General features: G+C 62.6%; 101 protein-coding genes (1 of these 101 running past the window's edge). 67 read left to right on the top strand and 34 right to left on the bottom strand.

What is annotated here, in order from left to right:
• Positions 1-275: 275 nt before the first annotated feature.
• Positions 276-848 carry an acyloxyacyl hydrolase gene (locus JAB8_RS17550; RefSeq protein WP_227742064.1) on the bottom strand — a complete coding sequence of 191 codons (573 nt, stop codon included), beginning with the start codon at positions 846-848 and terminating at the stop codon, positions 276-278.
• Positions 849-954: 106 nt separating this feature from the next.
• Between JAB8_RS17550 and JAB8_RS17555 the strand changes: the two genes are divergently transcribed.
• Complete coding sequence (locus JAB8_RS17555; RefSeq protein WP_275528105.1) at positions 955-1,839, top strand: NAD(P)-dependent oxidoreductase; 885 nt, start codon at positions 955-957, stop codon at positions 1,837-1,839.
• Position 1,840: 1 nt separating this feature from the next.
• Here JAB8_RS17555 and JAB8_RS17560 read toward each other — a convergent pair whose 3' ends face one another.
• Positions 1,841-3,034, bottom strand: coding sequence for a M20 aminoacylase family protein (locus tag JAB8_RS17560; protein ID WP_070290795.1), 1,194 nt, complete (start codon positions 3,032-3,034; stop codon positions 1,841-1,843).
• 206 nt (positions 3,035-3,240) lie between these two features.
• Between JAB8_RS17560 and JAB8_RS17565 the strand changes: the two genes are divergently transcribed.
• From JAB8_RS17565 to JAB8_RS17580, 4 genes are all read left to right on the top strand, one after another.
• Positions 3,241-5,316, top strand: a complete 2,076-nt coding sequence (locus tag JAB8_RS17565; protein WP_070290796.1) for a molybdopterin oxidoreductase family protein — start codon at positions 3,241-3,243, stop codon at positions 5,314-5,316.
• Position 5,317: 1 nt separating this feature from the next.
• Positions 5,318-6,367, top strand: a complete 1,050-nt coding sequence (locus JAB8_RS17570; RefSeq protein ID WP_070290797.1) for an aminopeptidase — start codon at positions 5,318-5,320, stop codon at positions 6,365-6,367.
• A gap of 276 nt (positions 6,368-6,643) precedes the next feature.
• Positions 6,644-8,326 carry a long-chain fatty acid--CoA ligase gene (locus tag JAB8_RS17575; protein WP_070290798.1) on the top strand — a complete coding sequence of 561 codons (1,683 nt, stop codon included), beginning with the start codon at positions 6,644-6,646 and terminating at the stop codon, positions 8,324-8,326.
• Between the two features lie 54 nt (positions 8,327-8,380).
• Complete coding sequence (locus tag JAB8_RS17580) at positions 8,381-10,063, top strand: long-chain-fatty-acid--CoA ligase (RefSeq protein ID WP_070290799.1); 1,683 nt, start codon at positions 8,381-8,383, stop codon at positions 10,061-10,063.
• Here the strand turns inward: JAB8_RS17580 and JAB8_RS17585 are convergent.
• Positions 10,060-11,232, bottom strand: coding sequence for an acyltransferase (locus tag JAB8_RS17585; protein ID WP_070290800.1), 1,173 nt, complete (start codon positions 11,230-11,232; stop codon positions 10,060-10,062). The two genes, JAB8_RS17580 and JAB8_RS17585, sit on opposite strands and share 4 nt — an antisense overlap.
• A 155-nt stretch (positions 11,233-11,387) precedes the next feature.
• Here JAB8_RS17585 and JAB8_RS17590 point away from each other — a divergent pair, with 155 nt between their 5' ends.
• Positions 11,388-12,254, top strand: a complete 867-nt coding sequence (locus tag JAB8_RS17590; protein ID WP_070290801.1) for a LytTR family DNA-binding domain-containing protein — start codon at positions 11,388-11,390, stop codon at positions 12,252-12,254.
• Here JAB8_RS17590 and JAB8_RS17595 read toward each other — a convergent pair.
• Positions 12,251-13,843 (bottom strand): alkaline phosphatase D family protein, encoded by a 1,593-nt coding sequence (locus JAB8_RS17595; protein ID WP_070290802.1) that lies wholly within the window; start codon positions 13,841-13,843, stop codon positions 12,251-12,253. The two genes, JAB8_RS17590 and JAB8_RS17595, sit on opposite strands and share 4 nt — an antisense overlap.
• Positions 13,844-13,864: 21 nt before the next feature.
• Positions 13,865-14,230, bottom strand: a complete 366-nt coding sequence (locus JAB8_RS17600; protein WP_226939493.1) for an acyl-CoA thioesterase — start codon at positions 14,228-14,230, stop codon at positions 13,865-13,867.
• 136 nt (positions 14,231-14,366) lie between these two features.
• Here JAB8_RS17600 and JAB8_RS17605 point away from each other — a divergent pair, with 136 nt between their 5' ends.
• From JAB8_RS17605 to JAB8_RS17655, 12 genes are all read left to right on the top strand, one after another.
• A complete protein-coding gene (locus JAB8_RS17605; RefSeq protein ID WP_070291053.1) occupies positions 14,367-16,217 on the top strand; it encodes an ABC transporter ATP-binding protein/permease in 1,851 nt (616 codons plus the stop codon).
• Between the two features lie 195 nt (positions 16,218-16,412).
• Positions 16,413-17,369 (top strand): amino acid ABC transporter substrate-binding protein, encoded by a 957-nt coding sequence (locus JAB8_RS17610; RefSeq protein WP_070220709.1) that lies wholly within the window; start codon positions 16,413-16,415, stop codon positions 17,367-17,369.
• A 98-nt stretch (positions 17,370-17,467) separates the two neighbouring features.
• Positions 17,468-18,217 (top strand): amino acid ABC transporter permease, encoded by a 750-nt coding sequence (locus JAB8_RS17615; protein WP_070220783.1) that lies wholly within the window; start codon positions 17,468-17,470, stop codon positions 18,215-18,217.
• A 1-nt stretch (position 18,218) separates the two neighbouring features.
• A complete protein-coding gene (locus JAB8_RS17620) occupies positions 18,219-18,911 on the top strand; it encodes an ABC transporter permease subunit (protein WP_070220707.1) in 693 nt (230 codons plus the stop codon).
• A gap of 19 nt (positions 18,912-18,930) precedes the next feature.
• A complete protein-coding gene (locus JAB8_RS17625) occupies positions 18,931-19,656 on the top strand; it encodes an amino acid ABC transporter ATP-binding protein (protein WP_070220705.1) in 726 nt (241 codons plus the stop codon).
• Positions 19,657-19,684: 28 nt separating this feature from the next.
• Positions 19,685-21,142 carry an amidohydrolase family protein gene (locus JAB8_RS17630; RefSeq protein WP_070290803.1) on the top strand — a complete coding sequence of 486 codons (1,458 nt, stop codon included), beginning with the start codon at positions 19,685-19,687 and terminating at the stop codon, positions 21,140-21,142.
• A 157-nt stretch (positions 21,143-21,299) separates the two neighbouring features.
• Entirely contained in the window at positions 21,300-22,352 is a 1,053-nt protein-coding gene (gene pyrC, locus JAB8_RS17635; RefSeq protein WP_070290804.1) for a dihydroorotase, read from the top strand.
• A gap of 6 nt (positions 22,353-22,358) precedes the next feature.
• Positions 22,359-23,174, top strand: coding sequence for a DUF3025 domain-containing protein (locus JAB8_RS17640; protein ID WP_070290805.1), 816 nt, complete (start codon positions 22,359-22,361; stop codon positions 23,172-23,174).
• A 3-nt stretch (positions 23,175-23,177) separates the two neighbouring features.
• Positions 23,178-24,182: a Gfo/Idh/MocA family oxidoreductase gene (locus tag JAB8_RS17645; protein WP_070290806.1), complete on the top strand. Its 1,005-nt coding sequence runs from the start codon at positions 23,178-23,180 to the stop codon at positions 24,180-24,182.
• The gene (locus JAB8_RS17650; protein ID WP_070220695.1) at positions 24,179-25,393 is read left to right on the top strand and encodes an MFS transporter; all 1,215 of its coding nucleotides are present in this window, start codon (positions 24,179-24,181) and stop codon (positions 25,391-25,393) included. Before JAB8_RS17645 ends, JAB8_RS17650 begins: the two co-directional genes overlap by 4 nt.
• Positions 25,393-25,518, top strand: a complete 126-nt coding sequence (locus JAB8_RS30175; protein WP_255206293.1) for a hypothetical protein — start codon at positions 25,393-25,395, stop codon at positions 25,516-25,518. The genes JAB8_RS17650 and JAB8_RS30175 overlap by 1 nt, the downstream gene beginning before the upstream one ends.
• A gap of 243 nt (positions 25,519-25,761) precedes the next feature.
• Complete coding sequence (locus tag JAB8_RS17655) at positions 25,762-26,253, top strand: transposase (RefSeq protein WP_070290807.1); 492 nt, start codon at positions 25,762-25,764, stop codon at positions 26,251-26,253.
• Between the two features lie 109 nt (positions 26,254-26,362).
• Here the strand turns inward: JAB8_RS17655 and recG are convergent, their stop codons facing one another.
• The gene (gene recG, locus JAB8_RS17660) at positions 26,363-28,465 is read right to left on the bottom strand and encodes an ATP-dependent DNA helicase RecG (protein ID WP_071654431.1); all 2,103 of its coding nucleotides are present in this window, start codon (positions 28,463-28,465) and stop codon (positions 26,363-26,365) included.
• A gap of 177 nt (positions 28,466-28,642) precedes the next feature.
• Here recG and queA point away from each other — a divergent pair, with 177 nt between their 5' ends.
• From queA to JAB8_RS30180, 9 genes are all read left to right on the top strand, one after another.
• On the top strand, positions 28,643-29,698 hold the full coding sequence (gene queA, locus JAB8_RS17665) for a tRNA preQ1(34) S-adenosylmethionine ribosyltransferase-isomerase QueA (protein WP_070220691.1): 1,056 nt from the start codon (positions 28,643-28,645) through the stop codon (positions 29,696-29,698).
• 2 nt (positions 29,699-29,700) lie between these two features.
• A complete protein-coding gene (tgt, locus tag JAB8_RS17670; RefSeq protein WP_034745502.1) occupies positions 29,701-30,840 on the top strand; it encodes a tRNA guanosine(34) transglycosylase Tgt in 1,140 nt (379 codons plus the stop codon).
• Positions 30,841-31,036: 196 nt separating this feature from the next.
• Complete coding sequence (gene yajC / locus JAB8_RS17675) at positions 31,037-31,369, top strand: preprotein translocase subunit YajC (protein ID WP_034745505.1); 333 nt, start codon at positions 31,037-31,039, stop codon at positions 31,367-31,369.
• Between the two features lie 96 nt (positions 31,370-31,465).
• Positions 31,466-33,331 (top strand): protein translocase subunit SecD, encoded by a 1,866-nt coding sequence (secD, locus tag JAB8_RS17680; RefSeq protein WP_070290808.1) that lies wholly within the window; start codon positions 31,466-31,468, stop codon positions 33,329-33,331.
• Between the two features lie 90 nt (positions 33,332-33,421).
• On the top strand, positions 33,422-34,444 hold the full coding sequence (gene secF, locus JAB8_RS17685; RefSeq protein WP_070220687.1) for a protein translocase subunit SecF: 1,023 nt from the start codon (positions 33,422-33,424) through the stop codon (positions 34,442-34,444).
• A 73-nt stretch (positions 34,445-34,517) separates the two neighbouring features.
• The gene (locus JAB8_RS17690; RefSeq protein ID WP_139143079.1) at positions 34,518-35,267 is read left to right on the top strand and encodes a hypothetical protein; all 750 of its coding nucleotides are present in this window, start codon (positions 34,518-34,520) and stop codon (positions 35,265-35,267) included.
• Positions 35,264-35,974: a YafY family protein gene (locus JAB8_RS17695; RefSeq protein ID WP_070220685.1), complete on the top strand. Its 711-nt coding sequence runs from the start codon at positions 35,264-35,266 to the stop codon at positions 35,972-35,974. The genes JAB8_RS17690 and JAB8_RS17695 overlap by 4 nt, the downstream gene beginning before the upstream one ends.
• A 74-nt stretch (positions 35,975-36,048) precedes the next feature.
• On the top strand, positions 36,049-36,675 hold the full coding sequence (locus JAB8_RS17700) for a glutathione S-transferase family protein (RefSeq protein ID WP_070290810.1): 627 nt from the start codon (positions 36,049-36,051) through the stop codon (positions 36,673-36,675).
• Between the two features lie 217 nt (positions 36,676-36,892).
• Positions 36,893-37,027: a hypothetical protein gene (locus JAB8_RS30180; protein ID WP_275528103.1), complete on the top strand. Its 135-nt coding sequence runs from the start codon at positions 36,893-36,895 to the stop codon at positions 37,025-37,027.
• Here the strand turns inward: JAB8_RS30180 and JAB8_RS17705 are convergent.
• The 3 genes from JAB8_RS17705 to JAB8_RS17715 all read right to left on the bottom strand — a co-directional run bounded on the left by JAB8_RS17705 (position 37,024) and on the right by JAB8_RS17715 (position 38,877).
• Entirely contained in the window at positions 37,024-37,872 is an 849-nt protein-coding gene (locus JAB8_RS17705; protein WP_070220681.1) for an HDOD domain-containing protein, read from the bottom strand. The genes JAB8_RS30180 and JAB8_RS17705 overlap by 4 nt on opposite strands.
• 285 nt (positions 37,873-38,157) lie before the next feature.
• On the bottom strand, positions 38,158-38,442 hold the full coding sequence (locus JAB8_RS17710; RefSeq protein WP_070290811.1) for a hypothetical protein: 285 nt from the start codon (positions 38,440-38,442) through the stop codon (positions 38,158-38,160).
• Between the two features lie 45 nt (positions 38,443-38,487).
• Positions 38,488-38,877, bottom strand: coding sequence for a MarR family transcriptional regulator (locus JAB8_RS17715; protein ID WP_083287030.1), 390 nt, complete (start codon positions 38,875-38,877; stop codon positions 38,488-38,490).
• A 174-nt stretch (positions 38,878-39,051) separates the two neighbouring features.
• Between JAB8_RS17715 and JAB8_RS17720 the strand changes: the two genes are divergently transcribed.
• The 10 genes from JAB8_RS17720 to JAB8_RS17765 all read left to right on the top strand — a co-directional run bounded on the left by JAB8_RS17720 (position 39,052) and on the right by JAB8_RS17765 (position 54,025).
• Positions 39,052-39,996 (top strand): helix-turn-helix domain-containing protein, encoded by a 945-nt coding sequence (locus tag JAB8_RS17720; protein ID WP_070290812.1) that lies wholly within the window; start codon positions 39,052-39,054, stop codon positions 39,994-39,996.
• Between the two features lie 140 nt (positions 39,997-40,136).
• Positions 40,137-41,378, top strand: coding sequence for an acetylornithine/succinylornithine family transaminase (gene astC / locus JAB8_RS17725; protein WP_070220673.1), 1,242 nt, complete (start codon positions 40,137-40,139; stop codon positions 41,376-41,378).
• 95 nt (positions 41,379-41,473) lie between these two features.
• Positions 41,474-42,505, top strand: coding sequence for an arginine N-succinyltransferase (locus tag JAB8_RS17730; RefSeq protein WP_070290813.1), 1,032 nt, complete (start codon positions 41,474-41,476; stop codon positions 42,503-42,505).
• Positions 42,506-42,518: 13 nt separating this feature from the next.
• Complete coding sequence (gene astA / locus JAB8_RS17735; RefSeq protein WP_070290814.1) at positions 42,519-43,571, top strand: arginine N-succinyltransferase; 1,053 nt, start codon at positions 42,519-42,521, stop codon at positions 43,569-43,571.
• Positions 43,564-45,045 (top strand): succinylglutamate-semialdehyde dehydrogenase, encoded by a 1,482-nt coding sequence (gene astD / locus JAB8_RS17740; protein WP_070290815.1) that lies wholly within the window; start codon positions 43,564-43,566, stop codon positions 45,043-45,045. Before astA ends, astD begins: the two co-directional genes overlap by 8 nt.
• A gap of 9 nt (positions 45,046-45,054) precedes the next feature.
• Positions 45,055-46,395 carry an N-succinylarginine dihydrolase gene (gene astB, locus JAB8_RS17745; protein WP_070290816.1) on the top strand — a complete coding sequence of 447 codons (1,341 nt, stop codon included), beginning with the start codon at positions 45,055-45,057 and terminating at the stop codon, positions 46,393-46,395.
• A 154-nt stretch (positions 46,396-46,549) separates the two neighbouring features.
• Complete coding sequence (locus tag JAB8_RS17750) at positions 46,550-51,277, top strand: NAD-glutamate dehydrogenase domain-containing protein (RefSeq protein WP_070290817.1); 4,728 nt, start codon at positions 46,550-46,552, stop codon at positions 51,275-51,277.
• Positions 51,277-52,296 (top strand): succinylglutamate desuccinylase, encoded by a 1,020-nt coding sequence (locus JAB8_RS17755; protein ID WP_083287795.1) that lies wholly within the window; start codon positions 51,277-51,279, stop codon positions 52,294-52,296. Before JAB8_RS17750 ends, JAB8_RS17755 begins: the two co-directional genes overlap by 1 nt.
• A gap of 145 nt (positions 52,297-52,441) precedes the next feature.
• Entirely contained in the window at positions 52,442-53,416 is a 975-nt protein-coding gene (locus tag JAB8_RS17760; RefSeq protein WP_070290818.1) for a DUF2167 domain-containing protein, read from the top strand.
• A gap of 99 nt (positions 53,417-53,515) precedes the next feature.
• Complete coding sequence (locus tag JAB8_RS17765; protein WP_046684523.1) at positions 53,516-54,025, top strand: DUF1993 domain-containing protein; 510 nt, start codon at positions 53,516-53,518, stop codon at positions 54,023-54,025.
• 6 nt (positions 54,026-54,031) lie between these two features.
• Here JAB8_RS17765 and JAB8_RS17770 read toward each other — a convergent pair whose 3' ends face one another.
• Complete coding sequence (locus JAB8_RS17770; protein WP_070290819.1) at positions 54,032-54,565, bottom strand: glycine zipper 2TM domain-containing protein; 534 nt, start codon at positions 54,563-54,565, stop codon at positions 54,032-54,034.
• A gap of 162 nt (positions 54,566-54,727) precedes the next feature.
• Here JAB8_RS17770 and JAB8_RS17775 point away from each other — a divergent pair, with 162 nt between their 5' ends.
• The 6 genes from JAB8_RS17775 to JAB8_RS17800 all read left to right on the top strand — a co-directional run bounded on the left by JAB8_RS17775 (position 54,728) and on the right by JAB8_RS17800 (position 63,629).
• Positions 54,728-55,840, top strand: a complete 1,113-nt coding sequence (locus JAB8_RS17775) for an NADH:flavin oxidoreductase/NADH oxidase (protein ID WP_070290820.1) — start codon at positions 54,728-54,730, stop codon at positions 55,838-55,840.
• 153 nt (positions 55,841-55,993) lie between these two features.
• A complete protein-coding gene (locus JAB8_RS17780; protein ID WP_070290821.1) occupies positions 55,994-57,577 on the top strand; it encodes an ATP-binding cassette domain-containing protein in 1,584 nt (527 codons plus the stop codon).
• Positions 57,578-57,831: 254 nt separating this feature from the next.
• The gene (locus tag JAB8_RS17785; RefSeq protein ID WP_058048365.1) at positions 57,832-58,290 is read left to right on the top strand and encodes a RidA family protein; all 459 of its coding nucleotides are present in this window, start codon (positions 57,832-57,834) and stop codon (positions 58,288-58,290) included.
• Between the two features lie 129 nt (positions 58,291-58,419).
• Positions 58,420-59,850 (top strand): amino acid permease, encoded by a 1,431-nt coding sequence (locus JAB8_RS17790; RefSeq protein WP_070220650.1) that lies wholly within the window; start codon positions 58,420-58,422, stop codon positions 59,848-59,850.
• A 289-nt stretch (positions 59,851-60,139) separates the two neighbouring features.
• Positions 60,140-61,612: an amino acid permease gene (locus tag JAB8_RS17795; protein ID WP_083287796.1), complete on the top strand. Its 1,473-nt coding sequence runs from the start codon at positions 60,140-60,142 to the stop codon at positions 61,610-61,612.
• A gap of 67 nt (positions 61,613-61,679) precedes the next feature.
• Complete coding sequence (locus tag JAB8_RS17800) at positions 61,680-63,629, top strand: S9 family peptidase (protein WP_254679540.1); 1,950 nt, start codon at positions 61,680-61,682, stop codon at positions 63,627-63,629.
• Between the two features lie 11 nt (positions 63,630-63,640).
• On the opposite strand, the gene JAB8_RS17805 is transcribed toward JAB8_RS17800, so the two are convergent.
• A complete protein-coding gene (locus tag JAB8_RS17805; RefSeq protein ID WP_070290823.1) occupies positions 63,641-65,791 on the bottom strand; it encodes an FUSC family membrane protein in 2,151 nt (716 codons plus the stop codon).
• 90 nt (positions 65,792-65,881) lie between these two features.
• Positions 65,882-67,570 (bottom strand): M14 family zinc carboxypeptidase, encoded by a 1,689-nt coding sequence (locus JAB8_RS17810; RefSeq protein ID WP_070290824.1) that lies wholly within the window; start codon positions 67,568-67,570, stop codon positions 65,882-65,884.
• A 149-nt stretch (positions 67,571-67,719) separates the two neighbouring features.
• Between JAB8_RS17810 and JAB8_RS17815 the strand changes: the two genes are divergently transcribed.
• On the top strand, positions 67,720-68,289 hold the full coding sequence (locus tag JAB8_RS17815; RefSeq protein WP_070290825.1) for a hypothetical protein: 570 nt from the start codon (positions 67,720-67,722) through the stop codon (positions 68,287-68,289).
• A gap of 83 nt (positions 68,290-68,372) precedes the next feature.
• Here JAB8_RS17815 and JAB8_RS17820 read toward each other — a convergent pair whose 3' ends face one another.
• The 6 genes from JAB8_RS17820 to purB form a co-directional block, all read right to left on the bottom strand.
• Positions 68,373-70,526, bottom strand: coding sequence for a S46 family peptidase (locus JAB8_RS17820; protein WP_070220636.1), 2,154 nt, complete (start codon positions 70,524-70,526; stop codon positions 68,373-68,375).
• 305 nt (positions 70,527-70,831) lie between these two features.
• Complete coding sequence (locus tag JAB8_RS17825) at positions 70,832-71,101, bottom strand: GlsB/YeaQ/YmgE family stress response membrane protein (RefSeq protein WP_034778894.1); 270 nt, start codon at positions 71,099-71,101, stop codon at positions 70,832-70,834.
• A gap of 164 nt (positions 71,102-71,265) precedes the next feature.
• On the bottom strand, positions 71,266-71,841 hold the full coding sequence (locus JAB8_RS17830; protein WP_070220635.1) for a YceI family protein: 576 nt from the start codon (positions 71,839-71,841) through the stop codon (positions 71,266-71,268).
• 123 nt (positions 71,842-71,964) lie between these two features.
• Entirely contained in the window at positions 71,965-72,519 is a 555-nt protein-coding gene (locus JAB8_RS17835) for a YceI family protein (RefSeq protein ID WP_070290826.1), read from the bottom strand.
• Between the two features lie 44 nt (positions 72,520-72,563).
• Complete coding sequence (locus JAB8_RS17840; protein WP_070290827.1) at positions 72,564-73,088, bottom strand: cytochrome b; 525 nt, start codon at positions 73,086-73,088, stop codon at positions 72,564-72,566.
• A 185-nt stretch (positions 73,089-73,273) separates the two neighbouring features.
• Positions 73,274-74,653: an adenylosuccinate lyase gene (gene purB, locus JAB8_RS17845; protein WP_070220631.1), complete on the bottom strand. Its 1,380-nt coding sequence runs from the start codon at positions 74,651-74,653 to the stop codon at positions 73,274-73,276.
• A gap of 277 nt (positions 74,654-74,930) precedes the next feature.
• Here purB and JAB8_RS17850 point away from each other — a divergent pair, with 277 nt between their 5' ends.
• The gene (locus tag JAB8_RS17850; protein ID WP_070290828.1) at positions 74,931-75,545 is read left to right on the top strand and encodes a glutathione S-transferase N-terminal domain-containing protein; all 615 of its coding nucleotides are present in this window, start codon (positions 74,931-74,933) and stop codon (positions 75,543-75,545) included.
• A gap of 56 nt (positions 75,546-75,601) precedes the next feature.
• On the opposite strand, the gene bfr is transcribed toward JAB8_RS17850, so the two are convergent.
• The gene (bfr, locus tag JAB8_RS17855; RefSeq protein ID WP_070290829.1) at positions 75,602-76,078 is read right to left on the bottom strand and encodes a bacterioferritin; all 477 of its coding nucleotides are present in this window, start codon (positions 76,076-76,078) and stop codon (positions 75,602-75,604) included.
• Between the two features lie 423 nt (positions 76,079-76,501).
• On the opposite strand from bfr, the gene JAB8_RS17860 reads away from it, so the two are divergent.
• A complete protein-coding gene (locus tag JAB8_RS17860; RefSeq protein WP_035822772.1) occupies positions 76,502-77,182 on the top strand; it encodes a Fe2+-dependent dioxygenase in 681 nt (226 codons plus the stop codon).
• Positions 77,183-77,398: 216 nt separating this feature from the next.
• Here the strand turns inward: JAB8_RS17860 and JAB8_RS17865 are convergent, their stop codons facing one another.
• Both JAB8_RS17865 and JAB8_RS17870 read right to left on the bottom strand, forming a co-directional pair.
• On the bottom strand, positions 77,399-78,100 hold the full coding sequence (locus JAB8_RS17865; protein ID WP_070220769.1) for an energy transducer TonB: 702 nt from the start codon (positions 78,098-78,100) through the stop codon (positions 77,399-77,401).
• A 17-nt stretch (positions 78,101-78,117) separates the two neighbouring features.
• On the bottom strand, positions 78,118-78,333 hold the full coding sequence (locus JAB8_RS17870; protein ID WP_034745611.1) for a (2Fe-2S)-binding protein: 216 nt from the start codon (positions 78,331-78,333) through the stop codon (positions 78,118-78,120).
• 405 nt (positions 78,334-78,738) lie between these two features.
• Here JAB8_RS17870 and JAB8_RS17875 point away from each other — a divergent pair, with 405 nt between their 5' ends.
• Genes JAB8_RS17875 through JAB8_RS17885 form a run of 3 tightly spaced genes read left to right on the top strand, consistent with a single transcriptional unit; the run spans position 78,739 to position 81,217 of the window.
• Positions 78,739-79,023 carry a FeoA family protein gene (locus tag JAB8_RS17875; protein ID WP_070220616.1) on the top strand — a complete coding sequence of 95 codons (285 nt, stop codon included), beginning with the start codon at positions 78,739-78,741 and terminating at the stop codon, positions 79,021-79,023.
• A 2-nt stretch (positions 79,024-79,025) separates the two neighbouring features.
• Positions 79,026-80,927, top strand: coding sequence for a ferrous iron transporter B (locus JAB8_RS17880; protein WP_070290830.1), 1,902 nt, complete (start codon positions 79,026-79,028; stop codon positions 80,925-80,927).
• Positions 80,928-80,935: 8 nt separating this feature from the next.
• Positions 80,936-81,217, top strand: a complete 282-nt coding sequence (locus JAB8_RS17885; RefSeq protein ID WP_070220612.1) for a hypothetical protein — start codon at positions 80,936-80,938, stop codon at positions 81,215-81,217.
• 119 nt (positions 81,218-81,336) lie between these two features.
• Here JAB8_RS17885 and nagZ read toward each other — a convergent pair whose 3' ends face one another.
• From nagZ to JAB8_RS17905, 4 genes are all read right to left on the bottom strand, one after another.
• The gene (nagZ, locus tag JAB8_RS17890) at positions 81,337-82,878 is read right to left on the bottom strand and encodes a beta-N-acetylhexosaminidase (RefSeq protein WP_070220610.1); all 1,542 of its coding nucleotides are present in this window, start codon (positions 82,876-82,878) and stop codon (positions 81,337-81,339) included.
• A 181-nt stretch (positions 82,879-83,059) separates the two neighbouring features.
• Positions 83,060-84,670, bottom strand: a complete 1,611-nt coding sequence (locus JAB8_RS17895; protein WP_070220608.1) for an FMN-binding glutamate synthase family protein — start codon at positions 84,668-84,670, stop codon at positions 83,060-83,062.
• A gap of 104 nt (positions 84,671-84,774) precedes the next feature.
• Positions 84,775-85,788: a M48 family metallopeptidase gene (locus JAB8_RS17900; protein WP_070220606.1), complete on the bottom strand. Its 1,014-nt coding sequence runs from the start codon at positions 85,786-85,788 to the stop codon at positions 84,775-84,777.
• Position 85,789: 1 nt separating this feature from the next.
• On the bottom strand, positions 85,790-86,842 hold the full coding sequence (locus JAB8_RS17905) for a YjgN family protein (RefSeq protein WP_070220604.1): 1,053 nt from the start codon (positions 86,840-86,842) through the stop codon (positions 85,790-85,792).
• A 167-nt stretch (positions 86,843-87,009) separates the two neighbouring features.
• On the opposite strand from JAB8_RS17905, the gene JAB8_RS17910 reads away from it, so the two are divergent.
• The 3 genes from JAB8_RS17910 (at position 87,010) to JAB8_RS17920 (ending at position 89,083) form a co-directional block, all read left to right on the top strand.
• Positions 87,010-87,681, top strand: a complete 672-nt coding sequence (locus JAB8_RS17910) for a glutathione S-transferase (RefSeq protein ID WP_070220602.1) — start codon at positions 87,010-87,012, stop codon at positions 87,679-87,681.
• 71 nt (positions 87,682-87,752) lie between these two features.
• On the top strand, positions 87,753-88,526 hold the full coding sequence (locus JAB8_RS17915; RefSeq protein WP_070290831.1) for a 5'-3' exonuclease: 774 nt from the start codon (positions 87,753-87,755) through the stop codon (positions 88,524-88,526).
• 146 nt (positions 88,527-88,672) lie between these two features.
• Complete coding sequence (locus tag JAB8_RS17920; RefSeq protein ID WP_070220767.1) at positions 88,673-89,083, top strand: response regulator; 411 nt, start codon at positions 88,673-88,675, stop codon at positions 89,081-89,083.
• On the opposite strand, the gene mnmA is transcribed toward JAB8_RS17920, so the two are convergent.
• Positions 89,080-90,201, bottom strand: coding sequence for a tRNA 2-thiouridine(34) synthase MnmA (mnmA, locus tag JAB8_RS17925; RefSeq protein WP_070220598.1), 1,122 nt, complete (start codon positions 90,199-90,201; stop codon positions 89,080-89,082). The two genes, JAB8_RS17920 and mnmA, sit on opposite strands and share 4 nt — an antisense overlap.
• Before the next feature lie 42 nt (positions 90,202-90,243).
• Positions 90,244-90,723, bottom strand: coding sequence for an NUDIX hydrolase (locus JAB8_RS17930; protein ID WP_010401817.1), 480 nt, complete (start codon positions 90,721-90,723; stop codon positions 90,244-90,246).
• A gap of 411 nt (positions 90,724-91,134) precedes the next feature.
• On the opposite strand from JAB8_RS17930, the gene JAB8_RS17935 reads away from it, so the two are divergent.
• From JAB8_RS17935 to JAB8_RS17945, 3 genes are read left to right on the top strand one after another with little or no spacing between them, the layout of a single operon-like run.
• Positions 91,135-92,247 carry a Re/Si-specific NAD(P)(+) transhydrogenase subunit alpha gene (locus JAB8_RS17935; protein WP_070290832.1) on the top strand — a complete coding sequence of 371 codons (1,113 nt, stop codon included), beginning with the start codon at positions 91,135-91,137 and terminating at the stop codon, positions 92,245-92,247.
• A 24-nt stretch (positions 92,248-92,271) separates the two neighbouring features.
• Entirely contained in the window at positions 92,272-92,586 is a 315-nt protein-coding gene (locus tag JAB8_RS17940; RefSeq protein WP_034745644.1) for an NAD(P) transhydrogenase subunit alpha, read from the top strand.
• Between the two features lie 8 nt (positions 92,587-92,594).
• Positions 92,595-94,049 carry an NAD(P)(+) transhydrogenase (Re/Si-specific) subunit beta gene (locus JAB8_RS17945; protein ID WP_070220594.1) on the top strand — a complete coding sequence of 485 codons (1,455 nt, stop codon included), beginning with the start codon at positions 92,595-92,597 and terminating at the stop codon, positions 94,047-94,049.
• 131 nt (positions 94,050-94,180) lie between these two features.
• Here JAB8_RS17945 and JAB8_RS17950 read toward each other — a convergent pair whose 3' ends face one another.
• The 5 genes from JAB8_RS17950 to JAB8_RS17970 form a co-directional block, all read right to left on the bottom strand.
• Positions 94,181-95,122 carry a sensor domain-containing diguanylate cyclase gene (locus JAB8_RS17950; protein ID WP_083287797.1) on the bottom strand — a complete coding sequence of 314 codons (942 nt, stop codon included), beginning with the start codon at positions 95,120-95,122 and terminating at the stop codon, positions 94,181-94,183.
• Between the two features lie 115 nt (positions 95,123-95,237).
• Positions 95,238-96,380 carry a UbiH/UbiF/VisC/COQ6 family ubiquinone biosynthesis hydroxylase gene (locus JAB8_RS17955; RefSeq protein ID WP_070290834.1) on the bottom strand — a complete coding sequence of 381 codons (1,143 nt, stop codon included), beginning with the start codon at positions 96,378-96,380 and terminating at the stop codon, positions 95,238-95,240.
• 9 nt (positions 96,381-96,389) lie between these two features.
• A complete protein-coding gene (locus JAB8_RS17960; protein ID WP_070291056.1) occupies positions 96,390-97,712 on the bottom strand; it encodes an aminopeptidase P N-terminal domain-containing protein in 1,323 nt (440 codons plus the stop codon).
• Entirely contained in the window at positions 97,712-98,431 is a 720-nt protein-coding gene (gene murU, locus JAB8_RS17965) for an N-acetylmuramate alpha-1-phosphate uridylyltransferase MurU (RefSeq protein WP_070290835.1), read from the bottom strand. Before murU ends, JAB8_RS17960 begins: the two co-directional genes overlap by 1 nt.
• A 44-nt stretch (positions 98,432-98,475) precedes the next feature.
• Entirely contained in the window at positions 98,476-99,543 is a 1,068-nt protein-coding gene (locus JAB8_RS17970; protein ID WP_070290836.1) for a phosphotransferase, read from the bottom strand.
• A 99-nt stretch (positions 99,544-99,642) separates the two neighbouring features.
• Between JAB8_RS17970 and JAB8_RS17975 the strand changes: the two genes are divergently transcribed.
• The 4 genes from JAB8_RS17975 (at position 99,643) to rsmA (ending at position 105,357) form a co-directional block, all read left to right on the top strand.
• The gene (locus JAB8_RS17975; protein ID WP_070290837.1) at positions 99,643-101,880 is read left to right on the top strand and encodes an LPS-assembly protein LptD; all 2,238 of its coding nucleotides are present in this window, start codon (positions 99,643-99,645) and stop codon (positions 101,878-101,880) included.
• A gap of 103 nt (positions 101,881-101,983) precedes the next feature.
• Positions 101,984-103,411 (top strand): peptidylprolyl isomerase, encoded by a 1,428-nt coding sequence (locus JAB8_RS17980; RefSeq protein WP_254679541.1) that lies wholly within the window; start codon positions 101,984-101,986, stop codon positions 103,409-103,411.
• Between the two features lie 19 nt (positions 103,412-103,430).
• Complete coding sequence (gene pdxA, locus JAB8_RS17985) at positions 103,431-104,486, top strand: 4-hydroxythreonine-4-phosphate dehydrogenase PdxA (protein WP_070220570.1); 1,056 nt, start codon at positions 103,431-103,433, stop codon at positions 104,484-104,486.
• A gap of 91 nt (positions 104,487-104,577) precedes the next feature.
• Positions 104,578-105,357, top strand: a complete 780-nt coding sequence (gene rsmA / locus JAB8_RS17990; protein WP_070220568.1) for a 16S rRNA (adenine(1518)-N(6)/adenine(1519)-N(6))-dimethyltransferase RsmA — start codon at positions 104,578-104,580, stop codon at positions 105,355-105,357.
• A gap of 8 nt (positions 105,358-105,365) precedes the next feature.
• On the opposite strand, the gene JAB8_RS17995 is transcribed toward rsmA, so the two are convergent.
• On the bottom strand, positions 105,366-106,283 hold the full coding sequence (locus JAB8_RS17995) for a LysR family transcriptional regulator (protein ID WP_070290839.1): 918 nt from the start codon (positions 106,281-106,283) through the stop codon (positions 105,366-105,368).
• A 227-nt stretch (positions 106,284-106,510) separates the two neighbouring features.
• Here JAB8_RS17995 and JAB8_RS18000 point away from each other — a divergent pair, with 227 nt between their 5' ends.
• Genes JAB8_RS18000 through JAB8_RS18030 form a run of 7 tightly spaced genes read left to right on the top strand, consistent with a single transcriptional unit; the run spans position 106,511 to position 113,434 of the window.
• Positions 106,511-107,626 carry a porin gene (locus tag JAB8_RS18000; protein WP_227742059.1) on the top strand — a complete coding sequence of 372 codons (1,116 nt, stop codon included), beginning with the start codon at positions 106,511-106,513 and terminating at the stop codon, positions 107,624-107,626.
• 57 nt (positions 107,627-107,683) lie between these two features.
• On the top strand, positions 107,684-108,706 hold the full coding sequence (locus JAB8_RS18005; RefSeq protein WP_230501729.1) for an ABC transporter substrate-binding protein: 1,023 nt from the start codon (positions 107,684-107,686) through the stop codon (positions 108,704-108,706).
• 21 nt (positions 108,707-108,727) lie between these two features.
• Positions 108,728-109,567 carry an ABC transporter permease gene (locus JAB8_RS18010; protein ID WP_070290841.1) on the top strand — a complete coding sequence of 280 codons (840 nt, stop codon included), beginning with the start codon at positions 108,728-108,730 and terminating at the stop codon, positions 109,565-109,567.
• The gene (locus JAB8_RS18015; RefSeq protein ID WP_070290842.1) at positions 109,564-110,343 is read left to right on the top strand and encodes an ABC transporter permease; all 780 of its coding nucleotides are present in this window, start codon (positions 109,564-109,566) and stop codon (positions 110,341-110,343) included. Before JAB8_RS18010 ends, JAB8_RS18015 begins: the two co-directional genes overlap by 4 nt.
• 13 nt (positions 110,344-110,356) lie before the next feature.
• Positions 110,357-111,388 carry an ABC transporter ATP-binding protein gene (locus JAB8_RS18020; RefSeq protein ID WP_070220558.1) on the top strand — a complete coding sequence of 344 codons (1,032 nt, stop codon included), beginning with the start codon at positions 110,357-110,359 and terminating at the stop codon, positions 111,386-111,388.
• Between the two features lie 20 nt (positions 111,389-111,408).
• The gene (locus tag JAB8_RS18025; RefSeq protein WP_254679542.1) at positions 111,409-112,353 is read left to right on the top strand and encodes a nucleoside hydrolase; all 945 of its coding nucleotides are present in this window, start codon (positions 111,409-111,411) and stop codon (positions 112,351-112,353) included.
• A 25-nt stretch (positions 112,354-112,378) separates the two neighbouring features.
• Positions 112,379-113,434 (top strand): hypothetical protein, encoded by a 1,056-nt coding sequence (locus JAB8_RS18030; RefSeq protein WP_070290843.1) that lies wholly within the window; start codon positions 112,379-112,381, stop codon positions 113,432-113,434.
• Position 113,435: 1 nt separating this feature from the next.
• On the opposite strand, the gene JAB8_RS18035 is transcribed toward JAB8_RS18030, so the two are convergent.
• A complete protein-coding gene (locus JAB8_RS18035) occupies positions 113,436-114,818 on the bottom strand; it encodes a short-chain fatty acyl-CoA regulator family protein (protein ID WP_070290844.1) in 1,383 nt (460 codons plus the stop codon).
• Between the two features lie 154 nt (positions 114,819-114,972).
• Between JAB8_RS18035 and JAB8_RS18040 the strand changes: the two genes are divergently transcribed.
• Positions 114,973-115,343: the beginning of a CoA-acylating methylmalonate-semialdehyde dehydrogenase gene (locus JAB8_RS18040; RefSeq protein WP_070290845.1), read on the top strand. The gene runs 1,138 nt beyond the window's last position; the window shows 371 of its 1,509 coding nt (coding positions 1-371); the start codon lies at positions 114,973-114,975; its stop codon lies off the right edge, out of view.

Raw genomic sequence — 115,343 nt, forward strand, 5'->3', positions numbered from 1 at the left:
CCAGTGTGAAAGTAGGTTATCGTCAGGCTTGTTATACGCAGTAAGAGAAAAACCCGTCAAGCAATTGGCGGGTTTTTTTTCGTCTGTGCTTTTGTGTCGGTGGCTGTCGGCTTACGCGCGCGGCGCTAAGCCGACCTACGCCGACCCCCATGGCGACAGCACAAGCTCATGAGTTTGCGGCATGGAGGGTCTGACCCCGGCTGTTCATCAGCTGCCAATGCAACAGACGAAAAAAAGGCAGCGCCGCGCGCTGCCTTTGTCATTTATCAAACCAATTAAAAGTGATAAGCGACTTTGACGTTCATGTAATTGACGCCGCTGTTCGGTTTCTTGTAGCCGCCGTTCGAGAAATGCTGGATTTTCGCAGCGACTTCCCATTTGTTATTGAAGACATACCCGATGCCGATATGGTCGCCGAACTGGAAGTGGGTCGACAGGCGGTTATCGTCGTTATCGTACAGCTTGGACAGCATGTGCACGCCAATGCCGCCTTCCGCGTAGAAGCCCAGTTTATTCGTGTTTTCAAAGCGGAAGACAGGAGTAAAGCCCAGGTCCCACAGTTTTTGATGCTGGCCAGGGACGTTGCGATAGCTCTTGCCATCCCAGCCGCCGATGCTGGCATCCCAGTAACCGCTCAGCTGCGTGCCATTCGATACAAACCAGGCTTTATCCCAGTTCGAGGTCACACCAGCACGCAACATCTGCACTTTGACGCCCTTGGCATATTCGCCGTAGACGGAGTCGATCAGTTTGTCGTCGGCGGCAAAGCCGGCGTTGGCCGCCATCAGCGCGGTGACGGCGGCGATGGATTTGAGGAGATTCTTCTTGAAGAACATAGAGGCTTTCATCGTAAAATTGGCCGTTAGGCTTGTCTTGTTTGTACAGGCACCTTGCTTTGCATGCCGCTCTCGCCACTTGTTGATCTCAGGGGTTCAATTGACATTCTCTACAAAAATCGCATTTCTTGGTATCGGTCTGATGGGGGATCCGATGGTCCGGTGCCTGCTACGCGCTGGATATTCTGTCACAATTTGGAATCGCACGCACAGCAAGGCCGAAGTCCTGCGTGCGGCAGGGGCGCAGCCGGCCGTTTCCGTGGCTGAGGCGGTCAATGGCGCGGACGTGGTCATCTCGATGCTGGAAGCCGGTCCCATCGTGGCGCAGGTGCTGCAAGAAGCGCTGCCGGCCCTGGCAACTGGCGCGATCTGGATCGACATGAGCTCCACCAGACAATCAGAAGCCCAGCAATTCCATGCCACTCTGCACGCCGCTGGCCATGGCTTCATCGATGCGCCCGTGTCGGGCGGCGTCGGCGGAGCGCAGGCGGGTACCCTGGCCATCATGGCCGGTGCCAGCGCCAGCGATTACGCGCGGGTTGAATCGATTCTGGCGGCCATGGGGCGCCCGACTCTGGTGGGGCCGGCCGGCAGTGGCCAGGTTGCCAAGCTGTGCAATCAGCTGATCGTCGGCGCGACATTGACTATCGTGGCGGAAGCCTTGCTGCTGGCCCAGGCGGCCGGCGCCGATGCGAGCGCCGTACGCGCCGCTATTCGTGGCGGTTTTGCGGAGAGCAAGATTTTGGAGGTGCATGGCCAGCGCATGCTGGAGCGCAACTTTGTTGCCGGTGGCCAGGTGAAAAGCCAGATCAAGGATATGCACAACATCCTCGCCGCAGCCGAGGCGGCCCACGTCACCTTGCCGGTGACGCAACTGGTGACGCAGCGCTATGAAACCCTCGCCACCAGCCACCCGACGGCAGACCATGCGGCGGCCTTGCTGGCCCTGGAAGCGTTGAATCCGGGTCAGCGTTTGGGCACTGGTCCGGATAAGCTGAGCTGAATCAAGCGACGGGCAGGCTCGCTTCGGCCAGCTTGACCCAGAAACTGGCGCCGATCGGCAGCAGATTGTCGTTGAAGTCGTAGCTGCCATTGTGCAAAACGCACGGACCCAGGCCGTGGCCGCCATCGCGGTGCTCGCCATCGCCATTGCCGATGAAGATGTAACAGCCGGCCTTTTCCTGCAGGAAAAACGCGAAATCTTCCGCGCCCATCGTTGGTTCGACATACGCGTTGACCTTGTCCGCGCCCACCACGCTTTTCATCACGTCGACGGCAAACGCCGTTTCCTTCGCATGGTTGACCAGCGGCGGATAGTTGCGCTTGAAGTGGAAATCGACTTCCGCGCCAAATGCGGCGGCCGTGTGCACGGCGATGTCGCGCATGCGCTCTTCGATCAGGTCCAGCACGGGCGTGGTGAAGGTGCGCACGGTGCCGACCAGGCTCGCGTCATCGGGAATCACGTTGGTGGCGCTGCCCGCATGGATTTGCGTGATCGACAGCACGGCCGTGTCGAGCGGACTCTTGTTGCGCGTGATGACGGTTTGCCAGCTTTGCGCGATCTGCACGGCCACCATGACGGGATCGATGCCCTTGTGGGGCTGGGCCGCATGCGCGCCCTTGCCTTTGACGGTGACGTGGAATTCATTGCTCGACGCCATCATCGGGCCTTCCACCACGCTCAGGGTGCCTGTTTCCGCGCCCGGCCAGTTGTGCATGCCGTAGATGGCATCCATGGGAAAGCGGGTAAACAAGCCGTCTGCTATCAGTTCGCGCGCGCCGGCGCCGCCTTCTTCCGCCGGCTGGAAGACGAGGTAGACGGTGCCGTCGAAGTTGCGGTGCTGCGCCAGGTAATGGGCGGCACCCAGCAGCATGGCCGTGTGGCCGTCGTGGCCGCAGGCGTGCATCTTGCCCGGGTGGCGCGAGGCATGCTCGAAGGTATTCATTTCCTGCATGGGCAAGGCATCCATGTCGGCGCGCAGGCCGATGGCGCGTGTCGACGTACCATTTTTGATGATGCCGACCACGCCAGTGCGGCCCAGGCCGCGTACCACGGGAATGCCCCATTCCGTCAGTTTGGCGGCGACCACGTCCGAGGTGCGCTGTTCTTCGTAGCACAGCTCGGGGTGCGCATGCAGGTCGCGGCGGATACCTTGCAGTTCGGATTGAAACGCCAAGATCGGATCAACTAGTTTCATGGGACTCTCCTATGGATGCTGGCACGCGGCAATGTATGGCGCGCCGGACCGCGCTTGTTTGATCAAAAACAGACGCGGCTAATAATGCATTGTAGCCCTTGTTTGCGGGGTAAATCCAGCGCACGGACCAGCTTGCCCTGACGCCAACAGCAAGCGCGCGGAATGGTTTACAGTATCGCCTTCCCCCAACGTTTTTGGATTACCCGATGACCACCACCCAAGTGCGCGCCGCCTGCCCGCTCGATTGCCCCGATACCTGCGCCTTGCTGGTCACCGTGACCGATGGGGTGGCCACCGCCGTCAAGGGCGATCCCGACCACCCGACCACGGCTGGCGTGCTGTGCACCAAGGTATCGCGCTTCACGGAACGCACCTACCATGCGGACCGGCTGCTGCATCCGCTGCGCCGCGTGGGCAAGAAGGGGGAAGGCAAGTTCGAGCGCATCAGCTGGGAAGAGGCATTGCAGACCATCGCCGCCCGATTGAAACCGATCGCCGCACGCAATCCGCAGGCGATCTTGCCGTACAGCTACTGCGGCACCATGGGCCTGGTGCAGGGCGAATCGATGTCTTCGCGTTTCTTCAACCAGCTCGGCGCTTCCCTGCTGGACCGCACCATCTGCGCGTCGGCCGGCGCCACGGGCTACCGCTACACGGTGGGCGCCAGCATCGGCACGGACCTGGAGCAGTTCCAGAACGCGAAATTGATCATCATCTGGGGCGGCAATCCCATCGCCTCGAACCTGCACTTCTGGATGCGCGCGCAAGAGGCCAAGCGCAACGGCGCCACCCTGATCGCCATCGACCCTTACCGTTCGCTGACGGCAGAAAAATGCCATCAGCATATCGCTTTGCTGCCGGGCACCGATGCGGCCCTGGCGCTGGGTTTGATGCATGTCTTGATCACCGAAGACCTGGTCGACCATGATTACATCGAACGCTACACGGTCGGCTACGCTGCCTTGAAACAGCGCGCTTTGGCGTGGCCGCCTGAACGCGCGGCCGAGGTGTGCGGCATCACGGCCACGGAAGTGGTGGAACTGGCGCGCCTGTACGGCCACGCTTGCCGTTCCGGCGAGGGCGCCGCCATCCGTGCCAACTATGGCGTGCAGCGCGTGCATGGCGGCGGCATGGCCGTGCGCAATATCGCCTGCCTGCCGGCCCTGACGGGTGCCTGGCGCCATCCGGCCGGCGGCATGCAGCTGTCGAGCTCGGGTTCCTTCCCCGTCAACCGCAAGGCCTTGCAGCGCCCCGACTTATTGAAAGGCACGCCGCGCACCATCAACATGAGCACTATCGGCGACGATTTATTGAAAGAAAGTTCCGCCGAGTTCGGTCCGCAAGTGGAAGCCGTGATCGTCTACAACTCGAATCCGCTGGCCGTGGCGCCCGATTCGTCGAAAGTGGCGCAGGGTTTTGCCCGCGAAGATTTGTTTACGGTCGTGCTCGAGCACTTCCAGACCGATACCGTCGATTACGCCGACATCGTGCTGCCCGCCACCACGCAGCTGGAACACGTCGATGCGCATTCCACCTACGGCCATTTGTACATGATGGCGAACAATGCGGCCGTGGCGCCGCTGGGCGAAGCGAAGGCGAATACGGAAATCTTCCGCCTGCTGGCCCAATACATGGGCTTTGATGACCCGTGCTTCCAGGAAAGCGACGATGCGCTGGCGGCCAAGGCCTTCGATGCGACGGATGCCCGTGCCGTGCATTTCGACTGGGAATCGCTGAAACGCACGGGCTGGCAAAAGCTGGCCATGCCCGAGGCGCCCTTTGCCGAAGGTGGTTTCCCCACGCCATCGGGCAAGTGCGAGTTGTATTCCAGCGCCATGGCGCAGGCGGGACTCGATCCCTTGCCGACCTACATTGCGCCGCACGAATCGCCAGCGAGCAATCCCGCGCTGGCGGCGCGTTTCCCGCTGGCCATGATTTCGCCGCCGGCGCGCAACTTCCTCAATTCCACTTTTGTGAACGTGAAAAGCCTGCGCGCGGCCGAGGGCGAGCCGCACCTCGATATCCACCCGGACGATTGTGCCGCGCGCGGCATCGCGGCCGGCGACATGGTGCGCATCTTCAATGACCGCGGCAGCTTTGTCGCCAGGGCCAGGGTCACGGACAAGGCGAGACGTGGCCTGGTGGTGGGCCTGTCCGTGTGGTGGAAAAAGCTCGCCAGCGATGGCAAGAACGCCAATGAAGTGACGAGCCAGCGCCTGACGGACATGGGCCGCGCGCCCACCTTTTATGACACGCTGGTCGAAGTGGAAAAGGTTGCCTGACATGGCGCGCTGGCCGGCCCGTCTGCTTGTCGGCATGCTGTGCCTGCCGCTGGGCGGCTGCACGCAGCTGCGCTACTACACGCAGGCGGCGCAGGGGCAATATGCGCTGTGGTCCGGCGCGCGCCCCATCGGTGACTGGCTCGATGACCCGGCTACCGAACCGAGCCTGAAAGTGCGCCTGGCCAAGGCGCAGCAGATCCGCCGCTTTGCCGTCAGCGAACTGGATTTGCCGGACAATGGCAGCTACAAGAATTACGCGGCCCTGCGGCGCCCGTTCGTGCTGTGGAACGTGGTGGCCACGCCGGAATTGTCGCTGCAGCCGCTGCAATGGTGTTTTCCCATCGCCGGCTGCGTCAGTTACCGCGGCTATTACAGCAAGGATGAGGCGCTCGCGTATGCCGACGAGCTGCGCGCCCAGCATTACGACGTGCAGGTGGGCGGCGTGCCCGCGTATTCCACCCTGGGCTGGTTCGACGACCCGCTGCTGTCGACCTTTATCAACTACAACGATGCGGAACTGGCGCGCCTGATTTTCCATGAGCTGGCGCACCAGGTGGTGTATGTGCCCGGCGATTCGGCCTTCAACGAATCGTTTGCCAGCGCCGTGGAAGAGGCGGGCGTGCAGCGCTGGCTGGCGCGCGAGGGCAATGACGCGATGCGCGCGTCGTACGCCCAGTATGCGGCGCGGCGCCAGGATTTTCTGGCCTTGCTGCTGAAGTATCGGGGGGAACTGGACGCCGTGTATGCGAGCGACGCCAGCGATGCGGACAAGCGCGCGCGCAAGGCGCAGGTGTTTGCAGCATTGAAAGACGCGTATCAGGTGCTCAAGCAAAACTGGGGCGGTTTTGCCGGTTACGACCGCTGGTTCGAGCAGCCATTGAGCAATGCGCACCTGGCTTCGGTGTCTACCTACAATGAATTTTTGCCTGCCTTCAAAAAATTGCTGGAAGAAAAAAAGAACTTTCGTGCTTTTTATGCTGCAGTGCACACAATGGCCCAGCTCAAGAAGCCCGAGCGCAGGTATGCGCTGGAACAATTGTCCAGCCCCTGACCCGTAAAGATTGTCCAGTACGCCGAGGCAAGCGATTCGGTAACAGCGTATTTATCATGCTGCAATGCAGCATAAAAAGGCCTTAGAGTTGCTGCTCGAATACTGTTGAAAGCGCTTGCATGGAAGCGCGGCGCCCGATAGCATCGCATTAGTAGCATAGAGCAATTGCTCGTCAGAATGCTCAAACTGACTGCAGGACGACAGAATCCGCAGCGATGATCCGCGTCGGCAAGATGCGCCGGCTCCCCCACGATTATTCGAGACAAGAGGCACAGGATGGAAAAAATTTGGCTGAAGTCGTATCCTTCCGGCGTCCCCGCCGACATCGATCCTGATCAATATCGTTCGCTGGTGCATTTGCTGGAAGAAGCGTTTCAAAAATATGCGGATCGCAATGCCTATGTCTGCATGGACAAATTTCTCACCTATGCCGAACTAGATACCTATTCGCGCCAGCTGGGGGCCTTTCTGCAAAGCCGTGGGCTGAAGAAGGGGGCCAGGGTGGCCCTGATGATGCCGAACGTGCTCCAGTATCCGGTCGCGATCGCGGCCGTGCTGCGCGCCGGCTACACGGTGGTCAACGTCAACCCTTTATATACGCCGCGCGAACTTGAGCATCAGCTCAACGATTCGGGCAGCGAAGCGATCATCGTGCTGGAAAATTTTGCCCATACGGTCGAGCAAGTATTGAGCAAGACGGCCGTCAAGCACATCGTCGTCGCCAGCATGGGCGAAATGCTCGGTGGCTTGAAGGGCATGATCGTCAATTTTGTCGTGCGCAACGTCAAGAAGATGGTGCCCGCGTATTCCTTGCCGAACGCCATGCGTTTCAAGCAGGCGCTGGCGCTGGGCAGCCGCATGAAGCTCACGCCCGTCGAGCTGAGCATCAACGATCCCGCTTTCCTGCAATATACGGGCGGCACGACGGGCGTGTCGAAAGGCGCGACCTTGAGCCACCGCAATGTGATCGCCAATGTGCTGCAAAGCGAAGCGTGGTCGGGCGCGGCGCTCGACCAGAACAGCAAGGAACAGATGATCGTCGTCTGCGCCTTGCCGCTGTACCATATCTTTGCCCTGACGGCCTGCGCCATGTGGGGCACGCGCGTGGGCGCCCTGAATATCCTGATCCCGAATCCGCGCGATATTCCGGGCCTGATCAAGGAACTGGGCAAGTACAAGTTCAACCTGCTTCCGGCGGTCAATACGCTGTATAACGCGCTGGTCAATCATCCCGATTTTGCCAAGCTCGATTTCTCGGGCTTGAAGATCGCTAATGGCGGCGGCATGGCGGTGCAGCAAGCCGTCAACGACAAGTGGCTGCAGGTGACGGGCGTGTCCATCATCGAAGGCTATGGCTTGTCGGAAACGTCGCCCGTCGCCACCTGCAACCGCGCCGACAGCACGGCGTTTTCCGGCACCATCGGCTTGCCCGTGCCATCGACCGATATCGCCATCCTCGACGATGACGGCAAGGAAGTACCGCTGGGCCAGACGGGCGAGATCGCCATCCGTGGCCCGCAAGTGATGAGCAGCTACTGGAACCGTCCCGATGAAACGGCCAAGGTCATGACACCGGACGGCTATTTTAAATCGGGCGACGTGGGCATCATGGACGAGCGCGGCTACGTGAAGATCGTGGACCGTAAGAAAGACATGATTCTCGTCTCCGGCTTCAATGTGTATCCGAACGAAGTCGAAGCCGTCATCGCGGCCCATCCGGGCGTGCTCGAGTGCGCGTGCGTGGGCGTGCCCGATGAACACTCGGGCGAAGCCGTGAAAGTATTTGTCGTGCGCAAGGACCCGAACCTGACCCAGGCCGTGCTGGCCGCGTATTGCAAGGAGCAGTTCACGGGCTACAAGCGGCCGAAATACATCGAATTCCGCGATGAACTGCCGAAGACCAACGTCGGCAAGATTTTGCGTCGCGCCTTGCGCGATGAAACGAAGATAGCAGCATAAACAGTGTGGATGCGCCAGGAGGCGCATCCCTTTTACAGATAAAGATGAGGCGAGATGGACAAGATTTGGTTGAAGTCGTACCCGGACAGCGTGCCCGCAGAGATTGATTGCACGCAATACCGTTCCGTCACGCATTTGCTGGAAGAGTCGTTCCAGAAATATGCGGACCGCAATGCTTTCGTGTGCATGGATAAATTCCTGACCTACCGCGAGCTCGACCAGTTGTCGCTGCAGATGGGCGCCTGGCTGCAAAGCAAGGGGCTGCAACGGGGCGCACGCGTGGCGATCATGTTGCCGAACGTGCTGCAATATCCGGTGGCCATGGCGGCGATCCTGCGCGCCGGCTACACGGTGGTGAACGTCAATCCGCTGTACACGCCGCGCGAACTCCAGCACCAGCTGGTCGATTCGGGCAGCGAAGCGATCATCGTGCTGGAAAACTTTGCCACGACGGTCGAACAGGTGTTGCGGCATACCCAAGTCAAGCATGTGATCGTCGCCACCATGGGCGACTTGCTGGGCGGCTTGAAGGGCACCATCGTCAACTTCGTCGTGCGCAAGATCAAGAAAATGGTGCCTGCGTTCTCCTTGCCGAACGCCATCAGTTTCAACAAGATGCTGGCCGAAGGTGCACGCTTGAGCCTGACGCCGGTGCAGCAGGGGCATGACGATATCGTCTTCCTGCAATACACGGGCGGCACGACGGGCGTTTCAAAAGGCGCGATGCTGTTGCACCGTAACGTGATTGCCAACGTATTGCAAAACGAGGCGTGGATGGCGCCTGTGATGACGCCTGAAATGCGCGCCACCTCGATGGGATTCATGTGCGCCTTGCCCCTGTATCACATCTACTCGCTGACGGTCAGCGCCCTGATGGGCATGCGCGTGGGCGGCTTGAACGTGCTGATTCCCAACCCGCGCGACATCCCTGGTTTCGTCAAGGAATTGAGCAAGCACAAGATCGTCGTCTTCCCGGCCGTCAATACCTTGTACAACGCGCTGCTGAACAATGCTGACTTTGCCAAGCTCGATTTCTCCAGCTACAAAGTGTGCAACGGCGGCGGCATGGCCCTGCAACGCAACGTGGCCGAACGCTGGCTGAAACTGACGGGCTGCCCGCTGATCGAAGGCTATGGCATGTCGGAAACGTCGCCCGTGGTGACGGGCAACCGCGTCGATATCACGGAATTTACGGGCACCATCGGCTTGCCTTTCCCGTCGACGGAAGTGGCTATTCTGAATGACGATGGCGTGGAAGTGCCGCTGGGCGAGCCCGGCGAAATCGCCGTGCGCGGCCCGCAAGTGATGGCGGGATATTGGCAGCGTCCGGACGAGACGGCCAAGTCGATGACGGCCGACGGCTACTTCAAGACGGGCGACGTGGGCGTCATGGACGAGCGTGGCTATGTGAAGATTGTCGACCGCAAGAAAGACATGATCATCGTCTCCGGCTTCAATGTGTATCCGAACGAGGTGGAAGACGTGGTCGCGTCCTGCCCTGGTGTGCTCGAATGCGCCTGCATCGGCGTGCCGGACGCCAACGCGGGCGAAGCCGTGAAAGTGTTTGTTGTGCGCAAGGACCCGAACCTGACGGTGGAACAGATCCGCGAGCATTGCAAACATGAATTGACGGCCTACAAGAAACCGAAATACATCGAGTTCCGCGATGAATTGCCGAAGACGAATGTCGGCAAGATATTGCGCCGTCAATTGCGAGACGAAAAGAAAGTAGCTTAATTCGCCGCCAAGGCCGTGTCCGCACCTACGGCTTGCCGTGGCCTGGCGGGCAGGCCGAAGCAGGGGCGCAGCCAGTGCACTTTGCTGATCAGCAGCGACGTTGCCAACCAGCAAGTCGCCACCGTGCCAGCCAGTATCAGCAACGGTTCCAGCACGGGACCCAGTTTTAACGGCACCAGCCAGTAGGCCAGCAGGATAATCGCGCTCTGGTGCAGTAGGTACCAGGGAAACACGGCCTGGCGCGCCCATGGCAGCCAGGCAAAAGGTTGATTCAGCAAGGTGTGCGACCAGCCCAGGATGGCGCAGATGGCCAGCCACATGTATAGATTGCGCATGGGCCAGGAGCCGAACGCGGCCCAGGTCAGCAGGTTCTCCGAATATATCTGGTCGAAAAACATATACACGGCAAACGCGCCCAGGCCCAGCCACAGCGTATGCCAGCGCAAGCGCGCCAGTTCCGCCCACAATCCCTTGTCATTGCCCAGCCACCAGCCATACAGGAACAGCGTGAAATACATGGCGTGCGCATACCAGTCGCGCACCAGCGCATGGGTTTCCGGATAGCGCATTTTGAGGAAGACCATGGCCGCCAAGGGTGGCAGGGCAGGCAGGACGAGCAGATGCCATCCGCGCAAGCGCTGGAACCGGGGGCGCAGCGCCGCCAGCAGCGGCTGCAGCGCCACCAGTACGATGATGTACAGCAGCAAGTACACGAGATACCACAGGTGGTTCCAGGTAAAGCCATATTGCCAGCCATCGAAGGCGCCTGCCGGCCAGGCATGGCCGCCAAAGTAATGCAGCAGGAACCGCCCATATCCAGGCTCGACCAGGCCCTTGCTGACCCCTTCGCAATACGGCTGGATGGGAATGATGACGGCCATGCCGAACAGCAGCGGCAGCAGCAGCCGCTTGGTCCTGCGCCACAGGAAGGCGCCGCGCGAGGCCTGCGTCATCATGGCGCACGAGACGCCGGAGATGAGGAAGACGATTTCCATGCGCCAGCGGTTGAGGAAGATCAGCGGCATGTTCAAGGCATCGGTGGCGTAGCTGCTGTGCATGTGAAAGTGCCATCCATCCATGTACAGCAGGGCAGTGTGATAGACAATCAGCAGGCTGAAGACGAGAAAGCGCAAGGCATCGATATCGTGACGGCGGGAGGCTATGGTCATGATCGTGGGCGAGTGGTGAAGGAAGCCTCAGCATAGGCAGCGACGGGGCAGCGTGCCAGCGAAATGGGACCAGCGGACGGCTGGCTGGGACGAATGGATCGCCTGGGACGGGTGTGTGACCTTACAATCATGTAACTCATTCAAGCCCCGAAACCATGCACATCGCTTCCACTGACCTGTTGCAACGTTATCAACGCTGGCGCCGTGTGGCCGAGCCGGGATTCTGGATCGTGCTGTATCTGCTGCAGGCCAGCGTCAACAGCTGGCTGGTCTGGCTGGACCTGCGGCGCGCCGGCGTCAATACGCCGTTCTGGGAAGTGGCCGTGTGGGAGTGGAGCAGCAATCTGGTACTGCTGGCGCTGGTGCCCGTGGTCGTGCTGGCGGGACAGTACCGGCCGCTGCAGCTGGTGTTCCAGCGCCAGAACCTGCGCTGGCACCTGGCCGCGTCGGTCGCCTACAGCCTGGCGCACGTGGCGGCCATGGTGGCCTTGCGCAAGCTGGCGTACTGGAGCGCCGGCAGCGCTTACGATTTCGGTCATTGGTGGCGCGAGTTGCCGTATGAATACCTGAAAGATGTGCGTGCTTACTTCCTCGTCCTGCTGGCGGTGGGCTTTTACCAGTTGCTGCTGATGCGCTGGCAAGGCGAGGCGACCTTGCTGGGCGAGCCCGATGAAGGACCCGCCGTGGAACCGGTGCAGCAGCCGGAACGTTTCCTGGTGCGCAAGCTGGGCAAGGATTTTCTGTTGCCTGCTCTTGAGATCGAATGGATACAAGCTTGGGGCAACTGTGTGAACCTGCATGTGCGCGGGCACGATTATCCGCTGCGTTCGACCATGGCCGCCATCGAGCGCCGCCTCGATGGCAAGCGCTTTGTGCGCGTGCACCGCAGCTATATCGTCAATCTGGATTTCGTGCAGGCCATCATACCGCTGGAATCGGGCGACGCGCGCGCCGTGCTGTCCACGGGCGGCGAAGTGCCCGTCAGCCGGCGCTACCGCGACGCCTTGAAAAGCGTAGCTTAGCTGCGTTGCAGGCCCACCTTGCCGTCCTGCACGGTGAAGCTGGCCAATGTCGCGATGCCGGATGTGTTGTCGCGTACATTTTCCAGGCCCTGGAACAGAGCCGTGCTTTTTTCTGGCGTGATCTCCAGCAACATATAGCCGCGCTTGTCGCTGCGTCCGTAGCGGATGTGCGGGTTCATCGCCACGTACTGGTCGGTGCGCGCCTGCGGGCGGGAACTCGACGTGATCGAAGTGCCGCAAAACTCGGTCGCCAGCACGGGATTATCCTTGCCGGCGGGCCGCATGGCGTTGCGGCTCAGTTCCGTCGCATAAAAAGTGTGCACGTCGCCCGACAACACCAGCGGGTTGCTGGCCTTGCTGCTGCGCAAGGCGTCGAGCAGATGCTGGCGCGCCATGGGATAGCCGTCCCAGCCATCAGTCCAGACGCGCTCGTCGCCGGGCCGCACGATGGGTACCTGACTCGATTGCGCCATCAGGGTTTGCTGGGCGAGGATATTCCAGCGCGCCGGGGAATCATCGAGACCGGTTTGCAGCCAGCGCTGCTGTTCCTCGCCCAGCATCGTGCGGTCGGGCTTGAGCAAGTCGGGACAGTTGCGCGTGGTGACGGAATTGGAGCCGCCACGGCCCGGTTTGGCGCAGGCGTGGTAGGCGCGGTATTGCCGGTCGTCCAGCACGTGGAAGCGTGCCAACCGGCCCCAGTCGTAGCGCTGGTCGATGCGCATGTCGACAAAGCCGCGCCGCCCCAGCGGCAGCAGGCGCAGCGGCATGTGCTCATAAAACGCCTGGTAGGCGGCCGCGCGGCGCTGCAGGAAGGTGGGCGTGAGCAACTCGTCGCGGTCGTTGCCGTAGTCGTTGGCCACTTCATGGTCGTCCCAGGTGACGATCCACGGCGCGGCCAGGTGCGCGCCCTGCAAGTCGCGGTCGCTCTTGTATTGCGCGTAGCGGGCGCGGTACTCGTCCAAGGTAAAACTTTCATGCGTGCGCACGGCCCGGTCCGGGTGCTGCAGCTGGTACGGCCCCCACTCATAAATGTAATCGCCGAGGAAGGCCACGAGGTCGGGCGCCGCCGCCGCGATGTGCCGGTGCGCCCCATACGCGCCGAATTCCCAGTGCTGGCACGAGGCGACGGCCAGTTTCAGCGAGGCAGGCATGGAGGCGGGTTCGGGCGCCGTGCGCGTGCGGCCCACGGGGCTGACGGCGTCGCCCAGCATGAAGCGGTACCAGTACCAGCGTCCGGGCGCCAGGCCGCCCGCGTCGACGTGCACGCTGTGCGCGAGGGCGGGCATGGCCGTCGCTTGCCCCTTGGCGGCGATGCGCCGGAAAGCCTCGTCTTCGGCCACTTCCCAGCGCACGTTCAGGGCGATGGCGGGCGTGGCGGCTGCGTGCAGCGGGTCGTAGCAGATGCGCGTCCACAGCACGACGGCGTCGGGCAAGGGCGAGCCGGAAGCGACGCCGAGCGCAAACGGATAAGCCGTGCCGTTCAGGCGCGTGGCGGCGCCGGCGCTGGAACCGGACAGCACAGTGCCGGCCGCGGCCAGCGCCGTGATGCGCGCAGCGCTCAGCAAGAAGATGCGGCGCTGGCTATCCATGGTGTGGAATGATTACGACAATCAAGACGCCAATAAGGTCTCGATCGGCGGCACCTTGCGCGGCTTGCGGTCGGAGTCCGTCGCCACGTAGATCAGGGTCGCCTCCGTGACTTTTACGATGCAGGCCTGCAGGCGGTTACGCTCGGCATACACCTCGACATTGACGGTGATCGACGTATTGCCCACCTTGACGATGTCGGCGTAGAAGGACAGAAGATCGCCGACGAAGACGGGATTTTTGAAGACGAAGGAATTGACGGCGATGGTGGCGACACGGCCGTTGGCGCGCCGCGTGGCCGGCAGGGAGCCGGCGATATCGACTTGCGCCATGATCCAGCCGCCGAAGACGTCGCCGTACACATTGGCGTCGGACGGCGCGGGCATCATGCGCAATTCCGGCATTTTTCCGGCGGGCAGGCCGGAGGCGAGGCAGTTGTCGGGACGGTCTGGGGAGGTGCTCATCTTTTATTCTCATGAAAGGCTACAATTGCTGCGATTGAACCATAAAAAGCCGACCTTCGCCATGCGCCGTTCCCAGACTCCCCCTCCGCCCCGCTCGCCAGCTTCCGCCAGCCACAGCGATTTCGCCACCATCAAGACCTTGCTGCCCTACCTGTGGGTCTACAAATGGCGAGTATTGCTGGCGCTGCTATGCCTGGTCGGCGCCAAGCTCGCCAACGTGGGCGTGCCCCTGATCCTGAAAAAACTCGTCGACGCCATGACGATCACGGCCGCGCATCCGCAAGCGCTGCTGGTGCTGCCCGTGGGCTTGCTGGTGGCCTACGGCTTGCTGCGCCTGTCGACCACCTTGTTTACGGAACTGCGCGAATTCCTGTTCGCCCGGGTCACGCAGCGGGCCGTGCGCACCATCGCCCTGCAAGTGTTCCGCCACCTGCATGCGCTGTCCCTGCGTTTCCATTTGAACCGCCAGACGGGCGGCATGACGCGCGATATCGAACGGGGTACGCGCAGCGTCGGCTCGCTCATTTCCTACACCCTGTTCAACATCCTGCCGACCCTGGTGGAAATCACCCTCGTGCTCGGCTATCTGGTCTTGCATTACGACATCTGGTTCACCGTGATCACGGCGGTGGCGCTCGTGTCGTACATCGCGTTTACCGTGCTGGTGACGAACTGGCGCACGCATTTCCGCCGCACCATGAACGACCTCGACTCGAAGGCGAATACCAAGGCCATCGATTCGCTGATCAACTATGAAACCGTAAAATATTTCGGCAACGAGGATTACGAAGCGAAGCGCTACGACGAAGGCTTGCAGCGCTACGAATCGGCCGCCGTGAAATCGCAGACCTCGCTATCCCTGCTCAATACGGGCCAGTCCTTGATCATCGCCACGGCCGTCACCTTGATTTTGTGGCGCGCCACCGTGGGCGTGATCGCCGGCACGATGACTCTGGGCGACCTGGTGCTGGTGAACGCCTTCATGATCCAGCTGTATATCCCCCTCAATTTCCTCGGCGTCATTTACCGCGAAATCAAGCAAAGCCTGGCCGACATGGAGCGATTGTTTTCCCTGCTGAACGAGAACCGCGAAATCGCCGATACGCCGGACGCCAAGCCGCTCGTCACGCGGGGTGCGGCCGTGCGTTTCGAGCACGTGGATTTCAGCTATGAAGCCAAGCGGCAAATCCTGTTCGACGTGGATTTCCAGATCCCCGCCGGCACGACGACAGCCGTGGTGGGCCACAGCGGCTCGGGCAAGTCGACCTTGTCGCGTTTGCTGTTCCGCTTCTATGAAGTCGATGGCGGCGGCATCACCATCGATGGCCAGGACTTGCGCAATATCACGCAGGATTCCCTGCGCGCGGCCATCGGCATCGTGCCGCAGGATACGGTGCTGTTCAACGACACCATCGAATACAACATTGCCTACGGCAGGCCGGGCGCCAGCAAGGAAGCCATCGTGGCGGCAGCCAAAGCCGCATCGATCCATGATTTTATTGAAAGCTTGCCAGATGGTTACAGCTCCATGGTGGGCGAACGGGGTTTAAAACTGTCGGGCGGCGAAAAGCAGCGCGTGGCGATTGCCCGCACCTTGCTGAAAGACCCGGCCATCCTGATCTTCGATGAAGCCACTTCGGCACTCGACTCCAAGGCCGAACAGGCGATCCAGTCGCAGCTGAAGGAGATTGCCAAAAACCGCACCACTTTGGTCATTGCGCACCGTCTGTCGACGGTGGCCGACGCCCAGCAAATCCTCGTGCTCGACCATGGCCGCATCGTCGAGCGGGGCACGCATCCGCAATTGCTGGCGGCGGATGGCCTGTATGCGCAGATGTGGCAACGCCAGCAGGCGAATAGGGACGATGAGGCGGAAGAGGACGAGTTGGCGGGGTTGGCGCCGGCAAAATAAATCAGGAATGGGAAATCAGTAGGAAAAATGCTACAGCCGCGCCGATTCAGGCGCGCGTATAGCGCCTATTTGAGGGCAATCGCAGAAAACGGCTGGTCCGGCGCTGAAAATGAAATAAAATTAATTCCATTGGTGGCGTCTGCACCACAGTTGTTTCGTTCGGAATCGATTCCGTTTGTCCGCCCAGGAGAATTTATGAAATTGACCAAAATCATCGCCACGCTGCTCAGCGTCGGTGTCATCAGCAGCATGTCGCCAGTCCAGGCTCAGGAATTGACCGGCACCTTGGCCAAGATCAAGAAAGCCGGTTCCGTCACCCTCGGCGTGCGCGACGGCTCCGTGCCCTTCTCCTATCTCGATGACAAGCAGCAATACCAGGGTTATTCGATCGACCTGTGCATGAAAGTCGTCACGGCCCTGCAGAAACACCTGGGCATGAGCGAACTGAAAGTGGTGATGAGCCCCGTCACGTCGGCCAACCGCATCCCGCTGATGGCCAACGGCACCATCGACCTTGAATGCGGCTCGACGACGAACAATCTGGAGCGCCAGCAGCAGGTGGCGTTCGCCCCGACCATGTTCGTCATCGGCAACCGCGTGCTGTCGAAAAAATCCTCGAACATCAAGACCCTGGAAGACTTGCGCGGCAAGACCCTGGTCGCCACGGCCGGCACGTCGACCATCAAGCAGATGACGATTTTGAACAAGGAAAAGAACCTGGGCATGACGATTGCCGTCGGCAAGGATCATCCCGAGTCGTTCCTGATGCTGGAAACGGGTCGCGCGGTGGCCGAAGCCAACGACGACATCTTGCTGGCGTCGCAGGTGGCCAACTCGAAGAACCCGAACGACTACGAAATCACCAAGGAAGCGCTGTCTGTCGAACCGTACGGCATCATGCTGCGCAAGGGCGATCCGGCCTTCAAGAAAGTGGTCGACGATGCGCTGATCCGCCTGTACAAGAGCGACGACATCAACCGCATTTATGCGAAATGGTTTACCTCGCCAATTCCGCCGAAAAACATCAACCTGAAATTCCCGATGCCGCCGCAACTGAAGGCCGTGTTTGCCAATCCGACCGACTCCGGTGACCCGGCCGCATATGCGGCCGTACCCGAAGCGCAGAAGACTTCGGACAAACGGAAAAAGTAAAGATTGCGTAACAAACCGGGAGGCGCAAGCCTCCCGATTTATTTGCGGGACGGGTGGCCGGCTGGCCGCTGTCCTTGGGCTGCATGCGAAGGATGATCATGAATTACAACTGGAATTGGCGCATCTTCTGGGAGATTTCTCCCGATGGCGTGGGCACGTATATGGACACCTTGTGGTCCGGCCTGGTCTGGACCCTGGCCACGGCCGGTGCGGCATGGATCATGGCATTGATATTGGGCCTGGTGGTCGGCACCATCCGCACCTTGCCGAATAAATGGCTGGTGGGCATAGCCAATGCCTACGTTGAATTGTTCCGCAACGTGCCGCTGCTGGTGCAAATGTTCCTCTGGTATTTCGTCATGCCGGAATTGCTGCCGCCGGACCTGGGCGCCTGGGTCAAGTCGCTGCCGAATGCACCATTCGTCACGGCCGTACTGTGCCTGGGATTCTTTACCTCCTCGCGCGTGGCCGTGCAGGTGACGACGGGCATCGAGGCGCTGCCGCGCGGGCAGAAACTGGCCGGCACGGCGCTGGGCCTGACCCTGCCGCAAACCTACCGTTTCATTTTGCTGCCGATGGCCGCGCGCGTCATCCTGCCGCCGCTGACCAGCGAATTTTTGAACATCATCAAGAACAGTTCCGTGGCGCTGACCATCGGCCTGATCGAGCTGACGGCCAGCGCGCGCGCCATCCAGGAGTTTTCCTTCCAGGTGTTCGAGGCGTTTTCGGCCGCCACCATCATCTACGTCGTCGTCAACCTGCTGGTCGTGGTGCTGATGCACCTGATCGAAAAAAAGGTCGCCATCCCCGGCTTCATCGTCGCCGGCGCCAAGACGGGAGGACACTGATATGTTCGGTAATTTCGATTTCGATGTCATCTCCCGCTCGTGGGTTTACCTGTTCCAGACCGGCATGGTGTTTACCCTGAAACTGACGGCGCTGGCCATGGTGGGCGGCATCGTGCTGGGCACCTTGCTGGCGCTGATGCGCTTGTCCAGCAACCGCATCATCTCTGGCGTGGCGTCGAGCTACGTCAACCTGATACGCTCGATCCCGCTGGTGCTGGTGATCTTCTGGTTCTACTTCCTGGTGCCGTATATCGCCGCCTGGATCATCGGCGCCAACGAGCCCGTGAAAGTGGGCGCGTTTTCTTCCGCGCTGATCACCTTCATCATGTTCGAGGCGGCCTACTATTGCGAGATCATGCGCAGCGGCATACAGTCGATTCCCCGCGGCCAGGTGTGGGCGGGACAGGCGCTGGGCATGAACTACCGGCAAACCATGGGCAGCATCGTGCTGCCGCAAGCGTTCCGCAACATGATTCCAGTGCTGCTGACGCAAACCATCGTGCTGTTCCAGGACGTGTCGCTCGTGTACGTGCTGTCGATTCCCGATTTCGTCGGTGCCGCCTCGAAAATCGCGCAGCGCGACGGCCGCCTGGTGGAAATGTACGTGTTTGTCGCCGTCGTGTATTTCGTGCTGTGCTATGCCTTGTCGTTCCTGGTAAAACGCCTGCAGAAACGCGTCGCCATCATTCGCTAACCGTAAAAGAAAGAACAAGATGATTGAACTCAATAACGTCAGCAAATGGTATGGCCAGTTCCAGGTACTGACCGACTGCACCACCAACGTCGCCAAGGGTGACGTGATGGTCATTTGCGGCCCGTCCGGCTCCGGCAAGTCGACCCTGATCAAGACCGTCAACGGCCTGGAACCGATCCAGCAGGGGCGGATCATCGTCGACGGCATCACCGTCAACGATCCGAAAACGAATCTGTCGAAACTGCGCGCGCGCATCGGCATGGTGTTCCAGAATTTTGAGCTGTTCCCGCATCTGTCGATCCGCGAAAACCTGACCATCGGCCAGATCAAGGTGCTGGGCCGCAGCGCCGACGAAGCCAATGCCAAGGGCTTGAAATACCTGGACCGCGTGGGCCTGCTGTCGCAGCAGGACAAGTTCCCCGGCCAGCTGTCGGGCGGCCAGCAGCAGCGCGTGGCCATCGCCCGCGCACTGTCGATGGACCCGATCGCCATGCTGTTTGACGAGCCGACATCGGCGCTCGATCCGGAGATGATCAACGAAGTGCTCGACGTGATGGTGGGCCTGGCGCAGGAAGGCATGACGATGATGGTCGTCACGCACGAAATGGGTTTTGCCCGGCGCGTGGCGAACCGCATCGTCTTCATGGACCAGGGCAAGATCATCGAGGATTGCAGCAAGGATGACTTCTTCAACACGACGCGCTCGGACCGCGCGCGCGATTTCCTCGCCAAGATCATCCATTAACCTGCCATCACCTTGAAGTTGAGTACGCATGCCTGACATGAAACACATCGCCGGCGCCATGCTGGCGCTGGGCCTGCTGGCCCATGCCCACGCGGCCGACAAGATCGCCGTCGACATCGCCCTGCGCGACGCCACCCTGATCGACGTGGCCGGTGGCCTCGCCGTCAAGGGCAAGACCGTGCTGCTCAAGGGCGACAGCATCGTCGCCGTCGTCGATGACGCGCAGCTGCGCAGCTACGCGCCGAAGCGGACCATCCGCCTGCCCGGCAAATATCTGATGCCGGGTCTGTGGGACACGCACGTGCATTTCGGCGGCGGCCCGGAACTGATCGACGAGAACAAGCAGCTGCTGCCTTTGTACCTGGCACACGGCATCACCGCGGTGCGCGACTGTTCGGGCGACTTGCCCGACACGGTGCTGGCATGGCGCCGGCAGATCAACGCAGGCCAGCTGGAAGGTCCGACGATCTTTACCTCTGGCGCCAAGCTCGAAGGCCTCAAGCCGCTGTGGAAGGGCACCATTGAAGTGGGCACGCCGCAGGAAGTGACGCGCGCGCTGGACGGCCTGCAGGCGCAGCAAGTGGACTTCGTGAAGATCACGGAAAACACCCTGAAGCCGGAGCTGTACCTGGAAGCCTTGCGCCAGGCGCGCGAACGGGGCATGCGCACCTCGGGCCATATCCCCGTGCAGCTCACGTTGGAGCAGATGGCCGATGCGGGCCTGGGCACGATCGAACATCAATCCTACCTGCTGCGCGCCACCACGCCGCGCGAACAGGAGCTGACGGAGAAGGTGGCCGCCGGCACGATGACGGGCAAGGAGGCCATGCGCGAAAGCCTGCAAAGCTACGACGAGCCGACGGCGCGCAAGGCCTTCAGCTACCTGGCCGCGCGCGGCACGGCCATCGTGCCTACCCTGTGGGGTTCGCGCGTAACGGCGTATCTGGACCGCGAAGACCACACGCACGATCCTGCCCTGCAGTACATCGGCAAGGGCTTGCGCGCCACCTACGACTGGCGCGTGCAGCGCGCCGCCAAGGATGGCCCGGATGCGATCGCCCAGCGCCACGCGCAGTTCGAGCAATCGGCACAGCTGCTGCCCATTTTGCAGCAGCAGGGCGTGAGCATCATCGCCGGCACCGATGCGGGCTTCTTGAATTCCTTCGACTATCCGGGCCAGGCCCTGCACGATGAAATCGGCCTGTACGTGCAGTATGGCCTGACGCCGCAGCAAGCCTTGCAGTCGGCCGTCATCAACGGCCCCCGCTTCCTGGGCAAGCTGGAGCGTTACGGCAGCGTGGCGGCCGGCAAGGCGGCCGACCTGCTGGTGCTCGACGCGAACCCGCTGCAGGACATCGGCGCCACGCGCCAGATCCGCCTGGTGGTCAGCCGTGGCCAGGTATACGACCGCGCCAGGCTGGACCAGATGCTGGCCGAGATCCGCGCCTGGGTGGCGCAGCAGGAGACGGCGCCGGCCAAGTCCTGATGCTCTTCGTTCTTTTTTAGTAAAGACAAAGACGGCCGGTTGATACCGGCCGTTTTGCCGTCTGCCAGCCAGCATACGCGGGCTCTCCCGGCCGGCGGGACGGTCCTGCGGCTGGTAAAATGGCGCTATCCGCAATGACCGCCTGAGAGCAGCCGCCATGTCCACACTCGATCACACCCCAGATTCCATCACCATCACCCGTCCAGACGACTGGCATTTGCACCTGCGCGACGGCGCCGTCATGGCCAGCGTGCTGCCGCACAGCGCGCGCCAGTTCGGCCGCGCCATCGTCATGCCGAACCTCAAACCCCCGGTTACCACCACGGCCGATGCCAGCGCCTACCGCGAGCGCATCCTGGCCGCCGTGCCGGAAGGCGTGAACTTCGATCCGCTGATGGTGCTGTACCTGACGAACAACACCTCGCCCGACGAAATCCGCCGCGCGCAGGACAGCGGCATCGTGCAAGCCGTGAAACTGTATCCGGCCGGCGCCACCACGAATTCCGACCTGGGCGTGACGGATTTGAAGAATTGCTACAAGGTGCTCGAAGTGATGCAGGAAGTGGGCATGCCCTTTCTCGTGCACGGCGAAGTGACGGATCCGGAAATCGACATTTTCGACCGCGAAGCCGTCTTCATCGAGCGCGTGATGCGCCCGCTGCGCAGCGCCTTCCCGGCACTGTCCGTCGTGTTCGAACACATCACCACCAAGGATGCGGCGCAGTACGTGGCCGAAGCGGAAGGCCCGATCGCCGCCACCATCACCGCGCACCATCTGCTGTACAACCGCAACGAGATTTTCAAGGGCGGCATCCGCCCTCATTACTACTGCCTGCCCATCCTCAAGCGCGAAGAGCACCGCCTGGCGCTGATGACGGCCGCCGCCAGCGGCGACGAGCGCTTCTTCCTCGGCACCGATTCGGCGCCGCACGCGCAAGGCGCCAAGGAAATGGCTTGCGGCTGCGCCGGTTGCTACACGGCCCTGCACGCGATGGAAATGTATGCCGAAGCGTTCGAACGGGCCGGCGCGCTCGACAAGCTGGAAGCGTTCGCCAGCTTCCACGGACCGGCCTTCTACGGCGTGCCGCGCAACACGGACACCATCACCCTGCGTCGCGAAAGCTGGACCTTGCCGGCCTCGCTGCCGCTGGGCGACAGCCACGTCATTCCGCTTAACGCGGGCGAGCAGATCAACTGGAAAATGGTCTAAGCGTTCATGCTGCCATCGATAGACTGGACCCGTCCCTGGTTTGCCACGGTGCTGCCGGCGCGACGGCAGCTGGACCTGCAGCGCGACACGGTGATCGCGGCGCTGAACGGACGGGCGCGGGCGCTGGACTTGCGCAATCCCACCGGCCTGCCGCTGGCCTTCGTGCCGCAAGCGGACCTGCCCGAAGGCGTGGCCTACGAGGAGTTCATCGGCGCCACGGGCGGCGTGCCCACGCGTGACAATCTGCACGACTTTTTCAATGCGCTCGTGTGGCTCACTTTCCCGCGCATCAAGCGGCAGTTGAATGCGCTGCAGGCGGCGCAGATCGCCCTGTCCGGCGTGGGAAAATCGCGCGGTCCCGCGCGCGACGGCGCGACGATTTTTGACGAGAATTCCGCCTTGCTGGTGCTGCGCGACAGCGATGCGGGGCGCGCGCTGGAAACGGCACTGCGCGGGCACGACTGGCGCAGCGCATTTATCGCGCAGCGCGAGAAATTTGGCGCGGGCGGCGACGCCGAAGTCTGGCTGTTCGGCCACGCGCTGATGGAAAAACTGGTGGCGCCGCGCAAGGCCATTACGGCGCACACGCGCGTGATCTTTGCCGGCGACGCCTATTTCACGCTGGACGATGTCGCACGCCGCGCCTGGCTCGACGAGCGGGTGGCGCAAGACCTGGCGCAGCAAGGCCTCACGACGGCCGACTTCACGCCGCTGCCGGTGCTTGGTTTGCCTGGCTGGTGCGAAGGCCAGGACGACGATTTTTACAATGACGCGGCGGTGTTCCGCCCGAAGCGCAAGGCAGCAGGCGCAGAAAGAGAGTAGAGCATGGAGCATACCGTCCGCTGGGGCATCCTCGGCACTGGCAAGATCGCCCGCGCGATGGCCAATGGCTTGCGCGATGCGCCCGGCGCGCAGCTGGCGGCGGTCGCCTCGCGCAGCAGCGCCGGCGCGCAAGCCTTCGGCACCGAATTCGGCATCGAGCGCTGCCACGGTTCCTACCAGGCGCTGGCGGACGATCCTGGCGTGGACGTGATCTACATCGCTACGCCGCACACCCTGCATGCGGAAAATGCCCTGATGTGCCTGGCCGCCGGCAAGCACGTCGTGTGCGAAAAGCCGTTCACGATGAACGCGCGCGAAGCGCAGGCCGTGGTCGATATGGCGCGCGAGAAAAAACTTTTCTTGATGGAAGCGATGTGGAGCCGCTTTCTGCCCGCCGTGCAGGAAGCCAAACGCATCATCGCCAGCGGCGAAATCGGCGTGCTGCGGCAGGTGCAGGCCGATATCGGCTTTGTCGCCCATTTCCCGCCCGAGCACCGCATGTTCAATCCCGAACTCGGCGGCGGCGCGCTGCTCGACGTGGGCATCTATCCGCTGTCGATGGCGGCCTTCTTCCTCGGCCCGGTATCGCAGGTGCAGGCGCTGGCCGAGATGGGCGCCACCGGCGTCGATGAACAGGTGGTGTTCTCGCTGCTGCACGCGGGCGGCGGCACCTCGTCCTGCGCCTGCAGCCTGCGCGCGCAGACGCCGACGGAAATGACGATTTCCGGCAGCCTGGGCCGCATCCGCGTGCCCAGCCGTTTTTACAAGCCCGACCACCTGATCGTCGAAGCGATGGATGGCGCACGCCGCGTCGTCGCCGCACCGCACCTGGGCAACGGCTACGCGCACGAGGCCATCGAAGCGATGCGCTGCATCCGCGCCGGCCTGCTGGAAAGTCCCGTCATGCCGCACGCCGACAGCGTGGCGCTGATGCAGAACCTCGACACCATGCGCGGCCAGATCGGCCTCGTCTACCAAGCCGACCAGGCGAGAACAGGAACCCCATGACATCGCACGCATCGCGTCCCAGCCTGAAAACCGTCCTCATCGCCAGCGGCGTCGTGCTGACCCTGGCGATGGGTGTGCGCCACGGCCTGGGCTTCTGGATGCAGCCGATCTCGCAAGCGAACGGCTGGACGCGCGAAACGTATTCGCTGGCGCTGGCCATGCAAAACCTGATGTGGGGCGTCTTCGGTCCGTTCGCCGGCATGGCGGCCGACCGTTTCGGCACCATGCGCGTCGTCATCGTCGGCGCCATCAGCTACATGGCCGGCCTCGTGTGGATGGCGCTCGTGACGCAGCCCACCCTGTTCATCGTCGGTTCCGGCATCTTCATCGGCCTGGCGCTGGCCTGCACGGCCTTTGGCGCCATCAGCGGCATCATCGGCCGCAGCGCGCCGCCCGAGCAGCGCTCGTGGGCCTTCGGCATTTCGTCGGCGGCCGGCTCGTTCGGCCAGTTCCTGATGATGCCGGTCGAGCAGCAGCTGATCTCCGCCGTAGGCTGGCAAAACGCCTTTTATGTGCTGGCCGCGCTGGTGCTGCTGGCGATGATCCCGATGGCCTTCTACCTGCGCGAACCGCCCGTCTCGCACGCCAGCGGCCCGCAGCAAAGCATCGGTGCCGCCTTCAGCGAAGCCATCGCCAGCCGTTCGTTCTGGCTGCTGCTGGCCGGCTATTTTGTCTGCGGTTTCCAGCTGGTTTTCATCGGCGTGCACTTGCCGGCCTACCTGAAGGACCAGGGCCTGATGAACCCGAACATCGCCGTCACGGCGCTGGCCCTGATCGGCCTGTTCAACATCGTCGGCTCCTACTATGCGGGCAAACTCGGTGGCAAGATCGCCAAGCGCTACCTGCTGTCGGCCATCTACGTGACGCGCGCCGTGGTCATCACCGTGTTCCTGCTGGCGCCATTGTCGGCATGGTCCGTGTACCTGTTCGCCGCCGGCATGGGCGTGCTGTGGCTGTCGACCGTGCCGCTGACGAACGGCATCATCGCCGGCATCTTCGGCGTGAAGCATCTATCGATGCTGGCCGGGATGGTGTTCTTCTCGCACCAGGTGGGCAGTTTCCTCGGCGCGTGGCTGGGCGGCTACCTGTACGAGCACCAGGGCAGTTACCACGTCGTGTGGATGATCACCATCGGCCTGGGCTTGCTGGCCGCGCTGATCAACCTGCCCATCGACGAGCGCGCCGTCAAGCGCGTGGCGGTGGCCGCGTAATGGCCAGCTGGCGCACGTGGCTATGGCGCCTTGCCGGTGCCGCGCTGCTGGCTCTCGTCTTCCTCGCCTATCTGCGCCCCGACTTCATGCTCGACCTGGCAAACCGCTTCTGGATGTGCATGTAGGCTGCGCGGGCGCAATGTAGTTTGCGAAAAGTCGGATTACGCTACGCTAATCCGACCTACCCGGCCTGCCGCCGCGCATATCGCGTAGGTCGGATTAGGCCGAAGGCCGTAATCCGACAACACCCGAAAATAAACAATACCAACGGCGCTTAGGCCGAAGGCCGTAATCCGACAACACTCCGAAAATAAACAATACCAACGGCGCTTAGGCCGAAGGCCGTAATCCGGCAACACCTTGAAACCATGCGATACCGACGCGCATCCCAGCCTGGCGGCAGTTTTTTCTTCACGGTGGTGACGGCTCATCGCCGCCCCATTTTTTCTTCGGCAACAGCTGTGGACTTGCTGCGTGACGCATTCAGCGCCGTGCGCCATCAACGGCCATTCGCTATCGACGCCATCGTCATCTTGCCCGATCACCTGCACTGCATCTGGACCCTGCCTGAAGGCGATGCCGATTTCATGACGCGCTGGCGCTTGATCAAGACGAGGTTCAGCAAGCGCTGCGATCTTGAAAATGTCTGGCAGCAGCGGTATTGGGAGCATGTCTTGCGCGATGAGCGCGACTTCGCCAAGCATGTCGATTACATCCATTACAACCCCGTCAAGCATGGTCTTGTGAGCAAAGCCATCGATTGGCCGTATTCCAGTTTTCACCGGTATGTAAAGCAGGGATGGTGTGCTGCGGATTGGGGCGGCGATGGTGTGGATGTGGCGGGTGTTGGGCGGGAGTAGGCGGGGTCAACAATGTTGTCGGATTACGCTACGCTAATCCGACCTACCGTTTGCGTCATGAGTAGGTCGGATTAGCGCAAAGCGCGTAATCCGACATGCAATGTAAGACCTACACCTTCAAAAATTCCTCTTTCCCACCCAGCCAGCGCGCCAGGTGCGCTTCCACGGTGGCTGCGGCCGCCGCCGTGGAAGCGTGCAGCAGGTCGTGCGCCACGTCGCGGGCCTGGTCGACCAACCATTGGTCCGTTTCCAGGTCGGCGAAGCGCAGCATGGCCTGGCCGGACTGGCGCGCGCCGAGAAATTCCCCGGGACCGCGGATTTCCAGGTCGCGGCGGGCGATTTCAAAACCGTCCGTCGTCTCGCGCATGGTCATCAAGCGCTGGCGCGCCACGCCGCCCAGCGGTCCCTGGTACAGCAGCAGGCAGACACTGGCTGCCGAGCCGCGGCCCACGCGGCCGCGCAGCTGGTGCAGCTGCGACAGGCCGAAACGCTCGGCGTGCTCGATCACCATCAGCGAAGCGTTCGGCACGTCGACACCCACCTCGATGACGGTGGTGGCCACCAGCACGTGGATATGGCCGGCGATGAAAGCGTCCATCACTTCCTGTTTTTCCGCCGGTTTCAGGCGGCCGTGCACGAGGCCCACCTGCAGCGCGGGCAAGGCATCGGCCAGCATCATGTAGGTATCGGTGGCCGTCTGCAGCTGCAGCGCTTCCGATTCCTCTATCAGCGGGCAGACCCAGTACACCTGCCGGCCTTCCAGCGCGGCTGCGTAGACGCGGGCGATGACTTCGTCGCGCCGGTTCTGGTCGATGGCGCGCGTGACGATGGGGCTGCGGCCGGGCGGCAGCTCGTCGATCACCGACACTTCCAGGTCGGCGTAATACGTCATGGCCAGGGTGCGCGGGATGGGCGTGGCCGACATCATCAGCTGGTGCGGCACGGCCGCGCTGTCGCCCTTGTTGCGCAGGGTCAGGCGCTGGCCCACGCCGAAGCGGTGCTGCTCGTCGACGATCACCAGGCCCAGTTTGGCAAACAGCACGTTATCCTGGATCAGCGCATGCGTGCCGATCACCAGCTGCGCTTCGCCCGATTCGATCAGGGCCAGCGCCGCCGTCTTTTCCTTTTTCTTCAGGCTACCCGTCAGCCACGCCACCTTCACGCCCAGCGGTTCCATCCAGGCGGCGATCTTGCGGAAGTGCTGCTCGGCCAAAATCTCCGTGGGCGCCATCAGCGCGGCCTGGTAGCCGCTGTCGATCGCCTGCGTGGCGGATAACGCCGCCACGACCGTCTTGCCGCTGCCGACGTCGCCCTGCAGCAAGCGCTGCATCGGATACGGCTGGCGCAGGTCAGCGCGGATTTCCTCGAGCACGCGCGCCTGTGCGCCCGTCAGCTTGAAGGGCAGGGCGGCGCCGAAAGCGTTCGACAAATTGCCGACGATGGGCAGGGACGCCGCGCCCTTCGAGCGGCGCGCGCGCTGGGCGCGTTTCAGCGACAGTTGCTGCGCCAGCAGTTCATCGAACTTCATGCGCACCCAGGCCGGGTGCGAGCGGTCCATCAGCGCGCTTTCATCGATGTCCTGCGGCGGATAGTGCAGCAGGTGCACGGCGGCGCGGAATGGCGACAGCTGCATCTGGCGCAACAAATCGTCCGGCAAGGTGTCCTGCCAGTCGATGCGGCGCATGGCGTCGGCGATCTCGCGGCGCAGCACGTGCTGCGACAGGCCTTCGCCGGACGGATACACGGGCGTGAGCGCCGTGGGCAGCGGCGCGCCTTCGTTGACCACCTTGTACGTCGGGTGCACCATCTCGGCGCCGAAAAAGCCGTGTTTGAGCTCGGCGCGCGCGCGCACGCGCGTGCCTTCGGCCAGCTGCTTGACCTGGCTGCCGTAGAAATTCATGAAGCGCAGCAGCAAATTGCCCGTTTCGTCGGCGATTGTCACCAGCAATTGCTTGCGCGGCTTGAAATTGACTTCGCACTTGGTGACGATGCCTTCCACTTGCCACGACTCGCCGCCGCGCAGGCAGGCGTCGCGTATCGTGTAGACCTTGGTTTCGTCCTCGTAGCGCATCGGCAGGTGCAGCACCAGGTCCATATCCGTGCGCAAGCCCAGTTTGGCCAGCCGGCTTTCCGTGCTGACCACTTTTTTGGCGGCTTTCGGCTTCGCGGCCGGCTTGGCTGAGGGCGGAAGATCGGGCTTGGGATCGGACATATGCAAGGTTTTGGTGCCGCTAGCGTAAAATAGAGGGTTGTCCGGCACACCCTGTGCGTACCGCAGTCGTAGTTGCTGCGGCGGATTATTGTAATGCCTGTATAGGCGCACAGTATAGTGCCAGATGTTCCATTGCGCACTCCTAATCATTTTTGACGTACTTTTGAAGCAAAACGCATGTATTCGCTTTCCGATTTCGATTTTAATTTGCCGCAAGAAAACATTGCGCAAACTCCGTTGGCCGAGCGCAGCGCCTCGCGCCTGTTGCATCTGGACGGCGAGACCGTGGTCGACCGCCAGTTCGCCGACATCGTAGGACAGCTAGCCGCGGGCGACCTGCTGGTAATGAACGATACGCGCGTGCTCAAGGCGCGCTTTTTTGGCGTCAAGGAAAGCGGCGGCAAGATCGAGGCGCTGGTCGAGCGCGTGCTCGACGACCGCACCGTGCTGGCCCAGGTGCGCGCGTCGAAGTCGCCGCCGCCCGGTTGCCGCATCCGCCTGGCCGACGCCTTCGACGTGACGGTCGGCCAGCGCGCCGGCGAATTCTTTACCTTGCACTTCGAGGCCGACGTGTTCGAACTGATCGAGGCGCATGGCCGTTTGCCGCTGCCGCCCTACATCGAGCACGATGCGGACGAATTCGACGAAACGCGCTACCAGACGGTCTTCAACAAGGTGCCGGGCGCTGTCGCCGCGCCGACGGCGGGCCTGCATTTCGACCAGGCCCTGCTCGACCAGTTGAAGGCCAAGGGCGTCAACTTTGCCTATGTGACCCTGCACGTGGGCGCCGGCACCTTCCAGCCCGTGCGCACGGAAGTGCTGGCCGAACACAAGATGCATACCGAGTGGTACACCATGCCGCAGGAAACCGTCGACGCCGTGCGTGCCGCGCAGCAGGCCGGGCGCGACGTGGTCGCCGTCGGCACGACCAGCCTGCGCGCGCTGGAATCGGCCTCGCAAAGCGGCCAGCTGGTGGCGGGCAGCGCCGATACGGCCCTGTTCATCACGCCCGGCTATGCCTTTAAAACGGTGACGCGCCTGATCACCAACTTCCATTTGCCGAAGTCGACCCTGCTGATGCTGGTGTCGGCCTTTGCCGGCTATGAGCCGATCCGCAACGCCTACGCGCATGCGATCGCGCAGAACTACCGTTTCTTCAGCTATGGCGATGCGATGCTGCTCACCACGCAATCGCGCGCTGCGCTGAACCTTGATACCCCCGTGAAAGACTGACCATGCTGGAATTTACATTACTCAAGACCGACACGAGCGGCCTGACCAAGGCACGCCGCGGCACCTTGAAACTCAACCATGGCGTCGTGCAGACGCCGATCTTCATGCCAGTGGGCACTTACGGCTCGGTGAAAGCCATGTCGCCGCTGGAACTCAACGAGATCGACGCGCAGATTATCTTGGGCAACACGTTTCACCTGTGGTTGCGTCCAGGCAACACCGTCATGGAAAAATTTGGCGGCTTGCATGGTTTCATGGGCTGGAACAAGCCGATCCTGACGGATTCGGGCGGCTTCCAGGTGTTTTCGCTGGGCGCCATGCGCAAGATCACGGAAGAGGGCGTGCATTTCAATTCGCCCATCAACGGCGATAAGCTGTTCCTCTCGCCGGAAGTGTCGATGCAGGTGCAGCGTGTCTTGAATTCCGACATCGTCATGCAGTTCGACGAGTGCACGCCGTACGAAATTCAGGGCCGCCCGGCCACCATCGAGGAAGCGGCCAAGTCCATGCGCATGTCCTTGCGCTGGGCGCAGCGCTCGAAGGACGAGTTCCACCGCGGCGAAAACCCGAATGCGCTGTTCGGCATCGTGCAGGGCGGCATGTTCGAGATGCTGCGCGACGAGTCGCTGGCCAAGCTCGAAGAGATCGACTTCCCCGGCATCGCCATCGGCGGCCTGTCCGTCGGCGAGCCGAAGGAAGACATGATGCGCATGCTGGCCCACGTGGGCCCGCGCCTGCCGGCCAACAAGCCCCATTACCTGATGGGCGTGGGCACGCCGGAAGACCTGGTGGCGGGCGTGTCGAACGGCATCGACATGTTTGACTGCGTCATGCCGACGCGTAACGCCCGCAATGGCTGGCTGTTCACCCGTTTTGGCGACATCAAGATCAAAAATGCCAAGTACAAGGAAGACCAGGCGCCGCTGGACGAAACCTGCAGCTGCTACGCTTGCCGCAACTTCTCGCGCGCCTACCTGCACCATCTGCACCGCTCCAAGGAAATCCTCGGCGCGCGCCTCAATACCATCCACAACCTGCATTACTACCTGGACCTGATGCGCCAGATGCGCGAAGCGCTCGATGAAGACCGTTTCCACGCGTTTACGCTGCAATTCCATGCGGAACGCGCACGCGGAACTTAAGAAAACCTTAGCTTGCGCTCTGGCGGCAGCATGGCCGGAAGTTTTGTGTATTGGTGCTTGGACGGGGGCGAGAAAGCATTGCATAATGCCTTTTTAGCCCCATTTGAAGCTGCCATGCCTGCAATTGGGGGCTTGGCGGATTGCCAATGCTAGAATACAGCGCTATTTTTTCAAACTGATTAGAACTGGAGTCACCGTGTTTTTCATTTCCAACGCTTATGCGCAAGCCCCAACCGACGCCCTGGGCCTCGGCGGCAACCTGACCAGCTTCCTGCCGCTGGTATTGATGTTCGTGGTCATGTATTTCCTGATGATCCGTCCACAGCAAAAACGCGCCAAAGAACAACGGGCGATGATGGACGCGCTGGCCAAGGGTGACGAAGTCGTCACCGCCGGCGGTATGCTGGGCCGTGTTGTCAAGGTAGTGGACGCTTACGTCACCATCGAAGTGGCGACCGGCACCGAAATCACGGTGCAAAAGAGCTCCATCACCACCTTGCTGCCTAAAGGCACCCTGAAGGCGCTGTAATTCCTCGCTGTCATTGCCAAAGCAATGATTGAACGGGGCGGCTACCCGCCGCCCCTCGCGACGCCTCCGACGCTCAACACTGAACGCTGAATCAATATGAATCGCTATCCTGCCTGGAAATACATCATCATCGTCGTCGCCTTATTGCTGGGCGCACTCTATACGGCACCCAATTATTTCGGTGAGTCACCGGCGCTGCAAGTAACCAGCGGCAAGTCGACCGTCAAGGTGACGGGCGAGCTGATGACGCAAGTCGAGCAAATATTGACGAAAGAGAACGTCAAGTCGGAAGGTGTCACCATGGATGGCGCCGGCAACCTCGCCTCCGTGCGCGTGCGTTTCGCCGATCCCGATACCCAGTTCAAGGCGAAACTGGTGCTGGAAAAGGACCTGAATCCCGATGCCAGCGATCCCGCGTACATCGTGACGGTCAACCTGCAAGCCAATACCCCGATGTGGATGCAAAAATTGCATGCCTTGCCCATGTTCCTGGGCCTGGATTTGCGCGGCGGCGTGCACTTCCTGATGCAGGTCGATGCAAAAGCAGTACTGAACAAGAAAGTCCAGGGCGTCCAGTCCGCCGCGCGTAGCGTGTTGCGCGACAAAAATATCCGCCATGCGGGCATCGAGCGCGTGGGCGACAGCGTGCAGATCAACTTCCGCGACGCGGAAACGCGCCTGAAGGCAAAAAATGTGCTGTCCGACCAGATGTCGGAACTGGCTTTCGCCGATGCGGGCGAAGGCAGCGATTTGAAATTGAACATCACCCTGAAGCCGGCCGCCCTGAAAGCGACCATCGACGAAGGCGTGAAACAGAATATCTCCACCCTGTCCAAGCGCGTCAACGAGCTGGGCGTGGCCGAGCCGCTGATCCAGCAGCAAGGTCCCGACCGCATCGTGGTGCAATTGCCTGGCGTGCAGGACGTGGCTCGCGCGAAAGCCATCATCGGTCGCACGGCGACGCTGGAAGTACGCCTGGTCGATGAAAGCATCGTGCCTGGCACCGAACTGTCGAGCGCCATCCCGTTCAACTCGGAACTGTTCACCGTCGGTAAGGGCGTCCCTGTCGTGCTGGCGAAAGACGTGATCCTGACGGGCGACTATATCTCCAGCGCCACGGCCAGCTTCGACCAGAACCAGCAAGCGGCCGTGTCGATCGACCTGAACGGCGACGGCGGACGCAAGATGCGCGAAGCGACGCGCGAACGCGTGGGCAAGCGCATGGCCATCGTGCTGTTTGAAAAGGGCAAGCCGGAAGTGCTGTCGGTGGCGACAATCCAGCAGGAACTCGGTTCGCGCTTCCAGATCACGGGCATGGGCGGCGCGGAAAACGCGAATGAACTGGCGCTGCTGCTGCGCTCGGGGGCCCTGTCCGCACCGATGACCGTCATCGAAGAACGCACGATCGGACCGCAGCTGGGCGCGGAAAACATCGCCAAGGGCTTCCACTCGACCTTGTACGGCTTCATCGCCATCGCCATCTTCATGATCGCCTACTACATGCTGTTCGGCGCCTTCAGCGTGCTGGCCCTGGCCACCAACCTGCTGTTGCTGGTCGGCTTGCTGTCGATGATCCAGGTGACCTTGACACTGCCAGGTATCGCCGCTATCGCGCTGGCGCTGGGCATGGCGATTGACGCCAACGTGCTGATCAATGAACGTATCCGCGAAGAGCTGCGTGCCGGCAATACGCCGCAAGCGGCGATCGCCGCCGGCTTCGACCGTGCCTGGGCCACGATTCTGGACTCGAACGTGACCACCCTGATCGTCGGCCTGGCACTGCTGGCCTTCGGCAGCGGTCCCGTGCGCGGCTTCGCTGTCGTGCATTGCCTGGGCATCCTGACCTCGATGTTCTCCTCCGTGTTCGTGTCGCGCGGCGTGGTCAACCTCTGGTATGGCCGCAAGAAAAAGCTGACGACCTTGTCGATCGGCACGGTGTGGGTGCCGGGCACCAGCAAATAAGCGACGGCCCAGCCTTACCCAATAGCGACAACAGCGATCGCGTCCGGTGGCACAGCCGCCGGACGCACAGAATAGAACTCAGAGGATTTCATGGAATTTTTCCGGATCAAAAAAGATATTCCCTTCATGCGCCATGCGTTGATTTTCAACGTGATTTCGGCCGTGACCTTCCTTGCCGCCGTCTTCTTCCTGGTGCACAAGGGCTTGCACCTGTCCGTCGAATTCAAGGGCGGCACGCTGATGGAGGTGAAATACCCGAAGGCGGCCAATCTTGAAGGCATACGCGGCACCCTGATCGCCATGGGCTATGAAGAGCCGGGCGTGACCAGCTTCGATACGGCGCGCGACGTGATGATCCGCCTGCCGGTGGAAAATGGCGTCAGCGCCGCAAATACCTCGCAGCGCGTGTTCGAATCGCTGTGCAAGGCCGAGCAGGGCACGACCAAGGCCATCGACACCGTCACCGCCAAGGGCGAACATGTGCTCAAGAGCGCGTGCATGGACACCGCCGGCAATGAAGCGGTGGTACTGCAGAAGGTTGAATTCGTCGGCCCGCAAGTGGGCGAGGAACTGGCGCAGAACGGCTTGAACGCGCTGGTGGTGGTGATTATCGGCGTGATGATCTACCTGGCCATCCGCTTCGAATGGAAATACGCTGTCTCGGCCATTATCGCCAACTTGCATGACGTGGTGATCATCCTGGGCTTCTTCGCCTTCTTCGAATGGGAATTCTCGCTGACGGTGCTGGCGGCGATCCTGGCGGTGCTCGGCTATTCCGTCAACGAATCGGTGGTGATCTTTGACCGTATCCGCGAAAACTTCCGCAAGCAGCGCAAGGCTTCCGTGCATGAAGTGATCGACAACGCGATCACCAGCACCATTTCGCGTACCATCATCACCCACGGTTCGACCCAGATGATGGTGCTGTCGATGCTGGTCTTCGGCGGCCAGACCCTGCACCACTTTGCACTGGCGCTGACCATCGGTATCTGCTTCGGTATTTATTCGTCCGTGTTCGTCGCGGCCTCGATCGCCATGTGGCTGGGCGTCAAGCGCGAAGACTTGATCAAGCCGATCAAGGAAAAAGACGAAACCGACGGCGCCGTGGTGTAAGCACAGGTTTTTTGCAGGTCGAATGAGGAACGATCACCGTTTGCGGTGGTCGTTTTTTTTATGGTGGATGACAATGAAGCGTTTGATAGTGATGGGCATCATGGCAGGCATCGGCACATTGGCCAGTGCCGCGCAATTGAGCCGTGCGGACAGCGGCGCCATCGCCCTGCGCGGCCCGATTGCCGAGGGCGACGTGGACAAGCTGCGGCTGCTGGCCACGCCGGGTACGACGCTGTTGCGCGTCAATAGCGAGGGTGGCGATGCGCTGGCGGCCATGCAGCTGGGCCGCTATCTGCGCCGGCAGCAATGGGATATTGCCATCGACACGGTGTGCGCGGGCAGCTGCGCCCTGTATGTCTTCCCGGCCGCGCGGCACAAGCGCATTCCGGCCGATGCCGTGCTGGCGCTGCAGGAATCGGCTTTCCTGCGTGCGCAGGCGAGCCCGGCACAGATGCGCCGCACCCTGGCCGAGGCGGGCGTGGCGGCTGAGGACATCGGCAGTGAAACGGCGGCACTGGCGGCCCGATTGGCCGACACGGCGGCGCAGGAAGCGGCGTTTGCCGCCGAGCTGGAGATTGCTCCCGCCTTTTACCGCGATTTTCCGCAAGTGACGGCGCAGGCCGAGAGCGTGCGCCGGCGTTTTCCCGACCAGGAGGCCGCCGTCTACTGGTGGCCGGCCGCCGCCCGCCTGCGGCGCTGCTACGGCATCGCCGGCGTGGACGAGGGGCCGCGCGCGGTTCGCCTGGCGCCCGACGGTTATCTGTACGTGCCGGCCCTGTCCGCGCTCGTCATGGGCGACCAGGCCTTGCAGGACTGTCCATGAGCCGCAGCGGCCGCTTGTTCCTGCTGATGGACGCCATGCGCGCCAGGCGCGTGCCCGTCACGGCGGCCCAGCTGGCGCAGCAGCTCGGTGTTTCCGAGCGCACGATCTACCGCGATATCCAGACCCTGGCCGAACTGGGCGCGCCCCTGCAGGGCGAGGCGGGCATCGGCTACGTGCTGCGCCGCGGCGCCTTCCTGCCGCCGCTGATGTTCGGCGCCGATGAACTGGAAGCGCTGGTGCTGGGCGCGCGCTGGGTGCGCCGGCAGGGCGATGCGGGCCTGGCGCAGGCGGCCAGCAATGCCCTGGCCAAGATCGCGGCCGCCTCGCCGCGCGATTTGCGCGACAGCATGGCCGAGACCAGCCTGTGGGTGCCGCTGGGCCGTCCCGCCGATGGCACGCAGCCGGCCGACCCGGCCGACCGGTATGTGCAGCCGGTGCGCGAGGCCATCCGCTACGAACAGAAACTCACGCTCGCCTATCAGGATGAGTATGGCAGCGCCACCTCGCGCACGGTGTGGCCGTTTGCCCTGGCCTTTTTCGAAGGCAAGCGTCTGCTGGCCGCCTGGTGCGAGCTGCGCGGCGATTACCGGCATTTCCGCATCGACCGCATCGCCAGCGTGCAGCAGCATGAGGAGCGCTATCCCACGCGCCGCCACGCCTTGCTCGATACCTGGCGCAAGGCCCACGATATCGATCCCGAATCCTGATATTCGCTCCTGACAAAAACTGTCAGTGCCCGGCCCTACGATGGTGGCTTCTTCACTCACCGGAGCCATTTACCATGCGCCTGTATCACCACCCCATGTCCTCGAATGCCCGCCGTGCCCTGATGACGGCGATCCACCTCGGCCTGCCGCTGGAGCTGGCCGAAGTCGACCTGATGAATGCGGACGACCGCCGCCGCCTGGCCGAACTGAACCCCAACGGCAAGGTGCCCGTACTGGCCGACGGCGCTTTCCTGCTGTGGGAATCGTGCGCCATCATGCAATACCTGGCCGAGCAGGTGCCGGGCCAGACGCTTTATCCGCAGGCGCCGCAAGCGCGTGCCGACGTCAACCGCTGGCTGTTCTGGGCCGCGCAGCACTTCGCGCCCGCCATCAGCGTGCTGGCCTGGGAGCGCGCCTGGAAAGGCATGACGGGCAATGGTCCGGCGGACCCGCTGGAAGAGGCGCGCGGCGAGCGCGATCTGCATGAATGCGCCATCGTGCTGGACGCGCATCTGGCGGCGCGCAATTGGCTCAGCGGAGACGATGTGACCCTGGCCGATTTCGCCGTGGCCGCGCCCCTGATGTACAGCGAGGCCGTGCGGCTGCCGCTGGCGCAGTACCGGCATATCGAGGCGTGGTTCGCCCGCGTGCGGCAGCTGCGTGCCTGGCAGGAAACGGAGGTGGAACTGGTGCCGGGATAATGTGCGCGCTAAGTGTGTCAACGCACGGAGCCGGCGCGGCGTACCGCATAAGATAGGGCTGTCTCTTTCAGGACATCCCTAGCTTTGGACTTTACCCGCTTTCGAGCGGGTTTTTTTTTGAATAGCGGCTTGATAAATTGATAATCGCTGCACAGATGGGACACATCCCACTTCCAGCAGGTACGCCATGTTCATGCCACGCCATCCGAAACCCCTGTTGAGTACGAAGGCGGTTGCCACGCAGGTCGTCCAGCAGAAGCAGGGGACCCAGCCCATGGACAAGCATGTGCTGATCGTCGAGACGGTCAAGCCGGCGGCACCGCCGCCAGCGGGCAAGAAGTCTGCAGCCTAGTGCACGAGTACCTTCAGCAGCGACTGCACTTCATCGTCCGATTCTTCCATGATGCTCGACAAGGTCGCATCGTCGCCGATCAGGCAATCGATGCTGCGCGCGGCGCGCGCTGCCCGTACGGCAATGGCGGCCGGGCTTTCGTTGAGGGGCGACGAGACGGGCGCCAGATCATTTGCCAGCAGCAGGGTGTCGCCCAATGATTCGGGCGGGATGGCGCGCAAGCCCTCCCACAGCGCATCGATGGCGCCCCGCACCGCTTCCGGCACCTTCAGTTTGGCCAGGACGCCGTGGCCGATGGCTTGTTCGCCATGTTCGACCCAGTCCTCGGGTTCGCCATCGAGGATGCCGGGGAATTCGGCCGCGCGCGACAGCAGATAAAACCCGCCCACTTCATGCATGATGCCGGCAAACAGGGCCGTATCGGGATCGACCCTGGTGACGCGGCGGGCCAGCACCTGCGACAGGGCCGCCACATGGGCCGTATGTTCCCATAGCTGGTTGGCCTTCGCCTGCAGCGCGGGATCGGTGATGGTGCTGCCCAGCTGGCGCACGATCAGCGATGCCACCACCGATTGCAAGGTACGCACGCCGAGCCGCTGCACGGCGTTGCGCACGCTGGTGATTTCATTGCCGGAACGGTTGAACGCCGCCGAATTGGCAATGGCCACCGTGCGCGCGGCCAGCAGCGGGTCTGCCTGCACCAGCTTGGCGGCGGCCTCGATATGGCAGTCGGGATCGGACAGCGCCTCTTGCAGCTTGAGCGAAGCGTCCACATTGGCAGGAAAGGTCAGCTCGCCACGAGCGGCTTGTGCGGCGATGCTTTTAAAGGCGTCGAGTCTGTTCATTGAAAAAATTATACTCGCAATATTTCCGTACGGAACTTTTTAACCATGATCTTTTCGCAAACAGCTTAGCAAAAGGCAAGCAAAGCCCCGTAAACGCAAAATGGGCACGCGTACAGTCGACGCGTGCCCATTTTGAACGACGAAATTCCGAACGCTTAACAAAACCATTGCGAGCGGATGGGATTTGTGGCTAAGAAGCGCAACCGTACCTTAGTACGGGGGCGCCGAGCCGGTGAGCATCGCAGGCCGCAAAGCGCACCGCGCAGCAGGTTTTGTTACGCGTTGTTAGAGAGATTCGCTGAAGATGGCGTCGCAGCCTTCCACCAGCTCGTCGCTGTCTTCCAGTTCATCGGTCAAGCCCAGGTCGAACAGTTCTTCGACGGCATTCATGAAGCTGTTGTGCTTGGTGGCGCCGATCAGGCGGTAGATTTCGCCGTCTTCGTTGCGCACGCCGATGATCAGTTTTTCCTGGCGCACCAGTTCCGGCGTGCTGGCGTTGAGCAGCAGGTTGCCGATGATGTGTTTATCGAAATGTGCGGGCTTTTTGCCTTCGAGCAGTGTGGTTTTCAACTTGGTTTCCTTTGTCTTGTTTGAATGTCTGTGCTTGGTGAATGGTCAGCCGTGGCCGTTGGCGATGGCGTGCTTCAAGCCCGCCAGGGTAGTTTCCAACTGCATGAAATCGTCTTCGGTATAGCCGTCGAACAGCTGTTGGCCCTGCTTGGTCAGCTTGGGGAACACGTCATGGAACACCTGTTCGCCCTCGCAGCTCAGGCGCACATAATAGGAACGCTTGTCGCGTGGACAACGTTCGCGTATCACCAGCCCCTTTTGTTCCAGCCGGTCCACCACGCCCGTCAAAGTCCCCTTGGTAATCAGGGTTTTCTGGCCCAGTTCCTTGTAGGACATGCCGCAGGTGTTGCCGAGCGTGGCAATGATGTCGAATTGCGCATGCGTCAAGCCGTACTGGCGCACGAAGTCGCTAGAAAACCGCTCGAAGCCTTGCATGCATTCGGCCAGCAGCCGGATACTTTTTAAATATCGTTCACCCATGGCAGTGATTATATCCTTCCGCTCCGCTTTTTTCCGCCGCGTCAGGATCGCCCTTGCATGAGGGGCTCGATGGGGCGGAAGTCCGGTATCATGTGGGCAACTCAGCCCTTGCCCCGATCCCGCCCGCCGATGTCCTTCGCTAATCTTTCCCGTATCGGCCTCGACAAACCGTTGCGTTTGCTGCTGGTGCATGCCGGCGATGCCGAGTCGATCACGTGGGCCGGCCTGGCGCAGCCGCTGCGCCTGTGCGCGCGGGCGCTGGGGCCGCAGGCGTTCCAGCTGGACGTGCGCACGCCGGAACAGGTGGCCGCGCAGGGCGGCCACTGGCATATCGCGCTGCTGGTGGCCGATGAAACGCAGGCGCCGCTGCGCAACGAGCTGTGCCGGGCCGTAATCGAGCGCTGCCGCTCGGCGCCGTTCTGGGGCGGCGTGGGGGCGGCCGTGCTGTGGCTGGCCGACGCGGGCGTCATGGATGGCGTGCGCATCGCCTTGCCGTGGGCCTTGTATGCCGATGCGGAAGCGAAGGCGGAACGGGCCATCCTGACGCCGCATTTGTTCGACATCGACGGCCCGCACCTCACCTGCTGCGGCGGCGCGGCCAGCATCGACTTTTCGCTGACCCTGATCGAAACCATCTTTGGCGCCGACGTGCAGGCGCTCGTCAAGGAAGCCTTGTGCGTGGACAAGGTGCGCGGCAAGGAGGAACGCCAGCGCGTGGCCCTGCAGGCGCGCTTCGGCGTGTTGCAGCCGAAACTGTCCGAAGCGGTGACCTTGATGGAAGCCAATATCGAGGAGCCGCTGTCGACGGACGACATCGCCAGCCTGGTGGGCCTGTCGCGGCGCCAGCTGGAGCGGCTGTTCAAGCAATACCTGGGCAGCCTGCCGTCGCGCTACTACCTGGAACTGCGCCTGCAGCGCTCACGGCAACTGTTGCTTGATACACATTATTCCATCGTGCAAGTAGGCCTGATGTGCGGCTTTTCCTCCGGCTCGCACTTTTCCACGGCGTTCGGCACCCTGTTTGGCAATACACCGCGCGAAGAGCGGCAAAGAAAGCTCATGCCCCCGGTTTGATTAAGGCAAGCCCGGCTGTGATGAATTGTGAAAATCCTTGTCGCAGATTCAAAAGAGTTTTAGCATCCCACTTTTTATAATGCAGTACACACGTAGCTGTCGTAGCTGCGGAGTACCTAACATATTGATGGGGAAATGCTATGAATGCCAAGCTTGATTCGACCGTAACGGCTCGTCCAGTCACCCGGGAAACCTTTGACCAGGTCCTCGTTCCTACCTACGCTCCTGCAGCCATGGTGCCCGTGCGCGGTTCCGGACTGGATCTGTGGGACCAGTCAGGCAAGCATTACCTCGATTTCACCTCCGGCATCGCCGTCAACAGCCTGGGCCACTGCCATCCGGCCCTGGTCGACGTGCTGACCAAGCAAATCAATAATTTGTGGCATTTGGGCAACGGCTATACGAACGAGCCTGTGCTGCGCCTGGCGCTGGCCCTGACGGAAGCGACCTTCGCCGACCGCGCCTTCTTCTGCAACTCGGGCGCGGAAGCCAACGAAGCGGCCCTGAAGCTGGCGCGCAAGTACGCGCACACCAAGTTCGGCGCGCACAAGTCGCGCATCATCTCGTGCTTCAGCTCCTTCCACGGCCGCACCCTGTTTACGGTGTCCGTCGGCGGCCAGGCCAAGTACACGGAAGGCTTCGAGCCGCTGCCGCCGTCGATCGACCACATCGCCTACAACGACATCGAAGCGGCGCGCGCCGCCATCGGCGATGACGTGTGCGCCGTGATCGTCGAGCCGGTACAAGGCGAAGGCGGCGTGGTGCCTGGCAATCCGGAATTCCTCAAGGAGCTGCGCGCCCTGTGCGACAAGACCGGCGCCCTCTTGATTTTCGACGAAGTCCAGAGCGGCATGGGCCGCACTGGCGCGTTGTTCGCCTACATGGGCTACGGCGTCACGCCGGACATCCTGACTGCCGCCAAGGCGCTGGGCAACGGCTACCCGATCGGCGCCATGCTGACCACGAATGAACTGGCGCAAACGCTGGCCGTCGGCACCCACGGCACCACCTACGGCGGCAATCCGCTGGCCGCCACCGTGGCCCTGACCGTGCTCGACACGATCAACACTCCAGCGTTCCTGGCGCGCGTGAAAGAAGCGAGCGTCAACACCATCGCCATGCTGCAAGGCTTGATTACGGATTACCCGCAAGTGTTCTCCATCGTGCGCGGCAGCGGTTTGCTGCTGGGCCTGGTCGTCAGCGATGCCTTCAAGGGCCGCGCGAAAGACATCCAGAAAGCGGCCGAAGCGCAAGGCTTGATGGTGCTGATCGCCGGCATGGACGTGGTGCGCCTGGCACCGGCCCTGATCGTCTCGGACGAGCAGATCGCCGAAGCGGGCCGCTTGCTGCGCGCCGCCATCGACGGCATGCTGAAAGCCTGAGGCTAGCCTCGCTCCCTGTTTGATCACCGGCCCGCCGCTTTGCTGCGGGCCGGCTTGGTTCTGCCCCCAGCATCGTCAGCATTGAAGGAGTACCCATGTATGTTGTCCGTCCGGTAGAAATTGCGGATATTGCAGCCCTCGAAGCGCTGGCCGCGGTAACCATGCCGGGTGTCCATACCCTGCCGAAGACGCGCGAGAAAATCGCCGCCTCCGTCGAGCGCTCCATCGCCTCGTTTGCCGCCCATGTCGACATCCCCAGCGAAGAGTCGTACCTCTTCGTGCTTGAATCCCTGCTCGACAAGAGCATTGCCGGCACGGCCGCCATCTTCGCCTCGGCCGGCTCGAACGGCACCTATTTTTCCTTTCGCAACGACGTCATCCAGCAAGTCTCGCGCGACCTGAACATCAGCCACAGCGTGCATGCGCTGACCCTGTGTTCCGAGTTGACGGCGTACTCGCAGCTGTCCGGCTTCTTTGTGCGCAATATGGAGCAGGCGGGCCTGGAAGCGGCCCTGCTGTCGCGCGCGCGGCTGCTGTTCGCCGTGCTGGCGCCGCACCGCTTCGGCGACCGCTTCTTCGTGCCGCTGGCCGGCATCACCGACGCCAACGGCCAGTCGCCGTTCTGGGATGCGCTGGGCCGCAAGTTCTTCCAGATGGATTTCCTCGATGCCGAAAAAGTCATCGGCGGTGCGCGCAACCGCACCCTGATCGTCGAACTGATGCCGCACTACCCCGTGTACGTGCCGCTGCTGCCCGGCGACGCGCAGGCGGCCATGGGCCAGATCCACCCGAGCGGCGAACTGGCGTTCAATCTGTTGACGGAAGAAGGCTTTGAAGCGGACGATTACATCGACATCTTCGATGGCGGCCCCATCCTGCAGGCGCACAAGCATGCGCTGCGCTCGTTTACGGGCTCGCTCACGCGCCGCGTCGTCGCAGGCGTCACGCCCAGCCGCACGGGCCTGAAAGTCAATTATGCGGTCGCTTCCGGCGCCGAGCGCAATTTCCGCGCCGTGACCTTTGCCTGCGATGCGCTCGAAGCGCAGGACAGCATTGGCTTGCCGGCCGAGCTGCTCGAGGCGCTGGCCGTGGCCGAAGGCGACAGCGTCATTTGCGTGCGTATCTAAGGGAGTTAATTTTATGCTAGTAGTACGCGCCATCAACGCCAATGACCTCGATGCCCTGTATGGCCTGGCCAGCCAGGTCGGCACGGGCATGACCACCCTCAAGCCGGACATGAAAATGCTGGGCGACCGTCTGGCGATTGCCTGCGCCTCGTTCGCCGAAACCATCGCGCCCGAAAAGCGCGACTACATGTTTGTCATGGAGGATACGGACACGGGCCGCCTGGCCGGCGTATGCGCCATCAAGGGCGCCGTGGGCCTGGACGAACCGTTCTATAACTACCGCATCGGCACCCTGGTCCATTCCAGCCGCGAACTCGATGTGTTTACGCGCATGGAAACCTTGTACCTGTCGAACGACCTGACGGGCAGCACGGAACTGTGCTCGCTGTTCCTGCACCCCGATTACCGCAGCGGCAACAACGGCAAGCTGCTGTCGAAAAGCCGGTTTCTGTTCATCGCCCAGTTCCCGCACCTGTTTACGGAAAAGCTGATCGCCGAAATGCGCGGCTACCAGGCGCCGGACGGCAGCTCGCCGTTTTATGAGGGCCTGGGCCGCCACTTCTTCAAGATGGATTTCCACCACGTCGACGATCTGACGAGCCTCGGTAAAAAATCCTTCATCGCCGAACTGATGCCGCGCCAGCCCATGTACGTGGCCTACCTGCCCGACGAGGCGCAGGAAGTCATCGGCAAGGTGCATCTGAGCACGGCGCCCGCGCGCCGCCTGCTGGAACAGGAAGGCTTGCACTTCGAGGGCTATGTCGACATCTTCGACGCCGGTCCCGTGCTGCAGGCGCGCGTGTCCGAACTGCGCGCCATGCGCGACAGCATGCCGGCCGTGCTCGACGCCGAAGCTGCGCCTGAAGCGTGCGGCGACGTCGCCCAGGCCGAGCCTTACCTGGTGTCGAACACCGACCTGAAAGATTTCCGCATGATCGTCACCAGCGCCAACCCGCACAGCGGCAAGATCGCGCTGGACGACGATGAACTGCATCTGCTGCGCTGCCGCAACGGCGACACCGTGCGCACCTTGTCACTCAACCCGAGGAAGCATCCCCATGTCTAATGTGAATACCACGCAATCGAACTTCATCAACGGCGCCTGGCTGCCGGGCACGGGCCGCGAACTCGTTACCATCGATCCGTCGAACGGCAAGCAGACCTGGGCCAGCCTGGAAACGACGCCAACACAGGTCGAAGAGGCTTGCCAGGCCGCCCGCGCCGCCTTCGAAGCATGGGCCGATACGCCCGTCGAAGAGCGCATCGCCATCTGCGTACGCTTCCGCGAGCTGCTCAAGGAACATGCGGAAGCGCTGGCGCTCTTGATTTCGGAAGAAGTGGGCAAACCGTTGTGGGAGTCGCGCACGGAAGTGGCCACCATGGCCAACAAGATCGATATCTCGGTGCAGTCGTACCACGCGCGCACGGGCATCACGCAAAGCAGGATCGCCGACGGCGACGCCGTGCTGCGCCACCGCCCGCATGGCGTGTTCGGCGTCTTCGGCCCATACAATTTCCCCGGCCACCTGCCGAACGGCCACATCGTGCCGGCCCTGATCGCCGGGAACACCATCGTCTTCAAGCCCAGCGAATATGCGCCGCGCACGGCCATCAAAACCGTGCAGCTATGGCAGCAGGCAGGCTTGCCGGACGGCGTCGTCAACCTCGTCAATGGCGGACGCGACACAGGCGTGGCGCTGGGCGCGAATGCCCACCTCGACGGCGTGCTGTTTACGGGTTCTTGCCAGACGGGCATCAGCCTGCACCGCCAGTTCGGCGGCCAGCCGGGCAAGATGCTGGCGCTGGAAATGGGCGGCAACAACGCCCTCGTCGTATGGGACGTGAAGGACGTGGACGCCGCCGTGCACCACGCGATCTTCTCCGCCTTTGTCTCCGCCGGCCAGCGCTGCACCTGCGCGCGCCGCCTGGTGGTACAAGATAACGCCGCCGGCGCCGCCTTCGTCGCGCGCCTGGTGGAAGTGGCGGCGAAACTGGGCATCGGCGCGTCCGATGCGCAGCCGCAGCCATTCATGGGACCCGTTGTCTCGAGTGCCGTGGCCGCGCGCCTGGTGCAGGCGCAGGCGGACATGGTGGCCAAGGGCGGCACGGCCCTGCTGCAGATGCGCCAGTTGAATCCCGAGGCGGGTTTTGTCACGGCCGGCATCGTCGACGTTACCAACGCTGTCGGCATCCCCGACGAGGAATGGTTCGGCCCGCTGCTGCAGGTGATCCGCGTGGCCGATTTCGATGCTGCCCTGAAGGTTGCCAACGCCACCGAATTCGGCCTGGCCGCGGCGCTCTTGTCCGACGATGCGGCCCTGTGGCAAACCTTCCAGGTGCGCGCGCGCGCCGGCATCATCAACTGGAACCGTCCCACCACGGGCGCGGCCAGCACGGCGCCGTTCGGCGGCATCGGCAAGTCGGGTAACCACCGTCCGAGCGCCTATTACGCGGCCGATTACTGCGCCTACCCGGTCGCTTCGATCGAGAACGGCGTATTGGAATTGCCGGCCAAGCTGTCACCCGGCCTGAATTTTTAAGGAAACCCCATGCACAGCACGCGCGAATACAATTTTGACGGCCTGGTCGGGCCATCGCATAACTATGCCGGACTCTCGTTCGGCAACGTGGCCTCGTTCAGCAATGTGAAAAGCGCTTCGAATCCGAAGCAGGCCGCCTTGCAGGGCCTGGCCAAGATGCGCGCGCTGGCCGCGCGCGGCTTTGCGCAAGCCTTGCTGCCGCCGCAGGACCGGCCGAATTTCCGCCTGCTGCGTTCCATCGGTTTCACTGGCAGCGATGCCGAGGTGCTGGCGCGCGCCTACCAGGAGTCGCCCGTCATCCTGGCCTGCGCGTACTCCGCCTCGCCCATGTGGACGGCGAACGCCGCCACGGTCAGCCCGTCGGCCGATACGCACGATGGCCGCGTGCATTTTACGGCCGCCAATCTGAATAACAAGCTGCACCGCGCCTTCGAGCACGCGCAGTCGGCGCGCAGCCTGCGCGCCATTTTCAGCGACGAGCAGCACTTCGCCGTGCACGACGCGCTGCCGTCGACGCCCGCCTTCGGCGACGAGGGCGCGGCCAACCACACGCGTTTGGGCGCCAGCCACGGCGCGCCGTCCGTTGAATTGTTCGTGTATGGTCGCGTGGAGTTCGATCCTTCCGCGCCGTCGCCGAAGCGCTATCCGGCACGCCAGACCCTGGAAGCGTCGCAAGCCGTGGCGCGATTGCACGGCCTCGACGCGAAGCGCACCGTGTACGTGCAGCAGAATCCGGAAGTGATCGACCAGGGCGTGTTCCATAACGATGTCATCGCCGTCGGCAATGGCAATGTGCTGTTCTATCACGAACAGGCGTTTGCCGATGAAGAGGAAAGCCTGTCGCAGCTGCGCCGCGCCGTTGCCGCCACGGGCGCGCAACTGGACGCGCTGCGCGTGGACACGGGCCAGGTGCCGATCGCGGACGCCGTCAGCAGCTATCTGTTCAACAGCCAGCTGCTGACGAAAGAGGGCGGCAAGATGGCGCTGGTGATCCCGCAGGAATGCCAGGAAAACCGCGCCGTGTCGCGCTACCTGGAAGGCCTGGTGGCCAGCGGTGGACCGATCGATGAACTGATCCATTTCGACCTGCGCCAGAGCATGCGCAACGGCGGCGGGCCCGCCTGCCTGCGTTTGCGCGTGGCCCTGACGCAAACCGAGGCGCGCGCCATGCACCAGGGCGTGATCATGACGGAAACGCTGTACCATCGGCTGGTGCAGTGGGTGGAAAAGCACTACCGCGACCATCTGGAGCCGGGCGACCTGGCCGACCCGCAGCTGGCGCTGGAAGTGCACGCGGCGCTTGAAGAATTGACGATCATCCTCAACTTACCTGGATTGTACGACTTGTAGGCGATAGAAAAACACACAGAAAAAATCCGAGACAGACTATCCGTAGCACAGACAGAATTGGACGGGCGACCCCCGTCTCTTGACACCGCTGCCGCCCAGCCACAAGCCCGAACGACAGCGTTGGACATTCACATTACCGTAATGGAGATGCAAGATGAATCACACGCCACAAGATTTGCGTACACAAACGCTGGAGCTGATTAACGCGGCTGGCAATGCGGGCAAGGCGGCAGCGCCTGTCGTGCAGCTGGTGCAGGCATGGCTCGACTCGCTCGACGCCGAAGACCTGGCCGACATCGCGCCCGGCAGCCTGGCGCCCGTGCTGGTCGACGGCTTCACGCAAGCGGCCAAGCGCACCGGCAGCGGCTGTCAAATCGCCACCCTGCGTTACGCGGATGGCCGTGGCGGCATGGCGAGCGCCTTGCTGATCCTGAACGAAGACATGCCTTACCTGGTCGACTCCATCGTCATGGCCATGCGCCGCCAGCACCTGGCCGTGCGCGGCGTGATGAACACCGTTCTGCCCGTGCGCCGCGCTCTTGATGGCAGCGTCGAAGCGGTGCGCCAGCCGGGCGATCCGCTCGAATCGTATGTGCTGGTGCTGCTCGACGAAGAGCTGGCGCCGCAAGCCCTGGCCGCGCTGGTCGCCGCCCTGGAGACGGTCGCGCGTGACGCTGCCGTCGTGCGCCGCGATGCCGCCGCCATGAGCGAGCGCCTGGCCGCCGTCGCCACGGCCGCAGCGCAGCATGGCGAAGAGGGCGCGGAAGTGGCCGCCTTCCTGGAATGGGCGCGCAGCGGCGGCTTTGAAGTGTTCGGCTACGCCTATTACCGCGTCAAGCCGGGCGTGCGCGAACTGGAACGCGACATCCCGAGCCGTGTCGGCGTGCTGCAGGATACGGCGCACCCGGTCTACGGCACCTGCCTGGCGAATATCCCCGGCGACTTCGACACCCTGGCCAAGCGCGACTCGGCGCTGTCCATCGTCAAGGCCGACGTGGCGGGCACTTTGCACCGCGACCAGCAGCTCGACTTCATCGGCGTGCGCGACATGGATGCGCAAGGCGCGATCCTGGGCGAGCATTGCTTCGTCGGCCTGTTCACCCGCGCCGGCAATTCCACCCCGCTGGCGGCGCTGCCATTTGCGCGCGGCCGCGTGGCCAAGGTACTGAGCCTGGCCGGCGTGCGCCAGCAAGGCTTCCGTGCCGAGAAATTCCGCGAAATCCTCGAATCCCTGCCGCGCACGGAAGCGCTGGAAGCGGACCTCGACTGGCTGGCGCAAGTGTGCGGTTCCGTCGTTTCGCTGTACAAGCAGCCGCGCACCAAGGTCTTCGCGCGCCGCGACGTGTACGCGCGCCACCTGAACGTGCTGGTCTACCTGCCGCGCGAGCGCTACAGCGCCAGCGTCGCATCGAGCCTGGCAAAAGCCCTGCAAGCCAGTTCCGGCGCCACGCACGTGAGCACGCAGACCCTGGTGGCCGACGGCCCGCTGGCGCGCGTCTACCTGATCGCCCACGCCGCGCGCTACCCGCTGGACCTGGAAACGGATATCGAACAGCCGCTGCTGGGCGTGCTCGATGGCTGGCATAACGGCTTTGCCGCCGTGGCCGACGCCGTGCCCGACGTGGCCCTGCGCACCAGCCTGCGCAAACTCTGCGCCACGTTACCGCTCGATTACGTGGCCGCCACCGCGCCGGCCGTCGCCTTCCGCGACCTCGACACCATCCTGCGCAATACCGATCCGGCGCACGTGGCGGTGCGCATCGAGACGGGCTTTGTGACCACGATTCGCCTGTACTCGGCCAACAAGGTGCCGCCGCTGTCGACCATCCTGCCGGCACTGCACAATGCGGGCGTGGCCATCGACCGCGAACAGGCGTATTCGGTTTCGCTGTCCGACGGCACGCGCTATTTCGTCACCAGCCTGACGGTCGATGCCGCCAGCGCGGCGAAACTGGCGCAGCCATCCGTCGTCGCCGTGGCGCAGGAACTGTTTGCCGCCCTGTTCAACGACACGGCCGAAGATGGCCGCCTGAATGGCCTCGTCATCGAAGGCGGCTTGTCGACGCGCGAAGTGCAGCTGGTGCGCGCCTACACCAGCTACTGGCGCCAGACGGGCAGCCGCTTCTCGGTGCGCTACATCGCCGAGAGCCTGCGCAAACAGCCGGCCCAGGTCAAAGCCCTGGTCGAAGCCTTCCTGCAGCGCTTCGACCCAGCGCTGTCCGATGCGCAGCACGCGGCCGCCCTGGAGGCAATCGCCGCCATCAAGGCGGGCCTGCCATCCGTGAACCATGCCGATACCGAGGAAATCCTCGGCGCGCTGGCCGACCTGATGGCAGCCACCCTGCGCAGCAGCTACTTCCAGAACAACCAACAAGGCGACAAGATCATCTTCAAGTTCGACACCAGCAGCCTGGCGCTGGTGCCGGAACCGCGTCCTTACCGCGAGATCTTTGTGTTCTCGCGCCGCTTCGAAGGCGTGCACCTGCGCGGCGGCCCTGTCGCCCGCGGCGGCTTGCGCTGGTCCGACCGCATGGAAGACTACCGCACCGAAGTCTTGGGCCTCGTCAAGGCCCAGATGGTCAAGAACGCCGTCATCGTGCCGGCCGGCGCGAAGGGCGGTTTTGTCTGCAAGATGATGCCGAAGGACGCCGTGCGGGAAACCATCGCGGCCGAAGGCGAAGCCGTCTACCGCCTGTTCATTTCCAGCCTGCTGGAAGTGACGGACAACCGTTCGCTGGGCAATATCGTCCCGCCGGTCGATACCGTCTGCTTCGACGATGCCGACCCGTACCTGGTGGTCGCTGCCGACAAGGGCACGGCCACGTTCTCGGACATTGCCAACGGCATCGCCGTGCAGCGCGGTTTCTGGCTCGGCGACGCGTTCGCCTCGGGCGGCTCGAACGGCTACGACCACAAGAAACTGGGCATCACGGCCAAGGGCGCATTCGAAGCCGTGAAGCGCCACTTCTATGAAATGGACCACGACCTGAACACCACCCCGATCACCATGGTCGGCGTGGGCGACATGTCGGGCGACGTGTTCGGCAACGGCGTATTGTTGTCGCGCCAGCTGAAACTGGTGGCCGCATTCGACCACCGTCATATCTTCCTCGACCCGACACCGGACGTCGCCGTCTCGTTCGAGGAACGCGCGCGCCTGTTCGCCTTGCCGCGCTCGTCGTGGGACGACTACAACAAGGACTTGATATCAAATGGCGGCGGCGTGTATCCGCGTTCCGCCCGCACGATCGAGCTGTCGCCGCAGATCCGCGCCGCGCTCGATATCACGGAGACCTCGCTGGCGCCGGAAGAACTGATGCACCGCATCCTGAAATCCCCGGTGGACCTGTTCTACAACGGCGGCATCGGTACCTACATCAAGGCATCGACCGAGACGCACGCACAGGTGAAGGACCGCGCGAATGACCATATCCGCGTCAATGGCAATGAGCTGCGCGTCAAAGTCGTGGCCGAAGGGGGGAATTTGGGCGCGACGCAAGCGGGCCGCATCGAGTTCGCGCTGGCGGGCGGACGCATCTTCACCGATGCGATCGACAATTCGGCCGGCGTCGATTGCTCGGACCATGAAGTGAACGTGAAAATCTGGCTGGACGTGGAAGTCAATGCGGGCAAGCTGACGGAAGCAGAACGCAACCGCGAGCTGTATGCGATGACGGACGACGTCGAGCGCCTGGTCTTGCGCGACAACACGCAGCAGACGCATTTGCTGGTGCGCGAATTGCAGGCGCAAGGCGAAAGCGCCGTGCAGGATGGCTATGCCGCCCTGATCGCCAGCCTGGAAGAAGAAGGCGCCCTGTCGCGCGAACTGGAGCAACTGCCGTCGGTGGCCGAACTGGCGCGTCGCAAGGCAGATGGCCGGGGCTTGACCACGCCGGAACTGGCGGTGGTGATCGCCAACGTGAAGAACCGTTTCAAGCGCATCCTGTCCGCCCTGCCGCTGACGGACGAAACGTGGGCCGAGCCGGTGCTCAAACCGTACTTCCCATCCTTGCTGGTGGCAACCCGTTCGGCGCTCGACCACCCGCTGGCCAACGCCATCCTGGCGACCGTGCTGGCCAATGAAGTGATCAACCGCTGCGGCCCGCTGATGATCCGCAACCTGGCGGCGGAACACGGCGTGGACGAGTCGGCCGTGATCCTGGCCTGGGGTCAGGCATGGGTGGCGCTGAACCTGGCGCCCGTGTTCGACGCGCTCGATGCGGATGCCCTGACGGTGCCGCGCGACGTGTCGATCAAGGTCGATGCGCAAACGCGCGTGCTGCAGCAAACGATGATCGCCGGCGTGCTGTCCGTGCCGGCCGAGCAGTTGCGCGGCGCGGGACTGGCCGAACTGACGCGTTTATTCGGCGCGGAATCGAAGCGCGAGCTGCTCAAAGCCGTCGGCATCAAGTCGGAAGCGGCGCTGGTGCCGGGCTTGACGCCGGCCTTCGTGCAGGCGTGGGATGCGGTCGATGCGCTGGACGTCGTTGCCGGCTTCCTGTTCCCGGCCCTGTCCGTGCCGCGTCCTGCCTCGATGGACCTGGCCGCGTTCCTGCAAGTGGGCCTTGCCCTGCGCAGCCAGGCGGGCATCGACACCTTGGAGCGTGGCCTGAAGCTGGCCGCGCAAGGCAAGTCGCAGGAACAGTTGCGCAACTATGCGCAGCAAGCCCTGCGCCGCACGCAACAGCGTCTGCTGACGCAGGTGCTGGCGCGCGCCGAGCAAGGCAATGCGGGCCAGGCCGTCGATGCGGTGACGGGCGCGCTGGGCCTGTCGGCCTATGTGGCGGCGACGGAACTGGAGCAAGCCATGCTGGACGTGTGGACCTTGTCGGAAGCCGTGAATAAAATCACGGCGAAAACCCCAGCGGAAGCGGCGGTGTAATGACGCAAGATGCAACACAGCTAGTAGAGGGCGCTGGCGGCTTGCCGCCAGCCGTGCAGGCGCTGGCGCAGGCCGATTTCAGCGGTGTGGCGCAGCTGTTCGCCAACGCCGGTTTCACGGTGGCCTTGCCGGCGCCCGGCATGCTGCAAGTGGTCAAGCCGCAAGCCGATAAGGGCCGCGCCAGCGTGGCCGTTTCTGTCGGCGTGCATGGCGACGAGACGGGACCGATCGAAGTGCTCGCGCATCTGCTCGACGCCCTGTCGCGCGATGCGTCGCAGCTGGCCGTCGATTTGCTCGTCTGCGTGGGCAATGTCGACGCGATCCGGGTCGGCAAGCGTTTCATCGACGCCGACCTCAATCGCATGTTTCGCCCCGTGCGGGGCAGCCTGGCGCAAGCGGCGGAAAGCGCGCGCGCCGATGAAATGATCGCCGCGACCAAAGCGTTCTTTGACGCGGCCGGTCCCGCGCGCTGGCACCTGGATTTGCACACGGCCATCCGGCCTTCCGTGTACCCCACGTTTGCCATCGTGCCGGACCTGGTGGCCGAAGACGCCAAGGCGCAGCTGATCGATTGGCTGGGCCAGGCGGCCATCGGCGCCATCATCATGAACCCGCAGTCTGCCGGCACCTACAGTTATTATTCGGCCGAGTATTGCGGCGCGGCCGCCAGCACGGTGGAGCTGGGCCGCGTGGGCACCCTGGGGCAGAACGATTTATCGCTGTTCGACGACGTGTCGCGGGCGCTGGACGGCCTGTTGCGCGGCCTGCCTGCGCAGCCCGTCAAGGCGCAACCGCACGTGTTCAAGGTGGCGCAGGAAATCATCAAGCACAGCGAGGAGTTCCGCATGGCCTTCGATCGCGGCACACAGAATTTCACCTCCCTGCCGCAGCACGCCGTGATCGCCAGCGATGGCGACCACGTCTACACGGTGCGGCACGCGGAAGAGCTGGTGGTGTTCCCGAACCCCGATGTGCGGGTGGGCTTGCGCGCCGGTTTGATGGTGGTGCGCGTGGCTTGATCGTCCAGTCCTCACACAGCATTTGGCGCCAGCCGGGGAAACCCGCCTGGCGCTTTTTTCATAAAAAATGCCGCACAGAAATAATTATCCATTAAGCAATTGATTGGTTTAAAATATTTACCCTTTGCAATTTTTTGGACCAATCATGTTGAAACGCCTGCTGACAGCCTTGCTGTGCCTGACCCTCTCCGGCCTCACGGCTGCCGCCCCTGCCGATGAGAAGGCGGCCGCACCGGAAATGACGGCCGAGCAATTCCTCGCCCAGCTGCACCTGCAGCGCGGCAAGATCACCTTGCCGGGCGGCATCGCCACCCTGGATTTGCCCGCCAATTTCCGTTATTTGTCGCCGACGGACGCCGAGCGCGTGCTGGTCGATGCCTGGGGCAATCCGCCGGGCATGGAATCGCTGGGCATGATCGTGCCTGCCAAGACCAGCGTGCTCGAGCGCGATAGCTGGGGCGTCATCGTCACGTATGAAAAGGAAGGGCACATCAAGGATGACGATGCGGACAGCATCAAATACGACGAATTGCTCAAGGATATGCAGGCGTCCGTGCTGGAAAACAATGCGGAGCGCAAGAAGCAGGGCTATCCCGGCATCCATTTGATGGGTTGGGCGGAAAAACCCAGCTATGCCAAGGATACGCACAAGCTGTACTGGGCCAAGGATTTGATGGTCGATGGCGGCGAGCACTCGCTGAACTACAACGTGCGCGTGCTGGGGCGCGAAGGCGTACTGAACCTGAACGCGATCGCCAGCATGCAGCAGATCGAAGCGATCAAGAAAGAGATGCAGCAAGTGACGGCGTTCACGGAATTTACCGACGGTAACCGCTACACGGATTTCGACAGCAAAACGGACAAGGTGGCGGAATACGGCCTGGCGGCGCTGGTGGCCGGTGGCGTGGCCAGCAAGCTGGGCCTGTTCGGCAAACTGCTGGCGCTGCTGCTGGCCTTCAAGAAAGTGCTGATCCTGGCTGTGGTCGGCGCCGGGGCGGCCATCGTCAAGTTCTTCGGCGGCAAGCGCAAGGACACGCCGCAGCCGCAGCCAGCACCGCAGCCGGAACCTGCGGAACAGCCCGCTCATGCGCCGGACGGCAAGGTGAATCTGGAAAAGTAGGATGAACTGAGCCGCTTGGTGCGCCGGCGCACATGCGCGCCCTGCCCGAAAACAGCGCCTCGGTTACACTGGCTCATCGTTCACTATCAGGAGTTCCCCATGTCCGTGTCCATGTATCAGGCAACCATCCCCGTCTTCATCCGCGGCTTGCGGGTCGTCTCGGCCCTGCTGGAAAAAGCGCAAGCCCATGTCGAGGAAGACGGCATCGTGCCCGAGATTTTGCTGGGTGCGCAGCTGGCGCCCGACATGCTGGACTTGACGGCGCAGGTGCAGCGCGCCAGCGATACGTCGAAGATGTCGGTCGAGCGCCTGAGCGGCGTGCCGGCGCCGAAGTTCGAGGATAATGAAGCGTCGTTCGAGCAGTTACAGGAACGCATCGCCAACACCATCGCTTATATCGACAGCGTCAATGCGGGCCAGATGGCGGGCAGCGCGCAGAAGGAAGTCGTGCTGAACTGGACAGACGAGGGGACAAAATTCTCGGGCGACGATTACCTGCTCAGCTTTGCCTTGCCGAATTTCTATTTCCACGTCTCCATGGTCCACGCCATCCTGCGCAACAATGGCGTGGCCGTGGGCAAGCTCGATTATCTTGGCCCGTACGACTGAGACTGATTATTGCTGTGGTTGCTGCTGAACCTGGTTTTGCACCGCATTGCCCAGCATGCCGCCGCCGATCACGCCGGCCACCGTCGCCAGCGCCTTGCCGCGGCCGCCACCGACCTGATTGCCGATCAAGCCGCCGATGACGGCGCCCGTGCCGATGCCCACGTAGTTCGGTTGTGCCGGCGCCGGCGCAGGCTGCTGCTGGCGGACCGGTTCGCGGTAGGCCGTCTCGCGGTAGCCGTCATTGTTGTCACGGTAGGCAGGACGGGCCTGGGCCACTTGCGTATGGTGCACGACGCGCTTGTGCACGACGGGTGCCGGAGCAGCTTGCGCCACCACGGGAGCGGCCACGGGCGCTGCCAGCGCAGCGGCGTTGGCCGGCGTCATGGCTGCCACGTCGGCAGGCACGGCTGGCACGTTCGCCCGCGAATTGGGCAGGATGCCGGCGATGGACGCCGCGCCCACCAGGCACAGGACCGTCACGGAAATGGCGGCGCCGGCCATCAAGGGGTGGATGCGGCTGGCGGTGGTCGTCGTGTTCATGTGTTCTCCTGGGTGTGGTATTGCGGGTGTTGTTGATGTGTCCAGATTAGCGGCCCCGCCTGCCCAAGGCTAGCCCTTGCGCTGTATCAAACGTAAGCAGGTGTAAGCCGCACTTTCCAAAGCACAGTAGAATCGGTGCTTCCCCTTTTCCGAAAGTCCGCCATGAGCCAGCTATTCACGCCGTTTGCATTGGGGCCGCTGCACGTGGCCAACCGCATTGCCATTGCGCCCATGTGCCAGTACTCGGCCGACAACGGCAACGCCACCGACTGGCACATGATCCACCTGGGCCATTTGGCCCTGTCCGGCGCGGGGCTGCTGATGACGGAAGCGACGGCTGTCTCGCCCGAGGGACGCATCTCGGCCGACGACCTGGGCCTGTGGTCGGACGCGAATCAAGCCGCGCTGGCCAAGGTGGTGCAAGCGATCCGCCGCCACTCCCCAATCCCGCTGGTGGTGCAGCTGGGCCATGCGGGACGCAAGGCATCGAGCCGTGCGCCGTGGCAGGGCGGCACCTGCGTGCATCTGGCCGACGGCGGCTGGCAAACGGTGGCGCCGTCGGCCATCGCCCACGCGCCGGGTGAAACGGTGCCGCTCGCCCTAGACGAGATGGGCTTGCTGCAAATTAAGGGAGCGTTTGTCGCCGCGGCCCAGCGCGTGCATGCGCTCGGCATCGAGGGCATCGAATTGCATGCGGCGCACGGCTATTTGCTGCACCAATTCCTGTCGCCCCTGTCCAACCAGCGCAGCGATGCGTATGGCGGCAGCCTGGACAATCGCATGCGCTTTCCGCTGGAAGTCTATGAAGCCGTGCGCGCCGCCGTGCCGGCCAGCATGGCCGTGGGCGTGCGCCTTTCCGCCACCGACTGGGTCGAGGGCGGATGGGAAATCGAACAAAGCGTGCGTTTCGCGCAGGAACTCAAGCAGTTGGGCGCCGATTTCATCCATGTCTCCAGCGGCGGCATTTCGCCGCAGCAGCAGATTCCCGTGGGACCCGGCTACCAGGTGGCGTTTGCCGAACGCATCAAGCGCGACAGCGGCTTGCCGACAATCAGCGTGGGTTTGATTACGGAAGCGCAGCAGGCCGAAGACATCATCGCCAATGGCCAGTCCGATATGGTGGCGCTGGCGCGCGCCATCCTGTTCGACCCCCGCTGGCCGTGGCACGCTGCGGCCCAGCTGGGCGCGCAAGTGTCGGCGCCGCCGCAGTACTGGCGTTCGCAGCCGCGTGAGTTCAAGAACCTGTTCGGCGACACGACTCTGGGCCAGCGCTAACGTGTCTCGTCTGCTACACTGACGCTTCTTTCCCATTTCTCCAGGACGCTTCGACATGCGCCATTGATACTGCCGTGCTGTGCACGGCCTCGCCCATCCCGCCAGCGCGCCATTGCGCCGCGCGGGTTCGCCAGCCTTGCTCAAGGAGTATCCATGCCCGCATTACTACAACTCGACCGTCTTTCCTTTGTGCTGCCCGATGGCCGCGCCTTGTTTTCCGATTTGCAATTTTCTTTTGCCCCGCAACGTATCGGCCTCGTCGGCGATAACGGCGTGGGCAAGAGCGTGCTCGCGCGCCTGCTGGCAGGCCGGGCGCAGCCGTCTTCTGGCGCCGTGCGCTGTGACGGCAGCGTGCATTACGTGGCGCAGGAGCTCGATCCGGAGCGCTATCGCACGGTGGCGGCGCTGGCCGGCATGGACGACTTGCTGGCCGCGCTGGCGCGCATCGCCGCCGGCAGCATCGACGAGGCCGACTATGCACTGGTGGGCGAACGCTGGGATGCCCAGGCCCGATTGCGCCAGGCGCTTGATGCGCTCGATTTGCGCCATGTCGATGCCGATACATCAACGGCCAGCCTGAGCGGCGGCGAACGCCAGCGCATCGCGCTGCAGGGCGCCTGGCTGTCGCAGGCGGACTGGCTGGTGCTCGATGAACCGAGCAACCACCTTGACACGCGGCAGCGCGCCCGCCTGGTGGCGCAGATGGCGCGCTGGCCGGGTGGCTTGCTGCTGATCAGCCATGACCGCGGCTTGCTCGAGCACGTCGATGCAATCGCCGAGCTGTCGCCGCAGGGCTTGCGCAGCTATGGCGGCAATTACGCGCTGTATGCGCAGCAGCGCGCGCTGGAACAGGCCGGTTTTGCTGCGGCCCTGCAGGCGGAAAAGGCTGGTGCCCGACGCGAACAGCGTGAAGCGCAACAGCACGCCGAGCGCCAGCAGCGCCGAGTCGGACGCGGCGAGAGGGAAGGGCGCGAAGGCAACCAGAGCAAGCTGCTGCTCGACGCGAAAAAGGAGAAAAGCCAGGATAGCCAGGGCAAGCTGCGCGTGCGAGCGCAAGAGGCGCAGCAGGCGCGCCAGCAGCGCGTGATGGATGCCAGCGCCCGCTGTGCGCCCGAGGCCGAACGGCTGCTGCTGGCGCCCGAGAGCGCCGTGCCGAACGGCAAGCTGATCCTGGAGCTGCGCGAGCTGGTCTTGCCGCATGGCCAGGCGCAGCCTGTGAACCTGGTCTTGAGCGGGCCGCGCCGCCTGGCCGTGACGGGCGACAATGGCAGCGGCAAGTCGACCCTGCTGCGCGTGATCGCCGGACAACTGGCGCCCGCCAGCGGCGAGCCGCGCTGCTATGCGCAGGTGGCCTGGCTGGACCAGCATGCTGGGCTGCAAGACGGCGAGTGCAGCGCCGTGCAACGCTTGCAGGCACGCAACAGTATCTTGCCGGAAGGCGAGCTGCGCACGCGGCTGGCGCTGCTGGGCATTGCCGGCGCGCGCGCCACCATGCCCAGCCGTTTGCTCAGCGGCGGCGAGCGCATGAAGGTGGCGCTGGCGGCCGAGCTGTATGCGCAGGCGCCGCCGCAACTGCTGCTGCTCGACGAACCGGACAATCATCTGGACCTGGCCAGCCTGCAGGCGCTGGAGCAGATGCTGCTGCAATACCAGGGGGCGTTACTTGTGGTTTCGCACGACCAGGCATTTTTGGAGGCAATAAATCTTGACCCCGAGGGCTTGACATTGCACAAGTGACAATTTAATGAAAAAAGTCACGCTCGATGCCTGTAGAGCATGCTTCATGAACCGATGCTGAATTTTGTTTGATTGTCGGTATAATCCACTGAATAACCGGGCCTATTTGTGAACTAAAACTGCTGGTTCACCAATATGATGACGTTTAATCTGGCACTGTTGTCGGTCACTACCGCGCTGCCAGGGCGTCATCCTGCGTGCCCTGCCGTGCATGAATTTTGGTTTCGCTTATATTGTTTTCTTGGAGAAATAGCATGTCGTTTTACGAAAAAATCAAAGCCCTCAACATTGAATTGCCAGTCGTCGCCGCCCCAGCTGCCGCCTACGTGATGCATGCCCGCACGGGCAACACCGTCTTCCTGTCCGGCCACCTGGCCAAGAAGGATGGCAAGGTCTGGGTTGGCCAACTGGGCAAGGACGTCACCACGGAAGAAGGCAAGATCGCTGCGCGCGGCATCGCCATCGAACTGATCGCCACCCTGCAAGATGCATGCGGCGGCGACTTGAACAAGGTCAAGCGCATCGTCAAGGTCATGAGCCTGGTCAATTCCACCTCCGAATTCACGGAACAGCACCTGGTGACCAATGGCGCCTCGGAACTGTTCGTCGAAGTCTTCGGCGATAGCGGCAAGCACGCCCGCTCCGCCTTTGGCGTGGCGCAAATCCCGCTGGGTGCTTGCGTCGAGATCGAGCTGATCGCCGAACTGGCCTGACGCAGTAGCCTGAACACATGAGCATGCCGGCGATTGCCGCCGGCTAGCCCTTTCCTCCTTTCCAGCAAGAGCGGAACCGCCATTGGGGTGGAGGGATCGGTGTATTCAAGAAAAAAACGGAGACACGTAATGAAAACGAGTGAACAAGGCTTGCACCGCGGCCTGGGCGAGCGGCAAATCCGCCTGATGGCGCTGGGCGCCGCGATTGGCGTGGGCCTGTTTTTGGGTTCCGGCAACGCCATCAAGATGGCCGGTCCCGGCATCATGCTGTCGTACATCATCGGTGGCGCGGTCATCTTCATGATCATGCGCGCGCTGGGCGAAATGGCCGTGCACAACCCGGTTGCCGGTTCCTTCAGCCGCTATGCCCAGGATTACCTGGGCCCCCTGCAAGGCTATCTGACGGGCTGGAACTACTGGTTCCTGTGGCTGGTCACGTGTGTGGCGGAAATTACCGCCGTCGCCATTTACATGGGCATCTGGTTCCCCGACGTGCCGCGCTGGATCTGGGCCCTGGCGGCCCTCGGTTCCATGGGCGCCATCAACCTGCTGGCCGTGAAAGCCTACGGCGAGTTCGAATTCTGGTTCGCCCTGATCAAGGTCGTCACCATCATCCTGATGATTGTCGGCGGCACGGGCATGATCGTCTTCGGTCTCGGCAACGGCGGCGTGGCCATCGGCATCTCGAACCTGTGGACGCATGGCGGCTTCTTCCCGAATGGCGCGCAAGGCGTGCTGATGTCCTTGCAGATGGTGATGTTTGCCTACCTGGGCGTGGAAATGATCGGCCTGACGGCCGGCGAAGCGGCGAACCCGAAGAAATCGATTCCCGACGCCATCAATTCCGTGTTCTGGCGCATCCTGATTTTCTATGTCGGCGCGCTGTTCGTCATCCTGTCGATCTACCCATGGAATGAAATCGGCACCACCGGCAGTCCCTTCGTCATGACGTTCGAACGCCTGGGCATCAAGACGGCCGCCGGCATCATCAACTTCGTCGTGCTGACGGCAGCCTTGTCGTCGTGCAATGGCGGTATCTTCAGCACGGGCCGCATGCTGTACAACCTGGCGCTGCAAGGCCAGGCCCCGAAGGCGTTTGCGGAAACGACGGCCAGCGGCGTGCCGCGCCGCGCCATCCTCGTGTCCGTCGTGGCGCTGTTGCTGGGCGTGCTGTTGAACTACATGGTGCCGGAAAAAGTGTTTATCTGGGTCACCTCGATCTCGACCTTCGGCGCCGTCTGGACCTGGGGCGTGATCCTGGTCACGCAGATCCAGTTCCGCAAGACCTTGACGCCGCTGGAAATCAAGAACCTGGCCTTCCGCATGCCGTTCGCGCCGTATGGTTCCTGGATTTCGCTCGCGTTCCTGGCGCTGGTGATCGGCCTGATGGCGTATTTCCCCGATACGCGCATCGCCCTGATGGTGGGACCGGCCTGGCTGATCCTGCTGACGGTGCTGTACTACGCGCTGGGCCTGGCGCCCAAGGACAAGCGCGATGACGTGCCGCAAGGCTACGAAGCGGGTTGGCCAGCGGCCGATGCGCCACACATCAAGAAGTAAGCCAGCGTCGTTGAGCTGAGCCAGAAGCGCGCCCCTGCACCCGCAGCGGCGCGCTTTTTATTTCATATTGACAATCCCAGGCCCCGCTAGCGTCCATGCGCGTTTCGCGGCGCACGCCTGGCGTTGTTTCCTTACATCAAAGTTCTGTTTAGCTGAGCCGGTGAAAGCCCTATAATCGCTTAGTTTTGAAAATGGACGCGATCTTTCCGGTTTTTTGCCAGGTAGGGCCGGAGCGCTATTTGTTTTTACCCGTCGTACGAAAATACGTATGCCTCATAAAGGAAGTCTAGTGAGCCAAACCCTGGTCCAGAAACTCTGCCGCACCAAGCCGATCGATACCACGGTCGAATATGGTGAAGGCCTCAGCAGCAGCGGCTTGAGCCGCTCCATCGGCCTGTTTTCCCTCACCATGATCGGCGTCGGCGCCACCATCGGCACGGGCATCTTCTTTACCATGGTCGAAGCCGTGCCCAAGGCGGGCCCCTCGGTCGTCCTGTCCTTCCTGATCGCCGCCATCACGGCTGGCTTGACGGCCTTGTGCTATGCGGAATTGTCGTTCCGCATCCCCGCCTCCGGCTCCTCGTATTCGTTTGCCTACGCCACCGTGGGTGAGTTTCTTGCCTTCATCATGGCCGCCTGTCTGCTGCTCGAATACGGCTTGGCGGGCAGTGCCGTGGCCATCGGCTGGTCGTCCTACCTGAATAACTTCCTGGAAAACGCGTTTGGCTGGCATATTCCCGAGATGCTGCGCACGCCGATGATCGTTTCCGGCCCGCATGGCATGGAGTTCCACTCCGGCCACATCAACCTGCCGCCCATCTTTTTGATCTGCATGTGCGGCTTTTTGCTGCTGCGCGGCGCCAAGGAATCGGCCCTGATGAACGCCATCATGGTCATCATCAAGCTGTCCATCCTCGTGTTCTTCATTGCCATTGCCTTTTCCGGTTTTAATGCAGACAACTTCGTACCGTTCTTTAATACCGACAATAGCAAGGGCTTTGCCGGCATGACGGGCGTCACCGCTGCGGCCGGCACCGTCTTCTTCTCCTTCATCGGCCTCGATACGGTGGCGACGGCGGGCGATGAAGTGAAAGATCCCAAGCGCAATGTGCCACGCGGCATCCTGTATGGCTTGCTGATCGTTACCGTGTTTTATTTGCTGGTGGCCGTGGCCGCCCTCGGTGCGCAACAGGCGAAATTGTTCGAAGGCCAGGAAGCGGGCCTGGCGGTGATCCTGCAAAACGTCACGGGCAAGACCTGGCCCGCGCTGGTGCTGTCGGCCGGTGCCGTCATTTCCGTCTTCAGCGTGACCCTGGTGACGATCTACGGCCAGACGCGCATCCTGTTTGCCGTCAGCCGCGACGGCCTGATCCCGAAATCGTTCCAGAAGATCCATCCGCGCACCCTGGTACCGGTCAGCAATACCATCATCGTCTGCCTGGTGGTGGCTCTGGTGGCGGGTTCCGTCGATGCGACTTACCTGTGGGACATGGTCAGCATCGGCACCCTGACGGCCTTCATGGTGGTCTCGATCGCCGTGCCCGTGCTGCGCCACAAGCAGGGCGCCAACCGTATCGAAGGCTTCAGCGTGCCGTTCGGGCCGTACGTGATTCCTGGCCTGAGCATTATGGCTTGCCTGTACATCATGCGTGATTTGCCGCATACGACGTTTGTCGTGTTCAGCGTGTGGATGGCGGTCACGGTGGCCATTTACTTCTTGTACAGCATGCGGCATTCGCACCTGGGCAGGAAGACCCGCTAATGCAGTCTGTTCCATCCAAAACCGCCGCGCTTGCCGGCGGTTTTTTTTATTTCTAACCGGAATTTACATGATGAAAATAACTGATCTGGCCGCCTGCGGCTTGCTGGCAAGCAGCTTTCTGGGAACCACGGCGCAAGCCGCGCCTGCCAGCGGGCCGGCATTGCGCGATTACCGCGCCGTGGCCCTGTCGGCCAATGGCCAGCGCATTGCCGCCATCGAGTCGAGCAAGGTGGGTGAACAGCCGCAGCGTCCGAACGCGGCCATCGTCGTGCGCGACGCCGCCAACGGCGCCATCGTGCAGCAATTCGACCCGTGCGCCGTGTGTTCCTATGACAAGCCCAGCTGGTCGCCCGATGGCAGGCAACTGGCCTTTGTCGGCTACGACGCCAAGGCGGGCACGGCGCAGCTGTACCTGGCCACGATGACGCAGGCACAGGCGCGCGTGTTGACGAGTATCAAAGGTGTGGCCAGCACGGCGCGCTGGTCGCCGGACGGCAAGCAGCTGGCGCTGCTGGCCACGGTGGGCGCGCGCAAGCTGGCCGGCGCCGTGGAGGCGGGCGCGCGGCAGGTGGGCGAGGTGGGCAGCGAAGATGATGCCCAGCGCATCGCCATCGTGCCGGCCAGCGGCGGCGAACCGCGCCTGCTGTCACCCGCCGACACCTATGTGTATGAATACAACTGGACGCCTGATGGCCGCGGCTTTGTTGCCACCAGCGCGCAGGGCAATGGCGACAGCAACTGGTGGGTTGCCAAACTCAGCCATATTGACGGGGACACGGGAGCCCTGCGCGTGATCGCGTCGCCGGCCATGCAGCTGAACCTGCCGTCGGTCTCGCCGGACGGCAAGACGGTGGCCTTCATCGGCGGCCTGATGAGCGATTTCGGCTCCATCGGCGGCGATATTTATACCGTGCCGCTGGCCGGCGGCACGCCGCGCAATCTCACGCCCGATTACCGCGGCACCTTCAATGGCGTCGTCTGGCGCGGCGCCGGCTTGCTGGCGACGGCCCTGATCGATTCGGAGCTGGCGCTGGTGCCCGTCGATGCGCAAACGGGGCCGGCCCAGCCCGTGCTGCTCGGTGAACTGAGCAGTGGCGGCAGCGATGGCCGTCTGTCCTTCAGCGCCGATGGCTCGCAAGCGGCTGCCGCGCAGGAAGACTTTACCCATGCCAGCTACCTGGTGGCGGGGCCGGTGGGCCAGCTGAAAAAGATCACGCGCGACAATGACGGCTTTGCGCCGCAGTTGACGGTGCAGAACGTGGGCTGGAACAACGAGCAATACAAGGTGCAAGGCTGGCTGCTGGGGCCGTTGAAGACGGACGCAGGCAAGCGCTACCCGATGATCGTCAACGTGCATGGCGGGCCCGGCGCGGCCGCCTCGCCCCGTTACGTGGCGGCGAGCACCCTGATCCACGAATTGACGCAAAAAGGCTATTTCGTCTTCCTGCCCAATCCGCGCGGCAGCTTTGGCCAGGGCCAGGCTTTTACACGCGCCAACATGGCGGACTTTGGCGGCGGCGACTGGCGCGACATTCTCACCGGCATCGATGCCGCGCAAAAAGTGGCGCCCGTCGACGGCCAGCGCCTGGGCCTGATCGGCCACTCGTATGGCGGCTTCATGACCATGTGGGGCGTCACGCACAGCGATCGCTTCAAGGCGGCCGTGGCGGGGGCGGGCGTGTCGAACTGGATCAGTTATTACGGCCAGAACGGCATCAACCAGTGGATGATCCCGTTCTTCGGCGCTTCCGCCTATGACAACCCGGCCGTGTATCGCAATTCTTCGCCCATCGAATCGATCAAGGCGGCGAAGACGCCGACCTTGATTTACGTGGGCGAGCGCGACGTGGAAACGCCGGCCGCCCAGTCGCTGGAATTCTGGCACGGCTTGCGGGCCATGGGCGTGCCGTCCAGCCTGTTCATCTACGACGGCGAAGGCCATTCCTTCCGCAAGCCCGAGCACCAGCGCGATTTGCAGCAGCGCACCATCGGCTGGTTTGAGCGGTACTTGAAGTAAGTCGCGCAGGCTTAGCGCGGGGCCACAATATGCACGATGGCCGCGCTATGTACCACGATCTTGTCCGCATCCGCCTGCAACAGGCGAATACGGCGCTGCACCAGCGGCCAGCCCGACCAGGCCACGTCGCTGACGGGCGGCGCGGCGGGGGCGGCCAGCGGCGCGTTGATGGCGGCCTTGTCATCGAGCTGCTCCAGCGCGCGCGACAGGGTCAGGCACACTTGCGTGTGGCTATGGCCGAGTAGGGCGTTGACGGGCGTGACGGGCAGCTGGCTGGCGTGGCGCCCGAGGATCGAGCGCAGCGCCGCCACGTGGGCGACCAATAAGTAATTTTGCACGATGAACAGGTTGATGTCTTCCACGGCCCGCTGCTTGCTGGCCGGTTCATCGAGCATGCGCACCAGCGCCGAGCTGAGCGCGGCCAGGCTGTCCATCAAGCGCTTGCGTTCGATGCGGTAGGCGAAATCATCGAAGCATTTTCCCTGCAGCAGCGCGAAGCTGGCTTGCATATAGCTGAGGTTCACATTCAGTACCTGGCGCACGAGGCGCGGCAGGCTCTGGTATTCCCAGTTGGCCAGCACAAAGCTGAACACGGTGGCCACCGCCGCGCCGATCAGGGTGTCGATCAGGCGCTCGCTGACGAGGTTCGGGTTGCTGGGCGCCACCAGGTGCATTTGCAGCAAGATCATCAGGCTCACGGCAATGGCCGTGTAGCGGTAACGCAGATAGATGAAGGTGGGCGTGGCCACGATGGAGAGGAATAAAATGGCCATCAGCACGATATTGCTGTGCACGAAGCGGATCACGATGGCCGTGATGATGCAGCCGATGATGGTGCCGATGATGCGGTCGGCGCGGCGCTGGCGCGTCATGCTGAAGGTGGGGCGCAGGATGATGACGATGGTCAGGACGATCCAGTAGCTGTGCGCCGCATACGGCAGCCAGTGGCCGATCAGTAATCCCACGGAGATGGCCATCGACACGCGCAGGGCGAAGCGGAACACGGGCGAATCCAGGCGCAGATTCGATAGCAGGGTCTTCAGTTCGTATTTCTGCTGCGACAAAAACGGCGCCATGTCCGCGCCGCTCCAGAACGGCACGTCGGCATAGACTTTTTGCGTCGCCAGATGCAGCTCGGCGATCATTTTCAAAATGGCGCGGATCTTGTTGCGCTGCGCGCGCAGGGTCGCCAGCGCTTCCTGCGCGCCGTCGCCTTTTGCGTGCAGGCGGGCGATTTCCGCTTCGATCTCGGCCCATTCCCTGTCATAGCTGATCTGCGCATACGAGGCGCGCTTGCGCGTGACAGCGTAGGCCACGGATTCGATGTCGCGCGCCGCCTTGTAGGCCAGGTCGTGCAAGGATTTCAAGACATCGGAGTCGGCCAGGTGCTGGCGCAGCAGCGCGTAATCCGTGTGCGTGGAGAGGATCAGTTCATACAAATCGAGCATGCACACATGCACCTGTACGACGATGGCATCTTTGCTGTTTTTGTGGCTGCGCAGAATCAGGTCGCGCGACGCCTGCTGGCGGTCGGCCAGAATGCTTTGATGGCGCACCAGCTTGTTGAACTGTTCCGTCAAATTGAAACGCGTGTCGTAGAAATCGGCCTTGATGTCGATGTAGGCGGCTAACTCGAACAGGGCTTCGGCCAGTACTTGCTGCTTGATGCGGTGGCGCAAGACCCAGGCGATGGCCATGGCATAGGCCAGATAGATCAAGCCGCCCAGCATGAACAGGCCCGCATGGTGAAACGATTGCTGCCACGTCATCTGGTGCTCCATCGACATGGTCATGATGAACAGGGCGGCCAGTTGCAAGGGCATGGATTTCTTGCCGTACACCACCATCATGCTGGCAAGAAAGCTGACCAGCACGAGCACCGTCATCAGCAGCCACTGCACGGGACCGCACAGGCTGATTAACAAGGTGACGGCGCTGCACAGCAGAACCGAGGCCAGCATCTCGTTGAACTTGTGGCGCAGGGGGCTGGGCATGTCCATCAGGGTCGTGCACAGGGCGCCGATGCACACGGTCATGGCGGTGGCGCTGTCGCTGATCTCCAGGGTCAGCAAGGTCAGGCCGACCAGGCCGATGGCCACGCGCAAGCCCAGGTAAAAATAATGGCTGTAGATAAAGGTGCGCAGGTTCAGTGCGTAGTGCATGGGATTACCTTGTGGGCAGGGCACAGAAAGAGGCGCCGCACCGGGGTCTCCGATGCGGCGCCAGGATGTTGCATTCGCTACAGCCTTGATTTACATCAGGGCAATGACGGGATAGCGCCGCCATTCAGGCTCGGCAAAGCGCTGGCAGTGTTCAAAAATGAAGTCGAGCACGGCTTCCTGATTGCTCAGCAAGGCCGGATTCGCTGCCTTCCACTCGGCAAATTTAGCGGCCAGCGCCGGCTCATCGCGCAGCAGTTCCGACGCCATGTCTTCAAAGACGTAATCGGAAAACGCTTCTTTCTTCTCCAGCACGCTGTTGAAGAAGCCCCAGCGGAAGAAGCTGTCGTGTGCCTGCGGTTCCAGCGTTTCCACGGCGTAGCGGGCGTTGTCCTGGTCCAGGCTGATCACATAGTCGCCCGCCTGCACGGTGAACTGGCCCGTGCGCGCTTCCAGTTCCACCGTGTCGTGGAACATGTGGCCTTCGTAGGCCGTGGCCCGCGTGCCGACGTCGGTGATGTGGTAGTAGCGCGCCGTTACCGTCTGTTCGGTGGTGATTCGGCTCATTTCGACGCCGTTCCAGCGCAGCCGTTCGATGACTTCGCGCCACGCTTGCGGCACGATATAGGCTTTTGGCGCGGCCACGGTGACGTCCGCATCGAAGCGGTTGTAGTAGGCGATGTCGCGTTCCCACGGCTGCGAGCGGTCGTACGACAGGCGCTGGTAGTCGCCCAGCACGCTAGCCGTGTATTTGGCCGCGTAGCCCTTGAAAGGGAAGGTCGACGGTTGTTCCTCGTTCATGCTCCAGTGGATGGGCCACTCGGCTTGCGTGCGTCCCGCTGCCTTGGCTTGCGCGCGCAATTGGCGGATTCTCTCGCCATGCTTCACCGTAAACGCCATGGTGATGTCGAGCAGGACGCGCATGGACGCGTAGCGGTCGGCAAAGGGCTTGAGCATGTGCGTTTCCGGCATGAAACCGATGACGTGATGCAAGGCCGCAAAACCGGTCGAGAAACGGGGCACTTCGAGGAATTCGGCGATGCCGTGGTCCGGGCTATCCTTGACGGGGTTCACGTACGGGCAGGTGGGCCAGCCGGCTTGTTCCATGTGCGCAAAGATGTGCGGCAGCATGGTGTCTTGCAGGAAGGGACCGAGGCCATTGCCCAGCTTATCCGTCTGCGTGTGGATCAGGGTCATCGTGTACGGGTAGTCGGCGCCGTTCGACGTGTGCGTGTCGACCATCACGTCCGGGTCCCAGCTGGCCAGCAGGCGGTTGAACACTTGCGCGTTCAGGCTGTCGCACTTGATGAAATCGCGGTTCAAGTCCAGGTGGCGGCTATTGCCGCGGAAACCGAATTGCTCCGGGCCATCCTGGTTTACGCGCGACGTGTTGGCGCGGTTCAGACTGCCATCGACGTTGTAGATCGGAATGAACAGCAGCACGGTGCTGCCCAGCGCCGCCAGGCGTTCCGGCTGCGTGCACAGGTCGCGCACGATGGCCATGCAGGCGTCGATGCCTTCCGGTTCGCCCGGGTGGATGCCGTTGTTGTTGAAGAACACGGTGCGGCCCGCGCGCTTGATCTGTTCGCGGTCGAATACGCCGTCCGCGCTGATGACGCCAGCATGGATGGGCACGCCCGAATCGGACAGGCCGATCTGTTCGAAGTGCAGCACTTGCGGGTAGCGTGCGGCGAGATCTTGATAGAAGGTGATGCATTCCAGCCAGGTCGTGGTCTGGTTGTGGTTACCGAGTTCGTAGGTCGTGCGCAAGTCTGGTGGCATAGCGGTCTGAGTCTGGGAGGGGGAAGGCGCGCTGGGTAAGTACGCCCGCTAGGGGCCAATTGTAGCACCGGCGTCGGCGCCTTGAGGCGCGGCAGATGGGCCGGGCCGCACTTGTGTTATGAATACGTTTCACGCGCAAGGGAGGCGGCATGGGCAAGGCAGTGTTGGCAGCGCTGGTGTGGTGGGCTTGCCTGGCGGCACAGGCGGCGCCGTTGCGCTTGCCTGCGAGCAAGGAACCGGTGGCGCAGGGCGGCTCCGTGACCGCCGCCGCACAGGGCGCGCTGATACGCTACCGGGGCTGGCTGCTGGCCGTCGATGGCGCCGTATCGGAGGAGCGGCCCGACGTCTTGCTGACGTCGGCGGAGGCGGGGCAGGCGCCGCAGTTGCGGGTCGGCGCGACGCAGCGTGTCTTGCCCGTATGGTCGGCTTTCGAGCTCGTCAAGGGCAGCACGCGCCTGCGCATCACGGCGCTGCCGGGGCCGGATGAGGTGGCCGCGCTGCTGCTGGACTTTGGCGACGGCGATTACCGCATCGTGATTCCCGCCGCGCGCATCGCCCGGCAAGCCTATCCGCTGCTGGCGCAGCGCTTTCCCGGCGCCGACCTGGCCTTGCTGCTGCAGGAGGGCCGGAGGGTCATGCTGCCGCTGGGAAGCGGCAGCGCGCAAGTATTTGGCGAGGAGCAAGCCGTGCCTTACCGCTTTAGCAAAGTAAAACGTTAGGCAAAAAAAAAAGCCACTCCCGCAGGAGTGGCTCAGGGAACAACCGCCCGTTGCCGGGCTTATTAGTTGTTGTTATCCGCGAATTACTCGGCGCCCATTTCTTTCAGCAGGTTGTCTGCGTGGTCGATGTGTTTCATGTTCCACAGCATGTAGCGCAGGTCGACCTGGATCGAACGGGTGTTGGCCTTGTTGTAGTCCCAGTCGGAAATGATCGAGTCCAAGGTGCCGTCGAATGCCAGGCCGATGAATTCGCCTTTTGCGTTCAGGGCAGCCGAACCGGAGTTGCCGCCGGTGATGTCCAGGGTGGCCAGGTAGTCGACCGGCACGGTTTTCAGCTTCGGATCGACGAATTTGCCGAAGTCCTTGGCCTTGATCGCGGCCAGTTGTTTCGCCGGCGCATTGAACTCGCCTTCGCCCGTGGCTTTGGCGGCGACGCCATTGACGGTGGTGAAAGCGGTCCAGGTGGTGCCGTCGGCGCCATGGTCACGGCCGGCAACACGGCCGAACGTCACGCGCAGGGTGCTGTTGGCGTCAGGATAGACGGCTTGGCCCTTGCTCTTCATGAAGGCGATTTTTGCTTTCATGTAGTTGGCGTAGGCTTGCTGGATCTTGCCGGCCAGTTCTTCGTCTTCCGCTTCGTTTTTCAGCGAATCCGGGTACATGGCGACGGCGGCCTGGATGAAGCTGTCCTTGCTGGCCTGGAATTCGGCTGGCGTGCGTTTCAACCATGCCGCGCGTTCTTCCTTGTCGGCCAGCTTGCTGCCCGCATACAGTTTGTCCAGGGCGGCGGCCAGGTCGGCTTGCGACATGCCATCCTTGATGCCGATGGCGGCGTCGAAGCTGGCACGGCGTTGTGCGGCTGGTTGCGCGGCGTACTTGGTCAGGCTGTTCAATACCAGCGCCTTGTCGACTTTTTCATCGTAGGTGCGCTCGACCGACGTGATGCTCGACGACAAACGTGGCAAATCGCGCGTCTGGTAGCCGGACTTGCGTTCCGTATCGGCCTTGGTGCCTTCGTTCGACAAACGGTACAGGCTGCGTGCCGTGCTCAGCAGGCGTGGCTGCGCATAGCTGAGGAAGAAATCGCGCTTGGTGTCGGCATCGCGCTCGGCGATCAGCTTTTCCACTTGCTCGATGTCGCCGGCAAATTCCGCCTTGCGGGCAGGATTGGCGTTGACCCAGGTTTTCAGGGCTTCGTGTTCCGTCGTCTTGCGCGCCAGGAAGTCGCTGCCCGCGTACGAGTCCAGCATGCCTTGGCGGTTCTTGTAGTAATTGTTCACGCCGGCAACCTGGCCCGCGTATTTCAGGGCAACGTCCTTGTTATCCTTGGTTTCGCGCGCGATGATGGCCAGGGTTTCGCCCGACGCTTTCACGAAGGCCGGGTAGTTCCAGTCAAACGTGAACGCCACTTCCGATGGCAGGCGGTGACGGTTGGTGCGGCCCGGGTAGCCCAGCGCCATGACGAAATCGCCTTCTTTCAAGCCATCCTTGGCCAGTTTCAGCACGTGTTTTGGCTGGTACGGCACGTTGTCCTTGCTGAAGTCGGCAGCTTTGCCGTCTTTGCTGACGTAGGCGCGGTAGAAACCGTAGTCGCCCGTGTGACGCGGCCACATCCAGTTGTCGGTGTCGCCGCCGAATTTACCCACGCCCGCTGGTGGCGCGTGCACCAGGCGCACGTCGCGGATTTCCAGTTGCTTGATCAGGTAAAACTCGAGGCCGCCGTAGTAGCTCGACACGGTGCAGCGGAAACCCGCTTCTTTTTCGCATTCGGCGACCAGTTTCTTCTGGTTTTTCTCGATCGCGTCGATGCGTGCCTTGCCTTGCAGCTTGGCCACGTCGGCGCTGATGATCTTGTCGCTGACATTGGTCACGGCCGAGGTGACGAAGATGCGGCTGCCCGGGGCGGCCGGCAATTCTTCAGCGAAGGTCTTGGCCAGGAAACCGTTGGCCAGCAAATCGCGCTCCTTGGTCGAATTGACCGCCACGCTGTTGTAGACGCAATGGTGGTTGGTGGCAACCAGGCCTTGCGGCGAGACGAACGACGCCGAGCAGCCGCCCAGGCTGACGATGGCGCCCATCGGGAATTCGGTCAGTTTGGTCAGGGTGGTCGGATCGAGTTTCAGTCCGGCGGCTTTCAGTTCCTTGGCTACTTGTGGCAGCTGTTGGGGCATCCACATGCCTTCGTCGGCGTGTGCGAAGTTGCTCAGGATGGCGAGCGCGATGAGAGATTTTTTCATTCGAGTTCTGTTCTTTTACATTGTAGGGAAGTCGGAATCAGCGGAGTACCCGCTGATTGTGCAGCGGGCGACATAGAGTATCCGTATCGAACCCGCACTAGTCAATCACATTTTCCGGAGGGTATGTTCATACGTGGTTGCTTGAACGACATGATTTTAGGTGGCGCAGGGGCAGGAACCGGCCGCCAACGCGCATTTTTCCGTGCGGCCGCTGTGGTATTGTCCATACGTGTCCTAGCGGCAATGAAAAGTGGCCGGGCGCTTGCGCGGCCCGGCCATTTGCTGATGCGCAGCTGTTTGCCTGCTTAGCGTATTTTGCCGCGGCGTAAAAGATTGACGATGCCCAGCAGGATGACGGCGCCGAGGAATGAGACCAGCAGCGAAGCCAGACTGAAATTGTCGCTATTGATGGTGCCCGTGCCGAACAGGGGCGCCAGCAGCCAGCCGCCCAGGAAGGCGCCAACGATGCCGACGACGATATTGAGGAAGATGCCCTGTTGTGCATTGGTTTTCATGACCATGCTGGCCAGCCAGCCGATGACGCCGCCAATAACGATCCAGATAATGAAATTCATGTGGTCCTCCGCGGTGGATAAGTGGGTGTGTCATGTCAGAACAACATCATGCCAATCGATAGTGATGCCGCACGATAGAAAAGTCCAGCGGATTCTCGTCGTGCATGCAAAAGCCCGCCTGGCTGCGGGCAGCGAGGCGGGCTTGTCCTGCGGAAAGGCGGTGTTTAATCGGCCTTGATCGCTTCGACCTGGATGGCCAGCTTGACTTCCGGCGAGAACGCCGGCATGCCGTAGTTCAAGCCAAAGTCGCTGCGCTTGAATTCCGCCGTGGCGTCGGCGCCGCACACTTCGCGCTTGTAGCGCGGGTGCATGATGCACTTGAACTTGCTCACATTCAGCTTGACGGGCTTGGTCACGCCCAGCAAGGTCAGTTCGCCATCGACTTCCACCAGCTGCTCGCCGTTGAACTTGAGCGAGGTACTTTTGTAGGTGATTTGCGGAAATTTCTCGACGTTGAACATGTCCGCTTTTTTCGCGTGCGTGTTCATGGCATCGAGGCCGAAATCGATCGAATCGGCATCGATGACCAGGTCCAGGCTTCCCGTCTTGGCGGCGCGGTCCAGGGCGACCGTCCCCTTGGTCTTGTTGAACTTGCCGCGCCACACCGACATGCCCATGTGATCGGCTTCAAAGCTGGGGAAGGTGTGCGTCGGGTCGAGGTTGTAGGTGTCGGTAGCGGCCATGGCCGAACCCGCGCCGGCAGCTGCCAGCACGGCGATCATCAAGTGCGAAAGTTTCATGCAGATCCTAAAGTTGAACAGGTTGTGGAGTTGTTTTTGGTAACGCCTGAAAAACGTGCAGGACAAGGCGCCAAATAGCACGACGAGGCAAGAGCAACGCAGCCATGGACGTTTCCTCAGGTGTTACTGAGCAGCGACGTGGAATTTGATCGTGACCTCGTCGGCAACCATGCTCGTGTCTTTCCACTCGCCTTCGCCGATGTTGTAGGTCAGGCGCTTGATCGGCAGGGCGCCGTCAAATGCGTATTTGCCGCCGTCGGCTTTTACCGCCAGGGGGAAGGTCACGTCGGTGGTCTTGCCTTTGATGCTCAGCTTGCCGGTGACCGTCAGCTTGCCCGCGCCGGCGGCCTTGATGCTGCTCGAGACAAAGGTGGCTTTCGGGAACTGGGCCGAGTTGAACCATTCTTTCTTCGCCACTTCCTTGTTGTACTCGGGGTCGCCGATATCGATGCTGGCGGTCTCGATTTCCACCGACGCTTTCGAGGCATCCGGCGTGGCCGGGTTGTAATCGATGGCGATATTGAATTTCTTGAACTTCGCTTCCACGGGCACGTTCATTTGCTTGAACACGGCCGACACGCTGGTCTTGGCGGGGTCGACTTTCAGCAGGGTGGCGGCGGTGGCGGCCACGGACAGGCCCAGCAGGGAAGCGAGGACGATGCGTTGGGTGGTTTTCATCTTGTTTTTTTCCTGTAGTTTCAGTGAGCAAGGGGACGTCGATGTCAGGGCAGCATGCGCTTGAGGACGCCATCACGGTCGATGAACTGGTGCTTCAGCGCCGCCAGCACATGGGCGGCCACGGCGGCTGCCATTGTCATGTTCAGAACATAATGAATCTCTTTTAAAAGCGGCTTAAGTTCCGGGTTTGGCGCCATGATGACGGGCAGCTGGAACAGGCCCAGGTAGACCACCGGCACGCCGGCGGCCAGGGTGTACAGGTAGCCGGAGATGGGCACGGCGAAGATCAGGATGTACAGCAGCACATGCATGGCGTCGGCCGCCTTCTTTTGCCAGGCAACCATGCTGGCCGGGTGCGGCGGCGGCACGTTGGCCTTGCGCCACAGCAGGCGGATGGCGGCGATGGCCAGCACGGTCACGCCCAGCCATTTGTGCCAGGAGAAATATTTGAGCTTGGTGGGCGTCAGGCCGGGAATATCCGTCATGATCAGGCCCATGACGAAGGCGCTGATGATCAGCAGGGCGGTCAGCCAGTGCAGGATGATGGCGGTGGTGGTGTAGCGTTGCATCGATGGCTTTCTTGAATGTAGTACGTATTAGGACTAATTCGGCCTAATATACCAAAGAAAATCAAATTGCGCTGCGTGCTGGAGATTCTACAAGAAAGATTGCCGGAAAAACCGCGGGGCGGGCAGCATTTGTGTGCTGGCCGCCCCGCGGGAGTGGGATCGGACGATCCCCATGTGAAAACTGCTTAGATGGCTTTGGCCAATTGCGCCGCGATACCGATGTAGTTGCCCGGCGTCATGGTCAGCAGCACGTCCTTGGCATCCTGCGGAATGGCCAGGCCATTGACGAAGGTTTGCAGCGCTTCCTTCGAGATGCCCTTGCCGCGCGTCAGCTCTTTCAGCTGCTCGTACGGGTTTTCGATGCCGTAGCGGCGCATCACGGTTTGTACGGGTTCGGCCAGCACTTCCCAGGTCGCGTCCAGGTCTTGCGCCAGGCGCGCGTGGTTCACTTCTAGCTTGTTCAGGCCGCGCAGGCAGCTGTCATACGCCAGCAAGGTGTAGCCGAGGCCCACGCCGATGTTGCGCAGCACGGTCGAATCGGTCAAATCGCGCTGCATGCGCGAGACGGGCAGTTTTTCCGACAGGTGCTTGAGCACGGCGTTGGCCAGGCCCAGGTTGCCTTCCGAGTTTTCAAAGTCGATCGGGTTGACCTTGTGCGGCATCGTCGACGAACCGATTTCGCCCGCTTTCAGTTTCTGCTTGAAGTAGCCCAGCGAGACGTACGTCCAGATGTCGCGGTTCAGGTCCAGCAGGATCGTGTTGGCGCGTGCGAAGGCGTCGAACAGTTCGGCCATATAGTCGTGCGGTTCGATCTGGATCGTGTATGGGTTGAAGACCAGACCCAGGCGCTGTTCGATGACGGCCTGCGAGAATGCGGGCCAGTCGAAGCCGGGATAGGCCGACAGGTGGGCGTTGTAGTTGCCGACGGCGCCATTCATCTTGCCGAGGATTTCCACTTGCGCGATGCGTTTCACGGCGCGCTGCAGGCGGGCCACGACGTTGGCGAATTCCTTGCCCAGGGTGGTCGGGCTGGCCGTCTGGCCGTGCGTGCGCGACAGCATCGGCACATCGGCGTTATCGTGCGCGATCTGCGTCAGCTTGGCCACCAGGCCGTTCAATGCCGGCAGCATCACGCCGTCGCGCGCGGCCTTGAGCATCATGCCGTGCGAGGTGTTGTTGATGTCTTCCGAGGTGCAGGCGAAATGGATGAATTCCGACGCCGCCACCAGTTCCGGCACGTCCGCCACTTGTTCCTTCAGCCAGTACTCGACGGCCTTGACGTCATGGTTGGTGACCGCTTCGATGGCCTTGATGCGAGCCGCGTCGGCTTCCGAGAAGTCGGCCGCCATCTTGTCGAGCAGGGCGCTCGCTTCGGCCGAGAACGGCTTGATTTCGGCGAAACCGGCTTGCGACAGCGCCTGCAGCCAGGAGATTTCCACTTTCACGCGGTGGTGCATGAAACCGGCTTCGGACAGGATCGGGCGCAGCAGATCGGTCTTGCTGGCGTAGCGGCCATCGAGCGGAGACAGGGCCGACAGCGTGGAATACGGAGTAGTAGAAGTCATGAGAGCGGACGCAAGTTAAAGAAACGGTTGGCGTGTGGCGCGCGGGGAGGGCAGGGCTATTGCAATACAGCAATACTGACGGCGCCACAGTAAAGGACGATTTTACCACCGCTGGCCGCTGGCCAGCCGTCCATCGGGCGCCGGCGCACCGCAATTTGGCTGAATCCGGCCCCGATGCGGCATGCCTGCCACACCATGGAGACGGCTGGGCGCGTGCCGCCAAACACCGCTGCCGCCGATGCTATACTGCTTGCTGATCCTTTACCTTAAAGTAGCTATGAAACTGATCGGTTCCCTCGCCAGCCCGTATGTCCGCAAAGCCCGTATCGTGCTGGCGGAAAAAAAGCTCGACTATGTCTTCGAGCTGGAAAACGTGTGGGTGCCGGAAACCCGCATCGCCCAGGCCAATCCCCTGGGCAAGGTGCCCTGCCTGGTGATGGAAGATGGCAGCACCTTGATCGACTCGAAAGTCATCGTCGAATACCTCGACACGCTCACGCCCGTCTGTAAACTGCTGCCGGCCGGCGGCAATGGCCGCGAACGGGCCGATATCAAGAACTGGGAAGCGCTGGCCGACGGCATCCTCGACGCGGGCGTGCTGGTGCGCCTGGAGCGCACGCAGCGCCCGCCCGAGCAGCAAAGCGCGGCCTGGATCGCGCGCCAGCTGGACAAAGTCACGCTGGGCCTGGCGGCGCTCGAGGCGCGCCTGGGCGAGAGCGCGTATTGCGCCGGCAAGAACTACACCCTGGCCGACGTGGCCGTGGGCTGTACCCTGGGCTGGCTCAGCTTCCGCTTCCCGGAAATCGACTGGCGCGCGGATCACCCGGCGCTGGCGCGCCTGTTCGACAAACTGTCCGAACGGCAATCTTTCAAGGATACCGTGCCGCAATAAGGCGCGGACGAAAAAAAACCGGCTCTGCCGGTTTTTTTATCTGCCTCGAAGAGCAATTACTCATCAATCGCCATCTGACTTTGCAGGTAATTCTGAATGCCGACCTTGGCGATCAGGTCGATCTGCGTTTCGAGCCAGTCGATATGCTCTTCCGTGTCTTCCAGGATCATCAGGAACAGGTCGCGCGAGACGTAGTCGCCCGCTTTTTCGCTGATGGCGATGCCTTCCTTGACGGTGGCGTGCGCGGCGCGTTCCAGCTTCAGGTCGCATTCCAGCATTTCCGGCGTGTTCTCGCCGATCAGCAGCTTGTGCAGCGCTTGCAGGTTCGGCAGGCCGTCGAGCATCAGGATGCGGTCGATCAGCTTGTCGGCGTGTTTCATTTCGCCGATCGATTCTTCGTATTCTTTCTTGCCCAGCTTTTCCAGGCCCCAGTGCTTGTACATGCGCGCATGCAGGAAGTACTGGTTGATGGCCGACAGTTCGTTGGTGAGCTGTGCATTGAGCATGCGGATGACTTCTTTATCGCCCTTCATGGCATTTCCTTTGTTCTGTGTCGCGTTCGATGATGAAACCGCAGGCTGCTGGCGTTCACGGCTGGGTGGCGCAGGGCTGCCTGGTGGCGCGCAGGTTGCCGGTTTCGCTATGCCCGCATGATAGCGCAAAATATGGGCGGTTTTCGGTGCTAAACGGCATTTTTCCGTCTTTTTAACGTAAATATCGTGCGAATAAAACCCATTCTCAAGTGGATTGCCCACTTGCGCCGTTTTTTATTTGTTAAGGAAAATGAAGGCCATTCTCATTCGCGTTTCTGGCCCGCTTTTGGCGCTGCCGGATCGCGTGCATGACCGCGCTGAACAGGCGGGAAATGTTGGGCCATTCTTGCTTTTGTGGCTTCTTGGCCGCTGCCGGCGATGCGATAATCAGGCAGCGATATTTACTGAAAAAAGGATAGCAAGATGATGCTGCATATACCCGGCGTGCTGACGCCGGAACAGGTGACGCAGTTTCGCCAGCGCCTGGCGCAGACGGACTGGGTCGACGGGCGCGCCAGCGTCGGGGCGCAAGGCGCGCAAGTCAAGCGCAACCGCCAGCTGGCAGAGGGGTCGCCGCTGGCGCTGGAGCTGGGCGAGATCGTCAGCCGCGCGCTGATGGCCAATCCCCTGTTCTTTGCCGCCGTGCTGCCGCTGCGCATCCTGCCGCCCTTCTTCAACAGCTATGCGGGCGGCGAGCACTATGGTCTGCACATCGATGGCGCCATCCGCACGCCGAAAAACGGCATGCAGTCGATGCGCGCCGACGTCTCGTCGACCGTGTTCCTGAGCGAGCCGGACGAGTACGAGGGCGGCGAGCTGGTGGTGGTCGATGCGTATGGCACGCATGAAGTGAAACTCCCGGCCGGCGACGTGATCGTGTATCCGTCGAGCAGCGTGCATCAGGTGCTGCCCGTCACCAGCGGCGAGCGCATCTGCTCTTTCCTGTGGACGCAAAGCATGGTGCGCGAGGACTGGAAGCGCAGCATGCTGTTCGAGCTCGATCAGAACATCCAGAGCGTGCGCGCAGAACACGGCGATTCGCCGGCGACGGTGGGACTGACGGGGCATTATCACAATCTGCTGCGCATGTGGGCGGAGATGTAATCGTGGTGATGTCGGATTACGCGCGGCCTTTGGCCTCGCTAATCCGACCTACGATACTGCGTGATGCACCGGCAAAAAAAAGTCTGCCTGGCCCGGGGATGTAGGCTGGCAGACTGAAACAAGCAAATCGCTTGACTAAAAACGGGCGCAAAAAAGCAAGCAGGGCACAGGGTGCGGTGCTTGCGGGCTGGCAGCGGCCCTAGGGCCGCAGGAAGGCTAGCTCAGCTGGAAGGTCAGGGGGACAAGCACGTACACGGGGACGGGTTTGCCGTTTTCGATCATCGGCTTGAACAGCGCGCGCTGCGCGGCTTGGCGGCCTGCTTCATCGAGGTTCGTGTAGCCGGTCGATTTCTGGATCAGGATTTGCTCGGGCAAGCCCTTTTCATTGATCAGGATGCGCAGCACCACGGTGCCGCTTTCGCCCAGGCGGCGCGACAGATTCGGATAGATCAGCTGCGGCGCCTTGATGTATTCGACGCTGCTGACGGTGCGCGGCGTCGCTGGCGCCGGTGGCGTCGGCGACGGTGCGGCTGGCGCCGTCGGCGCGGCGGTGGCGACGGGCGCCGCTTCGGCGCGCGTCGGCTGCGGCGGCGTGATCGTCGGTTCGCTCGGCGCCACGGCGATCAGCGGCAGCGGCGGGATCACGGCGCGCGGCACGGGCGCACTCAGTTCCACGGTTTTCGGTACGGACGGCGCCGGCGGTTTCGGTGGCGCCGGCGGGGCGATGATGCTGATGGTCGTGATGGTCGGCATGGCCGCCGTGACGACGCGGCTCAGCAGGCCGCTCTGGATGGCGTAAAAGCCGGCGATATGCAGGACGACGATGGCCATCAGCGGCGCGAATTTGTTGCGCTTCTTGTCGAAGTCGGCAAATTGCTGCACGGCCTGCACCGTTACGGGCGGGGGCATCATCGTCATGGCGTTCATCGCTTTCTTTAGTTTGTCAGTACAGCTCGCATCAATACGGTTTCTTGCAGCGCCACGGTGGCGTTCAGGTGATCGTTCAGCACTTCCCGCGCGCAGGTGTGGCATTTGCCGCAGCAGGTGGCCACGCCCAGGTCGCGGCGCAGTTCGGCCATGCTGGACAGGCCAAGATCGACGGCTTGACGGATTTCACGATCAGATATGTTGTTGCAGACACATACAATCATTGATACACCTTCTGGCTGGAGGATGAACAGACACTAGTGCTTGAAAGCATTGTTGCTAGTGTTTTAATGAGAATCATTATCATTACGTTTCATTGTCGCGCAAAGTGCAGGACAATGCAAGCGATTTTGATCAAGTGTGCGGCAGTTGGCGGCCTGGCGCGGCAGCTTGATCTGCGCTTTGCGCGCATGGCGCAGCCCTTGGCAGGGGCGGCTCTCCGGGCTAAATAAAAACAATTCGCATTCATGTTTATAATGCTGGTATTGTCTCGGACGGTCGCCGTCTGGACACATTGAAAGGCCGCTTGTCGGTAATGCGCAACAGTTGCGTTTTACCTCACAACATCAGGGCATGCGCCAGGCGCAGCAGTCTGTCCCCGGTGTTCTTAATTTGAACGGAATTTGCTCATGACTCTAGTTCCACCCCTGATGACGCTCGACGCGCTGGCAGTCGGCCAGAGCGGCACGGTGTTGCATATCACGCCCAACGCGGCAGGACAGACGGAAGACGGCGTCGACCTCGTCCGCCGGTTGATGGAGCTGGGATTCGTTCCCGGCGAACGAATCCGCATGCTCAAGCGCGGTATTCCCGGCGGCGATCCGCTGGCCATCAAGGTCGGCAATGCCACGTTCGCACTGCGCCGCTTCGAAGCGGCGCTGATCACGATTCAACCGCTGCTTCAACCGGAATAAATATGGGTGCCGTAGAAACTATCGTGGAAGCGGGCGCGCACAAGCCGCCGCACCAGCCACAAATCGCCTTGCTGGGCAATCCGAACTGCGGCAAGACGGCCCTGTTCAACCGTTTGACGGGCGCGCGCCAGAAAGTGGCGAACTACGCCGGCGTGACCATCGAGCGCAAGGAAGGCCATTTCACGTCGCCAAGCGGCAAGCCCGTGCGCGTGCTCGATTTGCCGGGCGCCTACAGCCTGTCGGCCACCACGCCCGATGAAGCCATCACGCGCGACGTGGTGGGCGGGCTGCGCCGCGGCGACCCGCGTCCGGACGCCATCATCTGCGTCGTCGATGCCACCAATTTGCGCCTGAATTTGCGCCTGGTGCTGGAAGTCAAGCGCCTGGGCCTGCCCATGCTGCTGGCGCTGAACATGACGGACGTGGCGCGCAAGCGCGGCATGCTCATCGACACGGCCAGGCTGTCGCAGGAACTGGGCATGCCCGTGGTGGAAACCGTCGCGGTGCAGCACGATGGCGAAAAAGCCTTGTTGGATGCCATCGACGCCATGCTGCCGCTGCCTGCGGTGGAAGCGAAACCGCTGGCGGCCATCGACGCCGTGACCGTCGAAGAAACGCAGCGCGAAGTGCGCCGCATCCTGGCCGCCGTCAGCAACGACACGCGCGACAGCGGCAACCTGACGGAAAAGATCGACGACGTGGTGCTGCATCCCGTCTTCGGCCCCATCATCCTGGCCGTGCTGATGTTCCTGATCTTCCAGGCCGTGTTTGCCTGGGCTGCCACGCCGATGGAAATGATCACCGATGGCGTGGGCCACCTGGGCGCCCTGCTGACGGCGAACATGCCCGACGGCCACCTGAAAAGCCTGCTGGTCGAAGGCATCATCGGCGGCGTCGGCAGCGTGCTGGTGTTCCTGCCGCAAATCCTGATCCTGTTCTTCTTCATCCTGAGCCTGGAAGACTGCGGCTACCTGCCGCGCGCGGCCTTCCTGCTGGACCGCCTGATGGGCGGCGTGGGCCTGTCGGGCCGCGCCTTCATCCCGCTGCTGTCGAGCTTTGCCTGCGCCATCCCCGGCGTGATGGCGGCGCGCACCATCCAGAATCCGCGCGACCGCCTCGTTACCATCATGATCGCGCCGCTGATGACGTGTTCGGCGCGCCTGCCCGTGTATGCGCTGATCATCGCCGCCTTCATTCCCCAGCGCGAGGTATGGGGCTATCTGAGCCTGCAAGGCCTGGTGCTGTTCGTGCTGTACTTCGCCGGCATCATCTCGGCCATGGCCGTGGCCTGGGTCATGAAGCGCAGCATGGGCGTGCGCGGCAACCAGCCGCTGCTGCTGGAATTGCCGGCCTACCACTGGCCGCATCTGCGCAACCTGGCCGTCAGCCTGTGGGAGCGCGCGAAGATCTTCCTCACGCGCGTCGGTACCATCATCCTGAGCCTGATGATCATCTTGTGGTTCCTCAGCACCTTCCCCGGCGCGCCGGACAACGCGATCCACCCGCCCATCTATTACAGCCTGGCCGGCATCCTGGGCCGCGGCCTGGAAGTGATCTTCGCGCCCATCGGTTTTAATTGGCAGATATGCATCGCACTGGTGCCGGGCATGGCGGCGCGCGAAGTGGCCGTCGGCGCCCTGGGCACCGTGTATGCGCTGTCGCAAACGGGCGACGCGCTGGCCTCTACCCTGGAACCGCTGATCGCCCATTCGTGGTCGATGGCCACTGCATTGTCATTGCTGGCCTGGTATGTGTTCGCGCCGCAGTGCCTGTCGACCCTCTCCGTGGTGAAACGCGAAACGGGCGGCTGGCGCTATCCGCTGCTGATGGCCGGCTATATGTTCGCCCTCGCGTATGCCGCCTCGTTCATCACGTACCGCGTCGCCCTGTTGCTGGGCGCTTAGGAGAAACCATGTGGCAAACCCTCATCGTCGCCCTGATCGTCGCAGCCGCGCTGCTGCATTTTTCGACCAAGTACCTGCCGGCCGGCGTGCGCCGCGCCATCGTGCGCGGCCTGGTGCGCTGCGGCCTCGATGAGGCGAAGATGTCGACCTTCTTCAAGGTAGCGCCGGGCTGCGGCAGCGGCTGCGGTTCCTGCGGTTCCTGCGACAGCCCTCCGCCGCCGTCCGCCACGCCGCCGGCCGACGGCAGCAGCAAGCGCGTGATCCTGATGCAGGTGCAGCGCCAGGATTGATGCATCGGCCTGTTCCTCGGACCCTTTGCCTGGCCGCCCGTGCCGACTATTCCGACTATGTCGCGGCCCTGAACGTAAAAAAACCCGCTGCTGCGGGTTTTTTTACGCCGGTACTGCGCCTACGCCTTGCCGGCCAGCTTGTCGACGACCGGCACCAGCGCGGCCGGGCGACAGCCGAAGGCGGCCAGGCGGCCTTGCGCGTGGGGCGCCAGGTCCAGGTCGTAGGGCAGGCGGCCTGCCACCAGCCACAGTTTGTCGTGTGGCAGGGCCTCGACCAGGCGGCGCTGGCCGTCGACGAACATGGCGTTATACGTTTGCAGCACGATCTGCCGCGCGCCTTGCGCAAAGGCGATGGCTTCGTTGACCTCGTCGTCCAGCGCTTCGGCCGACAAGGCATATTCGCGCACGTCCAGACCCGCTTCGAGCAGCGCCGGCAGCATCGAGCTGCGCGCTTCCTTGTTGCGGCCCAGCGCCACTTCGTCGATCTCGCTGCGCGAGCGCACTTCCACCGTCAGCAGGGTCACGGGCAGGCTGGCGTCGAGCGGGCGGTAGTCGCCCTGCACGCGCAGCGCCGCTTTTTGCAGCAGCTGCGACAGGGCCATGGCGGCCGGCTGCATCAGCGCCGGCGGGGCGACAGGACGTTCGCGCCAGTCGCGCACGGCGCGGTTGCGCTTGAGTTCCGCCACGCGCGCGCAAGCCGCCTCGATGCGGGAGATCGCAATGTCGCCGCGCTCCACTGCGGCGATGACGGCCTCGATGGCCGCCGTCTGCTGCGCTTCGCGGTGCGAGATGAGGACGATGTCGGCGCCCGCCTGCAAGGTGGCGATGGCGCCCCGGGCGATGCCGATGCCGTCGGCGATGGCCGCCATTTCCAGGCAATCGGTGATGACCACGCCCTTGTATTGCATTTCACCGCGCAGCAGGTCCGTCAGCACGCCCTTCGACAAGGTGGCGGGCACGCTGGTATCGGCCTCGAAGGCGGGGAAGACCACGTGCGCCGTCATGATGGCGTCCACGCCGCCGGCAATCGCCGCGCGGAACGGCGCCAGTTCCACGGCGCGCAGGCGTTCCTTGTCGTGCGGGACCAGCGCCATGGCGTAATGCGTGTCGATGGCCGTGTCGCCGTGGCCGGGGAAGTGCTTGGCGGTGACGGCCACGCCGCTGGCGCGCTGGCCGCGCATGGCGGCCATGCCGTAGTCGATGACGGTGGCGGCATCCTCGCCATACGCGCGCACGCCGATGACGGGGTTGTTGCGGTTGTTGTTCACGTCCAGCACGGGCGCGAGCAGCATATTGATGCCCACCTGGCGCATCTCATCGCCGCTGATCTGGTTCATGCGTTCGCAGTCTTCGATGGAGCCGGCCGCCTGGAAGGCCATCGCCGCGGGAATCGGCGTGACGCCCTGCTCGATGCGCATCACCATGCCGCCTTCCTGATCGATGGAGATCAAGAGCGGGATGTCGGACACTTCCGCGTTGATCTCCTGCAGTTCGCGGCACAGGGCCGACACTTGCGCGGGCGTGTGCACGTTGCGGCGGAACAGGATCACGCCGCCTACCTTCTTTTCGCGTATCAAGGTCTTGATATGCTCGTCCGCCTGCAGGGCGTCGAAGCCCACCATGAACAACTGTCCTATTTTCTCGCGCAAACCCTGCTCCATGCTGCAACTCCTCCGGTATTGATTGTGACGACGGCATACGTATTCTGGCACCGTGGTGGCGCATCGTGGCGGTCACCGGAAAAGCTGCCTTGGTTTTGTACTTGTTTTGGTATTGTATTGGATTTGGGTTTTTGCGCAAGTGGTTATTAAGTGGTATTGCTCCACTTGCGCAAACACCGTATCAATCGAGGCGCTGGAACGAGGCCGATTGCGCCTTGGGCCAGTACAGACCGAACACGGGCGGCAGCTGCGGCAGCTGGCTCGGGTCGAGCAACTGGCCCGCTTCCAGGAAGGGCAGCAGGGCGGACGCCAGTTTCACCTGATTCGGCGAGATGCGCCGCACCAGGTGGTGCGGACGCAGTTCCTGCGGATGCGCCAGGCCGGCGGCGGCGATCAGTTCGGCCAGCGCCTTCATGGTGTTCTGATGGAAGTGCGCCACGCGGGCGATCTTGTCGGGCACCACCAGCGCGCGCTGGCGCTGCGGGTCTTGCGTGGCCACGCCCGTGGGGCAGCGGTCCGTGTGGCAGCTTTGCGACTGGATGCAGCCCAGCGCGAACATGAAGCCGCGCGCCGAATTGCACCAGTCGGCGCCCAGCGCCAGCAAGCGGGCAATGTCGAAGGCCGTGATGATCTTGCCCGAGCAGCCGATCTTGATCTTCGCGCGCAGGTTGGCGCCCACGAGAGTGTTATGCACGAGTACCAGCGCTTCCTGCAGTGGCGTGCCCACGTGGTCCGTGAATTCCAGGGGCGCCGCGCCCGTTCCCCCTTCGCTGCCGTCGACGACGATGAAGTCGGGCGTGATGCCCGTTTCCAGCATGGCTTTCACGATGGCGAAGAATTCCCACGGATGGCCGATGGCCAGCTTGAAGCCCGTCGGCTTGCCGCCCGAGAGCGTGCGCAGGCGGTCGATAAAATGCAGCATTTCCCGTGGCGTGGAAAAGGCGCTGTGCGCGGCCGGCGAGACGCAATCCTCGCCCACCATCACGCCGCGCGTGGTGGCGATCTCGATCGTCACTTTCGGGCCGGGCAGCACGCCGCCGTGGCCCGGCTTGGCGCCTTGCGACATTTTCAGCTCGATCATCTTGACCTGCTCCGAGCTGGCGTTGGCGATGAAGCGCTCTTCCGAAAACGTGCCGTCCTGATTGCGGCAGCCGAAGTAGCCGGAGCCGATTTCCCACACCAGGTCGCCGCCGTTTTTGCGGTGGTAGGGGCTGATGCTGCCTTCGCCCGTGTCGTGCATGAAGCCGCCGCTGCGCGCGCCGCCGTTCAGGGCCAGGATGGCGTTGGCCGACAGGGCGCCAAAGCTCATCGCCGAGATATTGAAGACGCTGGCCGAATACGGCTTGGCGCGCGGGCAGTCCGGATGGTTGCCGATCTCGATGCGGAAATCGTGGCCCGTGACCTTGGCGGGGGCGATGGAGTGGTTGATCCATTCGTAGCCTGCTTCATACACGTCGAGCTGGGTGCCGAACGGGCGCTTGTCCGTCTGCTCCTTGGCGCGCTGGTAGACGATGCTGCGCTGGCTGCGCGAAAACGGCGTCGCCTCGCTGTCGCTTTCCAGGAAATACTGGCGGATTTCGGGGCGGATGCTCTCAAAAAAGAAGCGGAAGTGCGCGAGGATGGGGTAGTTGCGGCGCAGGGCGCGCTTCGTTTGCAGCAGGTCGCTGATGCCGACCAGGGTCAGCGCACCGGCCAGCACGGGCAGCCAGTAATGGTCATAGTAAAACAGGGACAGGACAAAGATGGCTGCCGTCGCAATGAAGGTCAGGTAGCGAAATGGTACTAGGTGCATGGGCACTCCGGGAAAGTCAGACTGATATTGCTGAGTCTACCTTCGATTCACGGAACGTGCTGGTGGGAAAGAACGCGGCGCCCATAGGACGCCGCGCACGGTACTTAGCGTTGTGCGGCGCGGATGCGTGCGATGCGCTCAGTGCTGGCCGGATGGCTCGACAGGTAGGGCGTGCCATGGTCCAGCTTGCCCAGGGCGACAAACACCTGCGCCAGGTGTTCCAGGGGAATACCGTTCTGGCGCAGCATGGCAATCGCGTAGTCGTCCGCCTCGCGCTCGACATCGCGCGAATACTTCAAGTCCAGCAGCAGCGGCGGCAAGGTCGCCACCACGGTCGACACGTCGCCAAACAGCAGCGCCGCGCCGGCGCCCACGGCCGAGGTCTGGATCAGGCGGCGCGTCAGGTGGCGCTGCTGCAAATGGCCCAGTTCATGCGCCAGCACGCCCATGATGGCGTCGTCGTCCGGCATCAGTTCCACCATTTCATCGGTCAGCACGATGTCGCCGGACGGCAGGGCGAACGCGTTCGGACCGATCTTGCTTTTGCGGAAAACGATGCGGTGCGCGGGCGCGCTGTCGCCGGGCGTTGCCAGGCGCGCGAAACGGGCGCGCAAGGCTTGCTGGCGCGCGCCATCGAGCTTGCTTGCCTCAAACACGTGGCCGTCGAGGAAATCGAGCACGCCCTGGCCCAGCTGGCGCTCGACGGACTGGGGAATCGCATACGCGACGCCCTTCGCCACCACGGGCAGCAGGTACTGATAGCTGAGCCACAGGGCCAGCACGGTGGCGACCGTGGCCAGCAGGGCGCCGCGCCAGCTTTGCTGCAGCCGCACCACCCAGCCGTCGCGGTGGCCCGTCTCATGCAGCACGTCGTTGAAGGCCGCCTGGTCGGCGATCTCCAGGTAGGCGCCGTCGGGAAAGCTGACCTTGCGCACGGCGTGGCTGCTGCGTTCGGACACGTGCAGCTCGCCCAGCGGGCAGCTGCGCTCGATATCGCCGGCCAGCACGGCCATGCCATCGCGCACGCTGAGCGTGACGTGGTACAGGCGCGAGGTCTGGCCGTCGAAATAGCGCGCGGGCACGGGGACCGCGCCCGGCGCGTGGTGATCGAGCGTCATGCTACAGCGACAGGTCGAAGTCCAGCAGATCGACCATGCCTTCGCCCGTGGCAGAGACTTGCTCGCCGGTGGCGGCGACAAAGGCGTCCAGGCTGCCGTGCACCAGCATCGACGTCGCTTCCAGGCGGTACTTCAGCCAGCGCACCTGGGCGAATGGCGAAAACAGGCCCAGGGTGACGACGATACCGAGCAGGTTGGTCAGCATGACGAACGTGGTGCGGCCCCAGGTCAGCTGCGACTGGAACTGGTGCTGCTGCAGGCGCGTATGGTTCCAGATCAGGTTCTGGATCATGGTCAGGAACAGCGGCAGCACGATAAAGGCCCACGCATACAGGGCCGCCACGGCGCCGAAGATGCTGCCGGCCTTGGTGACATCGTTGGCATCGGTGGCAAAGGTGGCGAAGACGCTGGCGAAGACGACAAAGATCAGGACCAGGAAACCGGCCAGCAGCAGGGCGAAGAACAGCAGATAGGTCTTGTAGAAGCTGCCAACCGAGGCGTCAAAGCTGAAATTGGTGCTGCCGAAGCGGCTCTGTGTGTGCTGGAAGCGCTTCAGGCGCTGGTGCAGGAACGGCGTCATCAGGCCAGCCGTGAAGGTGTTCAGGATGGGCAGCCACAGGAAGTATTTGTAGGCTTCGCTGGCGCTGCCGTCGAAGCCGAAGCGGATGCCGCGGTAGCTGGTGTTGTAGAGCTTGAACTGCAGGCTTTTCCAGACCAGCCATGGCAGCACGGCCATCATCAGCACGAGCATGATCAGGCCGACGATGGGCGAGATCTGGAAGGCGATGTTGTAGCCGCCGATCAATACCACTGCCGCGATGCGGCCCTTCAGGATAGCGACGGCATTGCCGTGGTATTCGAAGCTGCTGCCAGCGAGGTGGGTGCTGGAATAGAAATAGCGGTTGCGGCGCACCTTGGCCCAGGCGGAATAAATGCCCAGGGTGACAATGCTCAGCAGCAGGTTGACGATCCAGATACGGAAGTATTCGCTGCCGGTGGCGCTGAAGGTAATGGCTTCACGCTTGGGCGTGGTGTTGTTGGTATCGAAATCCACGGGGGAGTTTCCTTACTTATTGGAAACAAAACAAGATAAGGGAAGATTGAAAAGTTATCAATTGAAAATAGTGTTTTTCGCAATTATTTTTTGGTGTGCGGCCCCTGTCGCCGCGATTTTCCCGTCCCGGCTATACTGGGACTCAACCATTGCCAACGGAAATCGCCATGATCGTCGTCCACCATCTGAACAATTCGCGCTCGCAGCGCGTGCTCTGGCTGCTCGAGGAGCTGGGCCTCGACTACGAGGTCAAACGCTACCAGCGCGACCCGAAAACCATGCTGGCGCCCGCTTCGCTGAAGGCCGTGCATCCGCTGGGCAAGTCGCCCGTGATCACGGACGGCGCGAACACCATCGCCGAATCGGGCGCCATCATCGAGTATCTGGTCGAGCGCTACGGCAATGGCCGATTGATACCGGCGGCGGGCACGCCCGAGAAGCTGCGCTGGACCTATTGGCTGCATTTCGCGGAAGGCTCGGCCATGCCGCCGCTGCTGATGAAGCTGGTGTTCGACAAGGTCGAATCGTCGCCGATGCCGTTTTTCGTCAAACCGATCGCGCGCGGCATCGCCAGCAAGGTCAAGAGCAGCTTCATCACGCCCAATATCAACAGCCAGCTGGCCTACATGGAAGCGGAACTCGAGAAAAGCAAATGGTTTGCCGGCAATGAATTCACGGCGGCCGACATCCAGATGAGCTTTCCGCTGGAAGCGGCCGCCATGCGCGGCGGGCTCGACGAGCGCCTGCCGAAGCTGACGGCGTTCCTGCAGCGCATCCATGCGCGGCCGGCCTACCAGCGTGCGCTGGAAAAAGGCGGGCCCTACGATTTCGCAAAGTAGGCGGCGTTGACGGGCTATGCGCGGGGCGCCATACGGTAAAATGATCGATTCAACCAGTATCCATTTACCGCATGGCCAGACTCCTCGCTATCGACGGCTTGAATATCGTACGCCGCGTCTACGAAGCCAGTCCTGAACCCGATTCCGACCTGAAGGCGGAGATCGCGCTGCGCCATGCGCTGTCGTCGTTTCGCACCCTCATCAACGACCATGAGCCGACGCACATCCTGCCGGCCTTCGACTTTGGCGGCCCGACCTGGCGCCACGCCCTGTATGCCGGCTATCGTGAAGGGCGCCAGCCCATGCCGCAAGTGCTGCGCGACGCATTGCCCGGCTTTTACGCCACCCTGGCCAGCTTCGGCATGCACGTGGTCAGCATCCCCGAGGTCGAGGCCGACGACGTGATCGGCACGGCCGTAATGCGCTGGCTGCACGAGGGGCGCGGCGCGGCCGTCATCGCCACCACCGACAAGGATTTGCACGGTCTGATCGCCCACGGCGCGCTCGTGTGGGACCATTTCAAGGGCGTCTGGCACGACCACGCCTGGGTCGAGAAAAAGTTCGGCGTGCCGCCGGAACTGCTGCCCGACCTGCTGGCGCTGATGGGCGACGTCACCGACAGCATTCCCGGCGTGTCGAAGATCGGCCTGAAGACGGGCGCGAAACTGTTGCGCGCTTACGGCAATATCGACGCCGTGATGGCCGGCGCGGGCATTTTGCCCGGCACGCTCGGTGAAAGCCTGCGAAAAGAGCGGGAAATACTGTATCTTTCAAGAAAGTTGGTCGAACTCAAGACCGACGTGACGTTGGGCGTCACCTGGAACAAGCTGGCGTGGGAAAAGTAGAGCGCCCAAAAAAAGCTCATGGCGTTGTTGCCTTGCCTCGTCGTACATTCGTACTGCCTTCGGCAACGCGCCTAGCCCTGAGCATTTTGATGGGCGCTCTCTGAGTGGAACTCGCAATAGAAAATCAAGCAAGGGAAGTAATCATGATGTTAAAGACAGTCCTGATCGATAGCAGCGCCGTGGCGCGCGGCCTGCTGAACACGGTCCTGACCGATGGCGGCTACGATGTCTGCGGGCAGACGCATACGAGCGCGCTGGGCTTGGCCCTGCTGGTCAAGCACCATCCGCATTTCGTCTGCATCGCGCGCGAGCAGGTGGAAGATGGGACGAATATTGTGCAAACCATCCGCGCCCAGTATCCGAAGACGCTCATTTTCATGGTCTCGGGCGGCATCGACGCGGCCTCGCTGCAGGCGGCCCACGCGATGGGCGTGTCGGGCTTCATCGTGAAACCGTTCATGGCCGACACGGTCCTGAAAACCGTGCGCAATACCGTCATTGCGATGGTGCGCAAGCAGCAGGCCTTGGCCGCCGCTGCGCAAGGCAACAACTCCTAGACGCCGGCCAGGCCCGTCGCACTGGCGATGATGCCGCCACCGAGGCACACATCGCCGTCGTACAGCACGGCCGACTGGCCCGGCGTGACGGCCCATTGCGCCTGGTCGAAGGCCAGGCCGAAGTGTTCATTTCCCTCCGGCAGCAGCTGGCAAGCCACGTCGGCCTGGCGGTAGCGCGTCTTGGCGGACAGGGCGCCTGCCTGCGGCGCCGTGCCGGCGACCCAGCTGGCCTGATCGGCCGTCAACGATGGCGACAGCAGCCACGGGTGGTCGTGGCCCTGTACCACCCACAGGGTGTTGTTGACGATATCCTTGCGCGCCACATACCAGGCGTCGCTGCTGCCGTCCGCGTTCTGGTACGACTTCACGCCGCCGATGCCGATGCCCTTGCGCTGGCCCAGGGTATAAAAACTCAGTCCCACGTGTTCGCCCACCGTCTTGCCGTCGGCCGTTTTCATCGGGCCCGGCTTGTACGACAGGTAGCGGTTCAGGAATTCGCGGAACGGGCGTTCGCCAATAAAGCAGATACCCGTGGAATCCTTCTTCTGCGCGTTCGGCAGCGCCAGTTGCTCGGCGATCTGGCGCACCTGCGTCTTCGGGATTTCACCGAGCGGAAACAAGGTCTTGGACAACTGCGCCTGGTTCAGGCGGTGCAGGAAATAGCTTTGATCCTTGCTGGCGTCGACGGCTTTGAGCAGTTCATAACGGCCCGCATCGGTCGGCGCCTGGCGCACGCGCGCATAGTGGCCGGTGGCGATCAGGTCGGCGCCCAGGGTCATGGCGTGGTCGAGGAAGGCCTTGAACTTGATTTCGGCGTTGCACAGCACGTCCGGATTCGGCGTGCGGCCGGCCTGGTACTCGCGCAGAAAATCGGCGAACACGCGGTCCTTGTATTCGGAAGCGAAATTGACGGCTTCGATATCGACGCCGATGACGTCGGCCACGCTGGCCGCGTCGATCCAGTCCTGGCGCGTGGAGCAGTATTCCGAATCGTCGTCATCTTCCCAGTTTTTCATGAACAGGCCGATGACTTCATAGCCTTGTTCCTTCAGCATCCATGCCGCGACCGAGGAATCGACCCCGCCCGACATGCCGATCACGACTTTCTTCTTGCTCATCTTGCTTTCCAGTGTACTTTAATAATATGGCAATGCGTATTGCTATGCGCTATTGAAAACGGACGCATGCGTGTGCAGCAGGGCCAGCGGCGCGCGCCGGCCAGCCAGGTATTCGTCCACGCACTGCAGCACCAGCGGACTGCGGTGGCGCTCCTGGCACGCCGCCAGCTCGTCGCGCGTCATCCACAGGGTGCGGATGATGCCTTCGTCCAGCGGGCGATCGTGTTCGGCGCCGGCCGTGCCGCAAAAGGTGAAGCGCAGATAGGTCACGTCCTCGCCCGTGCGCAGTGACTGGTAGCGCGACATGTACATGCCGACCAGTGCCGTGGGAATGAAATCGTAGGCCGCTTCTTCCAGCGTTTCGCGGATCACCGCCTGTTCCAGCGACTCGAACGGGTCGAGGTGGCCGGCTGGCTGGTTGAGCTTGATGCCTTCGCTGGTCTCTTCTTCAATCAGTAAAAACAGGCCATCGCGCTCGACGATGGCGGCCACGGTGACAGAGGGTTTCCAGATTCTCGGCATGATTCCATCCTTGAAAGAGCCGACATTTTATCTTGTTCTGCGCGCGCGGTTTGAAGCCGGCCTTTTGTTGCGCGGACATATTGATAAATGACAACGTTTTAGCAAATAGCGGTGGGAGGTACTTACGTCTTTCCCGGGGAGCGCACTAGCATGGGGGCTTAGTTGGCAAGATGGCAGGAAGCGCCCGCTAATATAGGCTTTCCCTGTGGTCAAAACAAGCGCGCACGCTTGCTCGACTGTGGTGAGATTGACACACCTTTCCCACAATATGGGCGCCGCGCCGCATGGTGAAACAAATCATGGATGCGGATGAAATTAGTGTCGTACGACTAAAAGTTGCTGGTTCACAAACGTTTAACGCGCTGCTTTCCGTGTTAGATTCTAGTCAGTTTATCAATTAGCGGAGGCATCATGAGGATAGGCATACCGGCCGAAACACGGCCTGGTGAAACCCGGGTGGCAGCCACGCCCGAGACAGTCAAGAAGCTGGCAGCCAAGCATCAAGTCGTCGTGCAGTCGGGGGCGGGCGTGCAAGCCTCGATTCCCGACGAGGCGTATGCCGCCGCCGGCGCGCAGATCGGTACCGCCCAGGAAGCCTATGGCTGCGCCATCGTGCTGAAGGTGCGCGCACCGGACGCCGGCGAACGGGCCCTGATGGCCAGCGGCACGGTGCTGATCGGCATGTTGAACCCGTTTGACGCCGACAATATCGCCGCCATGGCGACGGCCGGCCTGTCCGCCTTCGCCCTCGAAGCCGTGCCGCGCATCACGCGCGCGCAGTCGATGGACGTGCTGTCGTCGCAGGCGAACATCGCCGGCTACAAGGCCGTGCTGGTGGCGGCGAATACCTATCAGCGCTTCATGCCCATGCTGATGACGGCGGCCGGCACCGTCAAGGCGGCCCGCGTGCTGATCATGGGCGTGGGCGTGGCCGGCTTGCAGGCGATCGCCACGGCCAAGCGCCTCGGCGCCGTCATCGAGGCGTCCGACGTGCGCCCGCCCGTCAAGGAGCAGGTGGAATCCTTGGGCGCCAAGTTCCTCGACGTGCCTTTCTTGACCGAGGAAGAAAAGGAAATCGCCAAGGGTTCGGGCGGCTATGCGCGCGCCATGCCGGCCGACTGGATGCGCCGCCAGGCCGAACTCGTGCACGAACGGGCGAAACTGGCCGATATCATCATCACTACCGCGCTGATCCCCGGCCGCGCCGCGCCCGTGCTCATTTCCGAAGAGACGGTGAAGGCCATGAAACCGGGCTCCGTCATCGTCGACCTGGCCGTCGAGCAGGGCGGCAATTGCCCGCTGTCCGAACTGGGCAAGACGGTCGTCAAGCACGGCGTCTACATCGTGGGCGAGCCGAACCTGGCGACCCTGGTGGCGGCCGACGCCTCGGCCCTGTATGCGCGCAACGTGCTGGACTTTTTAAAGCTCATCATCGACAAGGACGATCAATTGCTGATCGACCGCGAGGATGAAATCATCAAGGCCAGCCTGGTTTGCGCAGGCAATGACATCCTCAGAAAATAACGCGGCGCCGGAGAGAACAACATCATGGAAATCAGTCACACCATCACCAACCTGATCATCTTCGTGCTGGCCATTTATGTCGGCTACCACGTCGTCTGGACCGTCACGCCGGCGCTGCATACGCCGCTGATGGCCGTCACCAATGCCATTTCCGCCATCATCATCGTCGGCGCCATGCTGGCGGCCGGCCTGACCGATGGTCCGCTGGCGCAAGTGGCCGGTACCCTGGCCGTGGCGCTGGCCGCCGTCAATGTGTTCGGCGGCTTCCTCGTCACGCAGCGCATGCTCGAGATGTTCCGTAAAAAAGAACCGAAGGCCAAGCAAGGAGCAAAAGAATGAGTCACGCCATGAGCTTCGTCACCATGAACCTGGTGACGATGATGTACCTGATCGCCTCGGTGTGCTTCATCCAGGCCCTGAAAGGCCTGTCGTCGCCATCGACGGCGCGCCGCGGCAATGCCTTCGGCATGAGCGGCATGGCCATTGCCGCCGTCACCACCGTCGCGCTGATCCTGAAACTGAAGGAACAGCAGACGGGCGGCATGGGCCTGACCCTCGTCATCATCGGCATCGTCACGGGCGGCGCCATCGGCGCCTACCTGGCGAAGACCGTGGAAATGACGAAGATGCCGGAACTGGTGGCGGCCATGCACTCGCTGATCGGCCTGGCGGCCGTGTGCATCGCCGTGGCGGCCGTGTCGGAACCGTGGGCCTTCAATATCGCGAAACACGGCGAGGCGCTGCCCATCGGTAACCGCTTCGAACTGTTCATCGGCACCTTTGTCGGCGCCATCACGTTCTCCGGTTCCGTGATCGCCTTCGGCAAGCTGTCGGGCAAATACAAGTTCCGCCTGTTCCAGGGCGCGCCCGTCAGTTTCAAGGGCCAGCACATGCTCAATCTGGTGCTGGCGCTGGTGATGGTGGGCCTGGGCCTGGCGTTCTGCTTCGCCGACGGGGTGGAGCCGGCCTGGACGCCGTTCGTCATCATGACCCTCATCGCCTTCGCGCTGGGCGTGCTGATCATCATCCCCATCGGCGGCGCCGACATGCCGGTGGTGGTATCGATGCTCAACAGTTACTCGGGCTGGGCTGCTGCCGGCATCGGTTTTTCGCTGAATAACTCGATGCTGATCATCGCCGGCTCATTGGTCGGTTCGTCCGGCGCGATCCTGTCGTACATCATGTGCAAGGCCATGAACCGCTCGTTCTTCAACGTCATCCTGGGCGGTTTCGGCGGCGATGCGCCGGCCGCAGGCGCAGCCGGCGCGCAGGAACAGCGCCCGGTCAAATCGGGTTCGGCCGACGACGCCGCCTTCATCATGAGCAATGCGGAAACCGTCATCATCGTGCCCGGCTACGGCCTGGCCGTGGCGCGCGCGCAGCACTCGTTGAAAGAACTGGTGGAAAAGCTCACGCACAAGGGCGTCACCGTCAAGTACGCGATCCACCCCGTGGCGGGGCGCATGCCGGGCCATATGAACGTGCTGCTGGCCGAGGCGGAAGTGCCGTATGACCAGGTCTTCGAGATGGAAGACATCAACGGCGAATTCGGCCAGACGGACGTGGTGCTGGTGCTGGGCGCGAACGACGTCGTCAACCCGGCGGCGAAGGACCCGAAATCGCCGATCGCCGGCATGCCGATCCTCGAAGCCTATAAGGCCAAGAGCATCATCGTCAACAAGCGCTCGATGGCGTCCGGCTATGCGGGCCTGGACAACGACCTGTTCTACCAGCCGAACACGATGATGGTGTTTGGCGACGCCAAGAAGGTGATCGAGGATATGCTCAAGGCAGTCGAATAAGCGGTATTTTTTGCCGTAGGTCGGATTAGCGGGGCAAAGCCCCGCGTAATCCGACGTATTGGGGCCAACAATGTTGTCGGATTACGGCCTTCGGCCTCGGCGGCCCCGCCTAATCCGACCTACGCTTGTCTTCAGGCGGCGACGACTTTATTGCGTCCCTGGTGCTTGGCCGCGTACAGGGCCTTGTCGGCATCCGACATGGCCGCGTCCAGGCTGGCGCCGGCCGTCAGGGAGGCCACGCCGATGCTGATGGTCACCTGCAGTTCGCCGCCATCGGGCAAAGGCGTGATGGCGGCGGCCACGGCGGCGCGGATGCGTTCGGCCACCTTGTGCGCCTGCCGCAGGCTGGCGTCGGGGAACAGCAGGCCGAACTCCTCGCCGCCGAGGCGCGCCGCCACGTCGGTGATGCGTCCCGTGTCGCGCAGTGCCTGCGCCACCGTGCGCAGCACGGCGTCGCCCACGGCATGGCCGTAGCGGTCGTTGATCTTCTTGAAATGGTCGAGGTCGGCCACGCCCACGGTCAGGGCGGCGCCGCTGCGTGCCGCGCGCGCCATCGCCTGCTCGGCTTGCGCTTCATAGGCGCGCCGGTTGGGCAGCGACGTCAGCGCATCGTGCAGCGCCTGCTGTTCCAGCTGCGCCAGCAGGCTGGCGTTCTTTGCCGCCAGTTCGCGCCGTTCGCGCACGTCGAGCAGGAAGGCGCCGAAATAGCGGATGCCGTCGACCACGCCCAGGTCCAGCGCCTTCATTTCGATGGGTATCATTTGCGTGTCGCGGTGGCGGATGGCGAATTCGCGTATCTTGCCCAGCACGCTGGAGGTGCGCGAGCTGCGGATGTAATTGATCACGTGGTTGTCGTGCTGCGCGCCGACGGCGTCGGGTAGCAGGCCGTTCAGGGTCTGCCCCAGCAATTCCCCGCTGGCATAGCCCGACAGCGCCTGCATGGCGCCATTGATATAGCGGATGCGGCAATGTTCATCGATGATGATGACGGCGTCGAGGGCGTCTTCCAGCAGGCGGGAAAAGAGCACTTCGGGAAGAGCGGCAGGCGGTGCTGCGGGCAATGCATCTGTCATGGAACGGTCGCCAAAAACCAGGTGACAGCCATTGTCGCATCCGCAGGCCGTTTACTCCATGCCGGAGATGTTCCCTGTTTCTTTTTCGCCCGTGCCCTTTACTTATTGTTAAGGTTCAGCGGCGGCCGTACATCATCAGGGTGGCCAGGCTTTTGCGCGCGGGGCTGAAAACGTCCAGCAAGCCCAGCGACAGGCCCAGCAAGCCTTGCGTGGGGGCGCTGCCCGTGAAGATGCGCGCCATGGTGTCGGTGACGCGCACGGTCAGGCCCCGGTCGGCCTGGCGCAGGCTGGCGTAGCGTTCCAGCCCGGCCGGGCTGCTGTCCTGCGCCAGCACGCGGGCCAGCACGGCGGCGTCGCGCAGGCCCAGGTTCAAGCCCTGTCCCGCCACCGGATGCAGGGTTTGCGCCGCATTGCCGATGGCGACCGTGCGCGCCGTGCCGTTCGCCTGCGCGTTCAGGCCCAGCGGATAGGCCAGGCGCGCCGTCGTGTGCGTAAAGCGTCCCAGGCGGCTGCCGAAGGCGGCGCCCAGGCGCGCCAGGAAGGCAGCGTCGTCCAGGGCCAGCAATTGTTCGGCGCGCGTGGGCGGCACGCACCACACCAGCGCGTAGCCGTCGTCCTGCGGCAGCAGCGCCAGCGGACCCTCGTCGGTGAAGCGCTCGTAGGCGCGATGCGCGATGGGGGCGCTTGTACGCACATGGGCAATGATGGCGCTTTGGCCATAATCGCGGCTGACGGCGCGTTCCGGTTGCTGGCCGAACAGGCCGCCCTCGGCCTGCACCAGCAGGCCGGCGCGCAAGCTCGATGCGGCGCCTTCCTGTTCCAGCTGCACGCTGACGCCATCGGCATCCTCCGCGCTGCCCGTCACCAGCGCCGGACGCAGGCTGGCCACGCCCAGGCGCTCGCACACGTCGGCCAGCGCGCTGACGACGGCGCCGTAACGGGCCACGTAGCCGAGCGCCTCGACGCCATGCTCGCTGCGGTCCATCAGGCTGCGCCCGAACTGGCCGCGGCGCGACACGTGGATCTGGTGGATAGGCGTCGCCTCCACGGGCCAGGCGCCCGCTTCCTCGAGTATCTGGCGGCTGCCGTGCGACAGGGCGATGGTGCGCGGGTCGCGCCGGGCCTGCTCGATGGATTTGGCGTCGAGCAGGGCGATGCCGGCGGCGCGGCTGCCGCGCTGCACCAGCAGGGCGGCCAGGGCCATGCCGACGGGGCCTGCGCCGCAGATGGCGAGATCGAAAGTGGACGGTGTATGCATGCGGCGGGGTTAATCCTGTGACATCAGTTGTTCGATTTCAGCGACGCTCCTGGGCGCCGAGCTGAAGACTTCATGGCCTTGCGGCGTGACCAGCACATCGTCTTCGATGCGGATGCCGGTATGCCAGAACTGCTCCGGCACGCCCGTACCCGGACGCACGTAGATGCCCGGTTCGACCGTCAGCACCATGCCCGCTTCGAGCGCGCGCCACGGCTTGCCGGGCGCATCCGTGTCGCGGTAGGCGCCCACGTCGTGCACGTCCATGCCCAGCCAGTGGCTGGTGCCGTGCATGTAGAAGGGCATATAGGCCTTGTTGGCGATGACGTCCTGCACGCCGCCGCTTTTTTGCCGGTCCAGCAAACCCAGGTCCAGCATGCCTTGCGCCAGCACCTGCACGGCCGCTTCGTGGATGGCGCTGTGCGGCAAGCCGGGGCGCACCATGTCCAGCGCCGCCTGCTGGGCCGCCAACACCAGTTCGTACAGCGCCCGCTGCGGGCCGCTGAAACGGCCGTTGACGGGCCAGGTGCGCGTGATGTCCGAGGCATAGCCATCGAGTTCGCAGCCGGCGTCGATCAAGACCAGCTCGCCGTCTTTTAATACCGCGTTATTGGCGCTGTAGTGCAGGATGCAGGCGTTGCCGCCGCCCGCGACGATGGAGGAATAGGCGGGAAACTGCGCGCCGCTGCGCCGGAATTCGTACAGCATCTCCGCTTCCAGCGCATATTCGTGCAGGCCGGGCCGCGTGGCGCGCATGGCGCGTACGTGCGCGGCGCTGGAAATGGCGGCGGCGCGGCGCATCAGTTGCTGTTCCTGCGTGTCTTTCAGCAGGCGCATGGCGTCGAGCATGCCATTGATGTCATGCGCGATGGCGGGCGCCGTGACGCCGCTGCGGGCCTTTTGCCGCACATTGTGCCGCCAGAGCTTCACCTGCGCATCAAGGCTGCCGCCCAGCGCATAGTAGATGGCGGGAGAGTCGGCCAGCAGGCGCGTCATTTCGACGTCGAGTTCCTCGATGGGGAAGGCGCTGTCAAAGCCGAAGCTGATGCGCGCCGCCTCGGGGCCGTGGCGGAAACCGTCCCAGATTTCGCGCTCCGTATTCTTGGCGCGGCAAAACAGGATGGCGCGCGCCGGGGCTGTGGCGCTGGCGGCCACGAGGGCAACGGCGCTGTCGGGTTCCGTAAAGCCGCTCAGGTAATAGAAATAGCTGTCGTGGCGGTACGGATAATCGCAATCGCTGTTGCGCGGCACTTCGGGCGCCGTGGCGAGGATGGCCACGCTGCCCGGCAGCATCTGCGCCAGCAGCGCCGCGCGCCGTGCCGCGTAATTGGCCATCATGCCGCTGGCGCCTTCGCTGTCACACCGTTGAGTACATCGAGCTGCGCCGGCGTACCCACATTCGTCCACTCTCCGGTATAGACTTCGCCGCCCACGCGGCCCTGGTCCGCGTACTGGCGCAGCAAATCGCCCAGTCTGGCGTGGCTGCCGGGCTCGATGCCGTCGAACATTTCAGGACGGTACACGCCGATATTGGCGAAGGTCCACTTGGTTTCGTCCGTATTGTTGATCGAGAACAAGGTCAGGCCGAAGTCGCCCTTGGGATGGAAGTCGGGATTGGGCACCAGGTAGGTCCAGGCGATGTCGCGCTGGTCGGCCGGATACGGCGTGCCCAGCACATCCTTGTCGGCCAGCACGTCGAGCACTTGCTTGAAGTCGAAATACGGGCAATAGATGTCGCCGGAAATGGCGAGAAATGGTTCCTCGCCCAGCAAGTGCCGCGCCTGGGCGATGCCGCCCGCCGTTTCCAGCGGCGTGGTCTCGGGCGAGTACGCGATGCGCGCGCCATACGCGCTGCCGTCGCCCAGGGTTTCCTCGATCAAATGGCCCAGGTGGGAATGGTTGATGACGATGTCCGTGATGCCGGCGCGCACCAGATTCAGCACATGCCAGACGATCAGCGGACGGCCGCGCACTTTCAGCAGCGGTTTGGGACAGGTATCGGTAAGCGGACGCATCCGTTCACCGCGGCCTGCGGCAAAGATCATGGCTTTCATGGGTATTCGTTTTCTGATTTATTTTGTAAATTGCTCTGAAGTCATCAGAATGTATAGCCCACTTGTGGGGCCTTGTTTTCCAGGGCGTCCAATAAGCGCACCAGCGGCTTGAGTTCCGTGTAGCGATTGGCCGTCTTGCGCACGTAGTCGAGCACGGTCGGCAGGTCGCCCATGTACAGATCCTTGCCGTCGCGGTAGTTCAGGCGCGCGAACAGGCCGAGGATTTTCAGGTGGCGCTGCAGGGCCGTGAATTCGAAATCGCGGTAGAAGGCGTCGATGTCGGGATTCACCGGCAAGCCCAGCTGCTTGGCGCGCTGCCAGTAGCGGATCACCCAGTCGAGCACCAGTTCCTCGTCCCACTGGATATACGCGTCGCGCAGCAGCGAGGCGATGTCGTAGGTGACGGGACCGAAGACGGCGTCCTGGAAGTCGAGGATGCCGGGATTGGGGATCGAACCATCGTTGATGTGCATCAAATTGCGCGAATGGTAGTCGCGGTGCATGAATACTTGCTGCTGCGACAAGATATTCGCCGTGATGGCTTCGAAGACCTTGTCCAGCTGGGTTTGTTGTACATCCGTCAAGGTGGCGCCCAGGTGCTTGCCGATGAACCATTCCGGGAACAGATTCATTTCGCGCAGGATGAAGGCGCGGTCGAATTCGGGCAGCACGTCGGGGGCGCTGGCCAGCTGGATTTTCATCAAGGATTCCAGCGCTTCGGCGTACAGCACGCTGGCGTTGTCGTGGTTCAGGGCGTCCAGATACGTGGTCGTGCCCAGGTCGGACAGCAGCAGGAAGCCCTGTTCCAGGTCTTGCGCGATGATGTCGGGCACGGACACGCCGGCGCCTTTCAGCAAGCCGGCCACCTTGACAAAGGCGGGCACGTTTTCGCGCTCGGGCGGCGCATCCATGGCGATCAGTGTCTTTCCTGGCAATGTTGTGTTGCTTGGCAGCACATCGAGACGGTAGTAGCGGCGGAAGCTGGCATCGCTGGAAGCGGGACGGGCGGATTCGGGCGCGACGAGGTTAAGCGAGGTCAACCAGGCTTTCAACAGGGTCAGGCGAGCGTCGGCGGAGACCGGCGCGGTGGAGGAATTGGGGGAGAATGACATTAAGCGGCCTGTGGAATCGGGTTGATGGTGCAGATTCCCATATAATAAGGGATTCAAATCAAAAAATCGCCTGTCAATGGTGCTTGCCCCTTCCAATTCATGAGCTGGTTTTCGGCCTCCCCCCCTTCGCAGCGCTGGGCTTTCGCCATCAGCGCGCTCGTCGCCGCCACGACGGTGCCTGTCCACGCCCAGAAAGCACCGCGTCCGGTTCATGTGGAAGATCCCGACGCGCCTACCGTCATGACGGCGAACAGCATGAACGGTCGACCGGAAAGAGAGATCAATCTCGACCAGAATGTCGTGATTGAGCGCGGAAAAACCACAAAAATGACGGCCGATACAGCTTGTTACAAACAAGTTGAAGATCAGTTCGACGCCGAGGGCCATATCAAGATGTGGCGTTTCGGCGATTATTACACGGGTGACGTCCTGAAGCTGAACATGGAGACCGGCAAGGGTTTCCTGCTCAACCCGACTTACCGCTTCGCAGTGGGCGGCGGCCAGGGCAAGGCCGAGCGCGTCGACTTCATCAATCCAGACGAAGCCAATGTTATCGAAGGCACCTACAGTACCTGCGAAGGGCCGAATCCGGACTGGTACCTGAAATCGAGCACCTTGAACCTCGATACGGGCCGCGACGTGGGCACGGGCAGCAAGACCATCATCTATTTCAAGGACGTGCCGATCCTGGGCACGCCGGGCATGTCGTTTTCGCTGTCGGGTGCGCGCCGCTCGGGCTGGCTGGCGCCCACGCCGGGCTTTGCCTCGAAGAACGGTTTCGAGCTGCTGATGCCGTATTACGTGAACATCGCGCCGAACCGCGACCTGACCCTGTATCCGCGCTACATCCAGCGGCGCGGCATCCAGCTCGGTGCGACGGGCCGCTACATGGGCGAGACGGATGCCGGCTTGTACAGCGGTGAAACGTCGTTTGAATTTTTGCCGAACGACAAGCAGACCAAGACCAACCGCTACATGATCAAGTCCAAGCATGAGCAGGCGCTGGCCAAGGGCTGGACTTACAGCTGGGATCTGCGCGAGGCGTCGGACGATAATTACCCGAACGATTTTTCGAAAACCGTCGCCACCGCCACCGAGCGCCAGTTGCTGCGCGAATTGCGCACCGATTACCGTACCGAGGACTGGAGCCTGACGGCGCGCGTGCAGAATTACCAGGTGCTGCAGGATCCCAATCCCAACGTGGTCGTGCCACGCCCGTATGACCGTTTGCCGGCGGTGAACTTCCATGCTGGCAAATACGATGTCTGGGGCGGTTTCGACTGGACCTTTGACGCGGAAGCGACGCGCTTCGCGCATCCGACACAGGTGCAAGGCTCGCGTCTCGTGGCCGTGCCGCAGGTGAGTTTTCCCATCATGCGCCCTGGCTACTTCATCACGCCCAAGCTGATGCTCAATGCCAGCGCGTATCAGCTCGACAATGACGCCCGGACCAAGGCGCTGTTTAAAACTACCTCGTTTACGCGCGCCGTGCCGACCTTCTCGGTCGACAGCGGCCTGGTGTTTGAACGCGACACGAATCTGTTTGGCACCAAGGGCGGCACGCAAACCCTGGAGCCGCGCCTGTTCTACGTCTACACGCCGTACCGCGACCAGTCGCAGTTTCCGAACTTCGATACGGCCGATGGGACGTTCAACCTGACGCAAATCTTCACGGAAAACCGTTTTGTCGGCAGCGACCGCATCGGCGACGCCAACCAGGTCACGGCCGCCGTCGTATCGCGTTTCCTGCAATCGGACGGCACGGAGCGCATGCGCCTGACCTTCGGTCAGCGTTTCTATTTTGCCGACCAGCGCGTGCAGCTCAATTCGACGACGCCCGTCAACCAGTCGCGTTCCGATATCCTGCTGGCCGCAACGGGCCGCGTGTCCGAGACTTGGACCGTCGACAGTCTGGTGCAGTACAATCCCAGCGATCGCCAGTTGATGAGCTACAACTACACCTTGCAATATCAGCCTGGTGCCAAGAAAGTATTGAATTTCAGTAACCGTTTTCAACGTGGCGTGCTGCGTAATGCGGAAGTGTCGACGCAGTGGCCGTTGACGGACCGCCTGTATGGCGTGGGCCGCATCAGTTACTCCATCAAGGATCGCAGCATGCTGGAAAGCCTGGTCGGCCTCGAATACAAGGGTGACTGCTGGGTGTTCCGCATGGGGGCACAGCGTTTCGTGACGACGACCAAGACTGTCTCGACGCCGATCTTCTTCCAGCTGGAATTGACGGGCTTGTCGAGTGGCCTGGGCCTTGGTGCGAATGGCCTGGAAACTTTTACAAAAACTATCCCTGGTTACCAGACATTGAGCCAGCCACTCCGTTAAGATAGTCACCGTTGCCGCCGCCGGTGTCCCCGGCGCTGGCACAAACCGGTTTTTTTATTCACCTGAACTCATGAGCGCTCTACACATTATGCGTAATGCCAGTATGCACCAACTCAAAATTGCAACGGTTTTGTTGTGCGCCATTTCCGGCGCCACGACCAGTAGTGTCTGGGCGCAACAGGCTGCGCCAGCGCCTGCGGCCAAGCCCGCTGCCGCTGCCCCAGCGCCTGCGGCCAAGCCCGCTGCCGCTGCCCCAGCGCCAGTCAAGGGCTTCACGCCCCCTGCGTCGAGCAGTGGCCAGACCATCGACTCCATCGCCGTTGTCGTCAATGACGATGTGATCACGCGCAATGAAGTGGCGGCCCGCATCAAGAGCGTGGAGCAGCGCATGAAGGCGCAGAATATCCCGCTTCCCGACCCTGCCGACCTGCGCCGCCAGTTGCTCGAACGCATGATTGTCGAGCGCGCGCAAATGCAGCTGGCCAAGGAAATGGGTGTGCGCGTGGATGACCTGACCCTGGACCGCGCGATAGGCCGTATTGCTGAACAGCAAAAGATGACGGTGCAAGAGCTGCGCAACCAGATGGAAAAGGAAGGCACGCCGTTTGCGACCTTCCGCGAAGAAATCCGCGATGAAATCATCATGCAGCGCCTGCGCGAGCACGAAGTCGACGCCAAGATCCAGATTTCCGATTCCGAAGTGGATAACTTCCTGGAAGCGGAAAAAGCGGCAGCCAGCGAACAGGTGGAGCTGAACCTGGCGCAAATTCTCGTGCGCATTCCGGAAAATTCCAGCCCCGAACAAATCGCCGCGCGCCGCGCGCGCGCCGAAGAAGTCAGCCGCCAGCTGCGCACGGGCGCCGATTTCGCCAAGATGGCCGCCACCTATTCCGACGCCAGCGATGCGCTGAGCGGCGGCGATATCGGCTGGCGCCAGAGCGACCGCCTGCCGCCCCTGTTCACGGAACAGTTGCTGAAATTGAAGCCAGGCCAGATCACGCCTATCATCAAGAGCAACACGGGCTTCCATATCCTGAAGCTGGTGGACCGCCGCAGCGCTGCCGAGGCACAAGCTGTCGCCGCCGTGCAGCAGACGCATGCCCGCCATATCCTGCTGAAAGTGACGCCAACCCTGTCGGCGGCCGAAGCCAAGCGCAAACTGCTGGAATTGAAAGAACGTCTCGACAACAAGGCCGCCAAGTTCGAAGACCTGGCCCGTTTGTTCTCGAACGACGGTTCCGCGGCCAAAGGCGGCGACCTGGGCTGGCTGTATCCGGGCGACACCGTGCCGGAATTTGAAACGGCGATGAATGCGCTGAAACCGGGCGAAGTGAGCCAGCCGATCGAATCGAGCTTTGGCTTCCATCTGATCGAAGTGCTGGAACGTAAGAGCGACGACGTCTCGAAAGAGAAGAAACGCGCTGCCGCACGCAATGCCTTGCGCGAACGCAAGCTGGAAGAAGCGACGGAAAACTGGGCGCGCGAAGTGCGCGACCGTGCTTACGTCGAATTCCGCGCGGACGACCAGTAATGCTGCTGACTGATTGCGCATGAGTAACTTGCCTGTTGTACGCCGCCCGGCCATCGCCATTACCTGTGGCGAACCGGCCGGTGTCGGTCCGGAAATCTCGATACGCGCCGCCTGGGCCATGCGCAATGAAGTCAACTGCATCCTGCTGGGCGACGCCGCCTTCCTGGCGCTGACGGCCAGCCTGATCGATCCGGAGATCCGCCTGGCGGCGCTGTCGCTGCAAGCCGTGCGCAACAGCGGCTTGCCCCAGTTCGGTCCCGGCCGCCTGGCCGTGATCGATATTCCCACTGTGAACAATGTCATTCCTGGCGTGCTGGACAAGGAAAACGGGCGTTCCGTGCTCGCTACCCTGGACGCGGCCGTGGAGGGTGTCCAGGCGGGCTGGTTTGGCGCCATGGTCACGGCCCCCTTGCAAAAGAGCACGATCAACGACGCGGGCGTGGCCTTTTCCGGCCATACGGAATACCTGGCAGAAAAAACCGGCACGCCGCAAGTGGTGATGATGCTGGCCGGCGAACCGGGCCACGGCGAGCCGACCCTGCGCGTGGCGCTGGCCACCACGCATTTGCCATTGAAGGACGTGTCCGCTGCCATCACGATGGACAGCCTGGCCGTCACGCTGGATATCATTCAGCTTGATTTGCAACAGAAATTCGGCATCGCCGCGCCGCGTATCCTCGTCACCGGCCTGAACCCGCACGCGGGCGAGGGCGGGTATCTGGGACGCGAGGAAATCGATGTCATCACCCCGGCGATTGCCGCGGCGCAAGCGCGCGGCATCGATGCGCGCGGACCGTACCCGGCCGACACCTTGTTCCAGCAAAAATATCTGGCGGACGCCGACTGCGTGCTGGCCATGTACCACGACCAGGGTTTGCCGGTGCTGAAATACGCGACCTTCGGGCGCGGCATCAATATCACCCTGGGCTTGCCGCTGATCCGCACCTCGGTCGACCACGGCACGGCGCTGGACCTGGCCGCGCAAGGACTGGGCCTGGCCGATTGCCACAGCATGGAGCAAGCCCTGCAAACGGCGCTCGACATGCTGCGCGCCAGTACCCCGACCAGAGCGTAGGTCGGGTTAGCCGCAAGGCGTAACCCGACGCTGCCTGCTCAACGATCCCGCCGGCCTGTGCCGGCTTTACCGCATTGATAGAAAACACATTATGAAACACGTTGCCCGCAAACGCTTTGGCCAGAACTTCCTGCATGACCGCTTCGTCCTCGATGACATCACGGCCGCCATCGCGCCGCAGCCGGACGATGCCATGGTCGAGATCGGCCCCGGCCTGGGCGCCATGACGGAGCAGCTGCTGCGCCATTTGAAACAGATGCATGTGGTGGAACTGGACCGCGACCTGATCGTGCGCCTGGAAAAGACCTTCAATCCGGCCAAGCTGACGATCCACTCGGGCGACGCGCTGAAATTCGATTTCGCGCAAATCCCCGTGCCGGCCGGCCAGAAGCTGCGCATCGTGGGCAACTTGCCTTACAACATTTCCAGCCCCCTGCTGTTCCACCTGGCGGACTTCGCGCCGCTGGTGCAGGACCAGCATTTCATGCTGCAAAAGGAAGTGGTCGAACGCATGGTGGCCGAACCGGGCAGCAAGGCGTATGGCCGCCTGTCCGTGATGCTGCAATGGCGCTACAAGATGTCGCTGCTGTTCATCGTGCCGCCGACGGCCTTCGATCCGCCGCCGAAAGTGGAATCGGCCATCGTGCGCATGATTCCCGTGGCCGAGCGCCTCGCGTGCGACCAGGCCACGCTGGAAGCCGTGGTCATGAAGGCGTTTTCGCAACGCCGCAAGGTGATCCGCAATTGCCTGGCCGGGATGTTTACGGAAGAGCAGATCAAGGCGGCCGGCATCGACCCGACCCTGCGTCCGGAAACCGTGGGGCTGGAGCAATACGTGGCGCTGGCGAATCTGCTGAAGGCACCTGCTTGAGTTTTAACTTAAAACCACTGGTCGACCTGCTGTAAATCCTGGCGCAACGCTGAAAAACAGTCGTCCACATGGTGGTTGCGGCTGATTTCATTGCGCCGCATCAGGGCGATCTTGCGCTTGCACGTGGGCTGGCGCAGGGGTGCCACATGCAGATCCTCGTCATTGAGGAAGGTCGTGTACAGGCTGGGCATGATGCCCACGGCGATGCCGGCGCGCACCACGCCATACAGCGACTCGCTGTGGATCATCTGGTACAGGTTTGACGGGCTCAGGCCATGCTGGCGCAGCGCGCTCGAGGCGAACTCCCAGATGCTGCCCTTGGTAAACACGACGATTTCCTGGCCCGCCAGCTGTTCCCAGCGCACTTCCTTGAGCGGCGCCAGCGCATGGCGTCCCGCCGTCACCAAGACCAGCTCGTCTTCGAACAGGCCCACGCTTTCCAGCGACACGGAACCGGGCACCTCGATGCCCACGCAAAAGTCCAGCTGGCCCGAATGCAGCGCATGCAGCAAGCCATCGTTGGGCATGTCCGACAGGACGATTTCCACTTCATCGCCATGCTGCTCGCAGTAGCGCGCCACCACCACGGCCGTCATCGCCATGGCCGAGGGGATGGCGCCGATGCGGATGCGATGCCGGCCGCTGCCGATGGCGCGCTGGATATCGGCAAAGGTGTTGCTGGCCGTATTCAATAAATGCGTGGCGTATTCGAGCGCCAGCTTGCCTTCGCGCGTCAATTCCAGCTGGTGGGTTGTGCGGTTAAACAACTTTTTTCCCAATTGATTTTCCAGCAGCTTGATCGACGCGCTGAGGGCCGGCTGGGTCACGCACAATTCCTGTGCAGCCTTGCTGAAGCTGTTTACCCGGGCTAGGGTGGAAAACGCTTGTAAATGTCGTAATGAAATTTTCTTGCTCAGTTCATGCATGGGCGTTGCTTATTAGAAAAAGTAATGGATTTATAAAAATAAACAAATTTTCTTATCCCGCAATTTACCATATTCTGGACTGGTCCTTACTTGTCTTGAAAGCAACAATATTCGGGAGAAGCGCCTGGAATGCGGTGCCGGCACGTGCGGCGGCGCGCCATGCAAGGGATGCATCAATAAAATAATTCCAAAAAAACTCAGGGTTTATTCTTTTTAGGGTGGCGGCGATGAACAAATGGATGACGGGAACGATGGTAGTGGGTGGCTTGCTGGCGGCGCAGGGTGCGGCGCAGGCGCAAAGCAGCGTGCAAGTGTATGGACTGCTGTCGGCCGGTATCGGCTATGTGTCGGATGAGGGCAAAGGCAGCCGCACGCATGCGCTGAGCGGCACGAATCAGAATCCCCGCATCGGTTTCCGCGGCCAGGAAGACCTGGGCGACGGCACCAAGGCGATCTTCGTACTGGAAAACGGTTTTAACGTGATGACGGGCACGGCCTCGCAAAGCGGCCGCCTGTTCGGCCGCCAGTCGTATGTGGGTTTGTCCAGCAACGACAAGGGCACCTTGACCCTGGGCCGCCAGTACGAAGCCGTCAAGGATCTGCTGGGTCCCGTGGTCATCGCCAGTAACGGCGTGCACATCGGCGACAACGACAATGGCTACAACAACCTGCGCGTGCAAAACGCCGTCAAGTATGTCAGCCCGAATATCAGCAACCTGTCGTTCACGGGCTTGTATGGTTTCAGCGAGAACCCGGAAGATTCGAACCGCAACCGCGTCTACAGCATGGGCGCCGGCTACAAGGTCGATGCCTTCAGCTGGGCCGTCGCCTACACCAAGATGGATCGCCCGAACAGCCCCGATGCGCCGAATGGCGCCATCGGCAATGATTATGCCAGTTCCCTGTTGATCTTTAACAAGAGCGCCGTCAAGGGCGCCGGCGTGGACAGCCAGGCCATCGCCGGCACGGGAGGCTTTTATAATGTGGGCAAGACCAAGTTTGGCGCCTTGTACACCAATGTGCGCTACCACTACCTGGATCAAAGCAATCTGACCCTGCAGAACGTGGACTTGAACGTGAACCACAAGCTGACGGAAGCGTTGAACCTGGGCGCGTCGTATTTCTATACGACTGGTAAATATGACGTGATCAACAAGACGCCGAAATGGCATCAGGTTAACTTCCAGGCCGATTACTTCCTGTCCAAGCGCACCGATGTCGCCATCACCTGGAGCTACCAGAAAGCGGCCGGCGATGCGACGTTCGCCCGCGTGTTCGGCTTCGGCGCCTCGGGCGGCAAGACGCAAAGCGTCCTGATCGTTGGCATGCGACATTATTTCTGACACTGATTCATCTTTACAGGCGCTGTTCCGCAGCGCCGTCCCCTGAAAGGAAGCATCTTGAAAAAGCACCTCATGTTGGCGTTGAGCCTAGGCTTGCTGGCCAACGCCGCCCACGCGGAAAAACGCGAGCTGGTCATTTCGGCCTATCCGATTGCCCAGCCCTTGTTCATGAAGTATGTGTACGAGCCGTTCAAGGCCAAATGCGGTTGCGATATCAAGGTGGAAACGGGGAATAATGCGGATCGCATCGCCAAGCTGGTGGTGCACGCCAAGAACCCGGTGATCGACCTGGTGCTGCTGTCCGATTCCGGCATGCTGGAAGCGGCGCAAAAGGGCGTGATCCAGCCCATGGATTATTCCAAGCTGAGCAATTACAAAGCCCTGTACGACGTGGCGAAAAACCCTATCGGCGGCAACTTTGCCGTCGGCTACACCCTGTATTCGGTCGGCCTGGTGTACCGCAGCGACAAGGTTGCCCCGCTGACGTCCTGGAAGGACCTGTGGCGCCCCGAACTGAAGGGCCGCGTGGCCTTCCCCGACGTGAGCACCACGCAGGGTCCCTTGATGCTGCGCATGGCCGACGCGGCCTGGGGCGGCAAGACGGACGACTACGCCACGGGCTTTGCGAAGATCGTCGGCATGAAGGGCAACGTCGTCACGTTCTCGAAAAACAGCGCGCAGCTGGCCGCCCTGTTTGCGCAGGATGAAATCTGGGCCGCGCCCGTGGCGCGCTTTACCTGGTCGCAAATGCTCAAGACGGGCCTGCCCCTGAAATGGAGCATCCCGGCCGAAGGCCAGGCGGCCGGCATGAACGTGATGGGCATCGTTGCCGGGTCAAAGAATGCGGACCTGGCCTACCAGCTGATGGATTTCTGGCTGTCCAAGGAAGTGCAGACGCAGCTGGCGACCAACCTGGTCGACTCGCCCGTCAACAAGGACGTGCGCCTGTCGGTGGCGGCCGCGCAATTCAATACCTATGGCGCCGATCAAATCAGCTCGCTGAAGTTCGTCAAGCCGGAAACCATCATCAAACAGCGCAGCAACTGGATGACGCAGTGGAACAAGGCCATGAGCAAATAGTGGTGACGAGGAGAAAACACCATGTTTGCTGATCCAAAAAAGCACCTGGGACTGCTGCTGGTCCTGCCGGCGCTGATCTTTATCGTCGTCTGCTTCCTGCTGCCCGTGCTGGCCTTGCTGGTCGACGCCTTCCGCGTCGGCGACGGCATGCAGTGGGGTGTTGAGCGCTTCGTTGCATTCTTCTCGCAGGAATTCAACCGCACCATCTTCTGGCGCACCCTGCGCATCGCCGCGCTGGTGACCCTGGCGTCCATCATCCTCGGCTATCCGGCCGCGCAAGCCGTGGCGCGCGTGTCGCCGAAGTGGCGCGGTCTGGTGGTCGGCATGATGATTCTGCCGCTGATGGTCTCGCCGATCGCGCGTACCTATGCGTGGATCGTGCTGCTGGGCCGTAATGGCGCCCTCAACGCGGCGCTCGTCAACATGGGTTTCACGGACGAGCCGCTGCGTTTGCTGTTCAGCGAGTTCGCCGTCTTTGTCGGCTTGCTGCAATTGCTGCTGCCCTTGATGCTGATGTCGCTGGCGGGCGCGCTGGAAAACCTGCCGCGCGACGTGGAACCGGCCGCGGCGACTTTGGGCGCGAATCCATGGCAAGTATTCTGCAAGGTCACCCTGCCGCTGACGCAGGAAGGCCTGGTGGTCGGCGGCACGCTGGTGTTTACGGGCTGCGTGACGGCCTACGTGACGCCGGCCCTCCTGGGCGGCACCAAGGTGCTGATGCTGGAAACGCTGCTGTACCAGAAGGTCAGCGTGGAGAGCGATTTCGGCGCCGCGAATGTGATCGCCGTCATCCTCGTCTGCATGACCCTGCTGGTGAATGCCGGCCTTAAACGTATTTCCTCGAGCCGGAGCTCCGTATGAAAGAAAGCTTATTCTCGCGCGCCGTCCTGTGGCTGGTGTTCCTGTTCCTGCTGGGACCATTTGCCATTGTGGTGCTGGCCGGCTTTTCCGGTGGCGAAACCTTGGCCTTCCCGCCCGAGTCGTATTCGCTGCGCTGGATCCTCGAGGTGTGGGCTGCGCCCGAGTTCCGCCGCGCCTTCCAGACCAGCCTGGAAATCGGCCTGATCGCCACCGTCATCGCGCTGTTGCTGGGCATCCCCGTCGCGTATGCGTTTTCGCGCATGCCGCCGCCCGGTATCGGCGCCATCCGGCAAATCCTGACGTCGCCGCTGATCATTCCCGCCATCCTGGTCGGTTTGGGCTTGCTGCACCACCTGGTGCTGACGATCAATGCGCCCGTGTACGTGGGCCTCTTGATCGGCCATATCGCGCTGCTGATTCCGTACTCGGTGCGCGTCGTGTACGCCAGCCTGGTGAATTTGCGCGTCGATATCGAGGACGCGGCCATCACCCTGGGCGCGTCGCGTCTGCGCGCGTTCTTCATGATCGTGCTGCCGAATATCCGCAACGCCGTGATCGCCGCCTTCTTCCTCGCCTTCGTCACCTCGTTCAACCAGGTGCCCGTCTCGCTGTTCCTCACGGGTCCCGGCATCAGCACCTTGCCCATCGAGATGCTGGGCCATATGGAAAACAGTTTCGATCCGTCGATCGCTGCCCTGTCGACCTTGCTGGTCTTGTTCACCATGGCCTTCGTGATGGTGACCGAAAAGGTGCTGGGCATTTCTAAATACATGTAAGAGGCAACACACGATGAGTTATCTGGAACTGCACAAGCTGAACCTCGGCTACGCCAAGAACACGACGTCCGTGAAAGACCTGGACTTGCACGTCGAGCAGGGCGAGCTGATTTCCCTGCTGGGCCCCAGCGGCTGCGGCAAGACCACCACCATGCGCGCCATTGCCGGCCTGATGCCGCTGCAGTCGGGCCGCATCGTGCTCGACGGCCGCGAAATCGGCAAGCTGGCGCCGAATAAACGCAATATCGGCATGGTCTTCCAGTCGTACGCGCTGTTCCCGCACTTGAACGTGTACGACAACATCGCCTTCGGCCTGCGCCTGCGCAAGGTCGCGCCGGCGCTGCTGAAAACGAAAGTGGAAGCCGTGATCGCCGCCGTGGGACTGACGGGGTTCGAGACGCGTTTGCCGGCGCAGATGTCGGGCGGCCAGCAGCAGCGCGTGGCGCTGGCGCGCGCCATCGTCGTCGAACCGGCCCTGCTGCTGCTCGATGAACCGCTGTCGAACCTGGACGCCAAGCTGCGCGTGCAGATGCGCGCCGAGCTGCGCCGCATCCAGCGCGAACTGGGCATCACCATGCTGTACGTGACGCACGACCAGGAAGAAGCGCTGGCCCTGTCCGACCGCATCGTCGTCATGAACGGCGGGCGCATCGAGCAGCTGGCCGCGCCGGAAGCCGTGTTCAATACGCCGTCCACGCGCTTCGTCGCCAACTTCATGGGTTTCGAAAATCTGTTCGACTACCGCGACGGCGCGCTGCACCACGCCGGCGCCAGCCTGCCGTACACGTCCCCTGTCGCTGCCGGCACCACGGTGCTGGGCTGGCGTCCGGACAAGGTGCGCGTCTGCGCGGCCGACGACGCGGCAGGTCAGTACCCTGGCACCGTGCTGGCGCGCGGTTTCCTGGGCGACACCGTCGAATACCTGCTGCAAACGCCGCTGGGCCAGGTCAAGGGCATTTGCGCGGCCGGCGGCGCCGCCTGGCGCGAAGGCACGGCCGTCTCCTTCGTACTGCCCTCCGACAGCGCCCTGTGGCTGGCTGCCTGATTTTTTAACCTGAGACCATCATGACCCAAGCCTTGAAAAAGATCTGGCTCGACACCGATCCCGGTTTCGACGACTGGCTGACGATGCTGCTCTTGGGCAGCAATCCCGACATCGAGTGGCTGGGCGTGAGCGTGGTGGCGGGCAATGCACCCGTCGCCATCACTTACGACAACGCCTTGCGCATCAAGGCCCATGACGGCTTGACGGTGCCGATCTACCGCGGCTGCGAAGAACCGCTGGCCGGCGTCATCGAGACGGCGCAGCGCATCCTGGGCGACAGCGGCATGCCGACCACGGGCGACATCCTGCCGCCCGGAGCGGCCAGTGATGCTGCAGGCCACGCCGTCGACGCGCTGATCGCCGCCGTGCGCAAGCATCCCGGCCAGATCACCATCATGGCGATCGCGCCGATGACGAATATCGCAACCGCGCTGGCCAAGGCGCCCGACATCGCCGAGAAAATCGTCGAAATCATCCTGATGGGCGGCTCGACCGACCAGGGCAACCATACGGCGGCGGCCGAATTCAATATCTATGCGGACCCGGAAGCGGCCGCCCAGGTGTTCCAATCCGGCATTCCGCTGCGCATGTTCGGTCTGAACCTGTGCCGCCAGCTCCTGGTGACGAATGCGGAAGTGGAGCGCCTGCGCGCCCTCGGCACGCCGCGCGCGCTACGTCTGGCCGGCTACCTGGAAGCGTATGTGCGCATCCGGAGCAGCGACGGTTCCGTGCCCATGCCCATGTACGACCCCGTGGTGGCCCTGTATCTGGAAGCGCCGCAGCTGTTCCAGTTCCAGCCGGCTCACGTGGCCATCGAATTGACGGGCGAACTGACGCGCGGCATGACGGTGTGCGAATTCCGCGTGCCGCGCCGCGCCGCCATCAACACGCAAGTGGCGATGCTGGCCGATGGCCCCGCCGCCATCGAGCGCCTGATGCGCCGCCTGGCCGCCATTCTCGTCTGACCCACTTCACTACGAAACGAGCTTCATGTCTAATTCACCCCTGAGCATCGAACAGTTTTTACGCGCCATGCCGAAGGTGGAGCTGCATTGCCACCTGTTCGGCACGGTGCGGCAAGCCACTTTCCGCGCGCTGGCCGCCAAGACGGGCAATGTCGTCACCCCCGAGGAAATCGACGCGTTTTACACGCGCGGCGACAAGCCCGTCGGCGTGCTGCGCGTGCTGCGCGCGCTCGACGCGCACCTGATCGTCTCGCCGACCGATTTGTATTGCCTCGCCTACGAATACCTGGAAGACGTGCATGGCCATGGCGTGCGCTATGCGGAGTTCTTCTGGAACCCGACCGGCACCGTGCGCGTGTCGGGCATCCGCTACGAGTCGGCGCAGGACGCCATCGTGGCCGCCATCCGCGATGCGCAAAGGGATTTTGGCGTGATCGGCCGTCTGATCCCCAGCATCGACCGCGAAGCGGCTCCTGCCGAAGCCGTGCAGATGGTGGAGTGGATGAAGGCCTACCGCGCGCCGGAAGTGATCGGCATCGGCATCGACTACCGCGAAAACGACCGTCCGCCCGAACTGTTCATCGAAGCCTATCGCGCCGCGCGCGCCGCCGGCTTCAAGTGCACGGCGCATGCGGGCGAATTCGGCATGCCGTGGATGAATGTGGCGACGGCGATAGACGAATTGCAGGTGGACCGGGTCGACCATGGCTACACGATCGTCGACAACCCGGAGCTGGCGCAGCGCTGCGTGGAACGGGGACTTGTCTTCACCGTGGTGCCCACCAATTCGTATTATCTGCGCACCCTGGTCCCCGAGCGCTGGGCGCTCGATCACCCGATCCGCGCCATGGCCAAGCTGGGCCTGAAACTGCATCCGAATACGGACGATCCGACCCTGCACCACGTGACGCCGACGGGCGCCTGGATGATGATGCGCGAATTCGGCTTCGGTCTCGACGACATGCGGGGCTTCATGTTGAATGGCCTGGACGCGGCCTGGATAGACGAGTCCACGCGGCGCGACTGGCGCGCGGAATTTGCGCGCGAATTCGACGCGTTGCGGGCAAGAGTCGTCGGGTAAATCAGGCCGATGCCGGTGGCGGGGCCAGCAGCGACGGAAACGCCCGCTGCGGGCAGCTTTGGCGCTCGCACACCTTGCAGCCCGTGCCGATCGGCGTGGCGCTGGAAGGGTCGTGCAAATCGAGTCCCTTCGAATAGATCAGCCGGTGCGCCTGCGAGATGTCGCAGCCCAGCGCCACGGCAAACGTCTTGCCGGGCGCCCGGAAGCCTGGCGAGGCCGTGCTGACCTGGCGCGCGATCCATAAATACGTGCAGCCGTCGGGCATGCTGGCCACTTGCGTCAGCACCTGGCCCGGATGGCTGAAGGCGTCGTACACGATCCACAGCGGGCAGGTGCCGCCCACCCGTGAAAAGTGAAAGTCCGTGGCCGACTGGCGCTTCGAGACATTGCCCGCGCGGTCGACGCGCACGAAGAAAAACGGCAGCCCCGCCGCATCGGGGCGCTGCATGGTGCTCAAACGGTGGCACACGGCCTCGAAGCCCACGCCGAACTGGTGCGCCAGGCGTTCGATGTCGTAGGCGCGCGTTTCCGCCGCCTGTAAAAAACGCTGGTACGGCATCAAGAGGGCGCCGGCGAAATAATTGGAAAACGCCAGGCGCGCGCCCGTCTGCGCGGCCGCGCCCGAGAGTCCTGCCGCCAGCACCAGGGCGTCGATGAGGTCGCTGTGTTCGAGCAGGCTGATTTGCGCCGCCATCTGGAAGGCGCGTTGGCCGCCCGTCAGGGTGTCGGGCAGAAACAAGATATGGTGTTGCGCGTCGTAGCGGTGCTTGCGCACCATGCCCGCGTCGCCATCGGACAAGCGCACCTGGATGCCGTGGCGCTCCAGCAGCCGGCCTTGCAGCGCGTCGAGCGTGCGCAGGGAGGGATCGAGTTCGCCCGCCACCCGTTCGGCCGCCCGGTCCAGCTCATCGATGTAGTTTTGCCGCCGGTTCAGGTATTCGCGCACTTCCTCGTCCGTGGAGGGCGCCGCCGAGCTGGCGCCGCGGCTGCCGTCGTCGAGGCGCGCGGCCAGCGTATCGGCCCGTTCCGCCATCACCCGGTAGCGCCGCTGCAGGAGCAAAATCGAGCGCGCCAGTTCCGGCATGTTTTCCACCAGCATTTTCAATTCCGCCATCGAGGTGGGCGGCGCGTCGGGCAATTCGCCGAACACGTCGCGCACATCCGCCACCAGGCTGGCGCTGTCGTGTTCGGAAAAGATTTGCGGGTCAACGCCCAGCACCGTGCCGATGCGCAGCAGGATCGGCACCGTCAGCGGGCGCTGGTTGCGCTCCATCTGGTTCAGGTAGCTGGGCGAGATGCCCAGGGCCTTGGCCAGCGCCACCTGCGTCATGCGCCGTTCCTCGCGCAGCCGCTGCAGGCGCACGCCCATGAAAACCTTTGCCATCGCGTTTCCTCTTCCCCGTTTGTGGAATCTGCAAATTTACAATCTTTGCAGATTAACAGATTCGTCTTTGCATTATCTCGCATTTTCACGCCTTGTTTGCAGGCTGGATTGTGCGAATAATGCAAACAGACCTATACCAACCAGGAGACTCCGAGTGACTACGCAAAACACAATTCCGACCGTTCCCCTCTTGATCAACGGCGAGTGGGTCGAATCCCGCACCACCGTCTGGCGCGACGTCGTCAACCCCGCCACGCAGGAAGTCCTGGCCAAGGTGCCGTTCGCCACGTCCGATGAAGTCGACGCGGCCATCGCCTCGGCCCAGCGCGCCTTCAAAACCTGGCGCAAGACGCCGATCGGCGCCCGCGCCCGCATTTTCTTGAAATTGCAGCAGCTGATCCGCGAAAACATGGCCGACCTGGCCGCCACCCTGACGATGGAACAGGGCAAGACTTTGCTCGACGCGGAAGGCGACGTCTTCCGCGGCCTGGAAGTGGTGGAACATGCGGCCAATATCGGCACCCT

The sequence above is a fragment of the Janthinobacterium sp. HH106 genome (assembly GCF_001758725.1).
Lineage (GTDB): Bacteria > Pseudomonadota > Gammaproteobacteria > Burkholderiales > Burkholderiaceae_D > Janthinobacterium.

Coding starts and splice junctions, on each gene's coding strand:
- JAB8_RS17550 (WP_227742064.1), bottom strand. CDS start 848: ATGAAAGCCTCTATGTTCTTCAAGAAGAATCTCCTCAAATCCATCGCC.
- JAB8_RS17560 (WP_070290795.1), bottom strand. CDS start 3,034: ATGAAACTAGTTGATCCGATCTTGGCGTTTCAATCCGAACTGCAAGGT.
- JAB8_RS17565 (WP_070290796.1), top strand. CDS start 3,241: ATGACCACCACCCAAGTGCGCGCCGCCTGCCCGCTCGATTGCCCCGAT.
- JAB8_RS17570 (WP_070290797.1), top strand. CDS start 5,318: ATGGCGCGCTGGCCGGCCCGTCTGCTTGTCGGCATGCTGTGCCTGCCG.
- JAB8_RS17575 (WP_070290798.1), top strand. CDS start 6,644: ATGGAAAAAATTTGGCTGAAGTCGTATCCTTCCGGCGTCCCCGCCGAC.
- JAB8_RS17580 (WP_070290799.1), top strand. CDS start 8,381: ATGGACAAGATTTGGTTGAAGTCGTACCCGGACAGCGTGCCCGCAGAG.
- JAB8_RS17585 (WP_070290800.1), bottom strand. CDS start 11,232: ATGACCATAGCCTCCCGCCGTCACGATATCGATGCCTTGCGCTTTCTC.
- JAB8_RS17590 (WP_070290801.1), top strand. CDS start 11,388: ATGCACATCGCTTCCACTGACCTGTTGCAACGTTATCAACGCTGGCGC.
- JAB8_RS17595 (WP_070290802.1), bottom strand. CDS start 13,843: ATGGATAGCCAGCGCCGCATCTTCTTGCTGAGCGCTGCGCGCATCACG.
- JAB8_RS17600 (WP_226939493.1), bottom strand. CDS start 14,230: ATGATGCCCGCGCCGTCCGACGCCAATGTGTACGGCGACGTCTTCGGC.
- JAB8_RS17605 (WP_070291053.1), top strand. CDS start 14,367: ATGCGCCGTTCCCAGACTCCCCCTCCGCCCCGCTCGCCAGCTTCCGCC.
- JAB8_RS17610 (WP_070220709.1), top strand. CDS start 16,413: ATGAAATTGACCAAAATCATCGCCACGCTGCTCAGCGTCGGTGTCATC.
- JAB8_RS17615 (WP_070220783.1), top strand. CDS start 17,468: ATGAATTACAACTGGAATTGGCGCATCTTCTGGGAGATTTCTCCCGAT.
- JAB8_RS17620 (WP_070220707.1), top strand. CDS start 18,219: ATGTTCGGTAATTTCGATTTCGATGTCATCTCCCGCTCGTGGGTTTAC.
- JAB8_RS17625 (WP_070220705.1), top strand. CDS start 18,931: ATGATTGAACTCAATAACGTCAGCAAATGGTATGGCCAGTTCCAGGTA.
- JAB8_RS17630 (WP_070290803.1), top strand. CDS start 19,685: ATGCCTGACATGAAACACATCGCCGGCGCCATGCTGGCGCTGGGCCTG.
- pyrC (WP_070290804.1), top strand. CDS start 21,300: ATGTCCACACTCGATCACACCCCAGATTCCATCACCATCACCCGTCCA.
- JAB8_RS17640 (WP_070290805.1), top strand. CDS start 22,359: ATGCTGCCATCGATAGACTGGACCCGTCCCTGGTTTGCCACGGTGCTG.
- JAB8_RS17645 (WP_070290806.1), top strand. CDS start 23,178: ATGGAGCATACCGTCCGCTGGGGCATCCTCGGCACTGGCAAGATCGCC.
- JAB8_RS17650 (WP_070220695.1), top strand. CDS start 24,179: ATGACATCGCACGCATCGCGTCCCAGCCTGAAAACCGTCCTCATCGCC.
- JAB8_RS30175 (WP_255206293.1), top strand. CDS start 25,393: ATGGCCAGCTGGCGCACGTGGCTATGGCGCCTTGCCGGTGCCGCGCTG.
- JAB8_RS17655 (WP_070290807.1), top strand. CDS start 25,762: ATGCGATACCGACGCGCATCCCAGCCTGGCGGCAGTTTTTTCTTCACG.
- recG (WP_071654431.1), bottom strand. CDS start 28,465: ATGTCCGATCCCAAGCCCGATCTTCCGCCCTCAGCCAAGCCGGCCGCG.
- queA (WP_070220691.1), top strand. CDS start 28,643: ATGTATTCGCTTTCCGATTTCGATTTTAATTTGCCGCAAGAAAACATT.
- tgt (WP_034745502.1), top strand. CDS start 29,701: ATGCTGGAATTTACATTACTCAAGACCGACACGAGCGGCCTGACCAAG.
- secD (WP_070290808.1), top strand. CDS start 31,466: ATGAATCGCTATCCTGCCTGGAAATACATCATCATCGTCGTCGCCTTA.
- secF (WP_070220687.1), top strand. CDS start 33,422: ATGGAATTTTTCCGGATCAAAAAAGATATTCCCTTCATGCGCCATGCG.
- JAB8_RS17690 (WP_139143079.1), top strand. CDS start 34,518: ATGAAGCGTTTGATAGTGATGGGCATCATGGCAGGCATCGGCACATTG.
- JAB8_RS17695 (WP_070220685.1), top strand. CDS start 35,264: ATGAGCCGCAGCGGCCGCTTGTTCCTGCTGATGGACGCCATGCGCGCC.
- JAB8_RS17700 (WP_070290810.1), top strand. CDS start 36,049: ATGCGCCTGTATCACCACCCCATGTCCTCGAATGCCCGCCGTGCCCTG.
- JAB8_RS17705 (WP_070220681.1), bottom strand. CDS start 37,872: ATGAACAGACTCGACGCCTTTAAAAGCATCGCCGCACAAGCCGCTCGT.
- JAB8_RS17715 (WP_083287030.1), bottom strand. CDS start 38,877: ATGCAAGGCTTCGAGCGGTTTTCTAGCGACTTCGTGCGCCAGTACGGC.
- JAB8_RS17720 (WP_070290812.1), top strand. CDS start 39,052: ATGTCCTTCGCTAATCTTTCCCGTATCGGCCTCGACAAACCGTTGCGT.
- astC (WP_070220673.1), top strand. CDS start 40,137: ATGAATGCCAAGCTTGATTCGACCGTAACGGCTCGTCCAGTCACCCGG.
- JAB8_RS17730 (WP_070290813.1), top strand. CDS start 41,474: ATGTATGTTGTCCGTCCGGTAGAAATTGCGGATATTGCAGCCCTCGAA.
- astA (WP_070290814.1), top strand. CDS start 42,519: ATGCTAGTAGTACGCGCCATCAACGCCAATGACCTCGATGCCCTGTAT.
- astD (WP_070290815.1), top strand. CDS start 43,564: ATGTCTAATGTGAATACCACGCAATCGAACTTCATCAACGGCGCCTGG.
- astB (WP_070290816.1), top strand. CDS start 45,055: ATGCACAGCACGCGCGAATACAATTTTGACGGCCTGGTCGGGCCATCG.
- JAB8_RS17750 (WP_070290817.1), top strand. CDS start 46,550: ATGAATCACACGCCACAAGATTTGCGTACACAAACGCTGGAGCTGATT.
- JAB8_RS17755 (WP_083287795.1), top strand. CDS start 51,277: ATGACGCAAGATGCAACACAGCTAGTAGAGGGCGCTGGCGGCTTGCCG.
- JAB8_RS17760 (WP_070290818.1), top strand. CDS start 52,442: ATGTTGAAACGCCTGCTGACAGCCTTGCTGTGCCTGACCCTCTCCGGC.
- JAB8_RS17765 (WP_046684523.1), top strand. CDS start 53,516: ATGTCCGTGTCCATGTATCAGGCAACCATCCCCGTCTTCATCCGCGGC.
- JAB8_RS17770 (WP_070290819.1), bottom strand. CDS start 54,565: ATGAACACGACGACCACCGCCAGCCGCATCCACCCCTTGATGGCCGGC.
- JAB8_RS17775 (WP_070290820.1), top strand. CDS start 54,728: ATGAGCCAGCTATTCACGCCGTTTGCATTGGGGCCGCTGCACGTGGCC.
- JAB8_RS17780 (WP_070290821.1), top strand. CDS start 55,994: ATGCCCGCATTACTACAACTCGACCGTCTTTCCTTTGTGCTGCCCGAT.
- JAB8_RS17785 (WP_058048365.1), top strand. CDS start 57,832: ATGTCGTTTTACGAAAAAATCAAAGCCCTCAACATTGAATTGCCAGTC.
- JAB8_RS17790 (WP_070220650.1), top strand. CDS start 58,420: ATGAAAACGAGTGAACAAGGCTTGCACCGCGGCCTGGGCGAGCGGCAA.
- JAB8_RS17800 (WP_254679540.1), top strand. CDS start 61,680: ATGATGAAAATAACTGATCTGGCCGCCTGCGGCTTGCTGGCAAGCAGC.
- JAB8_RS17805 (WP_070290823.1), bottom strand. CDS start 65,791: ATGCACTACGCACTGAACCTGCGCACCTTTATCTACAGCCATTATTTT.
- JAB8_RS17810 (WP_070290824.1), bottom strand. CDS start 67,570: ATGCCACCAGACTTGCGCACGACCTACGAACTCGGTAACCACAACCAG.
- JAB8_RS17815 (WP_070290825.1), top strand. CDS start 67,720: ATGGGCAAGGCAGTGTTGGCAGCGCTGGTGTGGTGGGCTTGCCTGGCG.
- JAB8_RS17820 (WP_070220636.1), bottom strand. CDS start 70,526: ATGAAAAAATCTCTCATCGCGCTCGCCATCCTGAGCAACTTCGCACAC.
- JAB8_RS17825 (WP_034778894.1), bottom strand. CDS start 71,101: ATGAATTTCATTATCTGGATCGTTATTGGCGGCGTCATCGGCTGGCTG.
- JAB8_RS17830 (WP_070220635.1), bottom strand. CDS start 71,841: ATGAAACTTTCGCACTTGATGATCGCCGTGCTGGCAGCTGCCGGCGCG.
- JAB8_RS17835 (WP_070290826.1), bottom strand. CDS start 72,519: ATGAAAACCACCCAACGCATCGTCCTCGCTTCCCTGCTGGGCCTGTCC.
- JAB8_RS17840 (WP_070290827.1), bottom strand. CDS start 73,088: ATGCAACGCTACACCACCACCGCCATCATCCTGCACTGGCTGACCGCC.
- purB (WP_070220631.1), bottom strand. CDS start 74,653: ATGACTTCTACTACTCCGTATTCCACGCTGTCGGCCCTGTCTCCGCTC.
- JAB8_RS17850 (WP_070290828.1), top strand. CDS start 74,931: ATGAAACTGATCGGTTCCCTCGCCAGCCCGTATGTCCGCAAAGCCCGT.
- bfr (WP_070290829.1), bottom strand. CDS start 76,078: ATGAAGGGCGATAAAGAAGTCATCCGCATGCTCAATGCACAGCTCACC.
- JAB8_RS17860 (WP_035822772.1), top strand. CDS start 76,502: ATGATGCTGCATATACCCGGCGTGCTGACGCCGGAACAGGTGACGCAG.
- JAB8_RS17865 (WP_070220769.1), bottom strand. CDS start 78,100: ATGACGATGATGCCCCCGCCCGTAACGGTGCAGGCCGTGCAGCAATTT.
- JAB8_RS17870 (WP_034745611.1), bottom strand. CDS start 78,333: ATGATTGTATGTGTCTGCAACAACATATCTGATCGTGAAATCCGTCAA.
- JAB8_RS17875 (WP_070220616.1), top strand. CDS start 78,739: ATGACTCTAGTTCCACCCCTGATGACGCTCGACGCGCTGGCAGTCGGC.
- JAB8_RS17880 (WP_070290830.1), top strand. CDS start 79,026: ATGGGTGCCGTAGAAACTATCGTGGAAGCGGGCGCGCACAAGCCGCCG.
- JAB8_RS17885 (WP_070220612.1), top strand. CDS start 80,936: ATGTGGCAAACCCTCATCGTCGCCCTGATCGTCGCAGCCGCGCTGCTG.
- nagZ (WP_070220610.1), bottom strand. CDS start 82,878: ATGGAGCAGGGTTTGCGCGAGAAAATAGGACAGTTGTTCATGGTGGGC.
- JAB8_RS17895 (WP_070220608.1), bottom strand. CDS start 84,670: ATGCACCTAGTACCATTTCGCTACCTGACCTTCATTGCGACGGCAGCC.
- JAB8_RS17900 (WP_070220606.1), bottom strand. CDS start 85,788: ATGACGCTCGATCACCACGCGCCGGGCGCGGTCCCCGTGCCCGCGCGC.
- JAB8_RS17910 (WP_070220602.1), top strand. CDS start 87,010: ATGATCGTCGTCCACCATCTGAACAATTCGCGCTCGCAGCGCGTGCTC.
- JAB8_RS17915 (WP_070290831.1), top strand. CDS start 87,753: ATGGCCAGACTCCTCGCTATCGACGGCTTGAATATCGTACGCCGCGTC.
- JAB8_RS17920 (WP_070220767.1), top strand. CDS start 88,673: ATGTTAAAGACAGTCCTGATCGATAGCAGCGCCGTGGCGCGCGGCCTG.
- mnmA (WP_070220598.1), bottom strand. CDS start 90,201: ATGAGCAAGAAGAAAGTCGTGATCGGCATGTCGGGCGGGGTCGATTCC.
- JAB8_RS17930 (WP_010401817.1), bottom strand. CDS start 90,723: ATGCCGAGAATCTGGAAACCCTCTGTCACCGTGGCCGCCATCGTCGAG.
- JAB8_RS17935 (WP_070290832.1), top strand. CDS start 91,135: ATGAGGATAGGCATACCGGCCGAAACACGGCCTGGTGAAACCCGGGTG.
- JAB8_RS17940 (WP_034745644.1), top strand. CDS start 92,272: ATGGAAATCAGTCACACCATCACCAACCTGATCATCTTCGTGCTGGCC.
- JAB8_RS17945 (WP_070220594.1), top strand. CDS start 92,595: ATGAGCTTCGTCACCATGAACCTGGTGACGATGATGTACCTGATCGCC.
- JAB8_RS17950 (WP_083287797.1), bottom strand. CDS start 95,122: ATGACAGATGCATTGCCCGCAGCACCGCCTGCCGCTCTTCCCGAAGTG.
- JAB8_RS17955 (WP_070290834.1), bottom strand. CDS start 96,380: ATGCATACACCGTCCACTTTCGATCTCGCCATCTGCGGCGCAGGCCCC.
- JAB8_RS17960 (WP_070291056.1), bottom strand. CDS start 97,712: ATGGCCAATTACGCGGCACGGCGCGCGGCGCTGCTGGCGCAGATGCTG.
- murU (WP_070290835.1), bottom strand. CDS start 98,431: ATGAAAGCCATGATCTTTGCCGCAGGCCGCGGTGAACGGATGCGTCCG.
- JAB8_RS17970 (WP_070290836.1), bottom strand. CDS start 99,543: ATGTCATTCTCCCCCAATTCCTCCACCGCGCCGGTCTCCGCCGACGCT.
- JAB8_RS17975 (WP_070290837.1), top strand. CDS start 99,643: ATGAGCTGGTTTTCGGCCTCCCCCCCTTCGCAGCGCTGGGCTTTCGCC.
- JAB8_RS17980 (WP_254679541.1), top strand. CDS start 101,984: ATGCACCAACTCAAAATTGCAACGGTTTTGTTGTGCGCCATTTCCGGC.
- pdxA (WP_070220570.1), top strand. CDS start 103,431: ATGAGTAACTTGCCTGTTGTACGCCGCCCGGCCATCGCCATTACCTGT.
- rsmA (WP_070220568.1), top strand. CDS start 104,578: ATGAAACACGTTGCCCGCAAACGCTTTGGCCAGAACTTCCTGCATGAC.
- JAB8_RS17995 (WP_070290839.1), bottom strand. CDS start 106,283: ATGCATGAACTGAGCAAGAAAATTTCATTACGACATTTACAAGCGTTT.
- JAB8_RS18000 (WP_227742059.1), top strand. CDS start 106,511: ATGAACAAATGGATGACGGGAACGATGGTAGTGGGTGGCTTGCTGGCG.
- JAB8_RS18010 (WP_070290841.1), top strand. CDS start 108,728: ATGTTTGCTGATCCAAAAAAGCACCTGGGACTGCTGCTGGTCCTGCCG.
- JAB8_RS18015 (WP_070290842.1), top strand. CDS start 109,564: ATGAAAGAAAGCTTATTCTCGCGCGCCGTCCTGTGGCTGGTGTTCCTG.
- JAB8_RS18020 (WP_070220558.1), top strand. CDS start 110,357: ATGAGTTATCTGGAACTGCACAAGCTGAACCTCGGCTACGCCAAGAAC.
- JAB8_RS18025 (WP_254679542.1), top strand. CDS start 111,409: ATGACCCAAGCCTTGAAAAAGATCTGGCTCGACACCGATCCCGGTTTC.
- JAB8_RS18030 (WP_070290843.1), top strand. CDS start 112,379: ATGTCTAATTCACCCCTGAGCATCGAACAGTTTTTACGCGCCATGCCG.
- JAB8_RS18035 (WP_070290844.1), bottom strand. CDS start 114,818: ATGGCAAAGGTTTTCATGGGCGTGCGCCTGCAGCGGCTGCGCGAGGAA.